Source organism: Kocuria sp. JC486, assembly GCF_011602805.1.
GTDB classification, from domain to species: domain Bacteria; phylum Actinomycetota; class Actinomycetes; order Actinomycetales; family Micrococcaceae; genus Kocuria; species Kocuria soli.
Map to the genome: position 1 here is coordinate 74,982 of NZ_JAAOZS010000001.1, position 115,343 is coordinate 190,324.

Genomic DNA, 115,343 nt, shown 5'->3' on the forward strand with positions numbered 1-115,343 from the left:
CGCGGCCCGCGACCCGCGCCGCACCGCCCCCCCCCCCCGCCCGGCGGGGAGCCGGGGGCCCTCATCGTAGTTCTCGACGGTCAGCGCAGATCGATGCCGCGCGTCGTGGGGCCCACGGGGAACGGGAGTCGCGTGCTGCCCGTGAGGAACTTCTCGACGGAGGAGGCACAGGCCCGGCCTTCGGCGATGGCCCACACGACCAGCGATGCACCGCGCCCCGCATCGCCGCAGGAGAACACGCCGTCCACGTTGGTCATGTAGGTGTCGTCCCGGTCGATGTTGCCGCGTTGGTCCAGGCCGGTGCCGATCTGCTCGACGGCGTCGCCGGACTGGTTGCCTGTGAAGCCCAGGGCCAGCAGCACCAGATCAGCGGGAACCACGCGTTCCGTGCCCTCCTTCGGCACACGGCGACCGTCAGGGAGGTACTCGGTCTCGGCCACTCGCAGACCGGTGACGTGCCCATCCTCGCCGAGGAACTCAACGGTGGACGAGAGGTAGACACGATCGACACCCTCTTCGTGCGACGAGGAGACGTCCAGGACCCGGGGGTCCATGGGCCACGGTTGGTCCTCGGGACGATCCACCGGCAGTTCGAAACCGATCGCGATGTTGGTCACGGACGCCGCTTCCTGTCGGTTCGCGGTGCCGATGCAGTCGGAACCCGTGTCGCCACCGCCGAGGACCACGACGTGCTTGCCCTTCGCGTGGATCTGGTCGGGTACCTCATCCCCGGCGACCACACGGTTGGCCTGGGTCAGGTAGTCCATCGCGTGGTGGACACCGGCAAGGTCGCGGCCGGGCACACCCAGTTCACGGGGCTCCAGCGCACCGGTGGCCATGACCACGGCGTCGTACCGACGACGCAGCTGGTCCCAGGTGATGTCGCGTCCGATCTCGACACCGGTGCGGAAGCGGGTGCCCTCGGCGCGCATGACCTCGAGGCGGCGGTCCAGAACCTCCTTCTCGAGCTTGAAGTCCGGGATCCCGTAGCGCAGCAGGCCGCCGATGCGATCGTCACGTTCGTAGACGGCCACCGTGAAGCCGGCCTGGGTCAGCTGCTGTGCGGCCGCCAGACCTGCGGGTCCGGAGCCGACCACGGCCACGGTCTGTCCCACCAGGCGGTCCGGGATGAACGGCTCCACGATGTCTTCCTCGAAGGCCATCTCGCCGATCGCGTATTCGACCTGCTTGATCGTGACCGCGGGCTGGTTGATGCCCAGCACGCACGAGGTCTCGCACGGTGCCGGGCAGACCCGTCCCGTGAACTCGGGGAAGTTGTTGGTCGCGTGCATGCGGGCAACGGCCTCGCGGCTGTGTCCGCGCCAAACCAGGTCGTTCCACTCCGGGATGAGGTTGCCAAGGGGGCAACCGCGGTGACAGAACGGGATGCCGCAGTCCATGCAGCGCCCGGCCTGGGCCTTGAGCACCTCCGGATCCTGGGCCTTCTGGACCTCTTTGAAGTCCATGATGCGCACGGGGACGGGCCGCTTGGGCCGGTCCTGCCGCTCGGTGGTCTTGAGGAATCCGCGCGGATCAGCCACGGGTCGTCACCTCCAGGATCTTGTTCCAGGTTTCGTTCCCGTCGGGGTCGGAACCCTTCGCTTCGGCTTCGGCGCGCAGGCCCAGAACGGACGAGTAGTCGCGCGGAAGCACCTTGGTCAGTCGGTTGAGGGTGGCGGGCAGCTCAGCGAGCAACGACAGCGCCTGAGCCGAGTCGGTCTCCTCGACGTGTCGCCGCAAGAGGGTCTCCACGGTCACGGCGTCGTTCTCGTCCAGTTCCATGAGCATGAGCTCGCCCGAGGTCCGGGACTGGAGGTTCACCGAGGTCTCGGCGAGATCCAGAACGTAGGCAACACCACCGGACATACCGGCACCGAAGTTACGGCCGGTGGGCCCGATAATCAGCGCAAGGCCACCGGTCATGTATTCGCACCCGTGGTCACCAATGCCTTCGACGACGGCGGTGGCCCCGGAGTTGCGGACCAGGAAGCGCTCCCCCACGCGACCACGCAGGAAGATCTCACCACCCGTGGCCCCGTAGCCGATGACGTTGCCGGCCACGACGTTCTCCTCGGCGGCGAAGCCCGCGTCATGCTCGGGGCGCACCACGATCCGCCCGCCCGAGAGGCCCTTGCCCGTGTAGTCGTTCGCGTCACCTTCCAGTCGCAGCGTGATGCCCTTGGGCATGAACGCGCCGAGGGACTGGCCCGCCTGCCCGTGGAGGGAAACGGTGATCGTGTCGTCAGCCAGATCGTCGGTCTGGAAGGACCGGGTCACCTCATAGCCGAGCATGGTGCCCACCGCACGGTCGGTGTTCACGATCCGGTGCTCAAGGGTGACCGGTTCACGCGTGGTCAGAGCCGGAGCAGCTTCCTCGATCAACGTGACGTCGAAGTGCTGGTCGAGTTCGTGGTTCTGTCCCTTGCCGGACCGCACCGCACGGCCATCGTGCTCAAGTACGGACGAGTGCAGGATCGGTCGGAGGTCGAGTCCCTGGGCCTTCCAGTGGTCGATCGCCTTCTGGGTCTTCAGGACCTCGGCGTGCCCGATCGCCTCGTCCATGGTGCGGAAGCCCAGCTGTGCCAAGAGCTCACGGACCTCCTCGGCGATGAACTTGAAGAAGTTGACCACGTGTTCGGCCTTGCCGGTGAAGCGTTCACGCAGGACGGGGTTCTGGGTGGCCACGCCCACGGGGCAGGTGTCCAGGTGACACTTGCGCATCATGATGCAGCCCTCGACCACCAGCGGCGCGGTGGCGAACCCGAACTCCTCGGCCCCCAGCAGGGCAGCGATCATCACGTCGCGCCCGGTCTTGAGCTGACCGTCGGCCTGGACCACCACGCGTTCGCGCAGGTTGTTGAGCATCAGGGTCTGTTGCGTCTCCGCCAGGCCCAGTTCCCACGGCAGACCGGCGTGCTTGAGCGAGTTCAGGGGTGCCGCGCCGGTGCCGCCGTCGTGCCCGGAGACCAGGACGACGTCGGCGCGTGCCTTGGTCACACCGCTGGCCACGGTCCCGATTCCGATTTCGGAGACGAGCTTGACGTGGACCCGTGCCCGCGGGTTGGCGCGCTTGAGGTCGTAGATCAGCTGGGCGAGGTCTTCGATCGAGTAGATGTCGTGGTGCGGCGGCGGTGAGATCAACGAGACACCGGGGGTGGAGTGCCGCGTCCGTGCCACCCACGGGTAGACCTTCTGGGCCATCAGCTGGCCACCCTCACCGGGCTTGGCCCCCTGGGCCATCTTGATCTGGATGTCCTCGGCGTTGGTCAGGTAGAGGCTGGTGACGCCGAAACGTCCGGAGGCCACCTGCTTGATCGCGGACCGTCGCGCCGGATCCATGAGACGGTCCACGTCCTCGCCGCCTTCACCGGTGTTCGACTTGCCACCGATCTGGTTCATGGCGATGGCCAGTGTCTCGTGCGCCTCCTTGGAGATCGAGCCGTAGGACATGGCCCCCGTGGAGAACCGCTTGAGGATCGACTCGATGGGTTCGACCTCGTCGATCGGCACCGGCGTGCGGGACTCGTCGAAGTGCAGCAGACCGCGGATGGTTTTGAGTTCGGAGGCCTGGTCGTCGACCAGCCGGGTGTAGGTCTTGAAGACGTCGTACCGCCCCGTCTTGGTCGCGTGCTGCAGACGGAAGACGGTCTCGGGGCTGAACAGGTGTGGTGCGCCGTCGCGTCGCCAGTCGTACTCGCCACCGGTCTCCAGACCGATGTAGGGCTCCTTGACACCGTCGGCCGGGTAGCCGCGGCGGTGCCGGGCGGCAGCTTCTTCAGCGATGACGTCCAGACCGACGCCGTCGATCTGCGAGGGCGTGCCCGCGAAGAAGTCGTCGATGACTTCGGCCGAGAGTCCCAGGGCCTCGAAGGTCTGGGCACCGCAGTAGGAGGAGACAGTGGAGATGCCCATCTTGGACATGATCTTCTGCACGCCTTTACCCAGGGCCTTGATGAGGTTGTGCACGGCTTGTTCTTCCGTGACCCCCGCAATCTGACCGGTGCGCACCAGCTCCTCGGCGGATTCCATGGCCAGGTACGGGTTGACCGCGGACGCGCCGTAGCCGATCAGCAGGGCGACGTGGTGCACCTCGCGGACGTCGCCGGCCTCGACGACGAGCGAGCACCGGGTGCGGGTGGCCGAGCGAAGCAGGTGGTGGTGGATCGCGCTGGTCAGCAGGAGCGACGGAATCGGTGCCCACTGACCGTTCGAGTCGCGGTCCGAGATCACGACGAACTCGACACCACGGTTGACGGCGGCCGATACCTTCTCGCAGATCTCGGCGATCCGTGCGCGCAGGCCGGCTCCACCGCCTTCGGGGCGGTACAGGCCGCGGACCTTGAGCGCGATGGGCATGCCGTCGTCGTCGTCCAGGTGCACGATCTGGTCCAGCTGATCGTTGTTGATGACCGGGAAGTCCAGACCGATCTGGTGGGTCCTGACCTGCTTGGTGGTCAGTAGGTTGCCCATGGGGCCCAGCGCACCCTTGAGGCTGGTGACCAGCTCTTCCCGGATGGCGTCCAGCGGCGGGTTGGTGACCTGGGCGAACGACTGGACGAAGTAGTCGAACAGCAGGTGCGGACGGTCGGCCAGGACCGCCACTGGAGTGTCGGTGCCCATGGCGTAGATGGGCTCGGCACCGGCCAGGGCCATGGGGCCCACGATCTTCCGCAGTTCCTCGTGGGTGTACCCGAAGGTCTTCTGCCGCAGTTCGATCGAACGCCGCGGGTGAACCATGTGCTCACGCTGCGGGAGGTCCTCGAAGCGGACCAGGTTGCCGGAGGTCCACTCCCGCCACGGTTTGAGGGAGGCCACCTCCCGCTTGATTTCGGCGTCCTCGATGATCCGCCCGTCGACGGTGTCGACCAGGAACATGGTTCCGGGCGAGACGCGCCCCTTGCGCACGATCTTGCGATCGGAGAGATCGACGACGCCGACCTCGGAGGCGAACACAACCAGGCCGTCCTCGGTCTCCCAGAACCGTCCCGGGCGCAGGCCGTTGCGGTCCAGGACCGATCCCACGCGACGACCGTCCGTGAAGGCCACTGCCGCGGGCCCGTCCCAGGGCTCCATGAGGGTCGAGTGGTACTCGTAGAAGGCCTTGCGGTCCGGGTCCATGGTCTCGTGGTTCTCCCAGGCTTCCGGGATCATCATCATCATGGCCTGGGTGATCGGACGACCGGAGAGCATGAGCAGCTCAGCGACCTCGTCCAAGGACTGGGAATCGGAGGCGCCCTCGGAACAGATCGGGAACAGTTCCTCGGGGTTGCGCCCCAGCAGCGGCGACTTCAGCTGCGACTGGCGGGCCCTCATCCAGTTGCGGTTGCCCTTGACCGTGTTGATCTCCCCGTTGTGCGCCAGGATGCGCATGGGCTGTGCCAAGGGCCAGGACGGGAACGTGTTGGTCGAGAACCGGGAGTGGACGATCGCGAGCCGTGTGCCGAAGCGTTCGTCGGACAGGTCCGGGTAGAACGGTTCCAGCTGGGCCGTCGTCAGCATTCCCTTGTAGACGATCGTGGCGGAGGAGAAGGACGGGAAGTACACGCCCAGACGGTTCTGAGACCGCTTGCGCAGACGGAACGCCTTCTGGTCCAACTGGCGCTGCGCGGCCTCTCCGTCCAGCGTGTACACGGGAATGTGCCCGGTGAATGCCTCCTTGGCGTCCGGGGCCTCCCGCACGAAGACCTGCGCGAAGTAGGGCATCACGGAACGGGCGGCGGAACCCACCGCGGATTCCTCGATGGGCACGTCCCTCCAGCCAAGGACCTGCAGGCCTTCGGACTCAGCGATCTTGGCGATGGCGGTCTTGAGCTTGTCGGCCTTGGCTGTGCCCTGAATGCCCGTGGGCAGGAAGGCGGAACCCACGGCGTAGGAACCGAACGGCGGAAGTTCGAAGTCGAGGACCTCGCGGAAGAATCCGTCGGGGACTTGGAGCAGGATTCCGGCGCCGTCGCCCGTGCCCTCGTCGCCGCCCACGGCTCCCCGGTGTTCGAGTGCTCGCAGGGCGGTCAGGGCCTTCTCCACGATGTCGTGGTCGGCGGTGCCGTTGAGGTTGGCGACCACTGCCAGGCCGCAGGCGTCCTTCTCCTCCTCCGGTTTGTAGAGTCCCTGTTCCTCGGGTGCCGTGGAAAAGCGGCGGAACGGCGACTCAGAGACGTCCGTGGACTCTTCCACACCGTCGACGTCGGCTGGCTCGGCTGCGCCGGGGGCCTGGTTCTGCGGATCCTGCTGCCCGAAATCGGACTGCGACATAGAGGTTCTCCTCACTGGGCGGGACGGTGACGCCTCCCTGGGGGCGTGCGCGCACGCGGGCACCATGAAGGGTGGGGGTGCGGTGCGTCCTCGGACCGGTCGCCGACAGAATACGTCCGGGACGTTGCGCGTTTGTTACGGGATGATGGTGTGGCCGGGGTCACCGGGTGCGGTCGGTGGCGGGGTCCGTATCGGGAGCCGTGGTGGGCTCCTCGACCGCATCCGCGCGGAGAGTGGCAGCCTCAGTGCCGTCGTGCGCCGTAGTGGGGTCAACGGACGAGGAGGCTGCGGCCGTGCCGTCGTCAGTGCGACATCGGCTCCTGCGGCTGAGGATCCAGAAGAGCACCAAGCCCAACAAGATCAGTCCGGCCGCTGTGAACACGTGGATGCGGACACCCATGAGGGTGTATGACGGGTCGATTCGCAGGAACAGTTCGATCAACATGCGCCCAAGGCCGTACCAGATCAGGTACACGGCAAACAGTCGGCCGCCGTCCACTCTCCCTGCGGTACGGGCAGAACGCCCGAGCCAGATCAAGACCGCCGCACCCAGCAGGTTCCACAGCGATTCGTACAGGAACGTGGGGTGAAAAAGCGTGTCCACCGGCATGCCGACCGGGAAATTGCCTGACTGCGGGCTAATCTCCAGGCCCCAGGGCAACGTGGTGGGACCCCCGAAGAGCTCCTGGTTGAACCAGTTGCCCCAGCGACCGATCGCCTGTGCCACCAGGAGACTTGGCGCGACGCAGTCGGCAAAGGTCGCGAAAGAAACGCTGTTGCGCCGACAGACGATCCAGACCGCCAGGGCTCCGAAGGCCACGGCCCCCATGATGCCCAGGCCCCCGTGCCACAACATGGGGATCTCCCGCAGGCCTTCCCACGAGCCGAAGTAGTAGGTTGGGTCCGTGATCGCCACGTGGTAGAGCCGGGCACCCACGATGCCCATGGGGATCGCCAACAGGGCTGCGTCCAGGACGATGTCCGGGTCCAGACCGCGGTCCCGCCAGCGCTTCCGTGTCAGCATGATAGCGGCCACCATCCCCAGCATGATGCACAGGGCGTAGGCGTGGATGGTGAGCGGTCCGAGGTTGAAGCTGGACCAGTCCGGGGAGGGAATGGACTGTGGGATCAGTGCCATCATCACTTCCGTCCGGCCAACTGTGCCGTCAACGCCCCCACCGCTGCGGGTCCTCCTTCGCCCAGGGCGCGGACGAGTGCGGTTCCGACGATGACACCGTCGGCGTAGGCACCGATCTCCTCAACATGCTGGCGGGTGGACACGCCAAGACCCACGCAGATGTTGCGTGCTCCGGCGGCACGGGCGCGTTCGACGACGCTGCTCGCGGCGTTCGACACCGCGTCGCGGGCACCGGTGACACCCATGATGGAGACCGCGTACACGAATCCGCTGGACGCCTTGACGGTCAGGTCCATCCGTTCGCGCGTGCTCGAAGGTGCCACCAGGAAGATTCGGTCCAAACCGTGTGCGAGAGAGGCCTTGAACCATTCGTCGGCTTCGTCCGGGATCAGGTCCGGGGTGATGATCCCGGCACCACCCGCGGCGGCGAGTTCCCGCGCGAAGCGGTCTACCCCGCGCTGCATGATCGGGTTCCAGTAGGACATGACCACCGGGACGGCGTTGGTTCGGGTGGAGATGGCCTCGATCACCTCGAAGACCTGGGCCACGCGGAAACCGTTGGCCAGGGCTGTGGTGGTGGCATGTTGAATCACGGCTCCGTCCATGACGGGATCGGAGTACGGAATGCCGATTTCGATGATGTCGGCTCCGTTGTTCCCCAACGCCACCGCAGCTTCGATGGATTCGGGCAGGGTGGGGTATCCCGCGGGGAGATAACCGACCAGGGCCGGTCGTCCTTCGGCGCGACACTGTTCGATGCGCTGGGCCAGGCGGGACTGCCTGGGCTCGAGGACCTCCGGCGGGAGCAGGCGTGCGGCAAGGTCCTTGGGTTCCGCCATGGTCATCACCGGGACTCCTCGTCGATCTCGTCGTGTTCTTCGGGGACCAGCCCGAACCACTTGGCCGCGGTCGCCACGTCCTTGTCCCCACGGCCGGAGAGGGACACGACCACGACCTTGTCTGCCGCAGCATCAGGGCCGAGCTCGCCCACCCAGCGCTGCCCGAGCTTGACCGCACCGGCCAGCGCGTGCGAGGACTCGATCGCCGGGATGATGCCTTCGGTGCGGCACAACAGACGGAACGCGTCCATGGCCTCCGTGTCCGTGACGGCTTCGTACCGTGCCCGTCCGATGGCGCTGAGGTAGGCGTGCTCCGGTCCCACTGCCGGGTAGTCGAGGCCCGCGGAGATCGAGTGGGACTCGATGGTCTGTCCGTCCTCGTCCTGCATCAGGAAGGTCTTGGCGCCGTGCAGGACACCGGGGCGCCCCAGGGAGATCGTGGCGGCGTGGCGAGGGGTGTCGATTCCGTCGCCACCGGCTTCGAAGCCCCACAGTTCGACGTCGGGATCGTCCAGGAATCCGTGGAAGATGCCGATGGCGTTCGATCCGCCCCCGACGCACGCCGAAACAGCGTCGGGCAGGCGGCCGAGCCGCGACAAGGTCTGGGCCCGGGCCTCGTCACCGATCTGTTGGTGGAACCAGCGGACCATCGCGGGGAACGGGTGCGGGCCGGCGGCCGTTCCGAGCAGGTAGTGCGTGGTGTCCACGGAGGCCACCCAGTCGCGCAGTGCCTCGTTGATCGCGTCCTTGAGCGTCCGGGAACCGTTCTCGACGGCCACCACGGAGGCGCCCAGCAACTGCATGCGCGCGACGTTGAGCGCCTGCCGTTCGGTGTCCTCGGCGCCCATGTACACGACACACTCCATGCCCATGAGGGCCGCCGCGGTTGCGGTCGCCACACCGTGCTGGCCGGCTCCGGTCTCGGCGATCAGCCGGTTCTTGCCCATGCGCTTGGCCAGCAGGGCCTGCCCCAGGACGTTGTTGATCTTGTGGGATCCTGTGTGGTTGAGGTCCTCGCGCTTGAGCAGCACGCGACACCCGATCTCCTGGGAGAAGCGCTCGGCCTCCGTGAGCAGGGAGGGCCGGTTGGCGTAATCGCGGCTGAGGCGACGGAACTCTTCCAGGAAGTCCTCGTCCGCCTTCGCCTTCTCGAAGGTCTCTTCGACCTGGTCCAGGGCGGCGATGAGCGATTCCGGCATCCACCGTCCGCCGAAGTCGCCGTAGTACGGGCCCGGGGCCTCCGACAGACGACCGGAAACGCCATCCCCCTGGCTCGCTGCGCGTCGCGCTGCCCGGGCGGAGGCACCGACCGTGCGGAAGGTGGCCACCGTGCCCAGGGGGTCACCCGCTCGGACCAGGGCCTCACCCGTCAGGACGGCATCCGCCCCGTGCCCCGCGTAGAGCTCGACGTGCTCGGCATCGGTCACCCCCGATTCGGCCACCAGCACGGCGTCCTCGGGAAGGTGCTCGGCGAGGCGTCCGAACAGGTCCGGGTCCACCTCCAGGGTCTTGAGATTGCGTGTGTTCACGCCGACGATGCGCGCGCCCACGCGTCGAGCGCGTTCGATCTCCTCGGTGGTGTGTGTTTCCACTAGGGCTTCCATGCCGAGGCTGCGGGTGAGGTCGAGGAAGCCGGCCAGCGTGGCGTCGTCCAGGGCCGCCACGATCAGGAGCACCAGATCCGCGCCGTGCGCCCGGGCTTCCCAGATCTGGTACTCGTCCACCGTGAAGTCCTTGCGCAACACGGGGATGTCGACGGCGGTTCGCACGGCGTCGAGATCGGCCAGAGAGCCGTTGAACCGCCGTGCCTCGGTGAGGACTGAGATCACCGCCGCTCCCCCACGTTCGTAGGCAGAGGCCAACAGGGCGGGGTCCGTGATCGGTGCCAGGGCCCCCTTGGACGGGGAGGATCGCTTGACCTCCGCGATGACCTCGAGGGAATCGGCGTGCGGGCCGCGGAGCGCGGCAACCGCGTCCCTGGGCGGTTCAGCGGCCTTCGCCGCCGCCTTGACCTCCTCCAGCGGAAGCAAGGTCTTGCGTGCCTCGAGGTCTTCGCGAACCCCGGCAATGATCTCGTCGAGGACGGTTCCGGTGGCTCGGTCCGAACCTGCTGCGGACGGCTGGGTCATGCTGATCTCAATTCCTCATCGCGTCATGGATGCGTCGTCGGACTCGGGGCGCAACCGCTGCTGACGCAACGCGCTGCGAAGGACGATGATGCAAACGGCCAGTCCCGGGATCAGGACTGGCCGCTGCGTGGATTCACCGTGGCCCGGAAGGCGTGTGACCTGACCGTGGAGGAGCGCTCCGAAAGGAGTTCGCCCCGGCCGGTGATCACTCAGTGGCGGGCGCCACCGTTCTCCATCGCGCGCTTGGCTTCACCTTCGTAGCCCATCCCCATCTTCTTCATCACGAAGCCGACCACCAGGCCCACACCGCACAGTGCGAGGCCGACCCAGAACAACGTCATGGCAGGCAGGGTGAAGCCGATGACGCCGAGCAGCACGCCCACGGTCAGGATCGCCACGCACGCCCAGGCGGCGGGGGTGTTCCCGTGTCCGACGTATCCGGTGTGGTCCAGGACGATCTCATTCTGGTTGGACATCTGCTCGGTCTCCCGTGGAGTCGTGGCCCGGCCACCGCCGGACCCAAGGTTTTTCGAGGGTGTGGCGGCCCGGAGGCCGCCGGTGGAACCACATGCCGTTCAACTGCATCCGGTCCTGGTGTTTGCTCTGGTGCTCATTGTGCCATCACGTCATGATTCCCGTGGACTCAACGCCCCGTCGGATCGTCACCTTCGCTCAACGCATCCCACGCGTCGATGCCGTCTCGGCGGGCCAGGTCGGCATCATGTCCGGAGCCCAACGACGGCGATCCCCGGTCGGCTCCGTCGGCCCCCTCCCCGCGGGTGACCTGGTACTTGGAGGTACCACCGACCGCCCAGCCCCGCATGACGATCATCGTCCAGACACCGGAGAGCACCAGCAGGAGACCGGTGGCCACGGCACACCAGGGCCAGAAGCTCATGACCTGCTCCGTGTCCGCTCCGATCAGCCCGGACGAGTCACCCACGGCGGTCTCCGTGGCGTGATCGGGTTGCAGGACTGCTCCCAGGACGGATGCAACGGCACCCACCGCGACCAGGGGAATGATGGCCGCCACGACCCAGCGCACCCGTCGTCCGGCGATACTCAACGCGAGGGCTGCGGCCGCAGCCACCAATGCCAGCGCCGGCACCGCCGGAGCAGCCTGCGTGCCCCGCACGGCCACGTGCACGTCCTGCACGGGGTTGGGCACGGTCACGTTGAACCAGACCAGGGAGGCGGACCCGAACAGCAGTGCTGCAAGGACCAGGTTCAGCAGGACCAGAGGGCCTTTGCCGCGCAGCCGCCTCACAGCCGCTCCCCCTGGCCGAGGGCGCGTAATTGTTCGGCCATCAGGGCCGCACGCAGCGGCGCCGTCGCTTTGTTGAGTGATTCCGTGGCTTCCGACTCCGGAACGGAATCGGCCACGATCCCCCCGCCGGCCTGGACATAGGCCTTGCCGTCGACCAGCAGAGCTGTGCGGATGGCGATGGCCATGTCCATGTCACCGGCGAAGTCCATGTAGCCCACCACACCGCCGTACACGGCACGGCGGAACGGTTCGTAGTGGTCGAGCAACTGAAGTGCCCGGGGCTTCGGTGCCCCCGACAGTGTTCCGGCGGGGAAGGTTGCGGCGAGCACGTCGTAGGCATGGGTGTCGTCACGCATCTTTCCGACGACGTTGGAGCACAGGTGCATGATGTGGCTGAAGCGCTCGACCTCCATGAATTCCGTGACGTCGACGGTTCCCGGGACGCACACCTTGGAGAGGTCGTTGCGGGAGAGGTCCACGAGCATCAGGTGCTCGGCGCGTTCCTTGTCGTCGGCCAGCAGATCCTTCTCGAACACCAGGTCCTCTGCGGGCGTGGCGCCGCGCGGTCTGGACCCTGCAATCGGGTGCGTCACCACTTCCCGGTCGGTCACGGTCACCAGGGCCTCCGGTGAGGAACCCACGATCTGGTAGTCGCGGCCGTGGGCGTCCTCGAAGGAGTAGAGGTACATGTACGGACTCGGGTTGATGCGCCGCAGTGCGCGATACACGTCCAGGGGTGCGGCGGAGAGTGCAGTCTCGAACCGTCGGGAGATGACGACCTGGAAGATCTCCCCGTCCACGATGGCCTGTTTGGCCTCCTGGATCGAGTCCAAGAAGATCTCGCGGTCCCAGGACTGGTCCACGAGGAATTCCATGTCCGGACTGCTTCCACCGCCGGACATGGCACCAACAACATCCCGGCCCCGCGCTTCTTCCTTCGTGACGCTCACCTGACCGGCCGATGAGGACAGCTTCGCCAGCATGTCATGCACGCGATCCAGAGCGTCCTGGTAGGCCTGGTCCACACGCTCGTCGGTGCCGTCGGCGTTGATGGCGTTCGCCACCAAGGTCACGGTCCCGTTCTGGCTGTCATGCACGGCCATGTCGGCGACAAGGTTCATCGCCAGTTCGGGAATACCGAGGTCGTCCCGTGGCGGATTGGGGAGCTTCTCCCAGTGCCGAACGGCCTCCCAACCGACAAAACCGACCATGCCGGAGGTCAGCGGAGGCGCGTCGTTGAACCGGGACGTGTGCAGGACGTCCATCGTCGTTCGCAGGGCCTCGACCGGACTGCCCGCCGTCGGCAGCCCCACGGGGGGTTCCCCGATCCAGGTGGCCTCGCCGTCGTCACTGGTCAGGGTGGCCCGTGAGCTGACCCCCACCCATGACCAGCGCGACCAGATGCCCTGCGCCGCGGACTCCAGCAGGAAGGTTCCAGAAGGCGCCGTTCCGTCGGGCCGCAGGACCAAGGTCCGGTACAGGCCGATGGGCGTCATGGCGTCGGCCAGAACCGTGGTCCGGACCGGGATGACACGGTGCGTCCGTGCCAGGTCGCGGAACTCCTCGAGGGAGGGGCTGATGGTGCCCAGTTCGTCCATGTCCGTTCTCCTGACGGGATCGGTCGGTTCAGCGTGATGGTGCGTCGGCATTCCCGACGACGGCGGGCAGGTCCCCGCCGTCGAAACAGGTCCGGGTGTCCCGGTGACAGGCGTTGCCCACCTGGTCCACCCGGATCAGCAAGGCGTCGCCGTCGCAGTCCAGGGCCACGGACTGCACGTACTGGCGGTGGCCCGAGGTGTCGCCCTTTCGCCAGTACTCCTGACGGGAGCGGGACCAGAACGTCACGCGGCCGGTGCTCAGGGTCCGGTGCAGTGCCTCGTCGTCCATCCACCCCAGCATGAGCACTTCGTTCGTGTCGAACTGCTGGATGATCGCGGCCACCAGTCCGTGGTCGTCTCGCTTGAGAGCACGTGCGATCTCGGATGGCAGACCGTGCTCCGCGGTTACCGGATCAGGGTCGCCGGGGGCTGCGCGGTCAGGGATTTTCTGGGTGGGCTCTTCGGACATCACTGGACACTATAGGGCGGGTGGAGCCGTCTCCCGTTCAGCGGACGGCGTGACCCTCGGCGCGCAGTGCCGCCTTCACCTCGGCAATGGCACCGACGGGTCCGAAGTGGAAGACCGACGCGGCCAGGACGGCGTCGGCACCCGCCGCCACCGCCGGAGGGAAGTGCCCGGGCTCCCCCGCTCCGCCGGAGGCGATCAACGGCACCGTCGTCGCGGACCGGACCTCGCGGATCATGTCCACGTCGAAGCCCTCGCGTGTTCCGTCGGCGTCCATCGAGTTGAGCAGGATCTCCCCGACTCCACGCGACTCGGCCTCGGCCGCCCATTCGACGGCGTCCACCCCGGTCAGGTTCCGGCCACCGTGCGTGGTGACCTCGAATCCCGACGGGGTGTTGCCCGTGCGTTTGGCATCGCAGGAGAGCACGAGCACCTGGTTGCCGAAGCGACGGGTGATCTCGTTGATCACCTCCGGCCGGTTGATCGCCGCCGTGTTGATCGATGCCTTGTCCGCCCCGCAGCGCAGGAGTCGGTCGACGTCGTCAACGGAACGGACGCCGCCTCCCACCGTGAGCGGAATGAAGACCTGCTCCGCGGTTCGGGCCACGACGTCGTACATCGTGCTCCGGGCCGAGGAGGACGCGGTGACGTCCAAGAAGGTTAGTTCGTCGGCACCCGCGCGGTTGTAGCGTTCGGCAAGTTCCACGGGGTCGCCGGCATCCCGCAGGTTCTCGAAATTCACGCCCTTGACCACTCGACCTGCATCGACGTCCAGGCAGGGAATCACGCGTACAGCAACGGTCAAGACTTGGGCTTCCTTCCGAGGGGAGGCGGAACGTGACGACGCCGTCCGGCGTCAGATACGAGCGGCGTGAATCGGCGACACCAGGATTGCCCTGGCGCCCGCGGCGTACAGCGCGTCCATCACCTTGTTGGTGTCGGCGCGACGCACCATGGCGCGCACGGCCATCGAGTTGCCGTGACCCAGCGGCGAGATCGTGGGGCCCTGCATACCGGGGGTGATGGCGGTCGTAGCCTCCAGGTCGGATTCAGAGACGTCGTAGTCGATCATCACGTACTGCCGCGCAACCAGAACGCCCTGGAGGCGGCGGCGGAGAACGGCCAACCCCTCGGGCTCTTCCTCCCGGCGCGAGCGGATCAGCAGGGCTTCGGACTTCATGATGGGGTCGGCGAAGACTTCGAGCCCGGCGGCGCGCAGGGTGTTGCCCGTCTCCACGACGTCGGCGATGGCGTCGGCGACACCGAGCCGGATCGACGACTCAACCGCGCCGTCCAGACGGACGACCTCGGCGGCGACGTCGTTGTCCTTGAGGTAGTCGCGCAGCAGCTGGTCGTAGCTGGTGGCGATTCGCTTTCCCTCCAGATCGGCGAGTTCGCCGAACTCACCGCGTGGTCCTGCGAACCGGAAGGTCGACCGCGCGAAGTCCAGGGCGAGGTCCTCGTCTGCGTCGGCGCCGGAATCCAGGAGCAGGTCGCGACCCGTGATCCCCACGTCCAGGACGTCACCGCCCACGTAGACCGCGATGTCGCGTGGCCGCAGGTAGAAGAACTCGACGTTGTTCTCCGGGTCCACCAGGACCAGTTCGCGGGAGTCACGACGCTGCCGGTACCCGGCCTCCTTCAACATCGACGAGGCGGCTTCGGAGAGCGCTCCCTTGTTGGGCACGGCTACGCGGAGCATGGAGTGTCCTCTTCCTCAAGTCATGGAACGGAGTGGATCGGAATTCCACGGCGCGGGACGGGCGGACCATCGCGTACCGGGGTGTTGAATGAAAGCGAGGTGCTGAACTGAAGGCTCAGAGATGCCTGTAGACGTCCTCGAGCGTCAGTCCCTTGGCCACCATCATCACCTGGAGGTGGTAGAGCAGCTGGGAAATCTCCTCGGCTGCCTCGTCGGCGGACTCGTATTCACAGGCCATCCACACTTCGGCGGCCTCTTCAACCACCTTCTTGCCGATGCCGTGCACTCCACGGTCCAGTTCTGCCACGGTGCCGGAACCGGCGGGGCGCTCCACTGCCTTCTGGGACAGTTCGGCGAACAGCTGTTCGAAAGTCTTCACGCCCCCACCCTATCGGCCAGCACACGGGCGACCGAAAACGACCGACCCGCCGTCGTGTGTCAGCGCCGCACTGCAGACTCCTCTGGCCGCGAAGTGTCGGAGACGCCCTTCGACACGGGTGCCAGCGCGGGTGCACACAGCAGAGCCACCCCGACGACGGTCGCGATCCACCCGCGTCCCGTGTGGCCGACCGCCGCCAAGGTCCACAGCCCGAAGACGATGAGTCCGCTGCCCAGCAGAAGAAGCGTGTAGAAGGCGGTCTTGTTCATGTCGGTGATGCTCCGGTGACGTCGTTGTCGATCGTTGACTGCTCCGCAAGAACTTAGTGCTCAAGCTGACCCTGCCCGTATGGAGCAGAGCACAGCCAGCCCGAATGTGTCAGTCATCACGGCACCACGACCTCACTCGGATTCCGTCAATGCATCAAAGCGAAAACCGCCGCTTCGAACCGGTTGGTTCGAAGCGGCGGTTTGATCGGGCTGGATCAGCGACCAGGCGACTGATGGCGGTAAGCGTCAGTGAGCGTGCTCGCCGGTGCTGTACTCGTACACGAGCCCGAGCAGGCCGAGGATGCCCAGCGGGACGGCCAGGCCCAGGATCCACCAGTCGATGGCCAGACCCAGAACCAGAATGGTGCACGCAGCACCCAGCAGGAGCGGCCACCAGCTCCACGGCGAGAAGTGCCCGTAGTCACCACTGCTCTGAGCGATCTCGCCCTCCAGGTCGTCCTCCGGCAGCAGCGCCTTGGTGGAGCGCAGGACCAGCGTCAGGTAGACGGCAAGCATGAAGCACATTGCACCCGTCGCCAACATGGCCGGGAACCCTGCCCACTCGTTGAATCTGGTGACGAATCCGTAGACGACCCCGGCACCGGTGACGAAGATCCCAACGACCCACAGCGTGTAAATGGTTGCTTTCATCGGGAGATCAGCCCTTCGCTCCGGCGTGGGTGGTCATCGACTGCTGAGGAGAAGCGGCCGCCAGCTCCGGGTGGTGCAGGTCCAGTGCCGGACGCTCCGAACGGATGCGGGGCAGGGACACGAAGTTGTGACGCGGGGGCGGGCAGGAGGTTGCCCACTCGAGCGAGCCACCGAAGCCCCACGGATCGTCGACCTCAACCCTGGGAGCATTCTTGTGGGTCGTGTACACGTTCCAGAACCACGGGATCATGGACACGGCCAGCAGGATCGCACCGACGGTGGACAGCTGGTTCATCCAGGTGAACCCGTCCTCAGGCATGTAGTCGGCGTAGCGACGCGGCATACCGATCACGCCCAGCCAGTGCTGGATCAGGAACGTGGTGTGGAAGCCGACGAACAGGATCCAGAAGTGCACCTTGCCGATGCGCTCGTTGAGCATCTTGCCGGTGAACTTGGGCCACCAGAAGTACAGGGCGGCGAACATGCCGAACACCAGGGTGCCGAAGAGCACGTAGTGGAAGTGCGCGACGACGAAGTAGGTGTCCGAGACGTGGAAGTCCAACGGCGGGGTGGCCAGGATGACGCCGGTCACGCCACCGAACAGGAAGGTGAACATGAAGCCGAGGACCCACAGCATGGGGGTCTCGAAGGTCAACGAACCCTGCCACATGGTGCCGATCCAGTTGAAGAATTTCACGCCCGTGGGCACGGCGATCATCATGGTCATGAAGGAGAAGAACCCGAGGAGCACGGAGCCGGTCACGTACATGTGGTGAGCCCACACGGTGACGGACAGCGCGGCGATGGCGATGGTCGCGAAGACCAGGCCCTTGTAGCCGAACAGCGGCTTGCGGGAGAACACCGGGAGGATCTCAGAGATGATGCCGAAGAACGGCAGTGCCAGCACGTAGACCTCGGGGTGACCGAAGAACCAGAAGAGGTGCTGCCAGAGGATTGCTCCGCCGGCTTCGGCGTCGAAGATGTGGCCGCCGAGGCGACGGTCCATGCCCAGTGCGAACAGCGCGGACGCCAGCGGCGGGAAGATCATGATGATCAGCAGGCCGGTGACCAGGGTGGTCCAGACGAACACCGGCATGCGCCACATGGTCATGCCCGGGGCACGCATGCAGAGGATGGTGGTGATGAAGTTGACGCCACCCATGATGGTGCCGAAGCCCTGCAGGCCAAGACCGAAGACCCAGAGGTCACCGCCGACACCCGGCGAGAACGTGGTCGAGTTCAGCGGCGCGTAGGCGAACCAGCCGAAGGAGGCCGCGCCCTGGGGGGTCAAGAACCCGGCCATGGCCACGAGGGACCCGAACAGGAAGAACCAGAAAGCCAGTGCATTGAGTCGCGGGAAGGCGACGTCAGGTGCACCGATCTGCAACGGGACGATCACGTTGGCCAGGCCCACGAAGAACGGGGTGCCGAACATGAGCAGCATGATCGTGCCGTGCATGGTGAACAGCTGGTTGTACTGCTCTTTGGTCTCCAGCAACTGCATACCGGGGGCGAAGAGCTCCGCACGAATCAGCAGTGCCATGACACCGCCGACGCAGAAGAACACGAAGGCGGAGATCAGGTACATGTACCCGATGGTCTTGTGGTCGGTCGAGGTCAACCAGTCGACGATGATCTTGCCCTTGGACCGCGGCACCACCCGGGGTGCAACGGTTGTGGCCTCATCGGCTGAATATTCAAGCGTGGTCATTTCAGCCCCTTAGTTCTCTTCGTAGCTCGCGCCGACGGGGTTGTCACGCATGACCGCGCCGTCCTCGTTCTCGTTCACGTTTCGGTTGTAGTCATCGCCGACCTGACCGGTGTTGCCCTCGTCACGCAGCTTCTGCATCTGGCTCTCGTACTCCTCCTGGGAGACGACCTCCACGTTGAAGAGCATTTCCGAGTGGTACTCACCGCACAGCTCCGCGCACTTGCCCTGGAAGGAGCCTTCACGCTCGGTGTGGAAGCTCATGTAGTTGGTGCGGTTGGGGATCATGTCGACCTTCTCCAGGAAGGCCGGGACCCAGAAAGAGTGGATGACGTCGCGGGAGGAGAGCTGGACCTCGACGTCGCTGTCCACGGGCAGATAGAGGGTCGGCAGGGTCTCTTCGACGCCCTCCGAACCGTCTTCGTTCAGGTGGGCCTGCGTCCCGGAGTAGTAGACGTCGTCGTCCACGTAGTTGAAGTCCCAAGCCCACTGCTTGCCGATGATCTCGATGGTGGCATCGGGGTTGTCGTGCCGCGGGACGATCTCGGTCAGCGCCCGTTCGGAGAAGAAGAACTGGGACACGATGAGCGCGATCGGCACGATCGTGTAGAAGATCTCCAGCGGCAGGTGGTAGGCGACCTGGCGGGGGTAGCCGACCTCGTTCTTGCGACGACGGTAGGCGACCATGCACCAGAGCATGAGGCCCCAGGCGACCAGACCGACGCTGAGGGCCGCGATCCAGGAACCGACCCACAGGTTCAGGATGTTCTCTGCGTTGTCCGTGGGGGCCGAGTCTCCGATCGGCATCCAGGCGTTGCGGACTTCCTCTTTACAGCCCGTCAGGGCTAGGACTGCAATAGCGCCGAGGCCGGTTAGCTTCAAAGCCCTGGTGCGACGGCTGCCGGTTCGGGAGTGCGAACTCACAGACGGCCCTTCCTCTTCTGGTGGTGCGCCAGGCACGGGGATTGGGACCGACCCGTACCGAGGCATGCTGTTTCCCCCTGAGCTTACCCCTTGAGTTGTCCTTGTGCTGACACTGTGTCAGTCCGTGTGTCCGCCGAGATTCGGAGCCGGAGCCATGTTTCGCACGCCGCCACGGCCCGGGAACGGGAGGAACCCCGCATACCCGTGTGGGTATGCGGGGTTCCTCGGGTGGTTCGCGAAGAGTTCGGGGTCCGCGGGTGCCTCATCTCTTCGGTGTGGCAACTGTTTCCACGACCCCCGCTCAGACCGGCCCCTGACTCCCCGCCTTGTGATCAGTGGAAGGAGTCTCCACAGGCGCAGGATCCCTGGGCGTTGGGGTTGTCGATGGAGAAGCCCTGCTTCTGGATGGTGTCCTCGAAGTCGATGGTCGAGCCCTCCAGGTACGGGACGGACATCTTGTCCACGATGACCTCGACACCCTCGAAGTCCTTGACCGCGTCGCCGTCGAGAACCCGCTCGTCGAAGTAGAGCTGGTAGATCAGGCCCGAGCAGCCCCCGGGCTGGACCGCCACCCGCAGACGAAGGTCGGTGCGGCCCTCCTGGTCGAGCAACGCGTGGACCTTCTGCGCGGCCACGTCGGTGAGGTTGACGCCGTGGGTGGGCAGGCCCTCCGTGGTGACGTTCTCAGTGGTGACGCTCATGCGTTCTTCTCCTCCGTACATGCCGTGGGCGCGGATTCCTCGCCCGGATACAAGCCTCGTACGGGTGCAACCATCGCCCGGCGCGAATCATTCCGTGATGCGCTTTCGAGTTGCCCGGAAGCCACCGAGTCGGCTGAACCGTACGTCTCCACCCTACGCCCGGGCCCGGGACCGCCGGGCCAACCACAGTGCCTCGGCGAGCACGGCGAGCCGGAAATCCTCGATGTGCAGGGACTCGTCGATGCCGTGGGCGCGGGTGTCCGGATCCTCCACGCCGGTGATCAGGATGGTTGCCTGCGGGTTCTTCTCCCGCAGCTGGGCCGTGAACGGGATCGAACCGCCCATCCCTGCTTCCAGCGCATCGCGTTGCCAGGACTCGCTCAGCGCCCAGAGCATCTCCTGCGCCGCGTCGGAACTAGTGTCCGTGCTGAACGCCGGCCCCTTCTCGTCGATACCGACTTCCACCTGCGCCCCGAACGGGGCGTGGCTCTCCAGGTGCTTCGTGAGCACGTCCGCCGCTGCCTGAGGATCCTGGCCAGGAGCGATGCGCAGGGAGATCTTGGCCCGTGCGGAGGGGGCGATCGTGTTGGATGCGACGTCCACGCGGGTGGCGTCGATCCCCGTGACCGAGATTGCCGGCTGTGACCACAGCCGCGACGTGATCGAGCCGCGCCCGGCCAGTTCCATACCCTCCAGCAACCCCGCGTCGGCGCGGAACCTGTCCTCCGGGTAGTCGATCGCTGGTTCAGGTGCGTGCACCAAGCCTTCGACGGCGACCGCCCCGTCGTCGTCGTGGAGGCTGGCGATGAGGCGAGCCAAGAGGGTCGGGGCGTCCAGGATTGGTCCGCCGTAGCCGCCTGAGTGGAGAGCGTGGTCCAGGACGCGCACGGTGACCTCGGCACCGACCACTCCCCTGAGCCCGGTGGTCAGGGTGGGCGCGCCGGCCTCCCAGTTGGCCGAATCGGCGATCACGATGGCATCCGCGGCGAGCTTCTCCTGGTGGCGTTCCAGAAACTGGCCGAAGTGTGGCGAGCCGACTTCCTCTTCGCCTTCGATGAAGACGGTGATGCCCAGGCCGTGGTCGTCGCCCAACATCTTGCGGAGCACCCGAATGGCACCGACGTGCGCCATGATCCCGGCCTTGTCGTCGGCGGCACCGCGCCCGTAGAGACGGCCGGAGCGCTCGTCGGCCACGAACGGGTCCGAACTCCAGGCGGTGAGGTCACCGGGAGGTTGGACGTCGTGGTGTGCGTAGAGCAGGACCGTGGGCTTCCCCGGCTCGGCGGGCTTCCGGGCGATGATCGCCGGGTGAAGGCTGTCTCCGTCCGCGGCGTGGATCTCGACCGACGGGAAGCCTTCGGCGACCAGCAGATCCCGCACGGCGTGAGCGCTGTGCTCCAGGTTTGCGTGGTCGAAGGACTCCCATGCGAGTCCCGGAATGGACACGAGGTTCTTCAGATCGGTCATGACCTGCTCGAAACCTTCGTCATTGGCCCGACGGAAAGCAGCGACGTCGAGGTCCTCGACGGACTGCGCCTCGACCGGCTCCTGCGGGTTGTACGTGCGCTGTTGGGGATTGTGCTCGTGGCTCATGAGGCGAGCTTAGGCAGTGGACACGGCGGCTCCGGTATCCTTGCCGGGTGTTCGGACGAAACAAGAAGACTGAAACTGAGACCCCCGTGGACGAAACCACCGTGCTGACGGAAGCCGGGACGGAGGAAAGCCAGACCACGGCCGGGCGATCCTCGACCCAGGGCAAGGGGCGTCCGACACCCACCCGCAGGCAGCAGCAGGCGGCGCGGAAGCAACCCCTGGTTCCCAAGGACCGGAAAGCCGCGAAAGCGGCCGATCGTCAGCAACGGCGCGATCAGCGCCTGCACGCGCAGCAACGAATGGCCGCCGGTGACCAGCGGTACCTCGCCCAGCGCGACCGCGGTGACCAGCGCGCGTTCGTCCGGGACTGGGTGGACTCCCGCTTCTGCATGGCCGAGCTCCTGATGCCGATGGCCATCGTGGCGCTCGTGTTCCTCTTGATTCCCAGCGGGGTCCAGGAAATCGTCTCCACGGCATTCTTCGTGCTCTTCGCCGTCGTGGTCCTGGACTGCATCCTGCTGGCCAACGGCGCCAAGCGAGCGGTGCGCAAGAAGTTCGGGACGGTCGAGTCGGGAACCGGTTGGTACGCCGTCACCCGCAGCATCAACTGGCGCTCGACGCGCCTGCCGCGCCCGCGCGTGCGGCGTGGCCAGCGCCCGTCCTGAGCGGGCGTTCTCCCTGCCGATTCGCTCCTAAGTCAGTTGGCTCCCCGGCCGTCGGCACTGCGCCGGCGGCCGTTTCAGTGTCAGACGCGGGAGAGGCGCCGCAGGCCCTTGACCACTCGAGCCGCCCAGAACGGCCCCTCGTACAGGAACGCGGTGTAGCCCTGCACCAGGTCGGCCCCCGCAGCAAGGGCTTCCCCGGCATCCTCCGCGGAGGTCACCCCACCGACCGCCACCAGCGCGAGCCTGTCCCCCACGTGGGCCTTCAACGTCCGGAGGACTTCGAGCGACCGGGCGCGCAGCGGCACCCCGGACAGCCCGCCCGCACCGTAGGACTCGACGACGGCGGGATCGGTCACAAGACCGAGTCCCTCACGAGCGATGGTGGTGTTCGTGGCCACGATCCCGTCCAGCCCGAGTTCCATGGCCAGGTCGGCGACGGCCAGGACGTCCGCATCCGCGAGATCCGGGGCGATCTTGACCAGGAGGGGCACGCGTCGGCCCGTGACGCGCGAGGATTCCTCACGAACTGCGGCCAGGATCGGACGCAACGACTCCACCGCCTGCAACTCCCGAAGACCCGGGGTGTTGGGCGAGGACACGTTGACCACCAGGTAATCCGCACAGGGGGCCAGTTCCCTGGTCGAGGAGCGGTAGTCCGCCACGGCGTCCTCTAGCGGGACCACCTTGGTCTTTCCAATGTTCACTCCGATGACGGGACGGGTCCTGCCCTTCCAGTCCCTGGCAAGGGCCGCGCGAGCGGACCGCACCCGGGGCGCCACGGCCGCGGCGCCGTCGTTGTTGAAGCCCATCCGGTTGATGACCGCCTTGTCCCGGACCAGCCGGAACAAACGAGGCCTGGGGTTGCCCGGTTGCGGCTGCCCGGTGACGGTACCGATCTCCACGTGCCCGAAGCCAAGGTCCGCCAGTGCCGGGATCCCCTTTGCACCCTTGTCGAACCCCGCGGCCAGGCCGAAGCGGGACGGGAAACGCAGTCCCATGACTTCAACGCTCTGGTCCCCGGCCGGACGCGTCAGGCGCCGGAGCACCGAGGACAGGCCGAGCCGACGGCACGTCTTGATACCCAGGAACCCCAGGTGATGGGCCCGCTCCGGGTCCATCCACGAGAAGCAGACTGTGAAGAACGTAGGGTAGACGCGCATGTGCCCATTCTCCCACGCCGGAGGCTCACACCCCGGGCACCGGCATTGGTTCGAAGGTGAGGTCCGTTCGGCATGATCTGGAACGACGACGTCCTGGGTCAGGACTTCTCCGCCACGACGGTGCCGGTGCCGGGCCGCGGGGCTCATCGCACGGCCACCGTCGTCCGGCACAATCCCAGCACCCGGGCGGAATCCCGCGGAACGGTGCTCTACGTGCACGGCTGGTCGGATTACTTTGCCAACCCGGAGCTTGCCGTGGCCGTCCAGCGTGCCGGATTCCGCTTCTACGCCGTGGACCTGCACGGGTACGGCCGCAATCTGACGGACGAGGTCCTGGCCGCGGGAGACGTGCCGGGCCTGGCCGAGGACTTCTCCGAGTACCAGCCGGATTTTGATGCCGCCAGGGAGGTCATCGCGCGCGACGGCGGGCGAATCGATCCTGATCATTTGGTGGTCGTCGCTCATTCGACGGGCGGGTTGACCATGTCCTTGTTGCTCATGGAGCAGCCCGGTCAGGTGGCGGGCCTGGCCCTGGCCACGCCGTGGATCGCCCCTCAGGGGTTTTCCGGCATCGACCGGATCATCCTGGCCCTGGCCCCTTTGCTCCCGAAGCGCCTGACGCTCATGGAGCTCAAGGTCCCGTTGAACTCGAACTATCACCGGGTGCTCTCCCGCGACCGGGAAGGAGCCTGGGAGGTGGATCCGCGCTGGCGTCCCCGGAAGTCCTTCCCCGTCACGGTCGGCTTCCTGCGTTCGACGGCGGCCGCCCGGGAACGGCTCCTGGAACTCCACGGTTCCGGACGGACCGTTCAGGCCCCGGTGCTGATCCAAACCGCGCGGCGCAGTCTGCTGGTTCCGTGGTGGGACAAGCGGATGCACGGCATGGACACCGTGCTTGACGTGGAGGCCATCCGTCGTCGGGCGGCCGTCCTGCACCCGGCACCCACCGTGATCGCCTACGACGACGCGATCCACGACGTCCACCGGTCCGCTCCGCTGGTGCGGCGCGCCGCGTTCGCGGACCTGCAGCGCTGGCTCGACGGTCTGGAGATCGACTAAGGCGTCTGCTGCTGGTCCCGCGGATTGTCCACGGCACCGCCGTATCGACGGTCGCGCCGTGCGTACTCTTCGACGGCGTCCCAGAGTGTGCGCCGATCGACGTCGGGCCACAGCACATCCTGGAACACGAGTTCGGCGTAGGCGGACTGCCACAACAGGAAGTTGGAGATGCGCTGTTCACCGGAGGAGCGCAGGAAGAGGTCGACGTCCGGCAGATCCGGTTCGTCCAGGTACGCCTGGACGGTGGATTCGTCGATCTTCTTGGGGTTGAGCTTGCCCGCGGCGGCATCCGCTGCCATCGCTGCGGCCGCGTCGGCGATCTCGGCGCGCCCGCCGTAGTTCACGCACATGGTCAGGGTGGTGACGTCGTGATCGCGCGTCTCGCGTTCCGCGATTTCGAGCCGGTTGATCACCGAGCGCCATAGGCGAGGGCGGCGCCCGGCCCACCTGATGCGCACTCCCCATTCGTGGAACGTGGACAGCTGGCGTTCCATCACCTCTGCGGTGAAGTTCATGATGAAGGCGACCTCCGAGGGAGAACGCTTCCAGTTCTCCGTCGAGAAGGCGTAGGCGGACACGTACGGGATCCCCAGGTCGATGGCCCCGGCCACCACGTCCACGAGCGCCAACTCCCCTGCCCGGTGTCCCTCGTTGCGCGTGAGGCCGCGCTCATTGGCCCACCGTCCGTTGCCGTCCATGACCACGGCAACGTGCCGAGGCAGGAACTTGGACGGAATGGCGGGTGCCAGCGCTCCCGACGGGTGCGGAGGCGGTGCGGAGAACCGGCCCATGTCAATTCCTCTCGACCAGGTGCAGGGAACGCACCGACTTCTCCAGATGGAACTGGACGTAGGAGGCCACGATACCGGCGGCGAACGAGGCAATCCGCGGTTCGGCCCCGTCCACGCGGGACCAGTCCCCCGTCAACAGCCCCACCAGGTAGTCCAAGGTCGGGACATCGGGTGCCAATGCTCCGGGGGGCCGGCAGTTCGGGCACACCACGCCACCCAGTTCCGCGCTGAACGCTCCGTGCGGCCCGGGCGCCCCGCACCGAGCACAGTCCGTGAACGACGGTGCCCATCCCGCCAGGGAGACGGCCCGCAGCAGATAGGAGTCCAGAATCGCGGCGGGGGCGTGCAGCCCGCGTGCGATCGAGGACAGGGCACCGACCACGAGCAGGTAGTGGCGATTACCTTCGTCATCGTCATCGGTGGTGATCCGCTCTGCTGCCTCAACCACGGCCGCCGCCGCCGTGAATTTGGCGTAGTCCGCGGCGATCGGCGAGGCCCAGCCTTTCCGTCCCACGGCCTGAGACACGATGTCGAGATTCCGGCCGTGGACGAGTTGCAGATCGGAGACGTTGAAAGGTTCGAGCCGTGACCCAAAGCGCGAATTCGTTCGCCGCACTCCCTTGGCCACGGCCCGCACCTGCCCGTGTTCACGCGTCAGCAGCACCACGATCCGGTCCGCCTCACCCAGCGGGTAGGTCCGAAGGACCACACCCGTGTCCCGGTAGGACCTGGATGCGAAGGACGTGGCGCGAGGCATGTGCTGGGCTCCGCCCGTCCTCAGTCCGCCTGGACGTCGCGCACGGCACGGTTGACCGCGGACACGATGGCCTTCAACGACGAGCGGGTGGTCGAGGCATCGATGCCGGCGCCCCACAGGACCCTGTCTCCCACGGCGAGCTCGACGTAGGAGGCCGCGTTCGCGTCGGCGGCAGCGGACAGGGTGTGTTCCGTGTAGTCCAGCAAGCGCAGGTCAACACCCTCTTGGGCGAAGATCTGGATCATCGCGTCGATCGGGCCGTTGCCCGTGCCGGAGCGTTGGACGGTCTGACCGTCGACGTCCAGTCCCACCTCGAGGCGGGTGTCACCGTCGTCGTCCGAGGACGTGGTGATGCTCGTGATCCGGTACCGGCCCCAACGGTTCCCGTGGCTGTCCGCGGGCAGGTACTCGTCCTGGAAGATGCTCCACAAATCGGCGCCCGAGATTTCGGTACCCGAAGTCTCCGTGTGCTTCTGGACCACCCCGGAGAACTCGATCTGTGCCCGGCGCGGCAGTTCCAGGCCGTGATCGGCCTTGAGCAGGTAGGCCACACCGCCCTTACCGGACTGGGAGTTCACGCGGATCACGGCCTCGTAGCTGCGGCCGATGTCCTTGGGGTCGATGGGCAGGTACGGAACCGCCCAGACCAGGTCCTCGGTGGACTTGCCCTGAGCCTCGGCGTCGGCGGCCATTGCCTCGAAGCCCTTCTTGATCGCGTCCTGGTGCGAGCCGGAGAAGGCCGTGAAGACCAGGTCACCGCCGTAGGGAGAACGTTCGGGGACTGGCAGCTGGTTGCAGTGTTCGACCGTGCGGCGGATCTCGTCGATGTCGGAGAAGTCGATCTCCGGGTCCACGCCCTGGGTCAGCATGTTCAGGCCCAGCGTCACCAGATCGACGTTGCCGGTCCGCTCGCCGTTGCCGAACAGGCAGCCCTCGATCCGGTCCGCACCGGCCAGGTAGCCCAGTTCAGCGGCTGCGACGCCCGTGCCGCGATCGTTGTGCGGGTGCAGGGACAGCACGGTGGCGTCCCGGTTGTAGAGGTTGCGGGTCATCCACTCGATGGAGTCCGCGTAGACATTCGGGGTGGCCATCTCGACCGTGGCGGGCAGGTTCAGGATCATCTCCCGATCACCGCCGATCTCGAAGGTCTCCGCGACCTCATTGGCGATCCGTGCCGCGAACTCAACTTCGGTCCCGGTGAAGGACTCGGGCGAGTACTCGTACGTGACCGTGGTGTCCATGAGCTGTTCCTCGTACTTCATGCACAGCCGGGCACCGGTCAGCGCGATGTCCACGATGCCGTCCTGGTCTTCACGGAAAACCACTTTCCGCTGCAGCACGGATGTGGAGTTGTAGAGGTGGACAATCGCCTGCGGCGCGCCGTCGATCGCGTCGAAGGTGCGCTCGATCAGGTGCTCACGGGATTGCGTGAGGACCTGGATCGACACGTCCTCGGGAATGCGGTCTTCCTCGATCAACCGACGCACGAAGTCGAAATCGGTCTGAGAGGCCGAGGGGAACCCGACCTCGATCTCCTTGTAGCCCATACCCACCAACAACTCGAACATCCGCAGCTTGCGGTTCGAGTCCATGGGGTCGATCAGTGCCTGGTTGCCATCGCGCAGGTCGACGGCGCACCAGCGGGGTGCCTTGGTGATGAACTTGTCCGGCCAGGTACGGTCCGTGAGCACGAACGGCAACTGCTCGTTGTACGGACGGTACTTGTGAGTCGGCATGCCGGAGGGCTTCTGACGGTTTTCCATGGTGTGAGACCTGCTTCTTTCCTGTCCCAAGTGGCGTCACGACGATCCGATGGCTTCCCCGGAAACGGGCTGAGGATCGGGCGCGACGGGCCGGGCATCACGAACTCCGCAACGGGGAGTCCGGCCCGAAAAAGGGGTTCAGGACCCGTTGCGGCAACTAAGCAGAAGCAAGGTGCCCGTGCGCATAGGGAAAAACTACCACCGCGGGCGGTGGGATGGCGCACAACTCACTGCTGGCACGTGAACTGTTCGGCGGTCTGCCCGGAGAGGCCTTCCGGCACGGCGCTGTCCAGATCCATCCGGTCGCCCGAAGTGAAGTCCTGGCCGATCTCGAGCTTGACCACGGTCTCCGCATCGGTGGATTCAATGACCTGCCCCTGAGGGATGCCGAGCTCCTCGGCCACCTGCTCGGCAGCGGACTGCCACCCGGGGCCGTACACGACCTGCGTCCCGGGCAGCGAGTCGATGGAATCCCCCTCGGTCGCCTGGGTGTAACCGGCATCCTGGAGCACCTTGACCAGGTCCTCGGCGCGCCCGTCGGTGTCGGAGGCGTCGACGACCTCGACCGGGATGTCGGCTGCGTTGAACAGCAGAACCGATTCCTCGTCCGTCGGATCGGCGCTCGGGGTTTCGCTGTTCTCGGCGGTCGAGGGCGAGGCCGAGTCCGGGGTTGCCGATTCCTCGGAGCCGTCCGTGGCGGAGGCGTCGTCCTGCGCCAGTGAACGGTCGTCCCGGAGCGTCTGGAACAGGTCTTCCGCACGGGTCTCGTCGAGTTCCAGACGGTTCGGGTCCGGCTCGTAGACCTGCGTCGGGGCCGTCACGAACACGACGTGCGACAGATCGACGTTGGCCATCATGCCCCCGATACTGACGATGCGGGTGACGTTGCCCAGCTCTTCGTCGACGTGCAGGTTGCTGGTCATGACGTCGGCGATCTCGTAGAGCTTGCCGGGGTTGGTGAGCGTTCCCTCTTCCTTGACCTTGCGGGCCAGGGACGCCATGAACTGTTGCTGGGAGCGGATACGGGACTCGTCGCCGCCGTCGCCGAACGCGGCGCGTGATCGCAGGAACGCCAGGGCGTTCTTGCCTTCGACCGTGGACACACCGGCGGGCAGTTCGAGTCCGGACTTGGGATCGTCCACGGGCTGGTTGACGCAGACCTCGACGCCGCCGACGGCCTCGGACAGCTCGGTCACGGCGTTGAAGTCGGCGAGCATGAAGTGATCGATACTCAATCCGGTGAAGTCGTTGATGGTGGCCACGGTGCACCCAGGCCCGCCGTTCTCCGCGGCGGTGTTGAGCATGGCGTTTTCCATCGGCTCGTAGACCTTGCCGGATTCCGGGTCCGTGCATTCCGGGATGTCGACCACGAGATCCCGCGGGAAGGACACGACGGAGACGTTCTCCCGGTCCTCGGAAATGTGCAACAGCATCATGACGTCGGTGCGCCCGTCGCCGTTGCCGTACTCGACCTCACCGTACTGGTCGTTGCCCTCCCCGACGCGGGTGTCGGAGCCCATGATCAGGATGTCCGTGGGGCCGTCGTCACCGGCCTCCCCGTTACCGAGGTTCAAAGGACTGGTGGTCAGGTTCTGCTGAAGCCGATAAATGCTCAGACCACCGACGGCCAGGACGACGACCAGCCCGATTGCCAGGCTGATCAGACCCCACTTGAGGCCTTTGCTCATCCCTGACTTCGCGCTCCAGTGGCGACCGGCCTGGCGGGTGTCGGCCCACGAGGTGCGCTCGCTGTCGGGAGTGCGGGTGTTCACGGATGGGGCTCCAAGATGTCGGGGTGGCGCGCTGGCTCGACGTCGGCGTTCGGTCAGGCGGGCACGTCGTCGGTCACGCAACCTCCCGGATGGTACACCGTCACTCTCAACTAGGGCATCCGGGGCAGGGCGGCCGTGCGGCGACTGCGCGGGGACGGCCAGAAGTCAGAAGCCCAGGCGCGAGAGCTGGCGAGGATCGCGTTGCCATTCCTTGGCGACCTTGACGTGCAGGTCCAGGTACACCTTGGTGCCCAGGAGCTTTTCGATCGACCGCCGGGCCGTCGCACCGATCTCACGCAGTCGGGCGCCACCCTTTCCGATGACGATGGCCTTCTGTGACGGGCGTTCAACGTAGAGGGAGACGTGGACGTCGACCATCGGATCGTCCTCCGGGCGGTCCTCACGAGGGATCATGTCCTCGCAGACCGCTGCCAGGGAATGCGGGAGCTCGTCGCGCACACCTTCCAACGCCGCTTCCCGGACGAGTTCGGCGATCATGGTCAATTCCGGCTCGTCCGTGAGCTCACCGTCCGGGTACAGGGGCGGCGAGGGCGACATGTGAGAAATGAGCACCTGGGCCAGCGACTCGACCTGGAACCCGTTGACCGCGCTGACCGGAATGACGTCGGCGAAGCCCAGGTCGGGGGGAGTAGGCCGGGGGTCATAGGCCTTGCCCTTCTTCCGGGCCCGGATTCCCCTGCGGCGCTCCGTCTCCTCGAACTCCGCGGTGAGCACCTCGCGTCCCAGCTGTTCGACGGCGATCAGCTGCTCGGCCAGGGTTTGGCGGCCCACCGTGTCCGACTTGGTGACGATGGCCACGATCGGGCGCCCACCGGACTGGGCGAGCTGAGCCGCAATGAATCGGTCCCCGGGGCCGATCTTCTCGTCGGCGGGAATGGACAGACCCAGGACGTCGACCTCGCTGAGGGTCTCCGCCACAAGATCATTGAGGCGCTCCCCCAACAGGGTCCGGGGGCGGTGGACGCCCGGTGTGTCCACGAGCACCAGCTGGCCGTCCGGCCGGTGCACGATCCCGCGGATGGTGTGGCGGGTGGTCTGGGGACGGTTGGAGGTGATGGCCACCTTCTCCCCCACCAACGCATTGGTCAGGGTGGACTTGCCCGCGTTGGGGCGGCCCACGAACACGGCGAACCCCGCACGGAAGTCCCCCGACGGCGTCATGAACCGGTCGTCGGAACCCTCGGGCCGGCCGTTGTCTCCACTCGAGATCTCATCGCCCACGCCGGGCTCCTTTCCTGCGGCTCGCGCCGTGGTTGTCCGCGGACGGTGCCGCGAGTCCTTCGCGCGCCTGTTCAGTGGCCGTCACTGCATGGTCTCCACGGGGGCGGACCGGCCGAGGAAACCGGTCAACAAATGGCGTTGCAGCGCGAACATGGTCGCGCGCTCCTCCGGTTCCGCGTGGTCGTGCCCGAGCAGGTGCAGGATGCCGTGCACCGTCAGGAGGAAGAATTCGTCCTCCGTGGAATGCCCGGCAGCGGCGGCCTGGCGCGCCGCGACGGGCGGGCACAGGACGATGTCCCCGAGGGTTCCGTGCGTCGGGGAGTCCTCCGTACCGGCCTCGAGCTCGTCCATGGGGAAGGACATCACGTCCGTGGGCCCCGGGAGGCCCATCCATTCGACGTGCAACCGCGCCATCTCCTCCTCGTCCACGACGGCGATCGACAACTCGACGTCAGAGGCCAGGCGGAGCTGACGGAAACAGTGGCTGACCAAGGCCCGTTGACGGGCCGGATCGTAGGCCGCCCAGGCGTCGCGGTGTTCGCTCTGGTCGGCCGGGAGCTGGTCGGCATCGTGTTGTACGTCGATGTCGACGTTGGCCGGCGCGTCACCGCGGGCCGCGTCGTCGAGAAGGGGTCCGCTCATCTCAGTGCTCCTCGGCCGTTTCGGTCACGGACGTGGTGGCAGCGCCCGCCTGGCCCCCGGCTCGGTCCTGTTTGCGCTGGCGCCGCTCCTGGCGCACCCGGTTCGTGGCGTCGAAGTGACCGTAGGCGTCGACGATCTTCCCGACCAGTTCGTGCCGGACGACGTCGTCGCTGCTGAGGGTGGGGAAGGCGATGTCATCGACCCCGCGGAGGATGTGCTCGACCTGCCGCAGCCCGGAGGACGTGCCGCCGGGAAGGTCGATCTGCGTGACGTCTCCGGTGACCACGATCTTGGAGCCGAAGCCCAGACGGGTCAGGAACATCTTCATCTGTTCCGGTGTGGTGTTCTGCGCTTCGTCAAGGATGATGAAGGCGTCGTTGAGGGTCCGACCACGCATGTACGCCAACGGGGCGACTTCGATCGTGCCCGCTTCCATGAGTTTGGGGATCGTCTCCGGATCCAGCATGTCGTGCAGTGCGTCGTAGAGCGGCCGCAAGTACGGGTCAATCTTGTCGGTCAGAGTGCCGGGCAAGAACCCCAGCCGCTCCCCGGCCTCCACGGCGGGCCGGGTCAGGATGATCCGGGACACCTCCTTGGTCTGGAGGGCCTGCACCGCCTTGGCCATCGCCAGGTAGGTCTTGCCGGTACCTGCGGGACCGATGCCGAACACGATGGTGTGTGCGTCGATGGCATCCGTGTAGAGCTTCTGGTTGAGCGTCTTCGGGCGGATGGTGCGCCCGCGGGAGGACAGGATGTCCTGGTTCAATGCCGCGGACGGGCGGGCGGCAGCGTCACGGGACAGAATCCCCAGGAGCTGGGCGACCACCTGCGGGGTCACCAGCGTTCCCTTGCGCGCCAGTGCCTGCAGCTCCTCGAGCAGGGCCACGACCACGAAGACGTCCTGGGATCTGCCCTCGACCACGACCTGGAGGTCCTTCGCGAACAGCTTGGTACCGGGTCTCGCCAGCTCGATCTGGGTGAGGGTGCTGTCCGCCTGACCCAGGCAACGGACCATGGTCTCCCGGTCCGCGAACGTCATGACCCTGCGCTCGCGCTCTGTACCACCGTCTGCGGGCTCCGCGGTCGAACGGCGGTTCGCGCGGGTGGCGTGGGGTGTGATGTCGGGATCGTGCATGGTGTCGGCCGACGGGCCAGTACTCGCTTTCCTGGAGAAGTGACGCCGTCCTTCACGTGTGCGGTCTTCCGTGACCCGAGTGGCGGCGGGCGTCGCTGCGGACACCACCATCAGCGTACAGCCGCGGCCGAAGATTCCGATTTGGTATCGGTACCGGCAAAGGATGGTCCAGGGCGTGCGTCCTTCGGCGGGGTGTGGTTGCCTGGTCGGCGTTGTCCGGGCGATGGCAAGATGCTGCGCTCGGACAACAGGCTGTGCGCCGCGGGATCGCGCGGAACCCACCACCGATGCGCAGTGCCCAGCCAGGACCCGTAGGACGTGAGGACAGCAGAGCGTGGCTGGGAAAGGAGTGAGCGTGGCACCGGTGTTCGACGACGGCAACCCCACCCACCCGAACTCCTCTGCCGGCGTGCCCGGTCCGCAGCGTCGACGCGCCCGCACCATCGTCTCCGCTGCCGCAGCCGTCACCATGACCTTGGTGTCGTGCACCTCGCCGACGTTCCTGGACGGCGCGGGCGAGTCGACAACGGTTGTCCTCGACGCATCCGGTGCCTCCGGTGGTTCAGACGACACTTCCCGTACGGTCACGGTCCCGGTCTACTGGACCGGTTCGGGTGATTCGACGCAGCAGCTGTTCCGCGAGTCCCTGACCGTTCAGGGCTCCGGAACGGCCGACCCGATCGGCACGGCGGTGCAGGCCATGACGCAGGCAACGCCCGACGAGGCGGAGCAGCGCACCCTGTGGCGGCCCGTTTCCGGGATCGGGACCTCCTACACCGAGGACACCATCACCGTGGACCTGCCTGCCGCGGCGGTGTCCCGTCACCTGGAGCGGCTACAGGCGCGGCTTGCGATCCAGCAGCTCACCAACACGGCTGTGGCTGCTGCCATCGACGCCGGGCTGGCCGATCCCCAGTCGCCCCCGGCTGTTCGGATCCTGGTCGACGGTGCCGGCGACGCAACGGCCTTCGGTTCGTACCGGGTGCCGGATCAGGTGTCGTACGTCGAGGATTCCGCGGACAACGACGTGAAGACGACCTCCACGGGGATTCAGGCAATGGGTCCCACGCAGGGTTGACGTCAGCGGTTCAGGACCACCGGCCCGTGGCCTGGTTGAGCATGACGACCGCAGCCGCACCCGCCGTCGAGGACCTGAGCACTTCCGGCCCCAACAGCACGGGTTGAGCCCCGGCTCTGACGAAACGGTCGAGTTCCACTTCGGAGATTCCACCTTCGGGCCCGACCACGACGGCGAACACGTGCGGATCTGTGCGATGGGGATCGACCACAGCGGCGTTCTCGGCAAGTGCCTGCGCCAATGTCTGCTCAGCGGCTTCGTGCAGGATCCACCAGCGGGTCTGCCCCTCGTCGCGGATCCTGGCTTCCAGAGCGGCACTGTTCACGGGATCCTGAACGATGGGCCACCGGCTCCGCCGGGACTGTTTGGCAGCTGCCACCACGGTCGACCGCCACTTGTCGAGCTGCTTGTGCATCCGGTCCGGGCGGAAGCGGGCCACGGAGCGATCCGCCTGCCACGGAATCACCGCGTCCACGCCGAGTTCCGTGCAGGTTTCCACGGCCTGCAGGTCCCGGTCGCCCTTGGCCAGCGCCTGGACCAGCACCAGGGAAGGCCGACGCGCCGGTTGGGCTTCGACGGCGGTCACGGTGAGCCGGACCCAGTCCCCTCCGGAGGACCCGCCAGAGGGTGCACCGGGACCGCCTGCCGTGTCCCGTCCGGGTTCCTTGTTCGTGGCCGTCACCGTCCCGGTGACGCGCGTCCCCTGTCCGTCGACGACGTCCAAGGCCTCGTCGACGGACAACCGGCGCACGGTCACCGCGTGCCGGGCCTCCGGGCCCGTCAACGTGTAGGTGTCACCCTCACGTAGCTCGTCGATCGGGTCCTCGGCGCGGAATACGGGGAGGCTCACGAGTCGGCGAACCGGTCACGAAGACGGGAGAAGAACCCGGAGGCCCCACGTTCTCCGGCGGTGCTGATCGCCGTGCCGGTGTGGCGCTGTTCGCCGCGGAGTTCGGCCAGTTCCTCGAGCAGTTGGCGTTGCCGGTCGTCGAGGTCCGTCGGTGTGGAGACCTCCAGGTGCACCACCAGATTCCCGCGCGCTCCGTCGCGGCTGTTCAACCGACCGGCGCCCAGGCCCGACATCTTGATGGTCTGCCCGGACTGGGTCCCGGGATCGACGCCGATGTCCTGGGGACCGTCGAAGGTGTCCACCTTGAGCGTGGTGCCCAGGCTGGCGGCGACCATGGGAACCCGCACGACCATGTGCAGGTCGTCCCCGTCGCGACGGAAGGTGGGATCGTTCTGCACCCGGGTTTCCACATAGAGGTCACCGTTGGGGCCGCCGGCGGTCCCCGCCTCCCCCTGGCCCGTCAGGCGAATGCGAGTGCCGGTGCGCACACCCGCGGGGATCTTGACGTTGAGCTGACGCTTGTCCCGCACACGGCCCTGGCCGTAGCACTCCTGGCAGGGGTGCTCGATGACGGTGCCGAACCCGTCACAAGCGTGGCAGGGTGCTACGGTCATGACGGTGCCCAGGGGCGAGCGGATGGGCTGACGCACCTGTCCGGCACCGCCGCAGATCCCGCATTGGGTCGGTTCCGTCCCTGGCTGGCAGCAGGAGCCGCTGCACTCGGGGCACACGACGGCGGTGTCAACCGTGATGCGCTTGTCGGTGCCGAACACGGCTTCCTGAAGGGAAACGGCCTCGGTGATCAGGGCGTCCTGCCCCTGACGGGTACGAGACTTCGGGCCCTGTTGGCCGCCGGCGCCCTGGAAGAAGGCGTCGAAGATGTCGCCGAATCCACCGAAGCCGGCACCACCGAAACCACCTGCGCCGCCGAAGCCACTCTGACCGTTCTCGTCGCCCGTGGCGTCGTAGATCCGCCGCTTCTCCGGGTCCGAGAGGACGTCGTTGGCGTGCGCCACCCGTTTGAACTCTTCGGCTGCTTCCGGGGAAGGGTTGACGTCCGGGTGCAGCTTTCGCGCCTTCTTGCGGTACGCACGCTTGATCTCCTCTGCGCTGGCATCGCGGGAGACCCCAAGGGTCTGGTAGTGATCGCTCAACGATTAGTCCGTTCCGTCGTCGTTGTCTGAAGTTTCTGAAGTGTCTGAAGTGGTGTCTGGGCCCGGCCGTAAGTGCTCGGTCCACCGTCCGCGAGCGCGCGAACAGCGACGGACCGGACGGGCCCGGTCGGCGAAGGGCTCAGTTCTGCAGCACCCTCGAGAGATAGCGGGCCACCGCGCGGACCGCCGCCATGGTGGACGGGTAATCCATGCGCGTGGGTCCCAGAACGCCCAGCTTGGCGCCGTCGTGCGGTCCGTACCCGGTGGCCACGACGGCCGTCTCGACCAGCGGGTCGGAGGCATCCTCGGCGCCGATGCGGACGGCGATTCCACGTTCGTCCTGCTCCATCTCGGACAGGAGTCGTAGCAGCGCCACCTGTTCCTCGAGTGCTTCGAGCACGGGGCCGATTGTACGAGCAAAGTCACCCGTGGACTGGGCAAGGTTGGCTGTTCCGGCCATCACCATGCGTTGCTCGGCACTCGTGGCGCCCAGCGCCTGCAGAGCCTCTGCCACGGCCGCCAACACGACGCGTTCCGGCTGTGGAACCTTGAGAACGGTCGCCGTCACAGCCGCGACGGCCTCGGAGACCGCCCGGCCGGTGGTGAGGGCCAGGACGCGGGCACGGGCGTCGAGCACGTCGGACTCGGACACGGCCACCGGCAGCCTGGTCACCCGCTGGGACACGCGCCCGTCCGTGGGGATGAGGACGACCAACACCTGGTGTTCGTCCATTCGCACGAGTTCCACGTGGCGCACCGTGGTCACTGTGACCGTCGGGTACTGCACGACCGCCACCTGGTGAGTCAGTTGGGACAGGAGCCGCACCGTGCGCTCCATGACGTCGTCGATGTCCTCCGCACCTTCCAGCAGCGTGCGGATGGCCCGCCGTTCGGGTGCCGAGAGAGGTTTGAGCGAGGTGATCCGGTCGACGAAAGCGCGGTAGCCCTTTTCCGTCGGGATACGACCGGCACTCGTGTGCGGGGCCATGATGAGTCCCTCGTCCTCCAGGACGCCCATGTCGTTGCGAACCGTCGCCGAGGAGACGCCCAGTCGGTGGCGTTCGACCAGCGCCTGCGAACCGACCGGCTCCCGGGAATGGACGTAGTCCTCCACGATGGCCTGAAGCACCTGCAGACGTCGGGGGTGGTCCATCACGAGTCCTCCTTCTGCAAGCGATCGGTCTCAGCGGCCAGACACCGTACCCGGTTGGCACTCTGCCCCACACAGTGCCAATGAGTCTAGCGGTCCGGGTCGATCCGCGACGTGGGCCCGGCCCCTTGGTACGCTCGCGGCTGATTCCGGCCGTGAACGCCCGTTCCACCCGCCGAATCCACGTCCCGCGCTTGTCCCAGTGATGCCAGGAGGCAACCCTTGTCCGGTCCGTCTTGGGGTCCGCAGAGCCTGGAATCGCTCTCCGCCCAGCGCCGTCCCCCGCAGGCACAGCCCCTGCCCGTCGCTCGAGGATTGGTCCTGGAAGAGGTGTCCACCGGGTGGGTCGGTGCGGTCGTGTCCTTGGAGACCATCGGCGGAATGCGCGTGCTCGGTCTGGAGGACCGCCGCGGCAAGGTTCGGGCCTTCCCCCTCGGGCCCGGTTTCCTGTACGAGGGACAGCCGGTCATTGCCGCAGAACCACGACGGCGTGAGCAGAAGTCTGCACCTCGCCGGACCCGCTCCGGCTCCGTCGAGGTCGAAGGCTTCCGTGCCCGCACGGCCAAGGCCTCCAGGATCTGGGTCGAGGGCAAGCACGACGCCGAACTGGTGGCCAAGGTCTGGGGACACGACCTGGCCGTCGAGGGCATCGTCGTCGAACCCTTGCACGGCGTGGACGACCTGGCCGCCGCGGTAGCCGACTTTCAACCGGGGCCGACGCGTCGCCTGGGGATCCTGGTGGACCACCTGGTGCAGGGCTCCAAGGAGTCGCGGATCGCGGAACAAACCATGCGGGTCCCGTCGGCACCGGGCAACGTCCTGATCCTGGGGCACCCGTACATCGACATCTGGCAGGCCGTGAAACCCTCCGTGCTGGGCATCCCCGCCTGGCCGCACGTGCCCCGCGGGACGGACTGGAAGACGGGGATCTGCAAGGGCCTCGGGTGGCCGCATGCCAACGCCGAGGACACGGGCAAGGCGTGGAGTCGGATCCTGGCCAAGGTTGACACCTACGCCGACCTCGAACCCGCCCTGCTGGGTCGGGTGGAGGAACTGATCGACTTCGTCACCGTCGCCTGACAAGGAACCGCCGAGCGGGCGGGTAAACTCTGGGCTGACCGATTTGCCGCGACACCAGCGGCCGCCGGCTCCCAGGAACCGGCCCGCTGCGCCGACATCCAGCTGGCAGCACCGACCGTTCGACCGTGATCTGCACGGTCTCGATCTTGAAGGTAGACGTGCCCGTTTCGACCAACAGCAGCCGTGGAACCGACGAGCAGCAGAAGACACCGTTCGAAGGAGTCTCCGCTCGACCCCATCCGGTCAGCGTCACGGACGACCAGCAGCTGGCCACCTTGGCACACATGCTCGGGTTCGCCGGCTGTCTCCCGAGCATCCTGATCCACCGGTGGTCCCGCGGACGCGCGCGTTTCACCCAACAGGAGTCGCTTGAGGCGGCCAATTTCACCTTCGGCCCCACGCTGATCGTCATCGCCTGTGCGCTGCTGGCCTTCGTCCCTTACGTGGGATGGGCCTTCGCCTTGATTGGCGCGGCGACATGGCTGGCCCTGGCCGTGTTCTCCGTAATCGCTGCCGTGACGGTCAACAAGGGCAGGCCCTACGTGTACCGCTTCAACTGGTACCTCTACGACCTGGTGACCCGCCATCGGGCCGAGCGCCGCAAGGCCCGCCAGGAATCCGGTCCGATCGACGCCACCGGCGAGATCACGGCCGTGCGCCCCGGCCAGCGCACGCAGGACACGAACGAGCGGTGAAGCGGTAGCGGTCACACGAGTCGACGGACCACCGCGTCGCCCAACAGGCGACCGCGCAGCGTGAGCACCACACGGCCTCCGACCGCAGCGCGGCCGTCCACCAGACCCTCCGCCACGAGACCCGCGACCTCCGACCGTCGCTCAGCGGGCAGCGCGTCCACCGGCAATCCATCGGCCGTGCGCGTCTCCAACATGATCCGTTCGAACAGCCTGGTCTCCTCGTCCAGGGCCTCTCGCCCCACGGCCGGTGAACGACCGGCCCGCACTGCATTCGTGTAGGGAACCGGATGCTTTCGGTTCCACCACCGGACTCCCCCGACGTGGCTGTGGGCCCCGGGGCCCACGCCCCACCAGTCCTGGTTGTGCCAGTAGGCGAGATTGTGGGCCGACCGGTTCTCCACGGCGCTTCGCCCGTGCGCCTCGCGGGACCAGTTGGAGATCTCGTACCACTCAAAACCGGCCTCGGCCAGCACGGATTCCGCGAGTTCGTACTTGTCGGCCTGGTCGTCCGGGTCGATCCCCGGGAGCTCTCCGCGGCGCATCTGCGCGGCCATGCGGGTCCCGTCCTCCACGATCAGCGAATAGGCGCTGACGTGGTCCGGTTCGTAGGAAAGTGCTTCCCGGACCGACCGGTCCCAGTCCGCCAGGGACTCCCCGGGCGTGCCGTAGATCAGATCCACACTCACTGACAGTCCGGCCTCCTTGGCCCACTCGACCACCCGGCCCACGTTGCGGGGATCGTGCGTGCGGTCCAGTGCAGCCAGGACGTGTGGCACGACCGACTGCATCCCGAAGGACACGCGGGTGAGTCCGCCGTCCGCCAGGACACGGAGGTCCTGCGCCGTGACGGAATCAGGATTGGCTTCCGTGGTGACCTCGGCTCCCGGGGCCAACCCGAACTGGTCGCGGGCCGTGCCCAGGATGCTCACCAAGTCCTCTGCGGGCAGCCGAGTGGGGGTTCCGCCCCCGAAAAAGACCGTGTGCAACGGCCGATGGGGCAGCCCCGAGTCCACCAGAACGGAACGCGCGAAGCGCAGCTCGGTTTCGGCATCGGCGGCGTAGGCCTCCTGGGACACTCCCGGGCCGAGCTCCTGGGCCGTGTAGGTGTTGAAGTCGCAGTACCCGCACCGAACGGAGCAGAACGGCACGTGGACGTACAGGCTCAGGCGCCGGTCCTGTGCCCCCGGGAGCACGCTGGGCGGCAACAGGCCGTCGGCGGGGGCGGCGTCACCTTCGGGTTGGGCGGGCACTACGGGCACTCCTCTGCATGGGGTGGTCGGGTGGGGTGGTCGGGTGGGGTGGTCGGGCGGGGTCACAGGATCGCGGCCACGGCCGTGACGTCGTCGTACGGGGTGAGGCGCGGGTACCGAGTCCTGAGCGGATCGGCCGCCTCCGCGCGGCGGAGGCCTTGAGCCAGGTGCAGCCCACGGTCCGTGTGCAAGGCCTCGAACAGCGCCTCGCGCGTGGCGAGCCGAAACGGTTCCACCACACGTTCCATCCCGTCCGTGGCCACGACGACGCGCGTGGGCCCGGCGGCCGCGAATGTCACCACCGTCGCGTGGGGGGCCGCCTCCGCGGAGTCACCCAGGATCCACAGCCCCTGTGGCGTGTTGCGCAGGGGCCGGGCGGCGGCCTGGCCCGCCAACACCTCAGCGTAGGCGCGTTGCGTCGACATGCCGTCCTCGACCAGTGCCCGCCAGCGGGACAGGGCGCGGTCCTCGTTGCCCACGTACTGCGGATCGACCACGGCCCGGAGTCCGTCCGCTGTCTCGACCCACAGCGCCGAATCCCCCAGGGTCACTGCGACCAGGTGTGGGCCGTGGCGCAGGACCAGCGCGAGTGTGGCGGTGGGGACCGTGGCGCCGGAATACCTCGCGGCGAAAGACCGTGCCGCGTCAGCCCGGGCCGCTTCGACGGCGCTGAGCACACCGGCCCGTACGGGCAGTCCGGGAACGGCCGCGAGGTGGTTGGTCAAGGCTTCGCTGAGTGCCCACGCGAAGTGGGAGACCTGGGCGTTGCCCAGGACACGGTCCGCGACGCCGAGTGGAGTGGCCCCGTCGATCACCCAGACCGCACCCGGCACCCCCGCATGCTGCACGAGACCCCAGGCGTCCTCCGTGCGCGGTTTGTACGACGTCGTCACCGCGCGCACGCGGGACCCCGTCGCCCCGGGCACGCAGGCCGTCACTTCTTCTTGTCCGCCGAGGAACTGTCCGAGGAGAGCGCGGCCACGAAGGCCTCCTGCGGCACCTCCACGCGCCCCACCATCTTCATGCGCTTCTTGCCCTCCTTCTGCTTCTCGAGCAGCTTGCGCTTGCGGGAAATGTCACCGCCGTAGCACTTGGAGAGCACGTCCTTGCGCATGGCCCGGATGTTCTCGCGGGCGATGATGCGGGATCCGATCGCCGCCTGGATGGGAACCTCGTACTGCTGACGCGGGATCAGGTCCTTGAGTTTGCCCGCCATCATGACGCCGTAGGAGTAGGCCTTGTCCTTGTGCGTGATCGCCGAGAAGGCATCAACGCGTTCGCCCTGCAGGAGCACGTCCACCTTGACCAGGTCGGCGGCCTCCTGCCCGTCGGCCTTCCAGTCCAAGGAGGCATAGCCCTTGGTCTTGGACTTGAGCTGGTCGAAGAAGTCCAGGACGATCTCGGCCAACGGCAGGCGGTAGCGCAGCTCGACGCGGTCCTCGGAGAGGTAGTCCATCCCACCCATCTGGCCGCGTTTGGACTGACACAGTTCCATGATCGCGCCCACGAAGTCCGACGGCGCCAGGATGGTGGCCGAGACCATGGGCTCGCGGATCTCCTTGATCTTGCCCTCGGGGAACTCAGACGGGTTGGTCACCACCGTTTCGGTGTTGTCCTCCAGAGTCACGTCGTAGGACACCGACGGCGCCGTGGAGATCAGCGCCAGGTCGAACTCGCGTTCCAGTCGCTCCCGCGTGATCTCCAGGTGCAGCAGACCCAGGAAGCCACAGCGGAAGCCGAACCCCAGGGCGGCCGACGTCTCGGGTTCCCAGACCAGTGCGGCGTCGTTGAGCTGCAGCTTTTCGAGGGCGTCACGCAGCGCCGGGTAGTCCGACCCGTCGATGGGGAACAGACCCGAGAACACCATGGGCTTCGGGTCCTCGTAGCCGCCGAGTTCCTGCGTGGCACCCTTGGCCGCACCCGTGACCGTGTCACCCACGCGGGACTGGCGCACGTCCTTCACGCCCGTGATCAGGTAGCCGACCTCGCCGACCCCCAGGCCCTTGGTGGGCTTGGGTTCCGGTGAGATGACGCCGATCTCGAGCAGTTCGTGTTCGGCCCCCGTGGACATCATCTTGATGCGCTCACGCGGTTTGAGATCGCCGTCGACGACGCGCACGTACGTGACCACGCCGCGGTAGGTGTCGAACACGGAGTCGAAGATCATGGCGCGGGAGGCCTGGTCCGGCTGCCCCACGGGCGCCGGAATCTCCTCGACGATCCGGTCCAGCAGAGCTTCGACGCCTTCACCGGTCTTGCCCGACACCCGCAGCACGCGGTCCGGGTCCTCGCCGATCAGGTTGCCGAGTTCCTCCGCGTACTTCTCCGGCTGCGCGGCGGGGAGGTCGATCTTGTTGAGCACGGGAATGATGGCCAGGTCGTTCTCTAGTGCCAGGTACAGGTTGGCCAGGGTCTGGGCCTCGATGCCCTGTGCGGCATCGACCAACAAGAGCGCGCCCTCGCAAGCCGCCAGCGAACGGGAGACCTCGTAGGTGAAGTCCACGTGCCCCGGGGTGTCGATCATGTTGAGCGCGAAGTCCGTGCCGTCGGCCCGCCACGGCATGCGGACGGCCTGGGACTTGATGGTAATGCCGCGCTCGCGCTCGATGTCCATGCGATCCAGGTACTGCGCCTTCATCTCACGGGGCGTGACCACGCCGGTGGCCTGCAGCATGCGGTCGGCCAGGGTGGACTTGCCGTGATCGATGTGCGCGATGATGCAGAAATTGCGCAGCAACGACGGGTCGGTGCTCGCCGGCACGGGCGGAACGACGGCCTGTGGGGACAAGGCTGGCCTTTCGGAACGAACGGGGCCGGGAGGATGTGCGGGTGCGGAACCCAGGGTGGTCAGGCCGACCCTGGGACGGACGACCGTCCCGGCGTGACGGATCAGTGACACAGTCTCTCACGATCCCCCGTCGGCCTGGTCCGGACGGGGCCGCGGCGTCAGTCCCAGATCCTCAGTCCCAAGCTGAGTAGATGAGCAGCATGGTCACGGCGAATCCAACGACGTAGTTGATCCACAGGAAGCGCTTCCACCCCCGATTGGCGGTTTCGCAGGAATCGTCGTCGATCCGCAGGAACGGCACGAGATTCACGACGTAGGGCAGGACGAGGAAGGCCGCGAGGGGCCCGGGCCAGGCCGAGGTCAGCAACAGGAGACCCGCCGCCAGGTAGCCACACAACGCAGCCCACACAGTGCGGCGAGAACCGACGACGGTCGCGATCGACCCCAGCCCGGCTGCACGGTCGGCACGAACGTCCTGCACCGCTCCGAAGGCCTGCGAGGCCATGCCCCACACGAAGAACGCGAGGGTGACGGCCACCGTGCTCCAGGTCCAGGTGGCATCGGCCAGAACCAGGCCGTAGATCATCGGGGAGACGAAGTGGGTGGCTGAGGTAGCCGAGTCCAGCCCCGGTTTCTCCTTGAACCGCAGACCCTTGACGCTGTACGCGACCACCGCGAAGAGGCTCACCGCCAACGTCACCGCATCCACGACATCACCGGAGAACAGCAGATAGAGCACGAACGGCACCGGGCACACCACCGAGGCCACCAGAATGCCCCGATGCCGACTCGGGTCCACGAGCGCACCCTCGAGCCCGCCCTTGCGGGGATTCAGAAGGTCGGACTCGTGGTCGAAGACGTCATTGATCCCGTACATCAACAGGTTGTACGGGATCAGGAAGAAGATCGTGCCGACCACGAGCAGATCGTCCACTCGGTGCTCGGTCAGAAGGTAGGCGGCAGCGAACGGGTAGGCGGTGTTCACCCAGGAAACAGGACGGCTGGTCGAGACCAGCATGGCCAGGTGGTCGCGGGCACGCCGCGGGTCCTCGAGGCCCCGCCAGAGTCCGGGGAGCAGCAGGACACCCGCGAGCACGTAGGACAGGTCCTCCACCGGCGCGTGCCACAGCCTGATACCGCTGAGCGCGCCCGCTCCGTACTCGACGAACCCGGCAGAAATGATCAACGAATCGAAGACGACCGTAAGAACGCACAGGACGATCAGCGTCGTCAGCATCACCACGGCCGTGCGCCCGCGAAGCCGCTCTGGACCCGAGGTCGCCGCGGGCAGCAGTGCCCACGGCAGCAGTGCGAGCGTGCAGAAGACCAGGATCAACGCACCGTAGGTCACGCGTCCGTCCCCCGGTGCCCATCGGGCGTTGCGCGTGCCGCCCGCCGTTGGGCCAAGCGGCTCAATCCGGTGTACAGGTTCATGGTCAGGTAGCACAGGAAGGTCAGGAACACGACCTCCTCGACCGGCAGTTCGGGGGCCAGAAGCAGCCCGCTGTCCATATCCGAAACCCCGTGGAGAAAGATCCCGTGCACGATTCCGGCCGCGTCCCACAGCAGGAAGAAGGCGACGCCCACCACCATGACCGCGCCCGCCCTCGCCGGAGCACGGAAGAAGAACAGCCGGAACCGCGCGTCCAGGACGACCATGCCGACCAGACTGAACCCCAGCGCGCCGAGGTGGAGGAAGTTGAGAAGGTTCACGTCCGCGGCTCCGGCAGGGGCGCGGTGGTGGTGTCGCCGCGAACGTCCTTGAGCAGGTTCTCCGCGCTGATCAGACACATGGGGAGGCCGATCCCGGGCACTGTCGTGGAACCGCAGTAGTGTAGCCCCTGGATCCGTTTGCTGGTCATCCGGCCGCGGAAGAACGCGGACTGCCGCAGCGTGTGAGCCGGTCCGAGCATGTTGCCCCGCCAGGCGTTGTACTTCCGGGCGAAGTCCCCTGGACCCAGGGTCGTGCGCACCACGATCCGATCTGCGAGGTCCGGGATGTCCGCCCAGTCCGAGATCTGCTGAATCACCCGGTCGGCCACGGCTTCCACCAGAGGCGACCCGTCCCCGTCGTCGCCTCCCTCGCCGATCCACACGTCGGCGGGCACGGGGACCAGGACGAAGAGGTTTTCGTGCTCCTGCGGGGCAACCGTGGGATCGGTTGCGGAAGGCTTGCACACGTAGATCGACGCGGGGTCGGGGACGTACGCGGGTTCGTCGAAGATCGCACCGAAATTGCGGTCCCAGTCCTTCGTGAAGAACAGATTGTGGTGGGCCAATTCCGTGAGTCGACCGCGAATGCCCAGCATCACGAGCACCGCACCAGGTCCGCTGGTCACGGTGTCCCAGTGGCGCTCGGGGTAGGTCTGCAGGTGGGCGGGGACCAGCTGGGTTTCGGTGTGGTGGAGGTCGGCGGCCGAAACCACCCGCTCCGCGGGTTCGATGTGAGAGACGCCGTCCGCGTCCACCCACCGCACGCCCGTGACGTGCGGTCGGCCCCTCCCCCGCGGTGCCTCCGGGGCTGCCTGATCCGTGAGCACCTCTTGAACGTCGGCATGGAGCACGATGCGAACCCCGTGCTGTTCCGCCAGCCGTTCGATCGCGCGGATCAGGGTGGAGAACCCACCCCGTGGATACTGCACCGATTCGGTCAGGTCCAGGTGGGACATGAGGTGGTACAGCGACGGGGCGTCGCGGGGGCGGGTGGCCAGGAACACCGCCGGGTAGCCCAGGATCTGGCGCAACCGCGTGTCGTGGACCGTTCTGTGCGTGAGGGCGTGGAGAGAGCGCAGAAGGTGCTGCGACAGGCGCGGCACCTGGCGAAGGACATCCGGGTGGAGCAGCCTCAGGAACGACCGCGGGGACGTGAAGGACGTGTACAGGAAGTGGCGCACGGCAAGGTCGTAGGCCGTCTTAGCCGACTCCAGGTATACCCGAATCTTCCGACCCGCCCCGGGCTCGACGGCGTCGAAGACCCGCACTGTGTGGTCGAGGTCGGAACGCATCTCCAATGCGTCATCGTGCCCCTCACCGAAGACCCGGTAGGCCGGCTCCAACCGCACCAGGTCCAACTGTTCCTGTGCGCTGGTCCCCAGGAGTCGGAAGAAGTGGTCGAAGACTCCGGGCATGAGGTACCACGAGGGTCCCGTGTCGAACGTGAACCCGTCGCGTTGCACCGTGCCCACGCGGCCGCCCGTGCGCGCGCCACGTTCGAGGACCGTGACCTGGTGGCCGTCCTTGGCCAGCAGCGTTGCCGCCGCAAGTCCGGCGATTCCCGCTCCCACCACGACGATGCGTTCCATCGCTCAGTGCTCCTTCACCGTTGCCGAGTCGGCGGGAACGGACTCGCCGCTCCGCGCGCCCACGATTGTCCGCGTCCGAATCTGCCGGTGGCCAGGCTCCGACCGAGGATCACCAGTTTGCGCGTGTCCGGCACCCGGATCCGTGTGTCGAGGAGGTCCTCGGCGGGGGTGCTTCGCAGCCGGGCTGCCAACTCCGCGAAGAGGTCGTGGGCCAAGAGAACCGCCGTTCGACTGGATTCTGGCAGGTCGTCGACGGCGGCTCGTGCCACCGCCAGATCGGCGTCGATCCTGTCCAGGTGGTGATTCTTGACCGCCTCGGTCAGGGTGCTCGGATCCGTGCCCGGCAGGTACACCCGCCCCAGCGTGCGGTAGTCCTGGGCGATGTCCCGCAGGAAGTTGATCTTCTGGAACGCTGCGCCCAGGCACCGCGCCCCGTGCTGCAGGCGGGCCTCCCGGTCGGCTTCCACCGGGTTTCCGGTCATGAAGATCCGCAAGCACATGAGACCGATGACCTCCGCGGACCCGTATACGTAGTCCGCCACGCTCTCCTCCGTGTGTCTGAGCGTGGTGAGGTCCGCGCGCATCGACGCGAAGAACGGCACGACCAGATCAGCACCTATGCCTGCGTGCTGCGCCGTCCGTGCAAAAGCGTGCACCACCAGATTCGTGGAGAACCCGCGTTCCAGGGCGGTGAGGGTTTCCACCTCGAGTTCGTTGAGCAACTCGACGGTCTGGGAGCGGGACACACCCGAGGCCGCGGCGGCGCCGTCGACGATTTCGTCGGCAACTCTCACCAGCGCATACACGCACCGCACATGGGGCCTGACAGTTCGGCCCAGGAGGCGGCTGGCCAGGCCGAAGGAGGTGGAGTACTTGTCGATGACCACCGACGACGCCGCGCGGGCCGCCGCGTCGTACTCGTGTGCCGATCGGAGGTCGACGGGCAGGGATTCGGTCATCGCAACCGCTCCACGGAGCCCACGGCAAGGTGGGCGATCTCGTCGACGAGGCCCGGTGGAAGCCCGCCCTCCCGCGCGGTGTGCGCCGCATCGTCAGCGGCCTTCCGCGCGCTGTTCTCCACCCGAGTACGGGCGCCCGAGGTGGTCAACAATTCCCGCAGCCGCGTCACCCGTTGCGCCGCCCCGTCCTGCCCTTCCCGTCCGGCCTGGCGCTCGTGCTCGTCCTGTCCTTCGCGCCCGTCTTGTCCCGCGAGCAGGGCCAACACCTCGGGACCCTCCGGGGTGTTCAGGGCTTCCATGATCAACGGGGTGAACTTGCCCTCCAGGAGGTCCGCATTCGTGGCCTTGCCCGTCGTGTCCGCGCAGCCGAAGACGCCGAGCAGGTCGTCCGCCAGTTGGAAGGCCAACCCCAGGTGCCGTCCGACATTACCCAGGCTCTCCACATCCGAGGCCGGAGCCCCGGCGAGCAGCGCGCCCGCCTGGAGCGGCGCTTCGAAGGAATACACGGAGGTCTTGAGTCGTGTGGACTTCAGCACCTCCTCCGCCGTCGGGCGAATTCCGGGCAGGGCGTGGTGGATGTCCAGCAGTTCCCCCGCCCCGGAGGCAAAGACGGCCTCGTCCAGCAGCTCGAGCACGTCCAGCAGGCGTCCGGCGGGCAGTCCGCTCGTGGCCACGAGTCGGTGAGCACCGCTCAATGCCAGGTCACCGGCCACCACGCCCACGCTCGTCCCGTAGTGCTCGGCACGATCCGGTGCGGCACCCGCACTCTGCGCCCGTCCACGCGCGGCAACGTGCAACGTGTCCTGATGGCGTCGGATGACATCCCGGTCGATGACGTCGTCGTGCACTATCAGCGCTGTGTGCAGCAGTTCGAAAGCGGCACCGACGGATGCCACAGTCTCGGCCGAGACCGCACTCTCTCCCCTGGCGTCGGGGTATGCCCGGAACGTCAGATCGACCAGTGCGGGCCGGAGCCGCTTTCCGCCGGTGGTCGCGCGCTCGATCTCCGTCCACAGCTCGACGTACAGCGGCGACAGCGCAACCGCGCGCTCCCGTGCGGATTCGAAGAACCGCGCCAGGACTCGCTCACAGTTCGCCAGGGCGTCCGACGACGGTGCGGAACTGGGGCCGAAGAGTGAGGTCGCGTAGGGCGACCGGGAAGAATGGGGCACCCGCCCATTGCATCACAGTATTTCGATGTTCGTAATACCGAACTTCATTCGGCCCTGCCTGACTCCTCGACCGACGCTGCCGCCTGCGCCCTTCGGATGGCCTCGGTGAGTTGCGGCAGGCGATGCCGGAGCATCTCGATTTCCTCGGGATCCCACTGCGCGAACTCACCGGCGAGCTCATTGTCCATGGCGGTGAACATGGCCTTCCCCGTGGCAGCGGCCGAAGCGGTGGCGTTGAGCACGACTTCCCTGCGGTCACCGGAGTCCATGACTCGCACGACGTGGCCGTGTTTGACCAGTCGGTCGATCACAGCAGTGGCCGCCGAGGCAGAGATGACCAGTCGACGTGCGACGTCGCCGGCGCGAAGTGGCGCGCCTTCGCGCTGTCCCCGCATGATTTCGGCCAGGGCGTGGACATCGCTGTGGCCGAGGCGGTGGAGACGACGCACGCCCTCGGCGTACCGCGTGGACTCGGTCGTGAAGTCTTGCAGCATGAGCATGAGCTCACGCTTGGACGCCGGATCGAGCTCGCGCGGGGGGACCATGTTTCGATCATAAATCTGCACGACGCGTAGTGACCGTGCAGCTGTTGGCTGTCCGGGCTGTTGGTTCACCGGGCTGTCGGCTCTCCGGACTGGGGGGAATGGTTCAATGAACCCATGAACGTGAACTGGACTCGACTTGCGCGACTGGCAGTGAACACCTTCAGGCAGGTCAAACGCGAACAGGACCGGCGCAATGCGTCGCGGCGGCCCACGGCCACCTCCACGGTTGCCGACCCCGGTCGTTCGACCGCCTCGTCACGCGGGGGCGACGGACGATCGTCGTCCCACGAAGGGCAGGGCCGTTTGTCGCGCCCCTATCCCGGGGATTTCACGGGACGCGTGGATGCGGTGTACGACCCGCACCCGGACGGCAACGCCGATCCCGGGGAGATCGTGTGGACCTGGGTTCCCTACCAGGAGGACCACTCGCGCGGTAAGGACCGTCCGGTGTTGATCATCGGGCACAACGGGGACTACCTGCTGGCCCTCATGCTCACCTCCAAGGACCACAACAACGCGCGGGAACGGGATCAGGACTACGTCGACATCGGCACCGGCGACTGGGATCGCCAGGGCCGCCCGTCAGAGGTCAGGGTCGATCGCGTCATCCAGGTCCTCGAATCGGACCTCCGCCGCGAGGGTGCGATCCTGGAACGTGATCGATTCAACGCGGTGTTGGAGACACTGAATCGCCGGTGACGCCCCTCCGGGCGCCCGTTCTGCTATGATTTTTCGCTGTGTGTCCGCGCTGATCGCCGGGCACTGCGGGCAGGACGCCACACGAGCATCCCCACTCTCACGTCTCAGTCGGCGACACCGTCCGTTTGCCCTCACTGACCGATCAACGCTCACTCAAAGGAGTCATCTGTGGCAAACATCAAGTCCCAGAAGAAGCGCATTCTCACCAACGAGAAGGCTCGTCTGCGCAACAACGCTTACAAGTCCGAACTGAAGACCTACGTGCGTCGCCTCGACGCCGCCGTCGCTTCCGGTGACAAGGACGCAGCGGCCACCGCCCTGCGCGAGGTCTCCCGCAAGTACGACAAGGCCGTGTCGAAGGGTGTTCTGCACAAGAACAACGCCGCGAACAAGAAGTCCGGCCTGGCTGCCCGCGTCAACAAGATGGCCTGAGTCCTCTCGGACGCTCGAAGGAGCCCCGCACCCGTTCGAGGGTGAGGGGCTCCTTCCTTGTGTGACGGCCCGGTCACCACCGCCGAGACCTCCGAAACGGCCCGATTCGCGGTGCCGGACGGGCCGTTTCGGAGGTCTCGCCGGGAGGTTCCCAAGGGTCAGATCGCGTGGCGTCCGGACAGTGCGATGGTGGTGATGGCCCGTTCCACGGCGTAGGCGGCGTCCTTGGACTCGCCCTTGACCTGGGCGTCGGCCTCCGCGAGCGCTCGTAGTGCAGCGACCAGGTCGGCTTGTTCGAATCGGCGGGTCTCCTGCTGGGCCCGTTCGACCTGCCACGGTGCGGCACCGACCTGCCCGGCCAGTTGGTGGGCGGAGCCGCGTACGCCGTGGACCGCTGCGACGAGCCGCACCTTGGAGGCCAGGGCGGCCACCATCGGCACGGGGTCGGTGCCTGTGTCCAGGGCCTGCCGCCACAGCTTGAGGGCGATTTCGGAGCGCCCGGCCAGCGCGGCGTCGGCCACCTTGAAGGCCGTGGCCTCGACGCGCCCGCCGTAGTAGGTGTCGACGTCGTCGTAAGTCACGTGGTCGGGGCCGTCGGAGAGCAGTTGAGCGCAGGCCGCGGCCAGTTCGGAGGTGGACGTGCCCACGGCCTCGGTCAGCGCTCGGGCGGCGTCGGGGTCGATCGTGCGTCCGTGGACGCGGAATTCGTGGCGGACGAAGTCGACTTTGTCCCGGTCGTTCTTCAGGGGCGCACATTCGACGACGACGGCCGTCGCCTTGAGGGCATCCAGCAGCTTCTTGCCGCGGGTCCCACCGCTGTGGGCGAAGACGACGACGACGTCCGAGTCCGGTTGCTGGACATAGGCCAAGGCGTCTTGGAGGAGGTCGTCGTTCATCTGGGCCAGGTCCTCGACCACGATGACCTTGGCGTCGTCGAACAGCGAGGGGCTGGCAAGTACGGACAGTTGGCCGGCGCCGTAGGTCGCCGCGTCCACGCGCGTGAATTCCACCCCGCCGTTGGCCTCCTTGACCATCGAGCGGATGCGGTCCACGGCACGCGCTGCCAGGTAGTCCTCCTTGCCGGTCAGCAGGATCAAAGGGGATGGTTCCACGTCCCGCCAACTCGGGCCCGTGGGAGCGGCGGCAGGGCGTTTGCGTGGAGGCATGGCTCAAGAATCGCACAGATCACGGACGACACAGGACGTGAGACCACCCCCGCTACGGGAAGGGCTCCGCGGTGACGCCCTCACCGTCCGGGTAGAGCCCGACAGTGCCCAGCTGGTCAGTGCGAGCCACGGGAACCTCGGCGTCAGCAAGGTGCTGGAGGATCTCCGGCGTCGGGTGGCCGTAGTCGTTGTCCTCCCCCACCGAAATGAGCGCCAGGCTGGGCGAGGCGGCGTCGATCAGGTCCGTACCCCCGTTGCGAGCGCCGTGGTGGGAGACCTTGAGGACGTCGACATCGAGCGGTCCGTGCGGTTGGGAACCGTGTCGCGAGATGAGGCGTTGAGCCCCCTCCTCCTCGAGGTCTCCGGCGGCCAACAGGCTAACGCCCGTGTCGGTTTCGGAGGTGATGTCGGTGTCCGCCGCCGTGTCGGTGAGGTCCACCCGCACCGCCAGGGACGCGTTGTTCTCCCCGCGTGAATCGACCGCCGCAACGGGTTGTTCGAGGGGCCCAAGCACCTCGATGCGCAGGCCGGGGGCTTGCACCACCCGGCCCGGCGTCGGTGTTTCTTGGGGCATCCCCCATCCGCTGAGTTCCACCGGCGGACGGCCGGTGCCGCTGGACCACCACACGCGATCAATCTCAACCTCCTGCGCCAGGTTCTGGGCACCGGCCACGTGATCCGCGTGGTCGTGGGTGAGGATCAGGAGGTCAAGTTTTTTCACCCCGGCTCGCCGAAGGCAGGTCCGGACCGAACGGGGATCGGGCCCGGCGTCGATCAAGACGGTGGTGGCCCTCGGCTCGAATCCACCCTTGAGCAACAGGGCGTCCCCCTGCCCCACGTCGCAGATCAACGCCCTCCAGTCCTCCCTGGGCGTCGGTCGGACCAGCACCACTCCGATCAGGCACACGACGCACACGAGCGTGACGATCCAGGAGACGATGCGCCACCGGTGGCGCGACGACGTCACGGCCCGCCACACCGCTTCGTCAACAGGAGCCTCGACCCGTGCGGAATCGACACTCCCTGCACTGATACGGACCGAGGTTCGCCGGTCCAACACGTGAATCACCGCGATCTGAAGCGTGGAGACCGCAGTCATGGCCAGTGGTCCGGCGGGTGGATCCCACCAAGGAATGACGGCACCCGGAAGGCTCGCGAAGAATCGTGCACAGAAGGCAACCGCCTCGACCGGCCAGGTTCCCGCCCACACGAGGGCGTCGCCAAGGGCCTGTGCGACGGCCCCACCGATTCCAAAGGTCACCAACGCGGTGAGCCCCAGAATCGTGATCACGGGCACCAGCGGTGCGACCACGGCATTGGCGGGTACCGACCACGCGGGAACAGCGGAGGTCAACAAGGTCAGGACGGGCGCGCACCAGAGCTGGGCAACCACTGGAATGGCGATCAGGGTGGAAACGACCGTAGGCAGCCACCTGTCCAGCACGCGGATGAGCGGTCGACCGGTGATCACGATCCCGGCCGTGGCGCACACGGACAGTGCGAATCCGAAGTCCTGCCCCAAGCTGGGATCCACCAACAGCAGTCCCGCGACGGCGGTGCTCAACAGCGCCAGGGATGTACGTCCACGGCCGACGAGGATGCCGATCGCCGAGATGGCCCCCATCACACCGGCCCTCAGGACCGAGGCATCCGGTCCGACCAACAGAACGAACACCCCGAGGGCCACCAATCCCGCAAGGACACACACCCGACGTCGTGCGCCGATGGTCAGTGCCATGTGCCCGGCCAGCACCATCACCAACGCGCAGTTCGAACCGGAGACGGCCGTGAGGTGCGTGAGACCGGTGTCCCTCATCGCCTGTTCGAGGGCTGGGTCCAAGCCCGAGCGGTCCCCGTAGGTCATTCCCGGGAACAGCCCTGCTGCATCCGTGCCGCGGGCGACGGCGGCGGCCATGAACCGTGACTTGGTGCGTTCCAGGTGACTTTCGGAGGCGGCCCCGCGGGTGGCCCCCGCGGCAGCTTCCTGAGGATCCACCGACGGCGGTCCGTGTGCCCTGAGCACCAGTTCCGACGTCCCGGAGGGCACCTCGTCAACCACTGCCTCCACCAGATCGCCGGTCCGGACCGTGGACCACCGGGTGTCGGATGCCATGACGGTGGCCTGCGCTCCGTCGTCGAGGGTGACGGGCACGACCACCCCGGTACTGCCCTCTCCGGACTCACGGCCGCGGAAGGGGTCGGACCCGAACCAGCGATTGGGACGGTCACGAATGTGCAGGGACACTCGCACCGCCTGTCCACCCTGCTCCGAAGCGACCCCGTCGCCGCCGAAGACCACCTCTCTGCTGCGTTCGGCGTCCACGCCCTGCCCCCAGGCGGCGACGCCGACCCCGGATGCGACCAATGTGCAGGTCAATGCCGTCACCAGAATCGAGCGGACCCGGTGCCGCGGCACCCGATGCACCAGCGCCGAAGTCAGCCCCAGGATCATGCTCAGGACCAGAACTGCGCCCAGTCCGATGGCCACGACGGCCCACGGGGACACGGAATGTTGAACCGTCACCAGCGCGGTGGCCCAGGCGGTGACCGCCACAGGGACCACCCGGACGTCTCTCGTCGCCCGAACCGCCACGCGGTCGCGTTCACTACGTTCCCAACGCCGAGCGGCGCTCCTTTCCGGCCACTGTGCGAAGCGGTCGAGGCCTCGCCGAAGGAGGTCCCTCATACGGTGACCAGTGGTTCCAGCGCGGTCATCATGGCCGGCCCGATGCCGCCCACGTCGTCGAGTTCCGCCACGCTACGGAAGCCGCCCACTTGGTCGCGGTGGTCCACGATGCGCTGGGCCAGAACTGGACCAACTTTCGGAAGCTCTTCGAGTTCGGCGACCGTGGCGGTGTTGAGATTCACCAGACCGGCCGTGCCTGCCTCCGTGTCTGCCTCCGTGTTCACCGCCGGGGGCTGCCCTGCGGCCACCGCTCCCTCGGAACCGGACGCACCTGCCGTCCCGGACCCAGCGGTGCCGGACACGGGAGCCGGCGGCCGAGTCCGAGCAGCCGCTGCTTCGGCCGCATCGGGGATGGCCACCTGCGCGCCGTCACTCACCGGGGCGGCAAGGTTCACGCCGTCCACGACGGCCGCGTCCGTGAGCCCTCCGGCGGCTTCCACCGCGTCGCTCACCCGCGCCCCTTGGGCAACCTCCACCACTCCGGGCTTCCGGACCTCACCCACCACGTGAACGACGAGGTCCTGACCGTCACCGCCGGGCGAAACACCCGGTAGTGCCACACCAGCTGATTCAGGGACGGCCGCACCCTGGGTCACGAAGGCCTCCGACGGGGCAGTTTTCTCCGGAGTTCCGGTCACCGCACCACCGTCTGCTCCCAGCACGCGGAACAGGACGGTTGCCACCACGGCGGCCACGGCCAGACCCGCCATCAGCAGCGCCGGCCACGGCAGCCGCCAACGCAACGGGGTTCGCCACTGTTCGGGTGGGTCGTTCGGTTCTGGGAACTCCGCACCTGTGTCGTCCACCGCGGGAACGTCGGGGCCTGAGAATGCAGAGTCTTGGGTCCCCGAGGTTTCGGACGCGAACTCTTCGGTCGGTGACTCGGGCCCGGCGTGATCGATGTCCTCCGCCAGCAGACCGCGCAGTCGTTCGACCGGTTCGGTTGGGTCGAGACGTCGACGACCTCGGTGGCTCACGGGGCTCATGCCGCACAGTCGACCACCGGCACGGGCCGCCGGCTTCACGGGGCGGGACGTGAGGACGGATCCTCCCGATGCCCTGGACTCAGTCCTCCTGTGGAGTCTCCGAAGCCTGCCTGCGGACGACCACCGCGCGCACCCCGATGCCCACATGGGCCGCCAGGACGGGAGGAACCTCCGAGACGACCACGGACACCTGCTCACCGCCCCCGCGAGACTCGGCGATCTCCGCCCCGAGGTCGTGCGCGGTTCCCGGATCCGAGAGGTGATGGACCACGATCTCGGGGTCCTCGTCCACCGCGTCCAGCGCCGCCGTCGCCAGTTTCAGGAAGCGAGACTTGGCCTTGACCGCCGTGCGCGGCATCTCCAGCAGGGCCAGACGACCGTCCTTGACGGTCAACAACGGCTTGACCTGGAGGACCGAGCCGATGCGGGCGATGGAGGGCGCAAGTCGGCCGCCCCGCCGGAGCTGTTCGAGCGTGGGAACGTACAGCAACAGTGTGTTGCGCGAGCCCTCACGGGCCGCTTTGACCACCGTCTCCTGGTCGGCGCCCCTACCGGCAGCCTCCCAGGCCGCCATGACGCCGTATCCCTGGTCCATGGCCACCGTTCGCGAATCCACCACGGTCACGGGAATCCCGATCGACTGCCGCCCGATCCGCGCCGAGGACACCGTCCCGGACAGTTCCGAGGACAGGTGGACGGACACGATCCCGTCGAAACCCTGCTCCTCGAGTTCGGCGTACACCCGGCGGAACTGCCCCGGTGACGGGCGCGAGGTCGTGACCTTCCGGACCTCGGCCAAGGCCACCAGGAGGGACCGGGGAAGTTCGGGCTCGTCCAGCGGGAAGATCTGGTCGTCGACCATCACCGGCATGCCGACCACCGCGAGTCCTTCCGCGGGGGAACTGGCCCCCGTCACGCCCTGGGGCGCGGCGGGCCAGTCTCCCGGCAGTGCGGCGGCGTCGTCCGTGACGACCGCGATCTTGCGCATCTCAGACCACGATGTTGACGAGTTTGGGCGCTCGGACGATGACCTTGCGGACAGGGGCGTCGCCGATGAGGCCCTTGATGACCTCGGATTCCAGCGCCTTGGCCTCCAGTTCGGATTCGGTGATGTCCGCCGGCACCTCCAGGCGGTCCTTGACCTTGCCCTTGATCTGCACGATCGCGGTGATCGTGTCGTCGACCAGCAACGCCTCGTCCACCGTGGGCCACCCGGCACGCAGCACGGCGTCGTCGTGGCCCAGCGTGTGCCACATGTCCTCCGCGGTGTACGGGGCGACGAGCGACAGCAGGACCGCCACGGCCTCCACGCCCTCGCGCACGGCGGGATCGGCCGCGCCTGCCCCGGAGTCGATGGCCTTGCGCAGGACGTTGACCAGTTCCATGGTCTTGGCGATGACCACGTTGAACTTGTGGTTATCCAGGGACGACGACGCCTCTGCCACCGCACGGTGCGTGGTCTGACGAACATCCACCGCACCCTGGGCGGGGTCAGCTCCCCGAGGCGAGGTCACGTCCTGGGCCAGTCGCCAGGCACGGGCCAGGAACTTCTGGGCACCGCCCGGGGACACATCGGCCCAGTCGACGTCGTCCTCCGGCGGGGAGGCGAAGACCATGGTCAGGCGCACGGCATCCACGCCGAATTCGTCGAGCTGTTCGCCGAGGTCCACACCGTTGCCCAGGGACTTGGACATGGCCTTGCCCCCGTTGAGCACCTGCCCCTGGTTGAGCAGACGTTTGAACGGTTCGGTGTGCTCGATCAGGCCCATGTCGTGAAGGACCTTGGTGAAGAAGCGCGCGTAGAGCAGGTGCAGGATGGCGTGTTCCACGCCGCCCACGTACTGATCCACCTGGCCCCAGCGCCGCACGGCGTCGGGATCGAAGGCGGCGGTGTCGTCGTTGGGCGAGACGTAGCGCAGGAAGTACCAGGACGAGTCGACGAACGTGTCCATCGTGTCCGTGTCGCGCTTTGCGGGCGCACCACAGCTCGGGCAGGCCACGTGGACCCAGTCCGTGGCGGCCGCCAGCGGCGACTGCCCCTTGGGTGCGAGCTGTTCGCCACGGAGGTCATCGGGCAGGCGAACGGGCAGCTGGTCCTCGGGTACCGGAACCTCGCCGCAGGCATCGCAGTGGATGATCGGAATCGGGGCGCCCCAGAACCGCTGCCTGGACAGCAGCCAGTCCCGGAGGCGGAAGTTCACGGTGGCCTCGCCCGTGCCCGCGGATTCGACGATCTCCACGGCCTTGGCGATGGCCTCGGACTTGGTCAGCCCGTCCAGCGGCCCGGAGTTGATGAGCGCACCCTCACCGGAGGTGGCCACACCGGTCTCCGCGGGGTCCTCCTCCCCCGTGTCGACGACCACCCGCACGGGCAGGTCGAAGGTCTTGGCGAAGTCGAGGTCACGCTGGTCGTGGGCCGGGACGGCCATGATCGCGCCGGTGCCGTAGTCGGAGAGGACGTAATCGGCGGCCCACACGGGCAGCTTCTCCCCGTTGAGCGGGTTGATCGCGTAGCGCCCCAGGAAGACACCGGTCTTCTCGCGCTCGGTGGACTGCCGTTCGATGTCGGAGAGGGCCTTGACCTGTTCCCGGTAGGCGGCCAGCTCCTCCGCGTGTTCGGGGGCGACGAGCTCTTCGGCCAGGTCCGCGTCGGCGGCGACCACGAAGAACGAGGCCCCGTAGAGAGTGTCCGGGCGCGTGGTGAATACCGTGACGGTGCGCTCGGCCCCCTCACCGTCGGTACCGGTGCCCTGGAGGGCTTCGACCACGAAGTTCACGTGGGCGCCCTGCGAACGCCCGATCCAGTTGCGCTGCATGGCCAGCACGCGGTCGGGCCAGTTGCCCTCGAGTTCGGCCATGTCGTCCAGCAAACGGTCCGCGTAGTCCGTGATCCGGAAGTACCACTGGTTCAGGGCCTTCTTGGTCACGGGCGTGTGGCAGCGTTCGCAGGCGCCGTCCACGACCTGCTCGTTGGCCAGCACGGTCTGGTCCTTGGGGCACCAGTTGACCGGTGAGTTCTTGCGGTAGGCCAGCCCGCGCTCGTAAAACTGCTGGAACAGCCACTGGGTCCACCGGTAGTACTCGGGATCCGAGGTGTGCAGTTCGCGGTCCCAGTCCACGGCGATGCCGTACCGCTTGAAGGAGGCCTTCTGGGTCTCGATGTTCTTGTACGTCCACTCCGCAGGGTGGGCGTTGCGCTTGATGGCCGCGTTCTCGGCCGGGAGGCCGAAGGAGTCCCAACCGATCGGGTGCATGACGTCAAAACCACGCTGCATCCAGTACCGCGTGACGACGTCGCCCATCGCGAAGGCCTCCGCGTGGCCCATGTGCAGGTCTCCCGACGGGTACGGGAACATGTCGAGCACGTAGCGGCGTGGCTTGGAGCCGTCGTCGAGCGGGCGGAACACGCCCTGTTCCTCCCACCATCCGCCCCAACGAGCTTCGAGCTCCTGGGCGTTCCACACCTGCGCCGGTTCGTCGGAGATGTCGGTTCCCGCGGAGAATTCGGTGGAGGTGGATTCCTGCTGAGTGCTCACGTGCCTCGCCTTCAAGCTGTGTCCGTCGCTGCCTGGGCGACCTGCCGGGCCGTCCAACCGCGCCAGTCTAGCGGGGCAGCGCCGATTCCGCCCGGAGCCGGAACGCGCCCTCCGGGAAGCCGGGACCTAGACTGATCGGGGCAGCCCCGGGACGGTCATCGACCCCCGATCCGGGATGCAGGCTCACGATCGAAGGCACCCACCAGGAGAGGAATCCATGCTGGAGAACCCGACAGCTGAACGACGCAGCATGCGGATGGACGGCTACAAGGTCCGGTACTGGTTCTACGACGTCGACGCACGCCCCAAGCCCCTTCTGGTCATGGTTCACGGTTTTCGCGGCGACCACCACGGCCTACAACTCATCGCCGATGCCCTGCGCGACCGGTACCACGTCGTCATCCCCGATCTGCCGGGCTTCGGACGGTCCGAGCCCTTCCCGCCGGAGGCTGAGGGCACTGCGGAGACGGGCGGCGCCGACGGTGCCGGCCGGCACAACGTGGCCAACTACGTCCGGTTTCTGCGTTCCTTCATCCAGCGCTTGACCGACGGGGCGGTGAACCCCGAGTCGGATCACGGGGTCGCGTTGCTGGGGCACAGTTTCGGATCCGTCGTGGCCGCTCACCTGGCCGCGGAGTCCCCCGCCATGGTGCAGCGGCTGATCCTGGTGAACCCGATCAGCGAACCGGCACTGACCAGTGACCGCGTGTGGGCCTCCCAGGTCGCCGACACGTACTACAGCCTCGGGTCCAAGCTGCCTTTCGGGTTGGGCGACAAACTCCTGCGCAGCAACACCGCGACGGACATCATGAGCCGGGAACTGACCACCACGCAGGATCCGGAACTGCGCGAATACATCGTCAACCAGCACCGCGCCTACTTCGGCAGTTACGCCGAGAAGCGCGTGATCCGCGAAGCCTACGTCTCCTCGATCTCCCGGACCGTGGCCGAAGTGGCGCCGCTTCTCACCATGCCGGTACTCCTGATCACGGGTGGGCGGGACCCCATGGGGTCACCGGAGTCCCAGCGCCGGATGGCGGCCTGGATCAGACGGCGACGGGAGGAACAGTTACCCGACGTCGGGCACCTCATCCACTACGAGAAGGCCCCGGAAGTCGCGGCATGGGTGGATGAGTTTCTGACCAGCCCGGACCCGGAGCCGGTGGAGATCCACGACGAGCTCCCACCGCTGGACACGGCCAAGCCCAACACGTCCCAGCTGACCCAGCTGCTGCCGGTGGTCAAGCGCCGCCGCGAGGACTGAGTAGTGCCGGCCGCCGACTTCACCCGGTTCGTGATCGACGCCCGCTACGTCAGAGTGGGTCGCCACGACGGCATCTCCCGCTACACGGCGGGCCTGTGTCACGGGCTGGCCAACATTCTGGAATCCCGCCCGGATCTCGACGTCGAGCTGATGGTCTCCGACCCCCGTCAGCTCGACAAGCTGCCGGACCTCCGCTGGTTCATGGGTCCCGATCCGGTGTCCGCGGGTGAAGTCCTCACGGGCCGGCTGTTGAACCGACACCGCCCGGACGTGGTCTTCTCCCCCATGCAGACCATGGGGGCGTTGCGCCGTCGTTTCGGTCTGATCCTGACCCTGCACGACCTGATCTACTACGAACATCCCGACCCTCCGCAGAACCTCCCCGCCCCCGTGCGCGCCGGGTGGCGGCTGTTCCACAAGTCCCCGTGGCCGCAGCGCGTGGCGCTGAACCGGGCCGACGCCGTCGTCACCGTGTCCCAGACCTCCGCCGCACTGATCCGGGACTGGGAACTGACCCGGCGTCCGCTGTTCGTGGTGCCCAATGCAGCGGCGCGCAGCAGCATCCGCGACGCCGGTGAGGCCACGGAATCCTGGGACCACCGTTCCAAGACCCCCCGCAAGCTGGTCTACATGGGGTCGTTCATGCCCTACAAGGACGTCGAGACCCTGGTTCGGGCAGCCGCGGCACTCCCCGACCACGAGCTGCACCTGGTCTCACCGGTGTCCGAGCGACGGCGCAGCGAACTCACGGCCCTCGCCCCCGACGCGCGGTCGGTCTTCCACGACGGGCTGGACGACGGCGCCTACCGACGGTTGCTCGAGGACGCGACCGCCCTGGTCCACGCCTCCCGGGCCGAGGGGTACGGGCTTCCGCTCATGGAGGCCCTGTGCGCGGGAACTCCCGTGGTGTGCACGGACATCCCCATCTTCCACGAGGTGTGTGCGGAAGCCGCGGCCTACGTGCCCGCGGGGGATCATCAGGGATTTGCCGCAGCGATCCGGGGGCTGGACGACGGCGACGTGGCCCGGGAGCGGATCACCGACGGGTTGCGGATCGCACGCCGCACGTCCTGGGAAGAGTCGGCCAGGGAACTGCTCGGCGTGGTGGACCGGGTCAGGTACGACCGCCTCGCGCGTGACTAGAGCCGCTCCTCACAGGAGATCGGCGATGTCGCACCGGACGTGCACCGGGCCGAAACGGCGCAATGCGGAGGTTTCGCTGCGCACGGCACGCAGCCTGGCCGTGACCTCTCGGGCTATGCCGTAGCCGAAGAACAGCAAGGCGCGGTGCTGCTCGTCCTGGCGCCCGGCGCCGGAGGATCCTTCGGCACCCGTTGCGCCCGCGGATTCCCCGAGCAAGGACGTGGGCGCCTCCCCCGTGATGGCCTCGACCGCTCCCGGATCGACGGGGGCCGGCCCGATCACCCGCACCTGATCGGGCAGAGCAGCCAACGCCAAGAACTCCTGGACCGCCGCGACCGTGCCCGTCAACGCCGCGGAGCGGACCGCCGGAGGCAGGAGCAGGGTCCGGCGTTCGGCCAGCTCCCGGATGGCATGCCCCGCGGGATCCCAGCGCACCAGCGTGTTCACGGCGTGTTCGTGCTCGGAGGTCACCACGACGGACCCTCCGTCCGCACCGCGACGCACCAGGGCCGCAGCGTCGAACCACCGTCGCAACGTCTCCTCCTCGGAACGCAGACCCGGGCGGGAGAGCATGCGGTCCCCGTCCAACAGCAGTGCCGCGCGGTAGCGTCCCTCCACCCACGGTTCTGCGCCGGGAGTCGCAACCACCAGGGCGGGTTCGTCGTCGATGACCCGGCGGATCCTCTCCCCGGAGGAGTTGATGACCGGCACCTGCGGGAAGGCCCGCCCGAGTTCTTCCGCCGTGCGTTGCGAACCCACGCTGGACATCCGCCACCGTCGGTGCTCGCACACCGAACAGCTCCAGGCCAGGGCCTCACGAGAACACCAGCCGCAGGTCGGTCGGCCACCGCTGCGTGGCAGGGTGAGGGGGCCGTCGCACGCCGTGCACCTGGCGGGGGTACGGCAGCGTTCGCAGGCGATCGTGGGGGCGTATCCGGCGCGGGCCACCTGGACCAGGACCGGCCCGTCCTCCAAGGCCTCCCGAGCCACCCGGAAGGCCGTCTCCGGGAGCCGCGCACGGCCCGCCAGGGAGTCGCGTTCACGGTGCCAGGAATCCGCGGTGGCCACGATCCTGGGCATGTTGGCGCGCAGGGTCTCACGATCCGCGCGGACCGGCAGCGCCCAGCCGGTGTCCACCAGTCGTTGGGCCTCCGGGGTCACGGAATGCCCCACGAGCAGCAGCGACAGGTTCTCCTGCTCGGCCCGCACCAGTGCGACGTCACGGGCGTGATGGTACGGGGCGCGCCGCTCCGTGAGACTCGAATCCCCGTCGTCCATCACGACGACGAGCCCCGCGTCCTTGACCGGCGCCCACACAGCGGGGCGAGTCCCCAACGCCACACGCCGATGCCCCTGCAGCACCTGCACGAACGCCCGGTACCGCGGGGTGGGCTTGTCGTCGCTGTGCAGGCGGGCAACGTCCTCGGACGGCACCAGGGCCTCGACGGCTGCCTGCACACGGTCCAGGGTCTTGGCATCCGGAACGACGACGACGGCCCCCCGCCCGGCTGACCGCGTGGCGGCGACTGCCTGGGCCACCAGGTCCACCGCCGTGTGCTCGGGATGCGACGGCAACGCCTGGAACACAGCCCTGACGGGCTCCCCGGGGGAATCCGTGTCTGGCTGCTGGCCGAGGCGTTCCAGAACTGTGTCACCGCCGTCGTACAGGGTCCAGGCCGATTCGGCGAGGGACGGGGCTTCCACCACAGGGACCAAGTCTTGGTCCGGCTTCTCTGCCGTCGCGTCCGAGTCCTCCGTCTCGGCCGTGTCCGCGGCCGCTTTGACGACCTGCTTCTCGACGGAGGCCACGCGCGGAGGAACCGCGGCGCGCAGGACGTCGGAGACCAACCCGGCACATCGTGCGGCCACGGCGCGGGCAATCTCGAGCGTGGCCGGGGTCAGCACGGGCAGTTCGGACTGCACCCGGATCAGCGGTTGCAGGCGCTCCCGCGGGACCTCTGATTGGTCGGTCCGTTCGATCAGCCACCCCTGCAGTTGCCGGCCTCCGAAGCGGACCCGCACCCGGGTGCCGGGCTGGGCCGCCTCCGCGAGATCCTTGGGAACCCCGTAGTCGAACGGGCGGTCCAGGTGCGGAACCGGTGAATCGACGATCACGCGGGCCACGGGATCGGTCTCCGCCAGGTAAGCCGGTGTGTGGCTGTGCCCCGCGGCCCGTCGGGCCTCGGGGCGCCGTCGTACGCGGGGCAGATCCGGCAATTCCAGCTGTTGGGGATCCTGGTCCCCCGGGGAACCGGGATTGTGCTCCATGACCGCGGTGGTCAGGCCCCCACGGCCGAGCGCAGGGCGTCGGCGCGGTCGGTCCGCTCCCAGGTGAAGTCCGGGTCATTGCGCCCGAAGTGACCGCCGGCGGCCGTCTTGGCGTAGATGGGGCGCTTGAGGTCGAGGTCCTCGATGATGGCCAACGGGCGGAGGTCGAAGACCTCGGACACGGCCTTCTCGATCGCCGTCGGGTCCACCGTCTCGGTGCCGAAGGTGTCGACGTAGACGCCCACCGGACGGGCCTTGCCGATCGCATAGGCGACCTGCGCCTCGGCCCGTCGCGCCAGTCTGGCGGCCACGATGTTCTTGGCCACCCAGCGCATGGCGTAGGCCGCGGACCGGTCCACCTTGGAGGGGTCCTTGCCAGAGAACGCGCCGCCACCGTGCCTGGCCATGCCTCCGTAGGTGTCCACGATGATCTTCCGGCCGGTCAGCCCCGCGTCCCCGACCGGGCCGCCGGTGATGAACTCCCCCGCCGGGTTGATGATGATCTTGACCTCGGAGGTGTCCAGGCCGCTTTCCTCGAGCACCGGCTGGATCACGGATTCACGCACGTCACGGCGCAGCTGCTCGAGCTTGTAGCGGTGGGAGTGCTGGGCGGAGACCACCACGGTGTCCACGGCCACGGGGGTGAACCCGTCGTAACGCAGTGTCACCTGGGTCTTCCCGTCCGGGCGCAGCTCGGGAAGGATCGCGGTCTTGCGGACCCGGGTGAGTTGTTCGGAGAGCCGGTGCGCCCAGTGAATGGGAGCCGGCATCAGGGCGTCGGTTTCGTCGGAGGCGTAGCCGAACATGATGCCCTGGTCCCCGGCACCCTGCCGATCGTGAAGGTCTTCGGCGGTCCCCTCGCGGACCTCGAGGGAGTTGAAGACGCCGTCGTAGATCTCCCGGGACTGCTCCCCAACGGAGATGGAGACGCCGCAGAATTCGCCGTCGAAGCCTTGGACGGCGGAGTTGTACCCGATGTCCAGGATGGTTCGGCGCACGATGGACGGGATTTCCACGTAGCCCTGCGACTTGACCTCACCGGCCACGTGGACCAGGCCGGTCGTCGCCATGGTCTCGACCGCCACGGAGGAGTCCGGGTCGCTGGTCAGCAGCGCGTCGAGGATCGAATCGGAGATCCGGTCACAGATCTTGTCCGGGTGCCCTTCGGTCACGGACTCGGAGGTGAACAGGCTCGTCCGCCCGCGGGCCGAGGAGGCCGTCCGGGCTGCAGACGGAGCGGATGCGGTGCGTCGAGAGTCTGGGGTCGAAGTCACGCCCAACAGCGTACCGTCCACGGGCCGGACGCAGGCACACGGGCTCAGTCGGTCCGGGCCACCCGTTCCGCGATCAGGGTCGTGAGTTCACGGGCGACGTCGTCCTTGGTTCCTTCGACCCTGCGCTCGGCCGCACCGTCGGCGGAGAGGAAAGTGACCTTGGTCGAGTCCTGCCCGAACACCAGGTCGCTTCCCACCTGGTTCACGCACAGCAGGTCGCAGCCCTTGCGGGCGAGCTTGGCCCGCCCGAATTCGACGGGGTCCGTGGCGGCGTCGCCGGTTTCGGCGGCAAATCCCACGATGATGCGCCGCGCCCCGGATTCCTGCCGTCGTTGCACGAGGCCACGCAGGATGTCGGGATTGCGCACGAGTTCGATCACGGGAGCGTCGTCGGAATCCTCGGACTTCTTGATCTTGGCCTCCGCGAAGGTTGCGGGGCGGAAATCGGCCACGGCGGCCGTCATCACGACGACGTCGGCCGACTCACCGAGCCGGTTCATGACGTCCTGGAGTTCGAGTGCCGTTCCCACGCGGTGGACCTGGAGGCCTGGGTGTTCCGCGGTCGCTGACGCGGTGTCCGGGTGGTCCTCCGGGAGCGGAACGTCCACGTGGGCCGCGACCAGGTCGACCGACGCGCCGGCGGCACGCAAGGCGTTGGCGATCGCGATCCCCTGCTTGCCCGAGGAGCGATTCCCGAGGTACCTGACCGGGTCCAGTGGTTCCTGGGTTCCTCCGGTCGACACCACGGCCCGCAGTCCGTGGAGCGGGCCGGTCGACGGCGTCGAGGGCTCCGCGCCCTCCGCCGGGGCCGAGGCGACCAGACCCAGTGCGGCGTCCCGGATCACTTCCGGTTCCGGCAGCCGCCCCGGGCCGGAATCCTTGCCCGTCAATCGTCCGTCCGCGGGCTCCAGCACGTGGTGGCCGTGGTCCCGTAGCCTGCGCACATTGGCCTGCACCGCAGGGTTGAGCCACATCTCCGTGTGCATCGCCGGGGCGAACAGAACGGGCGCCCGGGTGGCCAACAACGTGGTGGTCAGCAGGTCGTCCGCGTGCCCGTTGGCGGTGCGGGCCAACAGGTCAGCCGTCGCCGGGGCCACCACGACCAGATCTGCCGCCTGCCCCTGGCTCACGTGGTTGACCGAAGGAACGCGGTCGAAGACCTCCGTGCTGACTGCCTCTCCGGAGAGGGCTTCCCAGGTGGCGGCGCCCACGAACTCGAGCGCGGCTTGCGTCGGCACGGGGACCACGTGGTGGCCGGACTCCGAGAAAAGACGAAGGAGCATTGCCGCCTTGTATGCGGCAATGCCCCCTCCCACTCCCAGAACGATGCGCATTGCTGTGGTGCTCGCTCGGATCCGATGATCGGTCGGGACCTCAGAGGTCCTCGGTCGCGACGTCGGCCTGTTCGTCCGCCGCAGCGGCCTCGGGAGCGAGCTCCTCGACGGTGGCCTCTTCGGAGGTTGCCTCGGCCTGTGTCTCGTCGGCGTCCTCGGCCACCAGCGTGGTGTCGGAGAAGACCATCGAGGAGTCGAGCTCGGTCTCGCCTGCGAAGAAGTCCTCACCGTAGAAGTCGGTGGCGCTCAGGTCCGGCTCGGCGACCAGCTGACCGTTCTCGGAGAAACCGGCCGAGTCCACCGCGGTGGAGTCGATCAGGCCCTCGTCGATCTCACGCAGTGCCACGGAGAGAGTCTTCTCGTTGAGTTCGACGTCGACCAGCGGACCGACGTACTCGAAGAGCCCTTCGTGGAGCTGGGAGTAGTACGCGTTGATCTGCCGCGCACGACGAGCGGCGAAGATCACCAGGCCGTACTTGGAGTCGGACTTGGCCAGGAGGCGGTCGACCGGCGGCTCGATGATGCCCTGGTTCTGAATGGACAATGGAATGCTCCCAACGATGTGGATGTCTGTGTGCGGCCTTTACGCGGCGGGGCGAGGGTCCAGGCCCATGAGCTCTACCAACCTCGCCGCCGCGGTCTCAACCCGGTCATTGACCACGGTCTGATCGAATTCGGATTCGGCAGCGAGTTCTATCTTAGCGGTTTCCAGGCGAACGCGTTGTTCCTCGGGGCTCTCCGTCCCTCGACCGGTCAGTCGCGCCACGAGTTCTTCCCACGTGGGCGGGGCCAGGAACACGAACTGTGCCTCCGGCATGGAGTCCCTCACTTGCCGGGCACCCTGGAGGTCGATCTCGAGCAGAACCTTGCGTCCGGCGGCCACGGCTTCCAGCACCTTCTGGCGGGGCGTCCCGTAGCGGTAGGAGTTGTGCACGACGGCCCACTCGAGCATCTCCCCCTCCTCGATCATGCGATCAAAGGCGTCGTCGTCGACGAAGAAGTAGTGCACGCTCTCCTGCTCGCCCGGACGCGGACGGCGCGTGGTCGCCGAAACCGACAACCAGACGTCCGGGTAGTGGTCACGCACGAAGGTCGACACGGTGCCCTTGCCCACTGCGGTGGGTCCTGCAAGAACGGTGACGGACGGAGCCTCTGCGGAGGAGGAGACTGCGGACGTGGTGGCCTCTGCGGGCACGGTGGCACCTTTCGACGAGCGGGTTTCCGCTCAGAGTACCCGTGAAGGCGACATCGGGTGTCGCCCGCATCCGCGCGGGCGACACCCGATGTCCAAAACTCACCCGCCTGGTGAGGTGGCGGCTCCGTTCAGGAGTCCAGGTACTCGATGAGCGCCTTGCGCTGGTGTATACCCAGACCGCGGACTCGTCGGGTCTTTGCGATCCCGATCTCGTCCATGATGGCGGCCGAACGAACCTTCCCGATGCCGGGTGCGGCTTCCAGGAGGTCCGTGACCTTGAGGCGGCTCAGTGCCTCGTCGCTGCCGGCGCGTTCGAGGATCTGCGCCACGGTGATCTTCCGGTCCTTCAGTGCAGCCTTGACCTCGGCACGCACTGCGCGCGCCGCGGTGGCCTTCTCGCGCGCCGCTGCGCGCTCTTCATCGGTCAACAGACGCAGTGCCATGTTGTTCTTCTCCCTCTCTTCCGACGCGGATCGGTGGCCCACGGTTCGACCAGAACCGAAATGTGATCCGCTGTCACCAGCAATTTTATGCGAATTCGCATGAATTAGGGCTGTCCGAGACCTGCGATTTCGCGCAGAGAACACTGCCTGGCCTGCGAAGAAAGGGCGACCGGACCCTGGCTCTCAGCTCGAGACGGCACCCAACACGGGACGAAGGTCGTCCGTGGCCGCTTGCGCAGCCTCGCGCAGAGCGCCGACCTCGGGCCCCGCCTGGAGGATCCCCCGGGAGGAGTTGACCACAACATTGCCCCTGACCTGGGAGAAAACCACCCCGAGGTCCCGGGCGGTGGCCCCCTGGGCGCCGTACCCCGGCGCCAGGAGGGGACCCGTGAATTTCCCCAGGTCCACCCCGACGGCCGCGGGTGAAGCGCCCACGGTGGCGCCGACGACGAGGCCGTGCGGATTCGTAACGATTTGGTCTCGGTCCGGGCGTGTCGACAAAGCCGCATGCGCATTGCGAGCCTCGACGGATTCGACCACCCGGGAGGCCACCGACCGGTCGCCGCCGACGTGCTGCACCTCGGCACCTTCCGGGTTGGAGGTCAGGGCCAGCACGAAGGTTCCGCGGCCCGTGGCCTCGGCGAGCTCGAATGCCGGTGCCAACGAACCCGTCCCGAGGTACGGGCTCAGCGTGACGGCGTCGGCGGCCAGTGGGGACTCGTCCGCTAACCAGGTGTGGGCGTAGGCCTCCATGGTCGAACCGATGTCACCGCGCTTGGCATCGGCGATCGTGAGCAGCCCAGCCTCCCGTGCGGCCTCGAGGGTCTGTTCCAGCACCGCGATCCCACCGGACCCGTACGCTTCGTACCAGGCGACCTGGGGCTTGATGGCAGCTACGCGGCCGGCGAACGCCTCGACGACCGTCATCGACAGCCTGAGCAGCCCCGCCGGCGTCCGGGGAAGGGACCATGCGTTCATGATCGCCGGATGGGCGTCGATGCCCACGCACAGGGGTCCCTGGTCCGCGATGGCCCGGGACAGGCGCTGCCCGAAACTCGCCCTGGACGGCGTCGTGGCTGCGGCTGCCTGTCCTTCCGCCCGGCTCGGCTCAGGCATCCGCGTTCACCTGGTCCTGGAGGCGCTGGGCGTGCTCCTGCAGGGAGGTCACGTCCCAGGAGAACGACCGCATGGCCGTGACGGCCTGCAGGGCGGCGCCGATTTCGGCCACCGTGGTCACGATCGGCACGCCCACGCTGGTCGCTGCCGCCCGGATCTCGTACCCGTCTCCGCGGGCGTCGCCGCCGCTGGAGGGGGTGTTGAACACCAGGGCGATCTCACCGGCCTCGATCAGGTCGATGATCGTCTGCTCCCCCGTACCCGCGTCGGAGATCTTGGAGACGACGGTCGAATCGATCCCGTTGCGCCGCAGAACCTCGGCGGTTCCGCCCGTGGACACGATTTCGAACCCGAGTTCTTTGAACATGCGGACGTACACCACGGAGGAGCGCTTGTCCTTGTTGGCCACGGACACGAAGATCCGCCCCTGGGTGGGCAGCGCTCCCCCGGCGCCGGACTGCGCCTTGGCGAAAGCGGTGTCGAAGTACTTGTCGATGCCCATGACCTCGCCGGTGGACCGCATCTCCGGGCCCAGCAGGGAATCGACCACGGCACCTTCGCGGGTCCGGAACCGCGCGAAGGGCAGGACGGCTTCCTTGACCGCGACGGACGCGGACTCGGGCAGCCGGGCGCCGTCGCCGTCGGGCAGCAGGTAGCCCTCCGAACGCAACTCACGCAGGGTCTTGCCGGTGCCGATCAGAGCCGCCGCCTTGGCCAACTGCACGCCCGTGGCCTTGGAGACGAACGGGACGGTGCGGGAGGCACGCGGGTTGGCCTCGATCACGTAGAGGACATCCGAGGCCAGCGCGAACTGGATGTTGATCAGTCCGCGGACGCCCACACCGGCGGCGATGGCGCCCGTGGCCTCGCGGACCCGGTCCAGGACGTCGGGGCCCAGGGTGATCGGGGGCAGCGTGCACGCGGAGTCACCGGAGTGGATCCCCGCTTCCTCGATGTGCTCCATGATGCCGCCGACGTAGAGCTCGCGTCCGTCGTAAAGCGCGTCCACGTCGATCTCGATGGCGTCCTCGAGGAACTTGTCGATCAGCGCCGGACGGGCCGGTGAGACCTCCGTGGCGTTCTCCAGGTAGGACCGCAGCTGGTCCTCCGTGTAGACGATCTCCATGCCACGGCCACCCAGCACGTAGGACGGGCGGACCAGGACCGGGTAGCCGATGTCCTCGGCGATGGCCTGCGCGGCCTCGAAGGTGTAGGCCGTGCCGTTGCGCGGCTGACGCAGACCGGCCTCCTGCAGCACCCGGGCGAACTCGCCACGGTCCTCGGCCAGGTCGATGGCCTCAGGCGTGGTGCCCAGGATCGGCACGCCGGCCGCCTTGAGCTGCGCGGCCAGTTTCAGCGGCGTCTGCCCGCCCAGCTGGACGTACACGCCCAGCAGCCCGCCCGTGGCACGCTCGACCTCCACGACCTCCATGACGTCCTCGAAGGTCAGCGGCTCGAAGTACAACCGGGTGGAGATGTCGTAGTCGGTGGACACGGTCTCCGGGTTGCAGTTGACCATCACCGTTTCGTGGCCCGCCTCGCGCAGCACCATGGACGCGTGCACACACGAGTAGTCGAACTCGATGCCCTGACCGATGCGGTTCGGTCCCGACCCCAGGATCATGACCGAAGGCTTGGCGTGCTGCGCGACCTCGTTCTCCTCGTCGTAGGAGGAGTAGTGGTACGGGGTGAAGGCCTCAAACTCGGCCGCGCAGGTGTCCACGGTCTTGAACACGGGACGCACGCCCAGGGCGTGGCGCACGCCGCGGACGACCTCCTCGGACGCGTGGGTGAGTTCGCCGATCTGCTGGTCGGAGAAGCCGTGGCGCTTGGCCAGGCGCAGCGTGGCCTCCGAGAGGTTGGGGTTCTCGCGGATGGCCTCCGCCACCTGGTTGAGCAGCTGGATCTGGTCCAGGAACCAGGGATCGATCTTGGTGACCTCGTGGACCCGCTCGACCGTCGCGCCGTTGAGCAGGGCCTGCTGGACGTCGTAGATCCGCTGCGTGGTCGCCACGGCCGTGGATTCCACCAGCCGTTCGATGCCGTTGGGGCCCAGGGCCACCTCGGGCTTGCGGAACGTGAACGACGAGTCCTTCTGCTCGAGGGACCGCATCGCCTTCTGCAGCGCCTCCGTGAAGTTCCGCCCGATCGCCATGGCTTCGCCCACGGACTTCATGGTCGTGGTCAGGGTGGGATCGGCAGCGGGGAACTTCTCGAAGGCGAACCGGGGAACCTTGACGACGACGTAGTCGAGTGTCGGCTCGAAGGATGCCGGGGTCTTCTGCGTGATGTCGTTGGGGATCTCGTCGAGCGTGTACCCCAGGGACAGCTTGGTCGCGATCTTGGCGATGGGGAAGCCCGTGGCCTTGGAGGCCAGGGCGGAGGACCGGGACACACGCGGGTTCATCTCGATCACGACGACGCGCCCGGTTTCCGGGTCCACCGCGAACTGGATGTTGCAGCCGCCGGTGTCCACGCCGACCTCGCGGATCACGGCAATGGCGACGTCGCGCAGCTTCTGGTACTCGCGGTCGGTCAGAGTAAGGGCCGGCGCGACCGTGATGGAGTCCCCCGTGTGCACACCGACCGGGTCGAAGTTCTCGATCGAGCACACGACCACCACGTTGTCGTGTGCATCGCGCATCATCTCGAGCTCGTACTCCTTCCACCCCAGGATCGACTCCTCGAGGAGCACCTCCGTGGTCGGCGAGTACTGGAGCCCGGCACCGGCGATCCGGTGCAGGTCCTGTTCGTTGTAGGCCATGCCCGAACCGAGCCCACCCATGGTGAAGGAGGGCCGGACCACCATGGGGTAACCCAGTTTCTCGGCGGCCGCCAGGGCCTCGTCCATCGAGTGGACGATCTCCGAACGCGCGGACTCGGCACCGCAGCGTTCGACGACGCCCTTGAAAGCCTCCCGGTCCTCACCGAGGTTGATGGCTTCGATGTTGGCGCCGATCAGCTCGACGTCGTATTTCTCCAGCACCCCGTTGGCGTCCAGGGCGATCGCGGTGTTGAGCGCGGTCTGCCCACCCAAGGTCGGCAGCACGGCGTCCGGGCGCTCCTTGGCGATGATCTTCTCGACCACTTCGGGCGTGATGGGTTCGACGTAGGTGGCGTCGGCGAACTCGGGGTCCGTCATGATGGTCGCCGGGTTGGAGTTGACCAGGATGACCCGCAGGCCCTCCTCCTTGAGCACCCGCAGGGCCTGGGTTCCGGAATAGTCGAATTCCGCGGCCTGTCCGATCACGATCGGACCCGAGCCGATCACGAGCACGCTGTTCAAATCGGTCCTGCGCGGCATCAGTTCGTGGCCTCCGTCTGGTTCTGGGTGTCCTGCTCGGTCCGGGTCTGCTCCGCGGGGCCGGCCTGTTCCGGGTTGCGCATGAGTTCGACGAATCGGTCGAAGAGGTACGCGGCGTCGTGCGGACCGGCCGCGGCCTCCGGGTGGTACTGCACGGAGAATGCCGGCAGGTCCAGGCAGGCCAGCCCCTCCACGACCTGGTCGTTGAGGCCGATGTGCGAGACCTCGACCCGACCGAACTCCTCGGTGGGAGCCGTGACGGGCCCGTCGAGCGGTGCGTCGACGGCGAAGCCGTGGTTCTGCGCGGTGATTTCGACCCGACCGGTGCGCCGGTCCATGACGGGCTGGTTGATGCCGCGGTGTCCGAACGGCAACTTGTAGGTGCCGAAGCCCAGCGCCCGTCCGAGCATCTGGTTGCCGAAGCAGATGCCGAAGAACGGCGTGCGGGCGCGCAGGACCTCCCTCAGCACCTGGATCTGGTGTTCGGCGGTCTGCGGGTCACCGGGGCCGTTGGACATGAAGACCCCGTCCGGGGCGATCTCCCGGATCTGTTCCCACGTGGTGGTCGCGGGCACCACGTGCACCCGCAGCCCACGTTCGGCCATGCGTTGCGGGGTCATCGCCTTGATTCCCAGATCGACGGCGACGACGTCGCACAGCGGCTCGCCGCTCCACCCGTGCTCCGCGGGTTCGACGACGTAGGGCTCCTCAGCGCTGACCAGTTCGGCCAGCTGGCGACCCGCCATCGACGGCTGCTCGGAGACGATCGCGACCAGTTCGGCGTCGGTCTTGCCCTCGAGTGCTTCCCCGGAGAAGATCCCGGAGCGCATGGCGCCCTTGTCCCGGAGGTGCCGCGTGGCCGCGCGGGTGTCGATGTCGCAGATGGAGACGATGCCCTGCTCTGCCAACAGCTGGTCCAGGGGCTTCTCGTTGCGCCAGTTGGAGGCGATCCGGGAGGAGTCACGCACCACGTAGCCCTCGACCCAGATGCGCCGCGACTCGTCGTCGGTCGTGTTGGTACCGGTGTTGCCGATGTGTGGTGCCGTCTGGATGACGATCTGGCCCGCGTAGGACGGGTCCGTGATGGTTTCCTGGTACCCGGTCATGCCCGTGCTGAACACGGCCTCACCCAGTGCCTGACCCGTGGCCCCCCAGGATCGACCGCGGAAGATCCGGCCGTCCTCGAGCACGAGCGCGGCGGAAGCGGTTAGCGGCGAATTCACGGTGTCTCCTTCGTGTGGCCGGTGGGTTCGAGGTGGGTGGCACCCGGGTTCGTGGTCCCGGTGTTCGTGGTCTCGGGGTTCGTGGTCCCGGGGTTCGTGGAGTCAGAGCCGGTGGCGGTTTGCCCGTCCGCACTGCCGTCGCGCTGCGCCAGCAGGTGGTCGAAAGCGGCAATCAACGCGGCCTTGCCGTCGCGGGACTTCGTCCGCATTCCGGTGTCGACCTCCTGGTCGCGCAGGCGCCAGCCGAGCAGGACGATGCCGTCGCGTTCGACGAACTTGCCGACCATTCCGGAGGTCGTCCCGTGGCCCTGGACGGACTCGGCGGGGACCCACAGCGGCTCGGCGCCGTCCCGGTCGTAGAGCACACCGTCGTGGTAGACGAATGTGCGGGCGGAGGTCCGCAGCCCGAGGCCGTGGCCCATCACGCGATCGAAGTGGTTACCGCGAAGGCAGGTGGCCACGTACATGCCTTCGACCGCTGCAAGCGGCTCACGCTCGGACAGGTCCGCCGGTAAGGGCGGCAGGGCCCCGTCGGCCTCCTGGCGTCGGGTCCTGCGGAACCAGCTGCGGGCCATGAGGGTGAAGACCACGAGGACGAATGCCGCCGAGATGATTGCGGTGAAGATCTTGGGATCCATGCCGAACACCATGGGTCACCGACCCCCCGCCGCCGGGTGGGGACGCATGAGCGTGCCGCCGAGTACCACCGGGTGACCCGCGAAGAATGTGGCGCGCACGGCCCCGGGCAGCGTCAAACCGCGGTACGGGCTGTTCCGGCCCTTGCTCTCGTGGTTCTCCGGGTCCACCAAGGTCTCCGCCGCGGGGTCGAAGAGCACGATGTTGGCGGGTTCACCGACCTCGAGCGGTCGGCCCTGGCCCTCCAGTCGGCCGATTCGCGCCGGGGTCGCGGACATGATCCGCGCGACGTCACGCCAGGTGACGGCGCCGGTGCCCACCAGCGTGTGCTGGACCACCGAGAGCGCCGTTTCCAGGCCGGTCATGCCCATCGCCGCGCAGGTCCACTCGCACTCCTTGTCCTCCGTGGGGTGGGGAGCGTGGTCCGTGCCGATGACGTCGATGGTCCCGTCGGCCACTGCCGCCCGCAGGGCCTGGACGTCGTCGTCCGTGCGCAGGGGCGGGTTGACCTTGTAGACGGGATCGAAGGTCCGGACCAGCTCGTCCGTGAGCAGGAGGTGATGGGGAGTGGCCTCGGCCGTCACGTCGATGCCGCGTTCCTTCGCCCAGCGGACCAGTTCGACGGACCCCTTGGTGGACAGGTGGCAGATGTGCACGCGGGATCCCACGTGCTGGGCCAGCAGGACGTCGCGGGCGATGATCGATTCCTCGGCCACCGCGGGCCATCCCGTGAGGCCCAGGTCCGCGGAGACGGCCCCTTCGTTCATCTGGGCGCCCTCGGTCAGACGGGGCTCCTGGGAGTGCTGGGCGACCACGCCGTCGAAGGTCTTGACGTACTCCAGGGCGCGTCGCATGAGCAGCGGGTCGTGGACGCACTTGCCGTCGTCGGAGAACACCCGGACCTGCGCCCGGGACTCGGCCATGGCACCGATCTCGGAGAGTTGCTTGCCTTCCAGGCCCACCGTCACGGCACCCACGGGCTGCACCTGGGTCCAGCCGGAGTCGCGGCCCAGACCCCACACCTGTTCGACCACACCGGCGGTGTCGGCCACCGGATTCGAGTTGGCCATGGCGAAGACGGCCGTGTAGCCGCCCGTGGCTGCCGCGCGCGTGCCGGTCTCGACGGTCTCGGCGTCCTCACGGCCGGGCTCACGCAGGTGCGTGTGGATGTCCACCAGGCCCGGCAGGGCGATCTGGCCCGCGGCGTCCACGGTGGTGGCCTCAGCGTCGGTGATCTCCGCGTCGATCGCGGCGATCACGCCGTCCACCACCAGGATGTCCACCCGCTTCTCGCCCAGCAGGTCGGCGCCCTTGATGAGCCAACGTCCTGTGTCCGGGTGCGAACCGGATGACTCGACGTTCTGAGTGTTCATGGTCGGTGAGAACCTTTCGTCTCGTGAATCCTCGGGCGCGCTCATCGGGCACCGGTCAACAGGAGGTACAGGCAGGCCATGCGCACGGCCACGCCGTTGGAGACCTGCCGCAGCACCGTGGAACGGGGTGAGTCCGCCGCCGCCGAGGAGATCTCCAGGCCACGGTTCATGGGCCCGGGGTGCATGATCGCCGTCGTGGCTCCCGCAGCGTCGAGTGCGGCCAGACGCTCCGGCGTCAGACCCCACAGCCGCGCGTATTCGGCTTCGGACGGGAAGAACGCGGCGTGCATCCGTTCGCGCTGCACCCGCAGCAGCATCACCGCGTCTGGATCCCTCGCCAACGCGGTGTCCAGGTCGAACACGACGTCCGCCGGCCAGTGTTCGACGCCCACCGGCATCAAGGTGGGCGGGGCCACGAAGGTCACCCGTGCGCCCAACGTGGTCAGCAGCCACATGTTGGAGCGGGCCACCCGCGAATGCAGGATGTCTCCCACGATGATCACGTGCATGCCGTCCAGGCCCGCGCCCGTGGTCTCCTCCCCTGCCAGTGCGGCGCGGTGTTGCCGCAGGGTCATGGCGTCCAGGAGCGCTTGGGTGGGGTGCTCGTGTTTGCCGTCCCCGGCATTGAGCACGGCGGCGTCGATCCATCCCGTGGTCGCGAGCCGCTGCGGGGCCCCGGAGGTGCCGTGGCGGATCACGACGGCGTCGGCGTCCATGGCCATGAGCGTCTGGGCCGTGTCCTTGAGGGACTCCCCCTTGGAGACGGAGGAGCCCTTGGCGGAGAAGTTGATGACGTCGGCCGACAGGCGCTTGGCCGCGGATTCGAAGGAGATGCGGGTGCGGGTCGAGTCCTCGAAGAACAGGTTGACCACCGTGCGGCCGCGCAGCGCCGGGAGCTTCTTGACGGACTGCTGGCCCACCTCTGCCATGCGGTCGGCGGTGTCCAGGATCTCGATGGCTTGGTCGCGGGTCAGGTCCCGGGTGCTCAGGAGATGCCTCATCCTTCGATCACCACCTCGTCGTAGCGCTCACGGTCCTGGGGCGTGGCCTCCGCGGCACCGCGCAGCCCGAGCTCAGCGGCCGCGGGGCTGTCGATCTCAGCGAGACGGACGCGAACCTTCTCCCGGGAGGAGGTCGGCAGGTTCTTGCCCACGAAGTCCGCGCGGATCGGCAGTTCCCGGTGCCCACGGTCCACCAGGACCGCCAGCCGTACGACTGCGGGACGGCCCAGTTCCGTGAGCGCGTCCAGGGCCGAGCGGATCGTGCGACCCGAGTAGAGCACGTCGTCGACAAGCACGACGGTGGCGTCGTCCACGCCCCGGGCGGGCATGACCGTCGGCCACGGCACGCGGGAGGGTCCCCTGCGCAGGTCGTCGCGATACATGGTCACGTCCATCTGCCCCAGGGACATGGACGGGTCGAAGTCGTCAATGGCCGCGAGCTTGTCCGCCAGCCGCTGGGCCAGGGGGAACCCGCGGCGCGGAATGCCGAGGAGAACCAGGTCCTTGGGCCCCTTGTTGGACTCGAGGATCTCGTGGGCCACGCGGGTCAGTGCACGGTCGATGTCCGCGGCGGAGAGGATCCTCCGGGTCGTCCCGGAGATTTCACCGGGGTCCTGCGGATCAGTGTCCGCGGTGTTCTTTCGGCTCACAGGTGCTGCCTTCCTTCCCCGCCTCACAGGACGGATTTAAAGGGATGAGCGACTGCGAAAACCCTAGCACCGGGCTAGGCGCGGTCGGCCTCCGGGCTGGGTCCGGACTCTGCGTCCACCGCGGGTTCGGTGAGGTCACCGGCCGCGGCGTCGTCGACGAAGGTCGGCTTCACGGTCTGGAGCCGACCGAGGATGCCGTTCACGAACGACGGCGAGTCGTCGGTGGACAGGGATTTGGCCAGCCCGACCGCCTCGTCCACCGCAACGGTGTCCGGGACGTCGTCGTTGAACAGCAGTTCCCACGCGCCCAGGCGCAGGATGTTGCGGTCCACCGCCGGCATGCGGTCCAGGCTCCACCCGCGCGACCAGGTCTGGATCGCCTCGTCGATCTCCCCCTTGCGCAGCAGCACGCCGCGCACGAGTTCCTCCGTGTAGGCCCCGAAGAGCTGTTGGGAGTTCTCGCGCCGTCGCTCCAGGACGGTCAGGGGCTCTTCGCCGCGCTGTTCGGCCTCGAAGAGGATTTCGACGGCGCGGGTGCGGGCCTTGGTGCGTGCGCCGCTCATTCGGTGACGCGGCCCAGGTAGTCACCCGTGCGGGTGTCGACCTTGACGCGGGTGTTGTTCTCGATGAACAGCGGGACCTGGATCTGGTAACCGGTTTCCAGGGTCGCGGGCTTGGTGCCGCCCGTGGAGCGGTCGCCCTGCAGCCCCGGCTCGGTGTAGGTGATCTCCAGGATCACCGACGGCGGGAGCTCGATGTACAGCGGGGACCCGTCGTGCAGCGCGATCACGGCGTTGGTGTTCTCGAGCATGAAGTTCTCGGCGTCGCCGACGACGGCTGCGGGGATGGTCAGCTGGTCGTAGGTCGAGTTGTCCATGAACACGAAGTCGTCGCCGTCCTTGTACAGGTACTGGTACTCGGAACGATCGACAGTGGCGGTGTCCACCTTGGCGCCGGCGTTGAAGGTCTTGTCCACGACCTTGCCGGAGGTGACGTTGCGCAGCTTGGTGCGCACGAAGGCACCACCCTTGCCGGGCTTGACGTGCTGGAACTCGATGACGCTCCACAGGTTGCCGTCGAGGTTCAGGACGGTGCCGTTCTTGATGTCGTTGGTGGTTGCCACGGTGCTCTCTTCGTGTTCGCTCGAAAATGTGCTCGGGGTGTGCTCGGAATGTCTCGCCCGGACGTGCTCGCCCGGAAATGGGCCGCGGGCCATCCTACCAAGCACACGGGCAGACGCGGTGCTAGTGCGCGATCTCCTGGTAGACGGCGTACAGCACGGACTGGTCGGGGACCTCCATGACCCGCGGACGCCCGACGTCGTCGAGCACCACGAATCGCAGCAGTCCGCCACGGGTTTTCTTGTCCCGCTTCATGACCTCCTGCAGCTTGGGCCACTGGTCGAAGCGATACTGGGTCGGCAGGCCGAGCAGGTCCAGGATCCGGCGGTGACGCTGCACCACCTGGTCCGGCAGTGTTCCAGCCGTGCGGGCCAGTTCCGCGGCGAAGACCATGCCGATCGCCACCGCCGCGCCGTGCCGCCACTGGTACCGCTCGTTGTTCTCGATCGCGTGCCCCAGGGTGTGCCCGTAGTTCAGGAACTCCCGACGCCCCGATTCCCGGAGGTCCTCCGAAACCACCTCGGCCTTGACCCTGATGCTGCGTTCCACCAGTTCCCGAAGAACGGGAGAGGTGGGGTCCTGCGCGGCCTCCGGATCTTGTTCGATCAGGTCCAGGATGACGGGGTCTGCGATGAAACCGCACTTGACGGTCTCCGCCATGCCGGTGCGCAATTCGTTGATCGGAAGCGTGGTCAGGGCGTCGAGGTCGCACACGACGGCCGCCGGGGGGTGGAAGGCACCCACCAGGTTCTTGCCCTCGGCCGTGTTGATCCCGGTCTTGCCACCGACGGCGGCATCCACCATCCCCAGGAACGTGGTGGGGACGTGGACCACCTTGACACCGCGCAGCCAGGTGGCCGCGACGAAACCGGCCAGGTCCGTGACCGCACCGCCGCCCACGGAGACGATCGCGTCCGTTCGCGTGAAGTCGGCCTGTCCCAGGGCCTGCCAGCAGAACCCCGCGACCTCCAGTCGCTTGCCCTCCTCGGCGTCCGGGATCACGGCCTGGTAGACCTGGAAACCGTCCGCCTGCAGCTGCTCGACGACGACCTGGCCGTTGGCCTCCAACGCCTGGGGGTGGATCACCAGGACCTTCTTGACCCGGGGGCCGAGTGCGTCAGCCAGGTGGCCCATGAGCCCGTTGCCGACCAGGACCTGGTAGTTCTCCTCGGGGCGTGCGCCGGTGACCGGGATGGTGGTGGTGCTCATCACTCGTTCTCCAAGTCGGGAGTCGTGTTCGCGACGTGCGGGGTGGGGCTGCTCGCAGCCTCCGCGCGGAGCCGCTGGATGTCGTTGTGCAGGTCCTGGGCGATGTCCGCCACCTGTCGTTGGCCGGTGCCGTCGACCACGATGTCGGCAAGTCCCTCGTAGCGGTCCCGGCGGGACTCGAGCAGCTCGTTCCAACGTCGCTCGGGATCGGGTTGCAGCATGGGGCGGGTGCGGTTGCCTCGGATCCGGGGCAGGACGGTCGCGGCGTCCACCTTGAGGTAGGCCACGAGTTCGTCCTTGAGCATGTAGTTCACCCGGTCCGTCATGGGCGCTCCGCCACCGACGGAGAAGATCGCGTTCGCGTGCTCGGGGTCGCCCAGGACCTCGGCGATCACGTCCGCCTCCAGGTCACGGAAGTACTTCTCCCCGTGTTCGGAGAAGATCTCCGCGATGACTCCGTACCGGTGGACGATGACCTGGTCGGCGTCGACGAAGTCGTACCCGAAGAACTTGGACATGTGCAGTGCCAGGAAGGACTTTCCGGCTGCCATGGGACCGATCAGGACAACGGGGCGATGCAGGGCCTCGACCTCCGGCGATCCGATGGGCCCCAGATCCCCTTCGCGTCCGAGGCTGCGCGCACCGATGGCGCCGACGCTCGAGTGGGCCAAGGAGTTCGCGAAGTCCCTGGGCGAGAACCCCTCGCTCATGCGTTGCGCTCTTCGGCCATGTCTTCGAGCCCCTCCAGGGTGCCCGGCTCCGCAGAGGACCCGAGAGATTCCGGAAGCGCCGCCAGGTAGGTGTCCCGGTTGCGTACGGTTTCGACGATGTTGTCCCCGCCGAACTTCTCCATGACGGCGTCCGCCAGGACCAAGGCGACCATGGCCTCGGCCACCACACCGGCGGCGGGCACGGCGCACACGTCGGAACGCTGGTGGTGGGCGCGAGAGGCCTCTCGCGTGGCGATGTCCACGGTTCGCAGCGCCTTGGGCACGGTGGCGATGGGCTTCATGGCCGCACGTACTCGCAGGGCGTCGCCGATCGACATGCCGCCTTCGATCCCGCCCGCGCGGTTGGACACGCGGTGGACCAGGCCGTCGTCGCCGATCATGATCTCGTCGTGGGCAGCCGACCCGGGGCGCGCCGCGGTCAGGAAGCCGTCCCCGACCTCGACGCCCTTGATCGCCTGGATTCCCATCAGGGCACCGGCCAGGCGCGCATCCAGTCGGCGGTCCCAGTGGACGTACGAACCCAGACCGGGCGGCAGTCCGTAGGCGAGGACCTCGACCACCCCGCCCAGGGTCTCTCCGTCCTTGTGGGCAGCATCCACTGCGGCGACCATGGCTTGCGAGGTCGCGGCGTCGAAGCAGCGCAGCGGGTCGGCGTCCAGAGCGGCCACATCGCCCGCGGTCGGACGATCCGCATCCACCGGTGATTCCACACCACCGACGGCGGTCGTGTGGGACACCAGGCTCACGCCCAGGGCTTCCAGAATCTTGGCGGCAACCACGCCGAGGGCGACCCGAGTGGCGGTCTCCCGTGCCGAGGCGCGTTCGAGCACCGGACGCGCCTCGCTGTGCCCGTACTTCTGCATGCCCGTGAAGTCGGCATGGCCGGGCCGCGGACGGGTCAACGCGGCGTTGCGGGCCTTGCCCTCGATCTCCGAAGGGTCCACGGGGTCGGCGTTCATGACACGCTCCCACTTGGGCCATTCGGTGTTGGCGATCTCGATGGCCACCGGGCCGCCCTGGGTCAGACCGTGGCGGACGCCCCCGAGGATGCGGACTTCGTCCTGTTCGAACTTCATCCGCGCACCGCGGCCGTAGCCCAGACGACGGCGGGCCAGTGCGGCCCGGATGTCGCTCGAAGTCAGTTCCACGCCGGCCGGAACGCCTTCGATGATGCCGACGAGGGCTTCACCGTGGGACTCTCCGGCGGTCAGCCAACGGAGCATGTGGATCTTCTCCTTACAGGATCGAAAACAACACAAGTTCGAAAACAACACAAGTTCGGATGTGCCACGTGATTGGTGACCACCCGGACCGTGAGCGATCAGCGGCCGTTCAGCGGCCCATGAAGGACCGATGAACCGCCGCTCAGCGTTCGGAATCGTGCTCCCCGGACAGGTCGGGACGACCCACGGCAGCGCACATGGCCGCGACGACTTCGCGCCGCCGGGGCAGCTCCCGGTCCAGACCGATTCCGGTGAACAACCGGATCTGATCAACCGCTTGGAAGATGAGCATATCCAGCCCGGGTGCGATCGCCCCACCGGCCGCCTGCCAGGCTCGGGCAATGGCGGAGGGCCAAGGATCGTAGGCGGCGTCCAGCAGGACCCCGCGGGTCCGGCGCCCACGGACCGCCGCGAAGGCGGCCGCCAGTTCGTCACACCCGTGCGGCGGCGCGGTGGCGATCACGACGTTGTAGCCCGCCAGGTGCTCAGCGGCCTGGTCCCAGGGGCGAAGGTGAACGGGTACGTCCAGCTGTTGGGCCGCCGTCGTGGTCCGTGCGGCGCGGGACTCCGAGCGCACCCACACGTCGATGCCGTCGGCACCCAACTCGCGAAGTGCCGCAACGGCCGCGGTGGCCGTTCCGCCGCCACCCAGGATCGCGACGCGTGGCCGCTCGGGCAGGCTCCCGGCCGCGCGCACCGCGCCCACGATCCCGGCGACATCGGTGTTGTGGCCCAGTACCTTCCCATCCCCCACAGGCACGAGGGTGTTGACCACGCCGACGGCGGCGGCCAGCGGGGTAAGTTCATCCGAGAGTTCCGCAGCCTCGGACTTCAGCGGCATGGTCACGGACAGCCCACGCCAGGATTCGTCCGCACGCAGGCGATCGATGTACCCGGTGAGTTCGAACTCGTCCAGGTCGACGGCCTCGTACCGCAGCTGCTCCCCCAACACCGCGTAGGCGGCGGTGTGCAACTGCGGTGAGCGGGAGTGGCCGATCGGATGACCGACCACCCCGGCGTGTCCCGTCATTCGCATTTCCCGGGGTTGTCGGAGCACCAGGACTGGTACTCGTCGACGTTCTTCTCGTGATCGGCGTAGTTGGTGGCGAACTTGGTTTCGCCGGTGTCCAGGTTCACTGTCACCCAGTAGTAGTAGTCGTTCTCGGCCGGCTTCGCCGCTGCCTCGATCGAGCTGTTCCCGGGAGAACCGATGGGGCCGGCGGGCAGTCCCTGGTGGGCGAACGTGTTGTACTCGTTGTCCTTGTCCTGCTTCTCTTCTTCCGTGATCTCGTAGGTCTTCTCACCCAGACCGTAGGCCACTGTGGCGTCCGACTGCAGGAATCCGCCGGTCTCCTCGTCGGGCCGGTCGATGCGGTTGTAGATCGCGCCGGCGACGTCGGGGTAGATGTCCGGGACGCCCTCGAACTCCACGATGGAGGCCACGGTCAGCACCCGGAACGCGTCCTCGTCGGAGACGTCGTTGTCCTTGAGCGTCTGCTTGGTGCGGTCCACCATCTCCTGCAGGATCTCCTCGGCGGAGGCGTCCAGCGGGAAGTTGTACTCGCCGGGGTGCAGGTAGCCCTCGATCGTGGGGAACTCGTCCGGGATGCCGTAGGCCGAGGTGTCCTCCGCCGCCGCTTCGAACTCCTCCGTGGGGATACCCGTGGAATCGGAGAGGATCTGGAAGGTTTCGTCCATCCGGACCGTGGTGGGCACGGCTGCGTAGTGCGTGGGGTCGCCTTCGTCCATGAGCACACTCACGGCCGCCTCGGAACTCATCTTCTTCCGTAACTCGTAGTCACCGGGCTGGATGAATTCGCCCTCGTGGTTTTCGTTGAAGGTCTCGATGAAGCGTTCACCGTTGGCCACGATGTCCTGGTTCGCCAGGTCCATGGCGACCTCCTGCGTGGAGGCACCTTCGGCGATCGTGTAGTTGACGGTTTCCTTGCCCTCGCCCCGGTAGTCCTTGCGTTCGAACCAGCCGAAGTTGTTGCCGACCACCGCAAAGGCGAAAACCGCGGCCACGGTGAACAGGGCGATCGCCCCGACCAGCGACATGTTGTGCCGCTTCTTGAGTCGGTCGAGTTGCGCTTCGGAACGCTCTTCGACCTGGAAGGCCCCCGAGATCCCTCGAGTACCCCGCTGGGGCGTCCGCGACTGGCCCGGCCTTTCCGGGCCGTTCTTCTGGTCGCTCACGTGAGGTCTCCCTCCGAGTTGGCGGACAAGGCAGATTCGTCCGCCTTCGTGTCAGTATTCTTGTCTGTTCCGCGGCCATCGGCCGGTTCGGCCCGTTCCATGGCGCGGCGCGCCGTCTGAAGCGCGGATTCAAGGATGGTCACGGCCGCTTGTTGATCGACCTTGTCCCTGTGCTCTCGCCGTGAGACGCCGGCTTCGAGCAGCTGGCGGTGCGACTGCACCGAGGTCCATCGCTCGTCCACCAGGCGCACCGGCACCGGGGGCTCCTGAGCGGCCAGACGGCGTGCGAGCCGTTCGGCCCAGTCCACCGCCGCCTCCGTGGACGCCGTGTGCTCGCCGGCCATGGAAAGGGGCAGTCCCACGGCCACTTCGACCACCGAATGCTCGCGGACCAGTTTGGCCGCAATCTTCACGTCGAAGTGCTTCTTGAGGTCACGGTCCAGGGTGGTCAACGGGGTGGCCAGGATCGCGTCCGGATCGGTCAGGGCAACCCCTACGCGCACGGTGCCGACGTCGACGCCCATGCGGCGGCCCCGGACGGTGAGATCCAAGGGAAGCTGAGAGGCCAACGCCTCAGGCATTACCGGTCCCGACGCCTCCGGACAGTTCCGTGACGATGGCCGTCAGGGCCTGCGCGGTCTTGGTCGGGTCTTGCCCGCCACCCTGCGCCAGGTCGTCCTTGCCGCCGCCACCACCGCCCAGCACACCGGCTGCGACCCGCACCAGGGCACCCGACTTGGCACCGGCCTGACGGGCCGCCTCGGTCGTGGCCACGAGCACGAGGGGGCGACCGTTGGCTACGCCGGTGACGGCCACGACGGCGGAGCGGTCGTTGACCCGGCCGCGCAGATCCAGTGCCAGCGCGCGGAGATCATCCGCTCCGGAGACCTCGCCGAGGTCGTGGGTCAGGACGGAAACGGCGCCCAGGTCCTGCATCCCGTCCAGCAGAGAGCCCGCCTGGGCGGTCAGCTTCTCCCGGCGCAGACCGGCCAGTTCCTTCTCCGCGGAGCGCAGCTTCTCCAGGGTTTCCTGCAACCGGGCCGGAAGGTCGGCCGAGTGCTGCACCTTCATGATCTCGGTGAGCTGGTTGACCAGCGTGCGCTCCGTGGCCAGGTGCTCGAAGGAGTTGAGACCGACGAAGGCTTCCACACGCCGGTTGCCCGAGCCCACGGAGCCCTCGGACACCAGTGACAGGGACCCGATCTGCGCGGTGTCGGCCACGTGGGTGCCGCCGCACAGCTCGCGCGACCACGGGCCGTTGAGTTCGACCACGCGCACGGTGTCCCCGTACTTCTCGCCGAACAGGCTCATGGCGCCCAGGGCCTTGGCCTCGGCCAGCGGCATCTCGCGGGTGATGACCTCGTGGTCATCGCGGATGACGGTGTTGGCCAGGCCCTCGACCTCCTGCTTCTGCGCCTCGGACATGCCCTCGCCCCAGGCGAAGTCGAAACGGAGGTAGCCCTCCTTGTTGAAGGACCCCCGCTGAACGGCTTCGGGACCGAGCACGTCGTGCAGGGCGGCGTGGACGATGTGCGTCCCCGTGTGCGCCATCTCCGCGTCCCGGCGTCGTCGCACGTCGATCGACGCCACCGCTTCCGCCCCGGCCGCAACCTCACCCGAGGTGACCGTCGCCTTGTGCACGGAGAGACCCTTGACGGGCTGCTGGACGTCGGAGACCGTGAGGACGAAACCGTGCCCCGTGATGGTTCCTGTGTCAGCGGCCTGACCGCCGGCCTCCGCGTAGAACGGCGTGGTGTCCAGGACCACCTCGACCTGATCGCCCTCCGAGACGGCCGGCACCGTGGCGCCGTCGACCAGCAGCGCGCGGATGGTCGTCGCGCTCGAGACCTCGGTGTAGCCCGTGAAGACCGAATCCCGCTGCTCCTGCAGGGCGCGCAGCACGGACAGGTCCGCGTGGGCGCCCTTCTTGGCCTGCGCGTCGGCGCGGGCGCGGTCGCGCTGTTCCTTCATGAGCGAGCGGAAGGCCGTTTCGTCCACGGCGACGCCGGCCTCGGCCGCCATCTCGAGGGTCAGGTCGATGGGGAATCCGTAGGTGTCGTGCAGCGCGAAGGCGTCGGCCCCCGTGACGGCACCGCCCTCGGACTTCGCGACGGCGACCGCTTCGTCCAATCGGGACGTACCGGATTCGATGGTCTTGAGGAAGGCCTTCTCCTCCGCGTAGGCGATCCGGGAAATGCGTTCGAAGTCGTCAACCACCACGGGGAACATCTCCCCCATGGCATCGCGTGAGGTCGGCAGCAGGACCTTCAGGCACGGCTCGGTGACGCCAAGCAGGCGCATGGCACGGATGGCCCGGCGCAGCAGGCGCCGCAGGATGTAACCGCGGCCCTCGTTGCCCGGGGTCACGCCGTCGGCGATGAGCATGAGGGAGGACCGGATGTGGTCGGCCACCACGCGCATCCGGACGTCGTCGTCGTAACCCGTGTCCTGCGGGTGCTCCGCACCGTGGTAGGTGCGGCCGGAGAGCCGCGCCGCGGCATCCAGAACCGGGCGGACCTGGTCGGTCTCGTAGAAGTTCTCCACGCCCTGCAGCAGCATGGCCATGCGCTCGACGCCCAGACCGGTGTCGATGTTCTTGCGCGGCAGCTCCCCCAGGATTTCGTAGTCCTTGCCCGAGCCTTCGCCGCGCTGGTACTGCATGAAGACCAGGTTCCAGATCTCGATGTAGCGGTCGTCGTCGACGGCGGGGCCGCCGTCCTTGCCGTAGCGCGGGCCGCGGTCGTAGAAGATCTCGGAGTCGGGACCGGCAGGGCCGGGCTGACCCGTGTCCCAGTAGTTCTCGTCCTTGCCCATGCGCTGGATACGCTCTTCGGGCAGTCCGACGGTGTTGTGCCACAGTTCGAAGGCCTCTTCGTCACCTTCGTAGATGGTCACCCACAGTCGTTCGGGATCCAGGCCGTAGCCGCCGTCCTCGACCGACGACGTGAGGAGTTCCCAGGCCATGGGGATGGCCTTCTCCTTGAAGTAGTCCCCGAAGGAGAAGTTGCCTGCCATCTGGAAGAACGTGCCGTGCCGTGCGGTCTTGCCCACCTCGTCGATGTCCAGGGTGCGAATGCACTTCTGCACAGACGTCGCCCGGGGCCACGGTGCCTGCTCCTGGCCGAGGAAGTAGGGGATGAACGGGACCATGCCTGCGATCGTGAACATCGAGCCCGGCTGGGTGGAGACCAGCGAGGCGGACGGGACGACCGAGTGGCCCTGCTTCTGGAAGTAGTTCAGCCAGCGTTCGGTGATCTCGTGGGTCAGCATGTGCGGTTCGTGGTCCTTCGGTTGTCTCGACTGGGGAAGGGTGTTGCGGGCGCGTGGGCGCTGGGCTCTCTCCGTCCGTGAGTGCTCGCGTCTCACGCCGGGCCATGGCCGGTCGGTCAGGTCAGATCCGGCCGACGCCGGTCCTCGCGGACCGCGGGATTCGACGGCGAACTGCCAGAGTGTAGTTCATCGGTCCGGGAGGACAGTGCCGTATGCCTGGAGCGCACCTGTTGTGGGCTGGCGATTCCCAGTTGGTCCCGGAGTTCCGTTTCCCTCTGGTCCATCGCAGCTTTGACGTCCTGGGCCACACGCAGCAGGGAGGAGGCGAGGCGGTTCTCGCGACCGACATCGGCGCCTGTGCCCCGGCGTTCGAGGGCGCTTCCGCCCTTGCCTGCGTCGGACACCCGTTGGGTGAGCTCACCGACGACTTGGCGGCCCTGCTCCGAGGCCGCCCATCGTGTGGCCACGGCACCGGCGGCCGCACCGGCGGCCATCAGGGCGATTCGTCCCCAGGTGCTCATCGGTCCTCCTCGCGATGTCGGGGGGCACGGTTGGTCGGCCGGTCAGCTCCCGCGCCGGCCCGCTCGGGCTGCTCCGTTGCGGCATCAGTGGAATCCGCACGGGAGTACTCGACATCGATCACGTCGTGGTCCTCCATGTCCCGCGCCTGCTGGTCCTCCACGGCCTCGGAATCCGTCTCGGCGTCGCGGGCCCCGGCGCCGTCGGCACCTGGGTTCTGGTCCCATTCGGTCCCCTCCCACCACTTGCCAGTGGAGGCGTCGGGAACGTCGTCCGCGGCGGGTGCGTCAGTGGGAGCCTCGGCGGCCGCGTCACTGCGCGTCGTCGGCTGCTCCGAAAGGTGGACAACGTCCGCGGCCTCCTCGCGGGCTGCCTCCGCGGCGGCTGCCGCGCGCATCCGGTGAGTTTCCTCGCGTCGCAACCGAGCGGCCTCGGGGCTGAAAGCCCTGCGGACACCGGAGGAGAACGCCGCGACCTTGATGATCGGCTGCCCCACGGTGGAGGCCACCAGCGAGGTCATGGCAGACACGTTCGCGGAGGCGTCAGAGACGTTGTCCGTGATGCCGTCGACCTTGGCCAGTTGGGAGTTGGTGGTGGCCACGGTCCGAACCACCTCGTCGATCAGCGGCTCCGTCTCGGAGTTGAGGTCGCGGATCCACAGGCGCAGTTCGTCGAAGACCTTCCCCAGTTTGATGATGGGCACGGCCAGCAACGCCACCAGGACGGCAAAAACTCCGGCCGCGATCAGGCCAGCGATGTCTCCTCCGGTCATGAGGTCCGTGGACTCCTGTTGCTGGCTCGGGCGCCGGTCGTGCTCGGGGCTCCGACGGCGCGGTGGTGGTCGCTCGAGTTTCCACGGTCTGTCCGGGTCGACGGGCCGTGTTCGAACGCGCGGGATGATGCGAACCTACTGTAACCAATGGGTCACGGTCGGCCTGACAGGCGGCCCGGCGCGGCCCGCCGTTGCCGTATTCCCGGACCTTCCGGGACACGGGTGCTGTCCCGGTCTGGTCGACACTCTTTTTGCCCGCCTGAACGATCCCCCTGAAGTGTCACCCCCTGAGATGCAGACAGCCCCCGCACCGACAAATCGGCGCGGGGGCTGTCCGTGTGCGGCGGGACCGCACATCAGCCGTGTATCAGGCCATACGTGCGTAGTACTCGACCACGAGCTGCTCTTCGCAGGTCACGGGGACCTCGGAGCGCTCGGGCAGACGCGTGTAGGTGGCCTGCAGCTTGTCGATCGCGACGTTCAGGTAGGCCGGGGTCTTGGGCAGCACGTCCTGGTGCGCGCCGGTGGCGGCAACCTGGAACGGGACCATCTTCTCGGACTTCTCGTGGACGTGGATCATCTGGCCGGGCTTGACCAGGTAGGACGGGCGGTCCACGCGCTGGCCGTTGACCAGGATGTGGCGGTGCACGACCATCTGACGGGCCTGAGCCATGGTGCGAGCGAAGCCGGCGCGCAGCACCAGGGCGTCCAGGCGCGACTCGAGCAGCTGGATCAGGTTCTCACCCGTCTGGCCCTCGCGACGCTTGGCCTCGACGTAGGCGCGGTGCATCTGCTTCTCGCGGATGTTGTACTGAGCGCGGAGGCGCTGCTTCTCGAGCAGACGAACCTTGTAGTCGGAGTCGGCCTTGCGGCGGGCACGGCCGTGCTCACCGGGACCGTACGGACGGCGCTCGAAGTACTTCTCGGCCTTCGGCGTCAGGGCGATGCCGAGGGCACGGGACTTGCGCACCTGGCGGCGCGCACGCAATGCGTTGTCGGACACTATGTGTCACCTTTCATGCGGTGGCGCCCGTCGTTGTCCTTGCCGGAGCATGGCGACGACGGGCGTCGTGAACTGTTCGGTCCGGCCTCCGTCATGATTCGGTCCACGCGGAGAGGTGGGGATCAGCCGCAATCCCGCAGAGCTACAGGTCCTCGACCTAGGCGCCCGAGCGAGTGGTTGAAGCTCGCTGAAGTGGACACGCCGAATGAGGCCCTTGCCAGCCGACGCACCACTCTATCACCCACCCCTCCTTCTCCCGCGAGACCTCCGTTACAACCGAGAATCCCGCTCGGATCGGGCCGTAACGGAGGTCTCGACGACGTCTGATGGAGCCGGGGCGGCTCCACACGGACATCAGCGCGCATTGGGTCACCACGTACCTGTGGAGAATCCGGCCGGTTCATCTCCAGGGCCCTAGGTTTCCCTCATGCACCTGGCGACACTTCCAGCCCGCTTTCCCACGCCTGACGTACGTTCGACCCAGAACTGGGCGGTGCGCGCCCGTGACATGACCCGTGATCCACGCATGGTCTGCTTGGCGCACGGGATCTGGGCGCGATGGTATGACCACGCTGCACCCGAAACACTGGAGCCGTGGCTGGACCTCCTCCTGAATGAGACGGGCACCTGGACTCCCTGGGGGGACCGTCCGGCGATCGCTCTCCCTGCACCCCGGAAGGCCAAGCCCTTGCCCGGTATGCATCTCCGCCGCCTGCAAGCTCCGCCGTCTACCCAGCCGGGCCCCTGGCGCAGCCGCGCAACCGGTGCTGTGGAGACCTTGTTGGTTCTCCAGGACTGGTTGCGCGGCTGGCGTTCCGTCGTGGCCGTTGACCATGTGCTGGCCAAGAACCTGAGTCCGATCGGTGAGCCGGAACCATTACAGCCCGCGGACCTCAAACTCCAGGTGGAGTCCTTGCCCGCGGGGACTCGGGGTAAACGGCTTCTCGCCCAAGCCGTCGAGCGCTCGGCCCCGAATGTCTGGTCCCCCATGGAGACCGTTCTGCGCTTGGTCGTGGAGGCCGCGGGATTCCCGGCCGGTGAGCACAACGTCCCCGTCGATCTGGGACAAGGACGCCGGGTTTACCTGGATCTGGCCTGGCGGACAAAGCTCGTGGCGCTCGAGTACAACGGGGCGGTGCACTACCGGGACAGGGCCGCTTACAGCGACGAGATGGGCCGACTCAATGCCCTCCAGGACCAAGGGTGGTCAGTCCGGGTCGTGGTCTTGGAGGATCTCCGGAACCCGGCACGACGTGAAGCCCTCGTCCGCTGGCTTCGAACCCGGTTGTGACGCGCCGAGACCTCCGTTACGGCCCATTCTCATTGAAATTTCGGGCCGTAACGGAGGTCTCGGCGGAGACGAAGAGGGGGCGGGGTGGTCAGTCGACGTCGTCGTCCACCCAGTCGAAGGACTTGGTCACGGCCTTCTGCCAGTTGCGGAAGTACTTAGCCGTGGTTTCCGGGTCCTCCTTCGGTTCCCAGCGCTTGTCCTCGGCCCAGTTGGCGGCCACGTCCTGCGTGCCGGACCAGAATCCGACGGCGATGCCCGCCGCGTACGCAGCACCCAATGCCGTCGTCTCCGTGACCTTCGGACGGATGACCGGGATGCCGAGCTGGTCGGATTGGAACTGCATGAGCAACTCGTTGGCCGTCATGCCGCCGTCGACCTTGAGTTCCTGCATGTCGACCTTCGAGTCCTTGTTCATCGCCTCGATGACCTCACGAGACTGGTACGCGGTGGCCTCCAGTGCGGCGCGGGCGATGTGGGACTTGTTGACGTAGCGGGTCAGGCCCACGAGAGCGCCGCGGGCGTCGTCGCGCCAGTACGGGGCGAAGAGACCCGAGAAGGCAGGCACAAAGTACGCCCCACCGTTGTCCTCGACCTCCTGGGCCAGCGCCTCCACCTGAGACGCGTCCGAGAACAGGCCCAAGTTGTCGCGCAGCCACTGGATCAAGGATCCGGTCACCGCGATCGAGCCTTCCAGCGCGTACACGGGGTCCTGGTCCCCCAGCTTGTAGCACACCGTGGACAGCAGGCCGTGCTCGGAGTGCACCACCTGGTTGCCCACGTTCATGAGCACGAAAGATCCCGTGCCGTACGTGTTCTTGCCCATGCCGGGTTCGAAGCATGCCTGCCCGAACATGGCGGCCTGCTGGTCGCCCAGGATGCCCGCGATGGGCACGTCCCGCAGGAACCCCACCTGACGTCCGTGCCCGTAGACCTCCGACGACGATCGGATCTCCGGGAGCATCGACAGCGGCACACCCATGTCGGCGGCGATCTCCTGGTTCCAGTCGAGGGTGTCCAGGTTCATGAGCAGGGTGCGCGACGCGTTGGTCACGTCGGTGACGTGCACGCCACCGTTCGTGCCACCCGTCATGTTCCAGACCAGCCAGGAATCGGTGTTGCCGAACAGCAGGTCGCCGGCCTCGGCTTTCTCCCGGGCGCCCTCCACGTTCTCCAGTATCCAGGTGATCTTGGGGCCGGAGAAGTAGCTGGCCAAGGGCAAGCCCACCCGGTCCTTGTACTTGTCAGCCCCCTCTTCGCCGCCCAATTGCTCGGCGAGTTTGGCCGTGCGCGTGTCCTGCCACACGATCGCGTTGTACACCGGCTTGCCCGTGGTCTTGTCCCAGACCACCGCGGTCTCGCGCTGGTTGGTGATACCCACGGCCGCCAGGTCCGCCGCGGAGAGTTCGGCCACTGCGAGGGCATCCGCGACGGCCTTCCGGACGTTGCGCCAGATCTCCAGGGCGTCGTGTTCAACCCATCCGGCTTTGGGGAAGATCTGCTCGTGTTCGAGTTGGCCGGTGGAGACGATCTCCCCGTCATGGTTGAAGATGATGGCCCGGGAACTCGTGGTCCCCTGGTCGATGGCCATGACGTACCCGGGCGTGCCGTTCGTTCCTGCAGCTGAGGACTGCGGTTGGTCACCGGTGCCGGGTCGGGTGGTCTGGTTGCTCATGATGGACTCCTCACGTCGTTGTGGTGGGTCGGGTCGTGTGGGTGAAGGTACCGGTCAGAAGTTCGCGGCGGGGTAGAGCTGGAAGACACCGCCGGCAATCAAGGCGCCGAGGATCGGTCCCAGGACGGGGACCCAGGCGTAGGCCCAGTCGCTGCCGCCCTTTCCGCGGATGGGGAGCACGGCGTGGGCCAGCCTCGGCCCCAGGTCACGTGCCGGGTTGATCGCGTACCCCGTGGGCCCGCCCAGGCTGGCGCCGATGCCCACCACCAACAGTGCCACGGCCAGCGGCCCCAACCCCGAGGGCGTACCACCGAACATCAGGATCACGAAGACCAGAACGAAGGTCCCGATGATCTCGGTGACCAGGTTCCAGGCGTGGGAGCGAATTTCGGGGCCGGTCGCGAAGGTACCGAGCTTGGCCTCGGGCGCCAGGTCCTCGTCGTAGTGCTGCTTGTAGGCCAACCACGCGAGCACGGCACCGAAGAAGGCGCCGAGCAGTTCCGCGAGGAAGTACACCAGCGTGGAGCCGATCGACACGGCCACGCCCGGCGCGTACTCCTCCGCGCCGGAAGTCCAGATACCCACGGTGACGGCCGGGTTGAGGTGCGCGCCGGACTGCCAGGCGACGAACACACCGGCGAAAACGGCCAGGCCCCAACCGAAGTTGATCAGCAGCCAGCCACCGCCGTTGCCCTTGGTCCTCCCGAGCAGGTGATTGGCCACCACGCCGACACCCAGCAGGGTCAGCATGGCGGTTCCGAGCACCTCCGACCAGAACACCGTTCCCAGCGGTACCGCGTCAGTGGCCGTCTCCATGGGCAGCACGGCGGACAAGACATTCATTTCAGGCATCCTCTCGGAGGGTCGGCTCCGGAACGGGGTGGTCCGTCCCGGAGAGGTCGATGGTGGCCGGGGCGGCGGCTCGCGCTGCCGCGGCCTCGGCGTCGTCGTACGTTTCCGCTGCGGCATCCTCGGCGGCACAACGACGGCGGTACGCCTCCTTCTCCTGGTCCCGGCGGGTGTCGTCCCAGTCGAGTTCGCGGCTCAGGAGGTCGGCGACTTCCTCGAGCGCGTCCAGACCGTGCCGCGGCTGGTCGTAGGACATGCGGGTGCGGGTCTCGAAGACGTCTTCCAGGTGGAGGGCGCCTTCGTTGCGGGCGGCCTGGACGATCTCTGCCCGCAGGTACTGGGGAGCCCCTTCGAGGGGCCGGGCGAGACTCGGGTCCTGTTCGACGAGCTCCTGGAGTTCGGCAATCCCCGAGCCGTACCGGTTCAACAAACCGGTCACCCGCCTCTTGTCCCAGCCGTGGGGCGCTCCCAGTCGCTCCGCCTGGCGGGTCAGGGCCACGTACCCGTCGGCCCCGTGCAGCAGCGTGCGATCGGTCGCCGACGGCACCTCGGCCGCGGTGTCCTTGCCCAGCGCGAAGTCGACGGCGTCCTCCGCCATGACCCGGTAGGTGGTCAGCTTCCCACCGGCGATCGTGATGAGGCCCGGCGCGGCCTCCGTGACCGTGTGTTCACGGGAGACCTTGGTGGAGGCCGTTTCTTCGCTGCCGTCCTTGACCCCGGGTTGCAGGAGCGGGCGGAGGCCGGCGTAGGTGCCGATCACGTCCTCCCTGGTCAGGGGGTCGGCCAGCACGACGTTGGCATGTTCGATCACGTAGTCGATGTCCGCGCCCGTCGCCACGGGCGCCGCCAGGTCCTGCTCGTAGGGGGTGTCCGTGGTGCCGATGATCCAGTGGTGCTCCCAGGGAATCACGAACAGCACGGACTTCTCGGTCTGCAGGATCAGGCCGACGTCACCGGCGATCCGCTCACGCGGGACCACGATGTGGATTCCCTTCGACGCCAAGACCTTCAGCCCGCCATCGGTTTCGGCGAGGTCCTGGGTCTCTTCGGTCCAGACTCCCGTGGCGGCGATGACCTTCTTGGCCCGGATCGTGTGCTGTGTGTCGGTTTCGAGGTCCACGACGTTCGCACCGGTGACCACGCCGTCGTCGTTCTTCACGAAATCGGTGACTCGGGTCCTGGATGCCGCGAGTGCGCCGTACCCGGCTGCGGTCCGGACGAGGGTCAGGACCAATCGTGCGTCGTCGACCTTGCCGTCCCAGTACTTGACGGCACCGACCATCGAGCCCGGGCGGATGCCGGGAAATGCTCGGGCCACACCCCGTTCGCCGAGGTGCCGGTGGAAGGGCATGGAGGCGACCTTGGAACCCAGGTGAGCCAGGGTGTCGTAGAGGCCGACGCCCGCCGTGACGTAGGGCCGTTCCCAGAACTTGTGGGTGATCGGGTAGAGGAAGGGCACGGGCTTCACCAGGTGCGGGGCCAGCGTGTAGAGCAGCCGTTCGCGTTCCCCGAGGGCTTCGGCCACGAGCTTGAAGTCCAGGGCTTGGAGGTACCGCAGTCCTCCGTGGACGAGTTTGGAGGACCAGCGGGAGGTCCCTCCGGCCCAGTCCTGCGCTTCCACGATGCCGACCCGTAGGCCGCGGGTGGCTGCGTCCAGAGCAATTCCGGCCCCTGTGATGCCACCGCCCACCACCAGGATGTCCAGTTCGGGGCCGTCGGTCATCTCCTTCAAGGCCTCTTGGCGGGATCGAGAATCCAGGACGGTGTTTCTCACGGGGTTCCCCTCACTCAGCTACGCGGTTGCGTTGGATGTCGTACGTCGCCAGCAAGTTCCGGAGCCGGGATGTGACCCAGGCCTCATGGCGACATCTGCCCACCACACTGCAGGCAACTGCACGTATGCTCAAACGAACTGCACAGACGTGCACATGGGAGAGGTTTCGATGCACGACGATTCATTGCTCTATCAAGTAGCTGAGTCCTATTTCGTCCAGGGCATGACCACGAACGCCGTGGGCGAACGCCTGGGGGTCTCACGCTCGACGATCTCCCGGATGCTCACCGAGGCCAAGGCCCGCGGCATCGTCACCATCACACTGCGACAGCCCGACAAGCCGTCGGACCGCATCTCCCGCCGATTCGAGGATCTCTTCGGCGTGCGCTCGCACATCGCAGGAACCACGCGGGGCGCGCGCTCCGCCCAACGCTTGGATGCCGTGTCGCGCTACGCCGCTGACCTGCTGGGCCGCTGGGTGGACGACGGCACCGTGATCGGCGTCGCCTGGGGCACGACGACGTCGACCGTCGCCTCCTACCTGAAACAGTCCACGACCTCCGACGTGACCGTGGTCCAGCTCAACGGCGCCGCCGGTCCGAGATCGACGGGCATCGGCACGTCCACACCCGTCCTGGCCACGATGGCCAAGGCCTTCAACGCCCAGCTCTACCCGTTCCCCGCGCCGGCGTTCTTCGACCAGGAGGAAGCGCGTGCCCTCCTCTGGCAGGAGTCCTCGGTCCGAAGGATCCTGGCGGTACGCGCTGCAACGCAGATAGCCGTGTTCAGCGTGGGCGCCTTCCACGGGCCCGTGGTCTCCCAGGTCTACTCGGAGGGCCATCTGAGCCCAGCGACCCTTCGGAGTCTCAACGAGAACCGCGTGGTGGGCGACATGTGCACGGTGTTCATCCGCGAGGACGGCAGCTACGCCGACATCGAACTCAACCGCCGGGCATCGGGCCCCACACCCTCCGAACTGGCCCGGATCCCCCGGCGCCTGTGCATCGTGTCCGGTCGCCACAAGATCCCCGGCATCCTCGGCGCCCTTCGATCGGGTGCCGTGACGGACCTGGTGATCGACGACCTCACCGCCCGGGAGGTCCTGGACCGCGCCGGGTGAGGCCTCCCGCAGCAACATCCGCGGGACCGCAGCGGCTCCGATCAGGCCCGTGTACTCCAGCTGGTGCTACGTACCCGGCCGGATGATCTTCCGTAGGCGGTCGACGCGCGCCGCCAGGTCCCGGTCGTGACCGTAGGCGGTGGGCCGGTAGTAGTCCCGGCCGACCAACTCGTCCGGTGGATACTGCTGAGGCGCCACCGCGTTGGGGGCGTCGTGGGCATAGACGTAGCCCTTGCCGTGACCGAGTTGCTCTGCACCCTTGTAGTGGGCGTCCCGCAGGTGCATGGGGACCGGCCCGGCCTTGCCGGCGCGCACATCGGCAATCGCCTCGTTGATCGCCAGGTAGGACGCGTTGGACTTGGGTGCCGTGGCGAGCAACGTGGTCGCCTGCGCCAAGGGGATGCGGCCTTCCGGCATGCCGATCAGTTGGACGGCCTGGGCCGCGGCCACCGCCGTCTGCAGCGCGGTCGGGTCCGCCGTGCCGATGTCCTCCGAGGCGGAGATGATCAGTCGGCGCGCGATGAACCGGGGGTCCTCCCCCGCTTCGATCATGCGCGCCAGGTAGTGCAGTGCGGCGTCGACGTCGGATCCGCGGATGGACTTGATGAACGCGGAGATGACGTCGTAGTGCTGGTCGCCGTCGCGGTCGTAGCGCAGCACGGCACGGTCCATGGCCTCGGTCGTGTGCTCGACCGTGATGACCGGCGGTTCGACGTCGGGCTCCTGCTCCCCCGCGGCGGCTGCAGCCTCGGAGAGTGCGACGGCGGCCGCGGCCTCCAGTCCCGTGAGGGCCTTCCGGGCGTCCCCACCGCACAGTTCCAGGAGGTGTTCGCGTGCCCCGGGGTCCAGGCTCACCTCACCGTTGAGGCCGCGGCCGTCCAGCACCGCGCGGTCCAGGAGTTCCCCGATGTCCTCGGGTTCCAGTGGCTGCAACGTGAGCAGAAGGGACCGGGAGAGCAACGGTGCGATGACGGAGAACGACGGGTTCTCCGTGGTGGCGGCCACCAGCACCACCCAACGATTCTCCACCCCGGGCAGCAGCGCGTCCTGCTGGGCCTTGGTGAAGCGATGGATCTCGTCCAGGAACAGGACGGTGGTCCGTCCGTGCAGGTCCCGGTCCGTCAACGCCTGGTCCATGACCCGGCGAACGTCCTTGACCCCCGCCGTGATCGCCGAGAGTTCCACGAACTTCCGGTGCGGCCCACGGGCGATGACGTGCGCGATGGTGGTTTTCCCCGTCCCGGGCGGTCCCCATAACATGATGGAACTCGGCCCGGCCGGTCCCCGGTCCGCTCCGGCCAGGACCTGCAGCGGCGACCCCGGCTTGAGCAGGTGCTTCTGCCCGACCACCTCTTCCAGTGACCGCGGGCGCATCCTCACGGCCAAGGGCGCGGTGGCGCGGTTGGACGTCGTGACTCGTGCGGCCTCCGTTGCCGGCGCGTCCCGTTCGTCTCCCGGGTCCATGTCGAATAGCGAACTGCTCACGGGACCAGGCTATCGGCTGGTTCGGACAGCCCCGTGGGCAGCGGAGATCATCCCCGGCGCGGCCGATTGAGCTCCTCCGAGTCCAGGATCACGGTGACGGGGCCGTCGTTGACCAGTTCCACCTGCATGTCGGCCCCGAACTCACCGGTCTGCACCGTGAGCCCCACCGAACGCAGGTGCCGGACGTAGTGTTCGACGACCGGTTCGGACACCGGGCCGGGTGCCGCGTGGGACCATGACGGTCGCTTGCCGCGCCGGCAATCCGCATAGAGGGTGAACTGGCTGACCGCCAGCACCGGAGCGTCCAGGTCCAGACAGGACGCCTGTTCCCTCTCGGTGCCCTCCGGATCGGTGCCGGTGAGGATCCGCAGGCCCGCGGTCTTCTCGGCCAGCACGACGGCGGTGGATTCGTCGTCGCCGCGGGTGACCCCCACCAGGGCCACCAGACCGGGACCGGTGATGCTGCCCGTGCGTCGTCGGGACCCGTCCGGGTCCAGGACGGTCACGGAGGCTGAGCTGACGCGTTGCAGGATGACTCGCACGGGACCAGTTCATCACGCGATGTTGTGTTCGGTGTGCACCGAGCGCCTAGCATCCTGGCATGACCACCCGAGCAGCATCGCCGCAGGACACCGCAGTAGACCCCGCGCCGAACCGCTGGGCGACGCTGGTCGCCAAGCGCCTGTCCCCCGCAACGCTCGGCGGGGTGCTCTTGGGCACGGCCGGGCTGGTGGACAGCGGCTGGTGGGGCCTGATGTGGGCCGTCATCACCGCCGCGGTGGTGCTGGTGCTGCCCATGACGGTGCTGATCGTGCTGGCGCGCCGGGGCATCGTCGACACCCGCTACGTCCGGAACCGAGAGCACCGCTTCCCGGTCTACATCGGCGTGTGTGTGCTGATCCTGGGCACACTCGCGGCCCACTACGTCTTGGGGCCCGTGCTGGGCATCCCCTTCTCAGTCACCCTGACCGCCGCCTTCCTGTTCCTCGGCGTGGTGGTCGTCATGCTGGTCACGCTTCGGTGGAAGGTCTCCGCACACACGGCCATGGCAGCCGTCTTCGCGGTTGCGATCCCGTTGCTGGTGGCGGGGTGGCTGGTGGCCTTCACATGGGTCGCTCCCGTGGCGGTGGCCTGGTCACGCATCCGCACGGGCGACCACACCTACTGGCAAACGGTGGTCGGGGCCTGGATCGGGGTACTCATCGGAGGCTTCTACGGCCTGGCCTGGCACGCGATGATCTGACGACGACGGCACCCGGGCGGGTGCCCGGGTGCCGTTCGCGTGATCTCAGGTGGTTCTCATTCCGCCTTGGCCGTCGGCTGCGCCTTCTCCGGCTTGGCGTCCACACCCGCTTCCTTGCGCTGCTGGGCCGTGATGGGCGCGGGTGCCGCGGTCAGCGGGTCGTAGCCGTTGCCGGTCTTGGGGAACGCGATGACCTCGCGGATGGAGTCGCTGCCGGCCAGCATGGCCACCGTGCGGTCCCAGCCCAGGGCGATGCCACCGTGCGGGGGCGCGCCGAAGGCGAAGGCGTCGAGCAGGAAGCCGAACTTCTCCTGTGCTTCCTCCTCGGACAGGCCCATGACCTTGAACACGCGGTCCTGGACCTCGCGCTGGTGGATACGGATCGAACCGCCGCCCAGTTCCACGCCGTTGCACACGATGTCGTAGGCGTAGGCCAGTGCTTCCCCGGGGTTCGTGTCGAACGTGTCCAGGAACTCCGGCTTGGGCGAGGTGAAGGCGTGGTGCACCGCCGTCCAGGCCCCGGCGCCGACGGCGACGTCGCCCGAGGCCACGGCGTCCGAGGCGGGTTCGAACATGGGAGCGTCGACCACCCACACGAAGGCCCAGTCGCCGTCCTTGATCAGACCGGTGCGGTGCCCGATTTCCACGCGGGCCGCACCCAGAAGGGCGCGCGAGGGCTTGGCCTCGCCTGCCGCGAAGAAGATGCAGTCTCCGGGCTGAGCACCCGTGGCCTCGGCCAGGCCGGCCTTCTCCTCGTCGGTAATGTTCTTGGCCACGGGACCCGTGATCTCCCCGTCGTCCTTGAGCAGGATGTAGGCCAGGCCCTTGGCGCCGCGCTGCTTGGCCCACTCCTGCCAGGCATCCAGTGTGCGGCGGGGCTGGGAGGCTCCACCGGGCATCACGACGGCGCCGACGTACGGCGCCTGGAAGACCCGGAACGGGGTGTCCTTGAAGTACTCGGTCAGGTCGGTCAGTTCCAGGCCGAAGCGCAGGTCGGGCTTGTCCGAACCGTACTTCTCCATGGCCTCCGCGTAGGTCATGCGGCGGATGGGCGTGGGGATTTCGACGTCGATGAGCTTCCACAGCTCGGTGACCAGTGCTTCGCCCAGCTCGATGACGTCGTCCTCCTCCACGAAGGAGGCCTCGATGTCCAACTGGGTGAATTCGGGCTGCCGGTCGGCACGGAAGTCCTCGTCGCGGTAGCACCGGGCGATCTGGAAGTACTTCTCGAGTCCACCGACCTGCAGCAGCTGCTTGAACAACTGGGGCGACTGCGGAAGCGCGTACCAGGAACCGGGCGCCAGGCGGGCCGGGACCAGGAAGTCACGGGCACCTTCGGGCGTGGAGCGGGTCAGGGTGGGGGTCTCGACCTCGAGGTAGCCGCGGTCGTGCAGGAGGTTGCGGGCCACCCGGTTGACCTCGGACCGCAGGCGCATGATGCGCGCGGGCTCGGGACGCCGCAGGTCCAGGTAGCGGTACTTGAGGCGGGCCTCCTCGCCCACCTCCACGTGCTCGTCGATCTGGAACGGCAGGGGAGCCGCGGTGTTGAGCACGGTCAGCTGGTCCACCAGGATCTCGACCTCGCCGGAGGCCAGGTTGGGGTTCTCGTTGCCCTCGGGGCGGCGCTCGACCTTGCCCGTGACCTGCAGGACGTATTCGTTGCGCAGGTGGTCGAAGTCGTCCTCGTCGCGCACCACGACCTGGGCGACGCCCGAGGCGTCACGCAGGTCCAGGAACGCCACACCGCCGTGATCGCGGCGCCGCGCCACCCAGCCTGCGAGCGTGACGGTCTGACCAATGTGCTCGGCGTTGAGTTCACCGAGGGTGTGAGTGCGCAGCACCTATGACGTCCTTCATGTCGAGTTCTGTAGGGAGTCGTCCCAGCGACGACGCCCCCGCGCCGTGGTTCGCGGGGTGCGTTTACCGTCGGTTCATCGGACGGCCCTAGATTGACCGTGCCCGAGTCTACAGACCACTTCCCACCGCCGGAGCGCCACCGGCCCAGACCGCCCGGGAGCACCGTGCCGTTTTCCTCACACCATGACGACGCCCCCGCCCGCCCGGACGACGGAGTCGGCGCCGGACCCGGAAGCCCCACGCAGCTCGAACGGCGGCTCACGCTCGGGGACGCCACGGTGATCGGGGTCGGCTCGATGCTGGGCGCCGGAGTGTTCGTGGCCTTCGGACCGGCAACCGCCCACGCGGGTGAATGGCTCCTGGCGGCCGTGGCACTGGCCGGTGTGATCGCGTGGTGCAACGCCACCTCCACCGCCCAGCTGGCGGCCCGGTACCCGAGTTCCGGGGGGACGTACGTCTACGCAACGGAAAGGCTGGGGGCCTGGGCAGGGTTCACGGCGGGGTGGTGTTTCGTGTCCGGCAAGACGGCTTCGGCCGCTGCCATGGCCATGACCGTCGGCCTGTACGCCGCACAGGCGGCTGCTGCCTGGATCCCCGGTCTGGACCACGGCACCTGGGCCCGGGCCGTTGCCGTCGTCGCGATCCTGGGCGTGACGGCCGTGAACCTCGGCGGTGTCACCAAGACGGCCGCAATGACGCGGTGGCTCGTGGCTCTCGTGCTGGTGGTCCTGTTCGCGGTGGCGCTCGCCCTCGTCCTCGGGTTGGCCGGGTCCGGTCCGTTCCCGTTCGCTCCGGAGGCAGGGACTGCACCGGAACCCTCTCCCGCGGGTGTGGCCTCGGCCGCGGGGCTGATGTTCTTCGCCTTCGCCGGGTACGCGCGGATAGCCACGATGGGTGAGGAGGTCAAGGATCCACAACGCAGCATTCCTCGCGCCATCCTGGTGGGTCTGGCCTTCGTCCTGGTCCTCTACCTGCTCCTGGCCGGGCTCCTCCTGGCCACGCTCGGGCCGGCGCAGCTGGCCGCGACGGACACGGCGCTGCTCAGCGCTCTCGAGGCGTCCTTGGGGGCTTCGGGAGTGCCCGAGTCCGCCCGGTCCGTGGCGGCGGCGGTCGTCGTCGCGGGTTCGGCGGCCGGTGCATTGGGGGCCTTGTTGGCCCTGATCGCGGGAATCTCGCGTACGGCCCTGGCCATGGCCCGACGTCGCGACCTCCCGAGCTACCTCACGGCGGTGTCCTCCCGGAGCGTGCCGTGGGCCTCCGAACTCACGACGGCGGTCCTGGTCCTGGCGCTGATCCTGCTGACGGACGTCCACACAGTGATCGCGTTCTCGTCCTTCGGGGTCCTGCTGTACTACGCCCTGGCGAATCTCTCCGCGCTCACCATGACGCAGCGGCCCCGGTGGGCACCACGCGCCGTCAACGCGCTGGGACTGTTGGGGTGCCTGGTGCTGGCGTTCGCGCTCCCCTGGACCGCCGTCGCAACAATGCTCGCGGTGATCGCGGTGGGCCTCCTGGGTCGGATAGTGTTCCGCGCAATCATCAGGGCGAGCTGAGGAGCACGGGTGGCAGGACGACGTCGGCCGGTGAGGGTGGCCGGACCCCGGGTACGCCGAGCCGGTGCGACGCTCACGGCAGCTGTCCTCCTCGGCGTCGTGTCCTGCGTGAGCGGATGTTCTTCGAGCAACCCGGAGCCGAGCCCGACCCCGACGCCCCCGCTGAGTCCCACGGTCGAGCAGCTGCCGGGGCGCAGCCAGTCCCTGAACCTCGATGTGGGAGAGAAGGCGTACATCGACCTCGGTGAAGTCAACATCGGGGTCGGTGACACATGGGGAGCAGCCGGTGACTTCGACCAGGAGGTCGTGTCCACCGAGGTGATTCACGAGAACTGCGGGGACGCCCCTGGATCTCCTTGCACCGGGCCCAATTCCTTCGTCGTGGAAGGGCTCTCACCGGGCAGCACGACGGTGAACCTCCAGTACTGCTTCCGGTCGGAGATCGAACTGGGATGCCCCGGCGGCGTGGAACCGGACGCGAAGACGCGGGAGCCGATCGTCCTCGAGGTCACTGTGCATTGACCACCCGAACCGCCAGATCCTCCGTCGGAGGAGTCCAGGTCCGCGGGTCGGCCGCCACCTGCTCCCCGGAGCGGATGTCCTTGACCTCGTGGGTCACCACACCGTCGTCGTTCACCGAGGAGAACCACACGAACGGGATGCCGCGTTTGTCCGCGTACTTGATCTGCTTGCCGAATTTCGCGGCGGTGGCCGAGACCTCGCAGGCGATCCCGCGGGAGCGCAGTTCGGTGGCCACGTCCTGGGCCGCGGACCAGGAGTCCTCGTCCGTCAGGGACACGAGAACAGCGGTGGGAACGGCGCGGGAGGCCTCGGCCAGGCCCTGAGACAGGATGCGAGAGACCAGGCGGGTCACGCCGATGGACAGGCCCACACCGGGGTAGGTCTTCTTGCCGGTGCTGGCCAGGGACTCGTAGCGTCCGCCCGAGCAGATGGAGCCGAGTTTCTCGTGGCCGACCAGGACGGTTTCGTAAACGGTGCCCGTGTAGTAATCCAGCCCACGGGCGATCGAAAGGTCCGCGACGACCCGCCCCGGGGCGCGACGCACGCATTCGGCGATCACCTCGCCCAGCTCCGCCAGGCCTTCCTCGAGCAGGTCGTCCTGCACGCCCAGCGCCCGGACCTGGTCCACGAAGCTCGTGTCCTCGGCCCGGATGGAGGCCAGCTGCAGGGCGGCATCGGCCTGCTCGGCGGTGGCCCCCACGTGCTCGACCAGGTTCGCGGCGACGGCGTCGCGGCCGATCTTCTCCAGCTTGTCGATCTCCCGCAGGACCGCCGGGGCGTCGGTCAGCCCCACGCCGCGGTAGAAACCCTCGGCGAGCTTACGGTTGTTGACCCGCAGCTTGAACTCGGGCAGCGGCAACTTGCTGAGGGCGTCGATCATGACCAGGGCGAGTTCGACGTCGTACCGGAACGGGAGGCTGCCGTCCCCCACGACGTCGATGTCGGCCTGGGTGAACTCGCGGGCCCGCCCTTCCTGCGGTCGTTCCCCGCGCCAGACCTTCTGGATCTGGTAGCGGCGGAACGGGAAGTTCAGGTGACCGGCGTTGTCCACGACGTAGCGCGCGAAGGGCACGGTGAGGTCGAAGTGCAGCGCCAGTTTGCCTTCCTTTGCGACGGCCGCTGCCTCCTCGTCCTCGGCCAGGCGGGAGATGCCGTAGACCTCCTTGTCGATCTCACCCTTGCGCAGCAGTTGTTCGACGGTCTCCACGGCGCGGGTCTCGATCGAGGAGAAGCCGTGCAGTTCGAAGGTCTCCCGCAACGTGTCCAGCACGTGCAGCTCCACGAGTCGCTCCTGGGGAAGCCACTCGGGGAAACCGGACAGGGAGGTCTTGGAAGCCATGGGGACGTGTCTCCTGGTAGGGGGTCGAGAGTCGGGACCATAGTAGGCCCGCCCCGTGCCGATCGCCGTCGGGCCCACTCGCGCTTCAGCGGTGCCTTCGACGTGCGGCGGTGACCCGTGACTACCATGGTTCCCGTACAGCGCTGCGGGACGTGTCCCGTAGCCCCACGACGAGCTGCCGGACGCACCCGTTCACCGCACCAGGTGAACTGTCGCGGGTCGGCACGAGTGAAAGAGTTTCAGCGGTGACCGAACGTCTCGAATCCGACGACCAGAACCAGCCCCAGGTACCCACGCCCGCGGCGTTGAAGCCCTCGGGGGTCAAGCCCTCCATCGTGAAATCGCACCCCACGGCCCCGGGATCCTCCGTCCCGGCTCCGGCGGCAGCCCCCTCCGGCGCGGAAGCCGGTGGCAGCGCCCTGGAGTCCCTGACCTCGGAGCAGTTGGAGGCCGCGCGCCCGTTCGGCGAGGTGACCGAGGACGGCCACGTTTACGTCCTGGTCCAGGGTGAGGCCACCGCCGAGGGCGGAGAAACCGAGACGGAGAGGGTCCTGTGCGGTCAGGTGCCCGATGTTCCGGCGGACGAGGCCTTGGCCTACTTCGTGAAGAAGTTCGAGGAGGCCCGTACGCTCGTCGACGTTCTGGAACAGCGGGTGGAGGCGGGCAACGCCTCCTCGGACATGAACCGCAACGCCGACCACGTGCTGGCCCAGCTCTCCGAGCGGAAGCTGGTCGGCGACATCAAGGCGCTGGAGGCCCGCCTGGAGGCCCTTCGGCCCCGGATCGCGGAGCTCGAAGCGGAGCACAAGCGCGCCACCGAAGCCGCGAAGGCCGAGCACTTCGCCCAGCGGGACGCGATCGTGCAGGAGGCCGAGAAGATCTCGGGCCAGGACCCGCAGAAGATCCAGTGGAAGCAGTCCTCGGCCCGGATGGGTGAGCTGTTCGACCAGTGGAAGGCCCACCAGAAGTCCGGTATCCGGTTGTCACGTAAGGACGAAGAAGCGCTGTGGAAGCGTTTCCGCAACGCCCGGACGACCTTCGACCGGCACCGTCGGGCCTTTTTCTCGCACCTGGACGAGACCAATGCCGAGGCCAAGCGCGCCAAGGAACGGCTGATTGCCGAGGCCGAGGCGCTGCAGACCTCGACCGACTGGAACGTCACCGCGGGCAAGTACCGCGACCTCATGGATCGTTGGAAGGCATCTCCGCGTGCCTCGCGGCGGGACGACGACGCCCTGTGGGCCAGGTTCCGCGCCGCTCAGGACGTCTTCTTCGACGCCCGGAAGGCCGCCAACGAGCAGGTGGAGCAGGAGTTCGAGGAGAACCTCAAGCTCAAGCAGGAGCTGGTCGAGGAGGCCAAGCAGCTGCTCCCGGTCACGGATGTTCGCGCGGCCCGCAAGAAGCTCTCCGGAATCCAGGACCGTTGGGATGCCATCGGCAAGGTTCCGCGGGCCCATTTCAAGCGGATCGAGAACGAGTTGCAGGCGGTCGAGGAGGCGGTACGGGATGCCGACTCCGGTCACCGGGCCAAGAAGGTCGCCTCCGAACCCGAGGTGCGCTCGAACGCCCTGTTGACCCAGGCGGAGGACAAGGTCACGGAGCTGCAGGCACAGGTCGAGGCGGCTCAGGCCGCCGGTGACAGCACCAAGGTGAAGAAGCTCGGTGGGGAGTTGCAGAGCGCCGAGGCCATGCGCGACATGATCAAGCGTTCGGCCGCCGGGATCTGAGCGGCCCCTGGCTCGGTCGTCCACAGGACGCCAGGGGTTCTTCCAGGTCCGGACACCACGGGGTTCGATGGTCACATGACCGTCGAACCCCGTTGCCTTTCCGCCCCTCCGCTGGGCTCGGGATCGCCGTGGTGCCCGGGATCGCCGTGGTGCCCGGGAACGCCGTGGTGGCCGGGGCCGCCCGCGGTGGCCAGAGATGTTCTGTGGAGCCCGGACGACGGTCGCGGAGTGGGCCCGGCCGAGGTGGCGTCCATGGCCCGGGAAGGGCTGATCACACCTTTGCTCGGCCCCGTGTTCGTGACGGCCGGGGTGCCTGTGACGCGAGAGATCCGCGCGGAAGGTGTCCGCATGGTGACCTCCGCCGGTGTGAACACCACCGGGGTCTTGCACCGTGACGCCGCCGCATGGTTCCACTCGTGTGCTCCCGCCCCCGAGATGCTGTGGTTCATGGTCCACCGCAGACACAGGACCACCATGCGCCCGTCACCGGTCGGGGCTGCGATCCCCTGGTGCGTGCGTCAACTGGTCTATCCACCGCAGGACGTCGACCGGTTCCACGACATCCAGGTGACCACGCCCCTGCGTACCGCCGCGGACCTCGCCTGCTGGGATCACCCCGCCGCGGAGACCCCGCTGCGGCTCCTGCTCTCGGCTCCGCATCTGGCGGTGGACCCGGGCGCCGTCGTTGCCGTGCTGCGCAACCTGCCCCGCCTCCCCGGACGGGCCCGCGGCGTGATGCGCGTACGTCGCGTCTGCCGTGCCCTGGGCCTGGACGTTCCGGACTAGCGGTACTCACCGAACCTCCTGTTCCCGAACTCGGCACCGAGATCGTGCCCGGGCCTTCCGGGGTCGGTAACCGAGCATCGCGTCTACCTTTTCCCCCATGGACGTTGCCCCTCGCGCCGCCGCCGTCCTACGGTGGAACCGAGCGTCCAGCTCGGGCAACCGTGTCCCCACCGACCCGAGAGAGGAACACCATGTCTGCATGCCGCACTTGCTTGTCCCTGGATCGTGAAAAGGCGGTCGCGGCCGCCGAACTGTGGACGTCGCTCGCGCCCGACTCCCGGATCGAAAAGGTCATCGAGCTCGACGGCCCGAACGATCCCGTGGTCATCGACCTGACGATCGCCGGCACGCCGTACCAGATCCTCGGCGCCCCGCACATGGGAGACCCGACCATGGCGTCCTCGTTCTTCCTGACGGTCGCCGACCAGACCGAGCTCGACCGTTTCTGGGACGGGATCCTCGCAGCCGGCGGCGAGGAGCTCGAGTGCTCGTGGATCCGCGACCCGTACGGCTTCTTCTGGCAGGTGGTCCCCCAAGTCCTGACCGATGCGATGCTCGGTGAGGATGCCGCCGTACGTCAGGCCGCAGTCGAGGTGGTGTGGACGCAGCGCCGCGTAGTCGTCGCCGAGGTCGAAAAGGCCGTCGAGGCGTCTCGGAGCTGACCCCTCGCACGCCTGAGGGCGAGGAGCGCCCGCCGCAGGCCGTATCGTCGCCCTTCCCGACAGGGATACCGAAACCGAGCGGGTTGCCGTCCCGGAGTAATCAGGCCAAGGACCGCGGGGTGTCCGGCAGGCGCTGCTGGGCGGAGGTCCGGTAGACGTCGTACACGCCATCGATGTTGCGGACCTGGTTGAGCACGTGGTCCAGGTACCGGGCGTCCCCCATCTCGAAGGAGAAACGGGAGATCGCCAGGCGGTCGGAGGACGTGTGCACGTTGGCAGCCAGGATGTTCACGTGGTTCTCGGAGAGCACGCGGGTGACATCCGAGAGCAGCTTCTGCCGATCGAGCGCCTCGACCTGGATCTCGACCAGGAACACCGAGGACTGGGTTGGCGCCCAGTGCACGGGCACCATCCGCTCGGAATCACCCTGATTGCGCATGTTCGCACAGTCCGTGCGGTGGACCGAGATGCCCTGGCCGCGGGTCACGAAACCGATGATGTCGTCCGGGGGAACGGGTGTGCAGCACCGGGCGAGCTTGACGTAGACGTCGCTGGCACCGTCGACGGCGACCCCGGAGTCCGCGATGCCCTGCCGCACCGGCCTGATCGCGGAGGTGTTGTCCACCAGGTCCTCGACCGAGCCCTCCGCACCACCGGCGGACTCCACCAGCAGGTCGATGACCTCCCGGGAGGAGACCACCTCGTTGCCGATCGCCTCGTAGAGCGCGGTGATGTCCGACTTGTTCAGCTGCTGGGCGACCGAGACCAGGCCCTCCTGTGTCACGGTCCGCTGCAAGGGCAGGTGGTGCTTGCGCAGCGCGCGGGTCAGCGCCTCCTGGCCGCGGGTGATGGCCTCCTCGCGGCGTTCCTTGGAGAAGTACTGCTTGATCTTCGACTTGGCGCGGGGCGAGGAGACGAACTTGAGCCAGTCCTGGGACGGGCCCGCACCTTCGGACTTGGAGGTGAGAACCTCCACCCAGTCCCCGTGCTGGAGGGTCGAGGACAGCGCCACCAGCTTCCCGTTCACGCGCGCACCGATGGTCTTGTGCCCCACCTCCGTGTGCACCGCGTAGGCGAAGTCGACGGGCGTCGACCCCGCGGGCAGGGCCATGACGTCCCCGCGCGGGGTGAAGACGTAGACCTCTTTGGTGTCGATCTGGTACCGCAGGCTGTCCAGGAACTCGGTGGAGTCCTTGGTCTCGTCCTGCCAGGACACCAGGGACTTGAGCCAGCCCATGTCCTCGGAACTGGCCTTGGGGGTCTCTCCGGCCCCGCCCTGTTTGGCGTGGTCCTTGTACTTCCAGTGCGCGGCGACGCCGTACTCGGCGCGGCGGTGCATCTCGTGGGTGCGGATCTGGATCTCGACCGGGCGCCCACCGGGCCCCAGCACCGTGGTGTGCAGGGACTGGTACATGTTGAACTTCGGCATGGCGATGTAGTCCTTGAACCGCCCCGGCAACGGACGCCACCGGGCGTGCAGGGAACCGAGTGCCGCATAGCACTCGCGCACCGAGGACACCAGGACACGTACGGCCAGGAGGTCGTGGATCTCGTCGAAGTCCTTACCGCGCACGATCATCTTCTGATACACGGAGTAGTAGTGCTTGGGACGGCCGGTGATCACAGCCTCGATCCCGGACTCCGCCAGGTCCTCGGCCACCAGAGCCCGGATCTGGGCCAGATTGCGTTCCCGTTGCGGTTGGCGTTCGCCGACCATGCGCACGATCTCGTCGTAGATCTTGGGGTAGAGGGCCGCGAAGGACAGGTCTTCGAGCTCCCATTTGATGGTGTTGAGCCCCAGGCGGTGGGCCAGCGGGGCGAAGATCTCCAGGGTCTCGCGTGCCTTCTTGGCCGAGGATTCCTGCGAAACGAAGCGCCAGGTCCGGGCGTTGTGGAGACGGTCGGCCAGTTTGATCAGGAGTACGCGGATGTCACGGGCCATGGCCACGATCATCTTGCGCACGGTCTCCGCCTGCGCGTGTTCGCCGTACTGGACCTTTTCGAGCTTGGTCACGCCATCGACCAGATGAGCCACTTCCTCACCGAAATCGGCGGTGAGGTCGTCCAGCGTGTAGTCCGTGTCCTCCACGGTGTCGTGCAGCAACGCGGCGACCAGGACCGGACCGGTCATGCCGAGTTCGGCCAGGATGGTGGTCACCGCCACCGGGTGGGTGATGTACGGGTCACCGCTCTTGCGCTTCTGCCCTTCGTGCTGCCGATCAGCCACGGCGAACGCGCGCTGCAGGACGCTGAGATCCTCCTCAGGAGCGTTCTCCCGGACCGTACGCAACAGCGGTTCGATCAGGGGCGAGCGTGAAATGGATGCCCCCGACAGATAGGACAACGCGGAGCGGGTGCGCTCCGAGCGCCCGGGGAACACGGGACGTCCGAACACCGGACGGGAGGCCGGAACCACACCGTGCGTACCAGGGCTGCCGACGCCCGGCCGGTACTGACCCGGCGCCGGGGAGGTCGACTGTTCCGGGTCAGGTTGGGGCCGGGGAGCCTGGTTCTCACCGCTGTTCGCCCCGGCGTCGGGCCCGGAACTTCCGCCCGGACCGGGATGGAGAGTGTTGTGGTCCACGTCCGCCTCCTTCAGCTCATCCGCACCGGTGGCGACGGGTCATGCCCGGAGCAGTTTCCGTAACGGATGAATACCAATTCTAGGGGCGTCCCGCTCGCGTTCAGGCCGTTGACGCTCCGGAACGCCCACGGCCTGAGACCGCACGGTCGGGTCCGTCGCCGCGAGCGGCACGGTCAGCGGCCTCGCGATCCTGCTTCCGTACGGCGGGTTCCATGCCCCGCAGCGCGGCGTACACCGGCGTCGCAAAGAACAGCGTGGCCAGGGTGCCCCACACGATGCCCACGAACTGGGCCAGGGCGAGGTCCTTGAGCGTGCCCGCACCCAACAGCGCGGCGCCGATGAACAGGATGGCCCCGACCGGGAGGAGGCCCACCACGGACGTGTTGATCGAACGCACCAGGGTCTGGTTGGCGGCCAGGTTGATCTGGTCCGAGAAACCCTTGCCCGCCCTGGGTTGCGGCGCGGTGCCGTCGAGCAGGCCCTTGGTGTTCTCCCTGACCTTGTCGAAGACCACCACCGTGTCGTACAGCGAGTAGGACAACACGGTCAGGAACCCGATGATCGCCGAGGGCGTGACCTCGAAACCGATCAGGGAGTAGGTGCCCACCGTGAGGGCAACCGTCACGAACACACCGGCCATGGAGGCCAGAGACATCTTCCAGGTGCGGAAGTACAGGGCCATCATGATCGCCGTGAGCCCCAGGAAGATCGCCAGTCCGCGGATCATCTGCTGGGAGATGCCGGCTCCCCAGGTGGGCCCCACGAAGTTGGAGGCGACCTGGTCCTCGGAGACGTCGTAGGCCTGAACCAGAGCGTCGCGGACGGCCAGGGTCTCGTCGTCGTCCAACTGCTCGGTCTGCACGCGTACCGTGCCGGGGGCGATGTTGGTCACCGTGGACTGTCCGTCGTGCCCGGTGTCCGCGACGGCCTGTTCGCCGGGCTCCACGCTGGCGTCGGACACGTCCGAGACCACAAACTCCGAGCCACCGGTGAAATCGATGCCGAGGTTGAAGCCTCCGCGCACCACCGGAATCAGGGCCGAGATGACCACCAGGACCGCTGCGATGCTCAACCACAGCCGGCGTCTGGGAACGAACGGGAAGGACTTCCGTCCGCTGTAGAGATCGTTTCCGAAATCAGCGAAGCGTGACATCAGACCTCCTCGTTGGTGTCGGCGGCCTCGCGGCGGGCGCGTCGTCGTCGTTCGGCAAGGGTCAGGCCGTCGTCCACCCCGGTCGGCACGGCGCGGGCGGCCTTGGTGCGGGACCGGGCAACCGATCCGTCGTCGGAGTCAGGAGACTGTGCTCCCGGCGCGTCGACGACGTCGGAGTCGGCCTGGGTGGACCCGGAGGCCGGATCCAGGTCCTCGGGGGTCCGGAACTTTCCGCCACCGCGGTAGAAGGGCATGGCGTCGAGGGCCTTGGGATCCAGACCAGACCCGGGGCTGCCCTGCCCGAAGTACCGGGTCCGGGAGAGGAACACCATGACCGGGTGGGTGAAGAAGAACACGACCAGCAGGTCGATCACGGCCGTCAGTCCCAGGGTGAAGGCGAAGCCCCGCACGTTACCGACCGCCACGAAGTACAGGACCACGGAGGCGATCAGGTTCACGGCCTTGGAGGCCAGGATCGTCTGCTGGGCGCGCTTCCACCCGTGGTCAATAGCCGCCGGAATCGTGCGCCCGATCCGGACCTCGTCACGGATGCGCTCGAAGTAGACGATGAAGGAGTCGGCGGCCATGCCGATGGCCACGATCAGACCGGCGACACCGGCCAGGGACAGCCGGTAGTTCAGTCCCCACCCGAGCAGCGTGATGGCCAGCCAGGACATGATGCCCAAGACCACCAGCGAGATGATGTTGACCCAACCGAGCCACTTGTACTGGATGATCGACCACAGCGCCACGAGCCCCAGCCCGATGAGGCCAGCGATGATGCCCATGCGCAACTGGTCGGCGCCGAGGGTCGCGGAGATCTGCTGCTCGGAGGCGATCGAGAAACTCACCGGCAGGGAGCCGTAGCGCAACTGTTCGGACAAGAACGCGGCCGAGTCCTCCGTGAACTGGCCCGTGATCTGGGCCTTGCCGTTGGGGATCACCGCGTCCATCGTCGGCGCCGAGATGACCTCACCGTCCAGCAGGATCGCGAACTGGTTGCGTGCGTCGCCGGGGCTGGTCTGGCCGATGTTGTAGAGCCGTTCGGAGAGCGACTCGAAGGTCTTGGTGCCTTCCTCGTTGAACTGCAGGTCCACGCCCCACTGACCGGACGTGGTTCCGCCCTGCCCCTGAGCCATGCCGTAGCTCGAGTCGGAGATCTCCGTGCCGGCGATTTCCACGGGCCCCAGGATGTACTTGGCGCCCTCCTGCGGCCCACAAGCGACGATCGCCTTGTCCGTGGGCTGGGCAGCCCGTTCCTCCGGCGTCTGCGGCTGCGTGCAATCGGTGGACTCGTACTCCTTCATGAGATCCGCAGTGATCCAGTTGGTGTCAGAGGAGTCCTTTGGGTCCTCCGTGGGCTTCGGGAGGTCCTCCTCCGCGGTGCGCTGATCCTCCGGAACGGCTTCGGCGGCGCCCGTCAGCAGCACGGGCCGGAAGGACATCTCCGCGGAGGTCTGGATCAGTTCACGCGTGGCCTGGTCCGGGGTGCCGGGCATGGACACCACGATGTTGGACCCGCCCTGGGTGGTCACCTCGGCCTCGGAGACACCGGAGCCGTCGACACGTTGGCGGATGATCTCGACCGCTTGGTCGAGCTGCTCCGGGGTGATCTCCTTGCCTTCCTCCTCCCCCTGCAACCGCGGGGTGAGGACCATCTGGGTTCCACCTTCGAGGTCCAGCGCCAACCGCGGGGTCCAGTTGGTGCTCCCCCGGCCCGCTCCCCAGGCCAACAGCCCGATGAGAACGATCAGGATCACGACCAACCCGATCAGGGACGCACGCGCCGTGCTCAACGCACGCGAGACCTCGGTGCGGTTCTTCGAGCCCGGAGAGCTCTTGGTGGACGATGCCATGGGCAAGTACCTCGGATGATGTGCTGCTGGGACGTGCTGATGAAGACCGGAATCCCGGGGTCATGCGCTCCAGGAGCCCGGTCACGACAAAGCGTCCACCGGGCGGGAATCCCGATGGACGCCGAGTCAAGCGGTCACTTGTCGTCGGTGCTGGTGGCGCCGCCGTCGTGGTCGCGGTCGCTGCCACGGTCGGCACGGTCCTCGCGATCCGCTGTGGGGTCGACGGCGGACTCCCCCGCGGCCCCTGCCGATTCGTCGACGACGGTCGAGAGGGTCTGGAGGTGAACGGTCACCTGCGTGTTCGGGGCGATCTCCAGGACGGCTTTGACGGCGTCCTTGTCGATGCTCACCACGCGACCGTACAGACCGTAGCTGGTCATCACCTGGGTTCCGGGAACCATGCGCGACTGCTGGTCCTGGAGCTTCTGCTGCTGCTTGCGCCGGTTGCGGGAGGTGAACCAGAACATCGCCACCAGCAGGGCCAGCATCACGCCCAGGAACAGGAACTGACCGGGACCGCCGGTCGTCTGCTCCGCCGCGGAGAGGCTGGTTTCGGTCTGGGCCACGACCTGGGGCGTGAGCTCGGGCGTGATGAGGGCGGAAAGCACTCGGTCTCCTGGTTCCACAGCGTGTTCGCTGCATCGATGTCGGCCGACGCGATCACTGTGCGCCAGTCCGTCGGCCCGGTCAGGGCCTGTGTGGCGACCACCCTCTGAAGGCGGTCATCACAACATGGTAGGTGACGACCGTCCCACGGGCCCGGTCCCTCGGGTGCCCGGATGTCGTCCGTCGACGTGTACCGAGCCCCGGTCACTCCTCCGTGAGGTCCAGCGCCTGCTGGACGGCGGGGTCCCCGAAGGCCGCGTGCTCGGGAACCGCCAGCCCCAGGTGCTCCCAGGCGGCCGGCATGGCGATCCGGCCCCGCGGGGTACGGGCAAGCAGGCCCTCGCGGACCAGGTACGGCTCGGCCACCTCTTCGACGGTCTCCGTCTCCTCGCCCACGGCGATGGCCAGCGTGGACAGACCCACGGGACCGCCCCCGAAGTGTTTGACCAGGGCTTCCAGGACGCCGCGATCCAGGCGGTCAAGGCCGCGGGAGTCGACCTCGTACATTTCCAGTGCCGACGACGACGCCCGCGCGTCGATGCGCGAGACCCCGTGGACCAGAGCCCAGTCCCGGACTCTGCGCAGGAGTCGGTTGGCGATACGCGGTGTACCGCGGGAACGAGAGGCCACTTCCCGGAAGCCCTCCGTGGAGAGATCCAGGTCAAGCAGGCCCGCGGAACGGCGCAACACGGACACGAGTTCGTCGACCGAGTAGAACTCCAGGTGCCCCGTGAAGCCGAAACGATCGCGAAGCGGGCCCGGGAGCAGCCCTGCGCGCGTCGTGGCGCCGACCAGGGTGAACGGCGGGAGGTCCAGGGGAATCGAGGTCGCACCGGCCCCCTTGCCCACCACGATGTCCACGCGGAAGTCCTCCATGGCCATGTAGAGCATTTCCTCGGCGGGGCGGGACATCCGGTGGATCTCATCCAGGAACAGCACCTCGCCCTCGGTGAGGGAGGACAGGATGGCGGCCAGATCGCCGGTGTGCTGAATCGCCGGTCCGGAGGAGATGCGCAGCGGAGCGCCCATCTCCTCGGCGATGATCATGGCCAACGTGGTCTTGCCCAGGCCGGGCGGTCCGGAGAGCAGCACGTGGTCGGCCGTCCTCCCCCTCAGCTTGGAGGCCTCGAGGACCAGTCCGAGCTGGCGCCGGACGCGGGGCTGACCCACGAAGTCGTCGAGGGTCCCCGGCCGCAGCGCGGCTTCGACGGTCTTCTCGTCGGGTTCGGAGCCGGAGTCGACCAAGCGGTCCCGGCCGTTGACGGATGCGCGGTCACCGACCATGCTCAGGCGCCCTTTCCGGCGGGACGGGAGGAGTTCTGGGCCGGGTTGTGAGTGGATGAGGTCGAGGCGCGCGCTCCGAGCCACGCGAGGACCGTGCGCAGAATCAGGGAGACGTCACCCCCGTCGGCCAACTCCTCGCGACCTTCCAATGCGTCGTCGATGGCCGAACCCGCGTCCTTCTCGTTCCACCCGAGACCGACCAGGGCCTCCGTGACCTGCAACCGCCACAGGGGCTGCTGCGGTCCGGCCGGTGTCGCCGACGTCGTCGGGCCCGGGTCCGCGGGGACCAGCTTGTCCGCGAGCTCCAGGACGATCCGCTTGGCGCCCTTGGGGCCGATGCCCGGAACCGCGGTGAAGGCCTTGGGGTCTCCGGTGGCGATCGCGGTCCGCACGTCGTCCGGGCCCAGGGTCGCCAGGACGGCGAGGGCCGTGCGCGGGCCGATCCCGGACACCCCGAGCATGGTCTCGAAGACGTCCTTCTCGTCGGCGGTTGCGAACCCGAACAGCAGGGGCGAGTCGTCCTTGCGCGCCACGTAGGTCGTGGCCAATCGGGCCTCTCGGCCCTCGTGCAGGCCGGCGACGGTGGACGGACTGACCTGGATCTCGAGACCCAGGCCCTGGACGTCGACAACGACGGTGTTCAGTCCCTTGTGCAGGACGTCCCCGCGTACAGCCGCAATCATCCGTGTCTCCTCCGGCAAGTCGAACATGTGTACTAGTCGACGGCCAGCGTAGCAGCGGTGCCGCGGCGCGGGAGGGTTCCACGCCGCGCGTGGCCTCACCGCCGAGGCTCAGCGGTGAGTGGCGCAGCCGCGGACGGCTCATCGGCGGATGTTGCGGCGGCGGATGGTGCGGAGTCGGATGGTGCGACTCAGCCGCCGCGTCGAGCCCGCTGTTCCGCCGCCTTCCACGCTTGCTGCGCGGGAGTCAGGCCACGCCCCTTGGTCGCGCTCAGCCGCGAGAGCCTGGTCTGGGCGCCCTGGTGGGTCGCGGTGGCGGCTTGGGCGTCGTAACCGGAGCCCACGCCGCTGCGCCAGCCGTGGCAGATCGCGATCGCGATCGCGTCGGCGGCATCCGCGGGCTTGGGGGGCTCCAGGAGTTTCAGGATCCGCACCACCATGCGGGTCACCGCCGCCTTGTCCGCGTTCCCGTCACCGGTCACCGCGGCCTTGACCTCGGACGGGGTGTGCCAGGCCACCGGAATCCGACGGCGCGCGGCCTCCGCGATCACCGCCCCGGAGGCCTGGGCGGTGCCGACCACCGTGGGGGCGTTGTTCTGCGCGAACAGTCGCTCGATGGCCAACGCGTCCGGCTGGAAACGTTCCATCATGGACTCGGCCGCCTCGGCGATGCTGAGGATGCGGCGTTCGAGCGGTTGGTCGGGCGCGGTGCCCTGCACCTCGTGGTGCAACCACTCGACGCCGCGGTTGGCCCGCATCCGGACCACGCCGAAACCGCAACGGGTCAGACCGGGGTCCACGCCCAGAATGATCTGTTCGGCGGCGCTCACCGGGTGACGCTCAGTCCTGGTCCTCGAGCTGTGCCATGACCTCGGGAGAGATGTCCGCGTTGGAGTACACGT

Annotated in this window: 98 protein-coding genes and 3 pseudogenes (1 of these 101 only partly in view); 17 read left to right on the forward strand and 84 right to left on the reverse strand. The window is 67.6% G+C overall.

All coding sequences use genetic code 11. The annotated features are described in order from the left end of the window. Positions 1-80: 80 nt before the first annotated feature. The 19 genes and pseudogenes from GWK18_RS00330 to GWK18_RS00415 form a co-directional block, all read right to left on the reverse strand. On the reverse strand, positions 81-1,541 hold the full coding sequence (locus GWK18_RS00330; RefSeq protein ID WP_123824248.1) for a glutamate synthase subunit beta: 1,461 nt from the start codon (positions 1,539-1,541) through the stop codon (positions 81-83). Further along, a complete protein-coding gene (gene gltB / locus GWK18_RS00335; protein WP_166832433.1) occupies positions 1,534-6,252 on the reverse strand; it encodes a glutamate synthase large subunit in 4,719 nt (1,572 codons plus the stop codon). Before gltB ends, GWK18_RS00330 begins: the two co-directional genes overlap by 8 nt. A 160-nt stretch (positions 6,253-6,412) precedes the next feature. Continuing rightward, positions 6,413-7,390: a prolipoprotein diacylglyceryl transferase gene (gene lgt / locus GWK18_RS00340; protein WP_348535781.1), complete on the reverse strand. Its 978-nt coding sequence runs from the start codon at positions 7,388-7,390 to the stop codon at positions 6,413-6,415. 2 nt (positions 7,391-7,392) lie between these two features. Further along, positions 7,393-8,235 carry a tryptophan synthase subunit alpha gene (gene trpA / locus GWK18_RS00345; RefSeq protein ID WP_123824242.1) on the reverse strand — a complete coding sequence of 281 codons (843 nt, stop codon included), beginning with the start codon at positions 8,233-8,235 and terminating at the stop codon, positions 7,393-7,395. Continuing rightward, entirely contained in the window at positions 8,235-9,476 is a 1,242-nt protein-coding gene (trpB, locus tag GWK18_RS12990; protein WP_245192675.1) for a tryptophan synthase subunit beta, read from the reverse strand. Before trpB ends, trpA begins: the two co-directional genes overlap by 1 nt. 48 nt (positions 9,477-9,524) lie before the next feature. Continuing rightward, a pseudogene (gene trpC / locus GWK18_RS12995) lies at positions 9,525-10,358 on the reverse strand (indole-3-glycerol phosphate synthase TrpC); the annotation flags it as partial. Between the two features lie 209 nt (positions 10,359-10,567). Then, positions 10,568-10,834, reverse strand: coding sequence for an HGxxPAAW family protein (locus tag GWK18_RS00355; protein ID WP_123824238.1), 267 nt, complete (start codon positions 10,832-10,834; stop codon positions 10,568-10,570). Positions 10,835-11,001: 167 nt separating this feature from the next. Next, positions 11,002-11,625 carry a Trp biosynthesis-associated membrane protein gene (locus tag GWK18_RS00360; protein ID WP_158609468.1) on the reverse strand — a complete coding sequence of 208 codons (624 nt, stop codon included), beginning with the start codon at positions 11,623-11,625 and terminating at the stop codon, positions 11,002-11,004. Further along, positions 11,622-13,223, reverse strand: coding sequence for an anthranilate synthase component I (locus GWK18_RS00365; RefSeq protein ID WP_166832439.1), 1,602 nt, complete (start codon positions 13,221-13,223; stop codon positions 11,622-11,624). Before GWK18_RS00365 ends, GWK18_RS00360 begins: the two co-directional genes overlap by 4 nt. 28 nt (positions 13,224-13,251) lie before the next feature. Next, a complete protein-coding gene (gene hisI, locus GWK18_RS00370; RefSeq protein WP_123824232.1) occupies positions 13,252-13,692 on the reverse strand; it encodes a phosphoribosyl-AMP cyclohydrolase in 441 nt (146 codons plus the stop codon). Between the two features lie 37 nt (positions 13,693-13,729). Then, on the reverse strand, positions 13,730-14,494 hold the full coding sequence (gene hisF, locus GWK18_RS00375; protein ID WP_123824230.1) for an imidazole glycerol phosphate synthase subunit HisF: 765 nt from the start codon (positions 14,492-14,494) through the stop codon (positions 13,730-13,732). Positions 14,495-14,545: 51 nt separating this feature from the next. Next, positions 14,546-15,391 carry an ATP phosphoribosyltransferase gene (hisG, locus tag GWK18_RS00380; protein ID WP_123824229.1) on the reverse strand — a complete coding sequence of 282 codons (846 nt, stop codon included), beginning with the start codon at positions 15,389-15,391 and terminating at the stop codon, positions 14,546-14,548. Between the two features lie 115 nt (positions 15,392-15,506). Next, positions 15,507-15,770, reverse strand: coding sequence for a phosphoribosyl-ATP diphosphatase (locus GWK18_RS00385; RefSeq protein ID WP_123824227.1), 264 nt, complete (start codon positions 15,768-15,770; stop codon positions 15,507-15,509). A 59-nt stretch (positions 15,771-15,829) separates the two neighbouring features. Next, on the reverse strand, positions 15,830-16,039 hold the full coding sequence (locus GWK18_RS00390; RefSeq protein WP_123824225.1) for a hypothetical protein: 210 nt from the start codon (positions 16,037-16,039) through the stop codon (positions 15,830-15,832). 246 nt (positions 16,040-16,285) lie between these two features. Continuing rightward, positions 16,286-16,690: a cytochrome c oxidase subunit 4 gene (locus tag GWK18_RS00395; protein ID WP_166832441.1), complete on the reverse strand. Its 405-nt coding sequence runs from the start codon at positions 16,688-16,690 to the stop codon at positions 16,286-16,288. Positions 16,691-16,697: 7 nt separating this feature from the next. Beyond that, the gene (gene ctaD / locus GWK18_RS00400; RefSeq protein WP_166832443.1) at positions 16,698-18,401 is read right to left on the reverse strand and encodes a cytochrome c oxidase subunit I; all 1,704 of its coding nucleotides are present in this window, start codon (positions 18,399-18,401) and stop codon (positions 16,698-16,700) included. A 9-nt stretch (positions 18,402-18,410) separates the two neighbouring features. After that, positions 18,411-19,322, reverse strand: a complete 912-nt coding sequence (gene coxB, locus GWK18_RS00405; RefSeq protein WP_233568629.1) for a cytochrome c oxidase subunit II — start codon at positions 19,320-19,322, stop codon at positions 18,411-18,413. Positions 19,323-19,654: 332 nt separating this feature from the next. Beyond that, entirely contained in the window at positions 19,655-20,023 is a 369-nt protein-coding gene (locus tag GWK18_RS00410) for an iron-sulfur cluster assembly accessory protein (protein ID WP_123824217.1), read from the reverse strand. 153 nt (positions 20,024-20,176) lie between these two features. Further along, positions 20,177-21,616 carry a dipeptidase gene (locus tag GWK18_RS00415; protein ID WP_123824215.1) on the reverse strand — a complete coding sequence of 480 codons (1,440 nt, stop codon included), beginning with the start codon at positions 21,614-21,616 and terminating at the stop codon, positions 20,177-20,179. Positions 21,617-21,663: 47 nt separating this feature from the next. On the opposite strand from GWK18_RS00415, the gene GWK18_RS00420 reads away from it, so the two are divergent. Then, positions 21,664-22,281 (forward strand): DUF3043 domain-containing protein, encoded by a 618-nt coding sequence (locus tag GWK18_RS00420; protein ID WP_166832445.1) that lies wholly within the window; start codon positions 21,664-21,666, stop codon positions 22,279-22,281. A gap of 80 nt (positions 22,282-22,361) precedes the next feature. Here the strand turns inward: GWK18_RS00420 and GWK18_RS00425 are convergent, their stop codons facing one another. Continuing rightward, positions 22,362-23,441 carry a quinone-dependent dihydroorotate dehydrogenase gene (locus tag GWK18_RS00425; RefSeq protein ID WP_166832447.1) on the reverse strand — a complete coding sequence of 360 codons (1,080 nt, stop codon included), beginning with the start codon at positions 23,439-23,441 and terminating at the stop codon, positions 22,362-22,364. Between the two features lie 72 nt (positions 23,442-23,513). Here GWK18_RS00425 and GWK18_RS00430 point away from each other — a divergent pair, with 72 nt between their 5' ends. After that, the gene (locus GWK18_RS00430) at positions 23,514-24,500 is read left to right on the forward strand and encodes an alpha/beta hydrolase (protein ID WP_123824209.1); all 987 of its coding nucleotides are present in this window, start codon (positions 23,514-23,516) and stop codon (positions 24,498-24,500) included. Here GWK18_RS00430 and GWK18_RS00435 read toward each other — a convergent pair. From GWK18_RS00435 to GWK18_RS00465, 7 genes are all read right to left on the reverse strand, one after another. Beyond that, positions 24,497-25,291, reverse strand: a complete 795-nt coding sequence (locus GWK18_RS00435) for an isoprenyl transferase (RefSeq protein ID WP_123824207.1) — start codon at positions 25,289-25,291, stop codon at positions 24,497-24,499. The two genes, GWK18_RS00430 and GWK18_RS00435, sit on opposite strands and share 4 nt — an antisense overlap. A 1-nt stretch (position 25,292) precedes the next feature. Then, complete coding sequence (recO, locus tag GWK18_RS00440) at positions 25,293-26,048, reverse strand: DNA repair protein RecO (RefSeq protein ID WP_123824204.1); 756 nt, start codon at positions 26,046-26,048, stop codon at positions 25,293-25,295. Between the two features lie 20 nt (positions 26,049-26,068). Beyond that, positions 26,069-27,811: a 2-isopropylmalate synthase gene (gene leuA / locus GWK18_RS00445; RefSeq protein ID WP_166832449.1), complete on the reverse strand. Its 1,743-nt coding sequence runs from the start codon at positions 27,809-27,811 to the stop codon at positions 26,069-26,071. 227 nt (positions 27,812-28,038) lie between these two features. Continuing rightward, complete coding sequence (locus tag GWK18_RS00450) at positions 28,039-29,583, reverse strand: LCP family protein (protein WP_348535782.1); 1,545 nt, start codon at positions 29,581-29,583, stop codon at positions 28,039-28,041. 165 nt (positions 29,584-29,748) lie between these two features. Continuing rightward, on the reverse strand, positions 29,749-30,765 hold the full coding sequence (locus GWK18_RS00455) for a GTPase Era (RefSeq protein WP_166832658.1): 1,017 nt from the start codon (positions 30,763-30,765) through the stop codon (positions 29,749-29,751). 141 nt (positions 30,766-30,906) lie between these two features. Then, positions 30,907-31,467, reverse strand: coding sequence for an rRNA maturation RNase YbeY (gene ybeY, locus GWK18_RS00460; RefSeq protein ID WP_123824200.1), 561 nt, complete (start codon positions 31,465-31,467; stop codon positions 30,907-30,909). A gap of 1 nt (position 31,468) precedes the next feature. Further along, entirely contained in the window at positions 31,469-32,506 is a 1,038-nt protein-coding gene (locus tag GWK18_RS00465; RefSeq protein ID WP_123824312.1) for a PhoH family protein, read from the reverse strand. A 451-nt stretch (positions 32,507-32,957) separates the two neighbouring features. On the opposite strand from GWK18_RS00465, the gene GWK18_RS00470 reads away from it, so the two are divergent. After that, complete coding sequence (locus tag GWK18_RS00470) at positions 32,958-33,680, forward strand: GerMN domain-containing protein (protein ID WP_166832451.1); 723 nt, start codon at positions 32,958-32,960, stop codon at positions 33,678-33,680. A 10-nt stretch (positions 33,681-33,690) separates the two neighbouring features. Here the strand turns inward: GWK18_RS00470 and GWK18_RS00475 are convergent, their stop codons facing one another. From GWK18_RS00475 to hrcA, 3 genes are all read right to left on the reverse strand, one after another. Then, positions 33,691-34,530 carry a 16S rRNA (uracil(1498)-N(3))-methyltransferase gene (locus tag GWK18_RS00475; RefSeq protein ID WP_166832453.1) on the reverse strand — a complete coding sequence of 280 codons (840 nt, stop codon included), beginning with the start codon at positions 34,528-34,530 and terminating at the stop codon, positions 33,691-33,693. Then, complete coding sequence (gene dnaJ, locus GWK18_RS00480) at positions 34,527-35,684, reverse strand: molecular chaperone DnaJ (RefSeq protein ID WP_123824194.1); 1,158 nt, start codon at positions 35,682-35,684, stop codon at positions 34,527-34,529. The genes GWK18_RS00475 and dnaJ overlap by 4 nt, the downstream gene beginning before the upstream one ends. Positions 35,685-35,823: 139 nt before the next feature. Further along, positions 35,824-36,837, reverse strand: coding sequence for a heat-inducible transcriptional repressor HrcA (gene hrcA, locus GWK18_RS00485; RefSeq protein ID WP_166832455.1), 1,014 nt, complete (start codon positions 36,835-36,837; stop codon positions 35,824-35,826). A 219-nt stretch (positions 36,838-37,056) separates the two neighbouring features. On the opposite strand from hrcA, the gene GWK18_RS00490 reads away from it, so the two are divergent. Together GWK18_RS00490 and GWK18_RS00495 are read left to right on the forward strand one after the other, a co-directional pair. Then, on the forward strand, positions 37,057-37,914 hold the full coding sequence (locus tag GWK18_RS00490) for a DUF3097 domain-containing protein (RefSeq protein ID WP_123824190.1): 858 nt from the start codon (positions 37,057-37,059) through the stop codon (positions 37,912-37,914). Positions 37,915-38,072: 158 nt separating this feature from the next. Then, positions 38,073-38,609: a DUF4870 domain-containing protein gene (locus tag GWK18_RS00495; protein WP_233568627.1), complete on the forward strand. Its 537-nt coding sequence runs from the start codon at positions 38,073-38,075 to the stop codon at positions 38,607-38,609. Positions 38,610-38,620: 11 nt separating this feature from the next. On the opposite strand, the gene hemW is transcribed toward GWK18_RS00495, so the two are convergent. The 9 genes from hemW to GWK18_RS00540 form a co-directional block, all read right to left on the reverse strand. Continuing rightward, on the reverse strand, positions 38,621-39,859 hold the full coding sequence (gene hemW, locus GWK18_RS00500; protein WP_166832457.1) for a radical SAM family heme chaperone HemW: 1,239 nt from the start codon (positions 39,857-39,859) through the stop codon (positions 38,621-38,623). A 62-nt stretch (positions 39,860-39,921) separates the two neighbouring features. Further along, positions 39,922-40,785, reverse strand: coding sequence for a protein phosphatase 2C domain-containing protein (locus tag GWK18_RS00505; RefSeq protein WP_166832459.1), 864 nt, complete (start codon positions 40,783-40,785; stop codon positions 39,922-39,924). 8 nt (positions 40,786-40,793) lie between these two features. Further along, a complete protein-coding gene (gene lepA / locus GWK18_RS00510) occupies positions 40,794-42,647 on the reverse strand; it encodes a translation elongation factor 4 (RefSeq protein ID WP_166832461.1) in 1,854 nt (617 codons plus the stop codon). A gap of 172 nt (positions 42,648-42,819) precedes the next feature. Further along, entirely contained in the window at positions 42,820-43,998 is a 1,179-nt protein-coding gene (locus GWK18_RS00515; RefSeq protein WP_123824182.1) for a prenyltransferase, read from the reverse strand. Continuing rightward, on the reverse strand, positions 43,995-44,360 hold the full coding sequence (locus GWK18_RS00520) for a lycopene cyclase domain-containing protein (RefSeq protein WP_233568626.1): 366 nt from the start codon (positions 44,358-44,360) through the stop codon (positions 43,995-43,997). Before GWK18_RS00520 ends, GWK18_RS00515 begins: the two co-directional genes overlap by 4 nt. Next, a complete protein-coding gene (gene crtI / locus GWK18_RS00525; protein ID WP_166832463.1) occupies positions 44,357-45,949 on the reverse strand; it encodes a phytoene desaturase family protein in 1,593 nt (530 codons plus the stop codon). Before crtI ends, GWK18_RS00520 begins: the two co-directional genes overlap by 4 nt. Positions 45,950-45,963: 14 nt before the next feature. After that, positions 45,964-46,908, reverse strand: coding sequence for a phytoene/squalene synthase family protein (locus GWK18_RS00530; RefSeq protein ID WP_166832465.1), 945 nt, complete (start codon positions 46,906-46,908; stop codon positions 45,964-45,966). Then, positions 46,905-48,080, reverse strand: coding sequence for a polyprenyl synthetase family protein (locus GWK18_RS00535; RefSeq protein WP_123824176.1), 1,176 nt, complete (start codon positions 48,078-48,080; stop codon positions 46,905-46,907). Before GWK18_RS00535 ends, GWK18_RS00530 begins: the two co-directional genes overlap by 4 nt. 44 nt (positions 48,081-48,124) lie before the next feature. Next, positions 48,125-48,625, reverse strand: a complete 501-nt coding sequence (locus tag GWK18_RS00540) for a MarR family transcriptional regulator (RefSeq protein WP_123824174.1) — start codon at positions 48,623-48,625, stop codon at positions 48,125-48,127. Positions 48,626-48,739: 114 nt separating this feature from the next. On the opposite strand from GWK18_RS00540, the gene GWK18_RS00545 reads away from it, so the two are divergent. Together GWK18_RS00545 and rpsT are read left to right on the forward strand one after the other, a co-directional pair. Then, positions 48,740-49,324, forward strand: a complete 585-nt coding sequence (locus GWK18_RS00545) for a type II toxin-antitoxin system PemK/MazF family toxin (RefSeq protein WP_123824171.1) — start codon at positions 48,740-48,742, stop codon at positions 49,322-49,324. A 168-nt stretch (positions 49,325-49,492) separates the two neighbouring features. After that, a complete protein-coding gene (gene rpsT, locus GWK18_RS00550) occupies positions 49,493-49,756 on the forward strand; it encodes a 30S ribosomal protein S20 (protein WP_123824170.1) in 264 nt (87 codons plus the stop codon). A 158-nt stretch (positions 49,757-49,914) separates the two neighbouring features. On the opposite strand, the gene holA is transcribed toward rpsT, so the two are convergent. From holA to leuS, 5 genes are all read right to left on the reverse strand, one after another. Beyond that, positions 49,915-50,922, reverse strand: coding sequence for a DNA polymerase III subunit delta (gene holA / locus GWK18_RS00555; protein WP_123824168.1), 1,008 nt, complete (start codon positions 50,920-50,922; stop codon positions 49,915-49,917). Between the two features lie 52 nt (positions 50,923-50,974). Continuing rightward, complete coding sequence (locus GWK18_RS00560) at positions 50,975-53,476, reverse strand: ComEC/Rec2 family competence protein (protein WP_158609467.1); 2,502 nt, start codon at positions 53,474-53,476, stop codon at positions 50,975-50,977. 128 nt (positions 53,477-53,604) lie between these two features. Continuing rightward, entirely contained in the window at positions 53,605-54,594 is a 990-nt protein-coding gene (locus tag GWK18_RS00565; RefSeq protein WP_158609465.1) for a ComEA family DNA-binding protein, read from the reverse strand. 79 nt (positions 54,595-54,673) lie between these two features. Beyond that, entirely contained in the window at positions 54,674-55,582 is a 909-nt protein-coding gene (locus GWK18_RS00570; RefSeq protein WP_123824162.1) for a DegV family protein, read from the reverse strand. Between the two features lies 1 nt (position 55,583). Beyond that, complete coding sequence (gene leuS, locus GWK18_RS00575; protein WP_233568637.1) at positions 55,584-58,079, reverse strand: leucine--tRNA ligase; 2,496 nt, start codon at positions 58,077-58,079, stop codon at positions 55,584-55,586. Positions 58,080-58,347: 268 nt separating this feature from the next. On the opposite strand from leuS, the gene GWK18_RS00580 reads away from it, so the two are divergent. Together GWK18_RS00580 and GWK18_RS00585 are read left to right on the forward strand one after the other, a co-directional pair. Continuing rightward, complete coding sequence (locus tag GWK18_RS00580; protein WP_123824158.1) at positions 58,348-59,394, forward strand: alpha/beta hydrolase; 1,047 nt, start codon at positions 58,348-58,350, stop codon at positions 59,392-59,394. 3 nt (positions 59,395-59,397) lie between these two features. Continuing rightward, positions 59,398-60,537: a glycosyltransferase family 1 protein gene (locus GWK18_RS00585; protein WP_166832467.1), complete on the forward strand. Its 1,140-nt coding sequence runs from the start codon at positions 59,398-59,400 to the stop codon at positions 60,535-60,537. Positions 60,538-60,546: 9 nt separating this feature from the next. Here GWK18_RS00585 and GWK18_RS00590 read toward each other — a convergent pair whose 3' ends face one another. The 25 genes and pseudogenes from GWK18_RS00590 to rpsD form a co-directional block, all read right to left on the reverse strand. Then, the gene (locus tag GWK18_RS00590) at positions 60,547-62,805 is read right to left on the reverse strand and encodes a primosomal protein N' (protein ID WP_166832469.1); all 2,259 of its coding nucleotides are present in this window, start codon (positions 62,803-62,805) and stop codon (positions 60,547-60,549) included. An 11-nt stretch (positions 62,806-62,816) separates the two neighbouring features. Then, on the reverse strand, positions 62,817-63,995 hold the full coding sequence (gene metK, locus GWK18_RS00595) for a methionine adenosyltransferase (protein WP_166832660.1): 1,179 nt from the start codon (positions 63,993-63,995) through the stop codon (positions 62,817-62,819). Between the two features lie 128 nt (positions 63,996-64,123). Continuing rightward, complete coding sequence (coaBC, locus tag GWK18_RS00600) at positions 64,124-65,413, reverse strand: bifunctional phosphopantothenoylcysteine decarboxylase/phosphopantothenate--cysteine ligase CoaBC (protein WP_166832471.1); 1,290 nt, start codon at positions 65,411-65,413, stop codon at positions 64,124-64,126. Positions 65,414-65,453: 40 nt separating this feature from the next. Then, the gene (rpoZ, locus tag GWK18_RS00605; protein ID WP_123824150.1) at positions 65,454-65,957 is read right to left on the reverse strand and encodes a DNA-directed RNA polymerase subunit omega; all 504 of its coding nucleotides are present in this window, start codon (positions 65,955-65,957) and stop codon (positions 65,454-65,456) included. 39 nt (positions 65,958-65,996) lie between these two features. Next, positions 65,997-66,608, reverse strand: a complete 612-nt coding sequence (gmk, locus tag GWK18_RS00610) for a guanylate kinase (RefSeq protein WP_166832473.1) — start codon at positions 66,606-66,608, stop codon at positions 65,997-65,999. Positions 66,609-66,736: 128 nt separating this feature from the next. After that, the gene (gene mihF / locus GWK18_RS00615) at positions 66,737-67,051 is read right to left on the reverse strand and encodes an integration host factor, actinobacterial type (RefSeq protein WP_166832475.1); all 315 of its coding nucleotides are present in this window, start codon (positions 67,049-67,051) and stop codon (positions 66,737-66,739) included. A 183-nt stretch (positions 67,052-67,234) separates the two neighbouring features. Continuing rightward, on the reverse strand, positions 67,235-68,167 hold the full coding sequence (gene pyrF, locus GWK18_RS00620; RefSeq protein ID WP_123824144.1) for an orotidine-5'-phosphate decarboxylase: 933 nt from the start codon (positions 68,165-68,167) through the stop codon (positions 67,235-67,237). After that, positions 68,160-71,471, reverse strand: coding sequence for a carbamoyl-phosphate synthase large subunit (gene carB / locus GWK18_RS00625; protein WP_166832487.1), 3,312 nt, complete (start codon positions 71,469-71,471; stop codon positions 68,160-68,162). Before carB ends, pyrF begins: the two co-directional genes overlap by 8 nt. Next, positions 71,471-72,694 (reverse strand): glutamine-hydrolyzing carbamoyl-phosphate synthase small subunit, encoded by a 1,224-nt coding sequence (gene carA, locus GWK18_RS00630; protein WP_166832498.1) that lies wholly within the window; start codon positions 72,692-72,694, stop codon positions 71,471-71,473. The genes carB and carA overlap by 1 nt, the downstream gene beginning before the upstream one ends. Continuing rightward, complete coding sequence (locus tag GWK18_RS00635) at positions 72,691-73,332, reverse strand: hypothetical protein (protein ID WP_166832500.1); 642 nt, start codon at positions 73,330-73,332, stop codon at positions 72,691-72,693. Before GWK18_RS00635 ends, carA begins: the two co-directional genes overlap by 4 nt. A gap of 15 nt (positions 73,333-73,347) precedes the next feature. Beyond that, positions 73,348-74,703 carry a dihydroorotase gene (locus tag GWK18_RS00640; protein ID WP_166832502.1) on the reverse strand — a complete coding sequence of 452 codons (1,356 nt, stop codon included), beginning with the start codon at positions 74,701-74,703 and terminating at the stop codon, positions 73,348-73,350. Positions 74,704-74,744: 41 nt separating this feature from the next. Further along, entirely contained in the window at positions 74,745-75,704 is a 960-nt protein-coding gene (locus GWK18_RS00645; protein WP_166832504.1) for an aspartate carbamoyltransferase catalytic subunit, read from the reverse strand. After that, the gene (pyrR, locus tag GWK18_RS00650) at positions 75,701-76,306 is read right to left on the reverse strand and encodes a bifunctional pyr operon transcriptional regulator/uracil phosphoribosyltransferase PyrR (RefSeq protein WP_166832662.1); all 606 of its coding nucleotides are present in this window, start codon (positions 76,304-76,306) and stop codon (positions 75,701-75,703) included. Before pyrR ends, GWK18_RS00645 begins: the two co-directional genes overlap by 4 nt. 203 nt (positions 76,307-76,509) lie before the next feature. Continuing rightward, positions 76,510-76,917 (reverse strand): annotated as a pseudogene (nusB, locus tag GWK18_RS00655) (transcription antitermination factor NusB); the annotation flags it as partial. After that, positions 76,914-77,477, reverse strand: a complete 564-nt coding sequence (gene efp / locus GWK18_RS00660) for an elongation factor P (protein WP_123824124.1) — start codon at positions 77,475-77,477, stop codon at positions 76,914-76,916. The gene efp and the pseudogene nusB, both read right to left, overlap by 4 nt. Positions 77,478-77,598: 121 nt before the next feature. After that, the gene (gene aroB, locus GWK18_RS00665) at positions 77,599-78,684 is read right to left on the reverse strand and encodes a 3-dehydroquinate synthase (RefSeq protein ID WP_123824121.1); all 1,086 of its coding nucleotides are present in this window, start codon (positions 78,682-78,684) and stop codon (positions 77,599-77,601) included. Next, a complete protein-coding gene (locus GWK18_RS00670) occupies positions 78,684-79,394 on the reverse strand; it encodes a shikimate kinase (RefSeq protein WP_123824118.1) in 711 nt (236 codons plus the stop codon). The genes aroB and GWK18_RS00670 overlap by 1 nt, the downstream gene beginning before the upstream one ends. Continuing rightward, the gene (gene aroC / locus GWK18_RS00675; RefSeq protein WP_123824115.1) at positions 79,391-80,638 is read right to left on the reverse strand and encodes a chorismate synthase; all 1,248 of its coding nucleotides are present in this window, start codon (positions 80,636-80,638) and stop codon (positions 79,391-79,393) included. The genes GWK18_RS00670 and aroC overlap by 4 nt, the downstream gene beginning before the upstream one ends. Positions 80,639-80,780: 142 nt before the next feature. After that, on the reverse strand, positions 80,781-81,668 hold the full coding sequence (locus GWK18_RS00680) for a shikimate dehydrogenase (RefSeq protein WP_166832506.1): 888 nt from the start codon (positions 81,666-81,668) through the stop codon (positions 80,781-80,783). Beyond that, positions 81,665-82,834: an endolytic transglycosylase MltG gene (gene mltG, locus GWK18_RS00685; RefSeq protein WP_233568625.1), complete on the reverse strand. Its 1,170-nt coding sequence runs from the start codon at positions 82,832-82,834 to the stop codon at positions 81,665-81,667. Before mltG ends, GWK18_RS00680 begins: the two co-directional genes overlap by 4 nt. After that, complete coding sequence (ruvX, locus tag GWK18_RS00690) at positions 82,831-83,415, reverse strand: Holliday junction resolvase RuvX (protein ID WP_123824108.1); 585 nt, start codon at positions 83,413-83,415, stop codon at positions 82,831-82,833. Before ruvX ends, mltG begins: the two co-directional genes overlap by 4 nt. Then, entirely contained in the window at positions 83,408-86,104 is a 2,697-nt protein-coding gene (alaS, locus tag GWK18_RS00695; RefSeq protein WP_123824105.1) for an alanine--tRNA ligase, read from the reverse strand. The genes ruvX and alaS overlap by 8 nt, the downstream gene beginning before the upstream one ends. Before the next feature lie 116 nt (positions 86,105-86,220). Continuing rightward, positions 86,221-86,625: a hypothetical protein gene (locus tag GWK18_RS00700; protein ID WP_123824102.1), complete on the reverse strand. Its 405-nt coding sequence runs from the start codon at positions 86,623-86,625 to the stop codon at positions 86,221-86,223. A 437-nt stretch (positions 86,626-87,062) separates the two neighbouring features. Next, a pseudogene (locus GWK18_RS13000) lies at positions 87,063-87,395 on the reverse strand (DUF948 domain-containing protein); the annotation flags it as partial. A gap of 367 nt (positions 87,396-87,762) precedes the next feature. Beyond that, positions 87,763-88,398 carry a 30S ribosomal protein S4 gene (gene rpsD, locus GWK18_RS00710; protein ID WP_199732516.1) on the reverse strand — a complete coding sequence of 212 codons (636 nt, stop codon included), beginning with the start codon at positions 88,396-88,398 and terminating at the stop codon, positions 87,763-87,765. Between the two features lie 778 nt (positions 88,399-89,176). On the opposite strand from rpsD, the gene GWK18_RS00715 reads away from it, so the two are divergent. Next, on the forward strand, positions 89,177-89,689 hold the full coding sequence (locus GWK18_RS00715) for a hypothetical protein (protein WP_123824093.1): 513 nt from the start codon (positions 89,177-89,179) through the stop codon (positions 89,687-89,689). 88 nt (positions 89,690-89,777) lie between these two features. Here the strand turns inward: GWK18_RS00715 and glpK are convergent, their stop codons facing one another. The 3 genes from glpK to GWK18_RS00730 form a co-directional block, all read right to left on the reverse strand. Beyond that, positions 89,778-91,277 (reverse strand): glycerol kinase GlpK, encoded by a 1,500-nt coding sequence (gene glpK, locus GWK18_RS00720; RefSeq protein ID WP_233568635.1) that lies wholly within the window; start codon positions 91,275-91,277, stop codon positions 89,778-89,780. 138 nt (positions 91,278-91,415) lie between these two features. Beyond that, positions 91,416-92,204 carry an MIP/aquaporin family protein gene (locus GWK18_RS00725; protein WP_233568624.1) on the reverse strand — a complete coding sequence of 263 codons (789 nt, stop codon included), beginning with the start codon at positions 92,202-92,204 and terminating at the stop codon, positions 91,416-91,418. Between the two features lies 1 nt (position 92,205). Then, positions 92,206-93,933 carry a glycerol-3-phosphate dehydrogenase/oxidase gene (locus GWK18_RS00730; RefSeq protein ID WP_123824298.1) on the reverse strand — a complete coding sequence of 576 codons (1,728 nt, stop codon included), beginning with the start codon at positions 93,931-93,933 and terminating at the stop codon, positions 92,206-92,208. Positions 93,934-94,138: 205 nt separating this feature from the next. Here GWK18_RS00730 and GWK18_RS00735 point away from each other — a divergent pair, with 205 nt between their 5' ends. Continuing rightward, on the forward strand, positions 94,139-95,104 hold the full coding sequence (locus GWK18_RS00735; RefSeq protein ID WP_233568623.1) for a sugar-binding domain-containing protein: 966 nt from the start codon (positions 94,139-94,141) through the stop codon (positions 95,102-95,104). A 66-nt stretch (positions 95,105-95,170) separates the two neighbouring features. On the opposite strand, the gene GWK18_RS00740 is transcribed toward GWK18_RS00735, so the two are convergent. Further along, positions 95,171-96,589, reverse strand: a complete 1,419-nt coding sequence (locus tag GWK18_RS00740) for a replication-associated recombination protein A (RefSeq protein WP_348535783.1) — start codon at positions 96,587-96,589, stop codon at positions 95,171-95,173. A 47-nt stretch (positions 96,590-96,636) separates the two neighbouring features. Beyond that, positions 96,637-97,131, reverse strand: a complete 495-nt coding sequence (dtd, locus tag GWK18_RS00745; protein ID WP_166832510.1) for a D-aminoacyl-tRNA deacylase — start codon at positions 97,129-97,131, stop codon at positions 96,637-96,639. Positions 97,132-97,190: 59 nt separating this feature from the next. On the opposite strand from dtd, the gene GWK18_RS00750 reads away from it, so the two are divergent. Continuing rightward, positions 97,191-97,832 carry a hypothetical protein gene (locus GWK18_RS00750; protein WP_166832512.1) on the forward strand — a complete coding sequence of 214 codons (642 nt, stop codon included), beginning with the start codon at positions 97,191-97,193 and terminating at the stop codon, positions 97,830-97,832. Positions 97,833-97,888: 56 nt separating this feature from the next. Here GWK18_RS00750 and aspS read toward each other — a convergent pair whose 3' ends face one another. Then, positions 97,889-99,673, reverse strand: a complete 1,785-nt coding sequence (aspS, locus tag GWK18_RS00755; protein ID WP_166832514.1) for an aspartate--tRNA ligase — start codon at positions 99,671-99,673, stop codon at positions 97,889-97,891. Between the two features lie 180 nt (positions 99,674-99,853). Here aspS and GWK18_RS00760 point away from each other — a divergent pair, with 180 nt between their 5' ends. Beyond that, positions 99,854-101,242 (forward strand): APC family permease, encoded by a 1,389-nt coding sequence (locus GWK18_RS00760; protein WP_348535784.1) that lies wholly within the window; start codon positions 99,854-99,856, stop codon positions 101,240-101,242. Between the two features lie 108 nt (positions 101,243-101,350). Beyond that, a complete protein-coding gene (locus GWK18_RS00765; protein WP_166832516.1) occupies positions 101,351-101,764 on the forward strand; it encodes a protease inhibitor I42 family protein in 414 nt (137 codons plus the stop codon). On the opposite strand, the gene hisS is transcribed toward GWK18_RS00765, so the two are convergent. Beyond that, positions 101,751-103,103, reverse strand: a complete 1,353-nt coding sequence (gene hisS / locus GWK18_RS00770) for a histidine--tRNA ligase (protein WP_166832518.1) — start codon at positions 103,101-103,103, stop codon at positions 101,751-101,753. The two genes, GWK18_RS00765 and hisS, sit on opposite strands and share 14 nt — an antisense overlap. Positions 103,104-103,348: 245 nt before the next feature. Between hisS and GWK18_RS00775 the strand changes: the two genes are divergently transcribed. The 3 genes from GWK18_RS00775 (at position 103,349) to GWK18_RS00785 (ending at position 106,278) form a co-directional block, all read left to right on the forward strand. After that, entirely contained in the window at positions 103,349-104,830 is a 1,482-nt protein-coding gene (locus GWK18_RS00775; protein ID WP_348535785.1) for a DUF349 domain-containing protein, read from the forward strand. Between the two features lie 75 nt (positions 104,831-104,905). Then, the gene (locus GWK18_RS00780) at positions 104,906-105,616 is read left to right on the forward strand and encodes a hypothetical protein (protein ID WP_166832521.1); all 711 of its coding nucleotides are present in this window, start codon (positions 104,906-104,908) and stop codon (positions 105,614-105,616) included. A gap of 191 nt (positions 105,617-105,807) precedes the next feature. Continuing rightward, positions 105,808-106,278, forward strand: a complete 471-nt coding sequence (locus tag GWK18_RS00785; protein ID WP_158609463.1) for a VOC family protein — start codon at positions 105,808-105,810, stop codon at positions 106,276-106,278. A 100-nt stretch (positions 106,279-106,378) separates the two neighbouring features. On the opposite strand, the gene GWK18_RS00790 is transcribed toward GWK18_RS00785, so the two are convergent. From GWK18_RS00790 to GWK18_RS00825, 8 genes are all read right to left on the reverse strand, one after another. Continuing rightward, positions 106,379-108,694, reverse strand: coding sequence for a bifunctional (p)ppGpp synthetase/guanosine-3',5'-bis(diphosphate) 3'-pyrophosphohydrolase (locus GWK18_RS00790; protein ID WP_166832668.1), 2,316 nt, complete (start codon positions 108,692-108,694; stop codon positions 106,379-106,381). A 268-nt stretch (positions 108,695-108,962) separates the two neighbouring features. Next, positions 108,963-110,015: a protein translocase subunit SecF gene (gene secF, locus GWK18_RS00795; RefSeq protein ID WP_166832523.1), complete on the reverse strand. Its 1,053-nt coding sequence runs from the start codon at positions 110,013-110,015 to the stop codon at positions 108,963-108,965. Further along, on the reverse strand, positions 110,015-111,871 hold the full coding sequence (gene secD, locus GWK18_RS00800; RefSeq protein WP_123824061.1) for a protein translocase subunit SecD: 1,857 nt from the start codon (positions 111,869-111,871) through the stop codon (positions 110,015-110,017). Before secD ends, secF begins: the two co-directional genes overlap by 1 nt. A 134-nt stretch (positions 111,872-112,005) precedes the next feature. Beyond that, positions 112,006-112,479 carry a preprotein translocase subunit YajC gene (gene yajC / locus GWK18_RS00805; RefSeq protein WP_123824058.1) on the reverse strand — a complete coding sequence of 158 codons (474 nt, stop codon included), beginning with the start codon at positions 112,477-112,479 and terminating at the stop codon, positions 112,006-112,008. A 202-nt stretch (positions 112,480-112,681) separates the two neighbouring features. Then, positions 112,682-113,761, reverse strand: coding sequence for a Holliday junction branch migration DNA helicase RuvB (ruvB, locus tag GWK18_RS00810; RefSeq protein WP_166832525.1), 1,080 nt, complete (start codon positions 113,759-113,761; stop codon positions 112,682-112,684). Between the two features lie 2 nt (positions 113,762-113,763). Next, complete coding sequence (gene ruvA / locus GWK18_RS00815; RefSeq protein WP_166832670.1) at positions 113,764-114,444, reverse strand: Holliday junction branch migration protein RuvA; 681 nt, start codon at positions 114,442-114,444, stop codon at positions 113,764-113,766. A gap of 188 nt (positions 114,445-114,632) precedes the next feature. Beyond that, entirely contained in the window at positions 114,633-115,271 is a 639-nt protein-coding gene (gene ruvC, locus GWK18_RS00820; RefSeq protein WP_348535786.1) for a crossover junction endodeoxyribonuclease RuvC, read from the reverse strand. Positions 115,272-115,281: 10 nt separating this feature from the next. Further along, positions 115,282-115,343, reverse strand: the 3' portion of a protein-coding gene (locus GWK18_RS00825) for a YebC/PmpR family DNA-binding transcriptional regulator (RefSeq protein ID WP_123824049.1). It continues 700 nt past the right edge of the window; the window shows 62 of its 762 coding nt (coding positions 701-762); the start codon falls outside the window, past its right edge — the gene reads right to left on this strand; its stop codon occupies positions 115,282-115,284.

What these genes read in the sequence shown, in the direction of transcription:
- gltB (WP_166832433.1), bottom strand. Translation starts at nt 6,252, where the DNA reads ATGTCGCAGTCCGATTTCGGGCAGCAGGATCCGCAGAACCAGGCCCCC.
- lgt (WP_348535781.1), bottom strand. Translation starts at nt 7,390, where the DNA reads ATGGCACTGATCCCACAGTCCATTCCCTCCCCGGACTGGTCCAGCTTC.
- trpA (WP_123824242.1), bottom strand. Translation starts at nt 8,235, where the DNA reads ATGACCATGGCGGAACCCAAGGACCTTGCCGCACGCCTGCTCCCGCCG.
- GWK18_RS00355 (WP_123824238.1), bottom strand. Translation starts at nt 10,834, where the DNA reads ATGTCCAACCAGAATGAGATCGTCCTGGACCACACCGGATACGTCGGA.
- GWK18_RS00365 (WP_166832439.1), bottom strand. Translation starts at nt 13,223, where the DNA reads ATGGACGAACTGGGCACCATCAGCCCCTCCCTCGAGGAGTTCCGCGAC.
- hisI (WP_123824232.1), bottom strand. Translation starts at nt 13,692, where the DNA reads ATGTCCGAAGAGCCCACCCAGAAAATCCCTGACCGCGCAGCCCCCGGC.
- hisG (WP_123824229.1), bottom strand. Translation starts at nt 15,391, where the DNA reads ATGCTCCGCGTAGCCGTGCCCAACAAGGGAGCGCTCTCCGAAGCCGCC.
- GWK18_RS00390 (WP_123824225.1), bottom strand. Translation starts at nt 16,039, where the DNA reads ATGAACAAGACCGCCTTCTACACGCTTCTTCTGCTGGGCAGCGGACTC.
- GWK18_RS00395 (WP_166832441.1), bottom strand. Translation starts at nt 16,690, where the DNA reads ATGAAAGCAACCATTTACACGCTGTGGGTCGTTGGGATCTTCGTCACC.
- ctaD (WP_166832443.1), bottom strand. Translation starts at nt 18,401, where the DNA reads ATGACCACGCTTGAATATTCAGCCGATGAGGCCACAACCGTTGCACCC.
- GWK18_RS00410 (WP_123824217.1), bottom strand. Translation starts at nt 20,023, where the DNA reads ATGAGCGTCACCACTGAGAACGTCACCACGGAGGGCCTGCCCACCCAC.
- GWK18_RS00415 (WP_123824215.1), bottom strand. Translation starts at nt 21,616, where the DNA reads ATGAGCCACGAGCACAATCCCCAACAGCGCACGTACAACCCGCAGGAG.
- GWK18_RS00425 (WP_166832447.1), bottom strand. Translation starts at nt 23,441, where the DNA reads ATGCGCGTCTACCCTACGTTCTTCACAGTCTGCTTCTCGTGGATGGAC.
- GWK18_RS00430 (WP_123824209.1), top strand. Translation starts at nt 23,514, where the DNA reads ATGATCTGGAACGACGACGTCCTGGGTCAGGACTTCTCCGCCACGACG.
- GWK18_RS00435 (WP_123824207.1), bottom strand. Translation starts at nt 25,291, where the DNA reads ATGGGCCGGTTCTCCGCACCGCCTCCGCACCCGTCGGGAGCGCTGGCA.
- recO (WP_123824204.1), bottom strand. Translation starts at nt 26,048, where the DNA reads ATGCCTCGCGCCACGTCCTTCGCATCCAGGTCCTACCGGGACACGGGT.
- leuA (WP_166832449.1), bottom strand. Translation starts at nt 27,811, where the DNA reads ATGGAAAACCGTCAGAAGCCCTCCGGCATGCCGACTCACAAGTACCGT.
- GWK18_RS00455 (WP_166832658.1), bottom strand. Translation starts at nt 30,765, where the DNA reads ATGACGCCGTCGGGGGACTTCCGTGCGGGGTTCGCCGTGTTCGTGGGC.
- ybeY (WP_123824200.1), bottom strand. Translation starts at nt 31,467, where the DNA reads ATGAGCGGACCCCTTCTCGACGACGCGGCCCGCGGTGACGCGCCGGCC.
- GWK18_RS00465 (WP_123824312.1), bottom strand. Translation starts at nt 32,506, where the DNA reads ATGACGTTCGCGGACCGGGAGACCATGGTCCGTTGCCTGGGTCAGGCG.
- hrcA (WP_166832455.1), bottom strand. Translation starts at nt 36,837, where the DNA reads ATGGACCACCCCCGACGTCTGCAGGTGCTTCAGGCCATCGTGGAGGAC.
- crtI (WP_166832463.1), bottom strand. Translation starts at nt 45,949, where the DNA reads ATGGAACGCATCGTCGTGGTGGGAGCGGGAATCGCCGGACTTGCGGCG.
- GWK18_RS00530 (WP_166832465.1), bottom strand. Translation starts at nt 46,908, where the DNA reads ATGACCGAATCCCTGCCCGTCGACCTCCGATCGGCACACGAGTACGAC.
- GWK18_RS00540 (WP_123824174.1), bottom strand. Translation starts at nt 48,625, where the DNA reads ATGGTCCCCCCGCGCGAGCTCGATCCGGCGTCCAAGCGTGAGCTCATG.
- GWK18_RS00545 (WP_123824171.1), top strand. Translation starts at nt 48,740, where the DNA reads ATGAACGTGAACTGGACTCGACTTGCGCGACTGGCAGTGAACACCTTC.
- holA (WP_123824168.1), bottom strand. Translation starts at nt 50,922, where the DNA reads ATGCCTCCACGCAAACGCCCTGCCGCCGCTCCCACGGGCCCGAGTTGG.
- GWK18_RS00565 (WP_158609465.1), bottom strand. Translation starts at nt 54,594, where the DNA reads ATGAGCCCCGTGAGCCACCGAGGTCGTCGACGTCTCGACCCAACCGAA.
- GWK18_RS00570 (WP_123824162.1), bottom strand. Translation starts at nt 55,582, where the DNA reads ATGCGCAAGATCGCGGTCGTCACGGACGACGCCGCCGCACTGCCGGGA.
- GWK18_RS00580 (WP_123824158.1), top strand. Translation starts at nt 58,348, where the DNA reads ATGCTGGAGAACCCGACAGCTGAACGACGCAGCATGCGGATGGACGGC.
- GWK18_RS00590 (WP_166832469.1), bottom strand. Translation starts at nt 62,805, where the DNA reads ATGGAGCACAATCCCGGTTCCCCGGGGGACCAGGATCCCCAACAGCTG.
- coaBC (WP_166832471.1), bottom strand. Translation starts at nt 65,413, where the DNA reads ATGCGCATCGTTCTGGGAGTGGGAGGGGGCATTGCCGCATACAAGGCG.
- mihF (WP_166832475.1), bottom strand. Translation starts at nt 67,051, where the DNA reads ATGGCACTGCGTCTGTTGACCGATGAAGAGCGCGCAGCGGCGCGCGAG.
- pyrF (WP_123824144.1), bottom strand. Translation starts at nt 68,167, where the DNA reads ATGCCTGAGCCGAGCCGGGCGGAAGGACAGGCAGCCGCAGCCACGACG.
- carB (WP_166832487.1), bottom strand. Translation starts at nt 71,471, where the DNA reads ATGCCGCGCAGGACCGATTTGAACAGCGTGCTCGTGATCGGCTCGGGT.
- GWK18_RS00635 (WP_166832500.1), bottom strand. Translation starts at nt 73,332, where the DNA reads ATGGATCCCAAGATCTTCACCGCAATCATCTCGGCGGCATTCGTCCTC.
- GWK18_RS00640 (WP_166832502.1), bottom strand. Translation starts at nt 74,703, where the DNA reads ATGAACACTCAGAACGTCGAGTCATCCGGTTCGCACCCGGACACAGGA.
- GWK18_RS00645 (WP_166832504.1), bottom strand. Translation starts at nt 75,704, where the DNA reads ATGAGGCATCTCCTGAGCACCCGGGACCTGACCCGCGACCAAGCCATC.
- aroB (WP_123824121.1), bottom strand. Translation starts at nt 78,684, where the DNA reads ATGAGCACCACCACCATCCCGGTCACCGGCGCACGCCCCGAGGAGAAC.
- GWK18_RS00670 (WP_123824118.1), bottom strand. Translation starts at nt 79,394, where the DNA reads ATGAGCGAGGGGTTCTCGCCCAGGGACTTCGCGAACTCCTTGGCCCAC.
- aroC (WP_123824115.1), bottom strand. Translation starts at nt 80,638, where the DNA reads ATGCTCCGTTGGCTGACCGCCGGAGAGTCCCACGGTGAAGCCCTCGTC.
- GWK18_RS00680 (WP_166832506.1), bottom strand. Translation starts at nt 81,668, where the DNA reads ATGACGGGACACGCCGGGGTGGTCGGTCATCCGATCGGCCACTCCCGC.
- ruvX (WP_123824108.1), bottom strand. Translation starts at nt 83,415, where the DNA reads ATGCCTGAGGCGTTGGCCTCTCAGCTTCCCTTGGATCTCACCGTCCGG.
- alaS (WP_123824105.1), bottom strand. Translation starts at nt 86,104, where the DNA reads ATGCTGACCCACGAGATCACCGAACGCTGGCTGAACTACTTCCAGAAG.
- GWK18_RS00700 (WP_123824102.1), bottom strand. Translation starts at nt 86,625, where the DNA reads ATGAGCACCTGGGGACGAATCGCCCTGATGGCCGCCGGTGCGGCCGCC.
- glpK (WP_233568635.1), bottom strand. Translation starts at nt 91,277, where the DNA reads ATGGCCATCGACCAGGGGACCACGAGTTCCCGGGCCATCATCTTCAAC.
- GWK18_RS00725 (WP_233568624.1), bottom strand. Translation starts at nt 92,204, where the DNA reads ATGAATGTCTTGTCCGCCGTGCTGCCCATGGAGACGGCCACTGACGCG.
- GWK18_RS00730 (WP_123824298.1), bottom strand. Translation starts at nt 93,933, where the DNA reads ATGACCGACGGCCCCGAACTGGACATCCTGGTGGTGGGCGGTGGCATC.
- GWK18_RS00735 (WP_233568623.1), top strand. Translation starts at nt 94,139, where the DNA reads ATGGGAGAGGTTTCGATGCACGACGATTCATTGCTCTATCAAGTAGCT.
- GWK18_RS00750 (WP_166832512.1), top strand. Translation starts at nt 97,191, where the DNA reads ATGACCACCCGAGCAGCATCGCCGCAGGACACCGCAGTAGACCCCGCG.
- hisS (WP_166832518.1), bottom strand. Translation starts at nt 103,103, where the DNA reads ATGGCTTCCAAGACCTCCCTGTCCGGTTTCCCCGAGTGGCTTCCCCAG.
- GWK18_RS00780 (WP_166832521.1), top strand. Translation starts at nt 104,906, where the DNA reads ATGACCGTCGAACCCCGTTGCCTTTCCGCCCCTCCGCTGGGCTCGGGA.
- GWK18_RS00785 (WP_158609463.1), top strand. Translation starts at nt 105,808, where the DNA reads ATGTCTGCATGCCGCACTTGCTTGTCCCTGGATCGTGAAAAGGCGGTC.
- secF (WP_166832523.1), bottom strand. Translation starts at nt 110,015, where the DNA reads ATGTCACGCTTCGCTGATTTCGGAAACGATCTCTACAGCGGACGGAAG.
- secD (WP_123824061.1), bottom strand. Translation starts at nt 111,871, where the DNA reads ATGGCATCGTCCACCAAGAGCTCTCCGGGCTCGAAGAACCGCACCGAG.
- ruvB (WP_166832525.1), bottom strand. Translation starts at nt 113,761, where the DNA reads ATGGTCGGTGACCGCGCATCCGTCAACGGCCGGGACCGCTTGGTCGAC.
- ruvA (WP_166832670.1), bottom strand. Translation starts at nt 114,444, where the DNA reads ATGATTGCGGCTGTACGCGGGGACGTCCTGCACAAGGGACTGAACACC.